This is a genomic window from Enterobacter cloacae complex sp. ECNIH7 (assembly GCF_002208095.1).
In the GTDB taxonomy this organism is placed as follows: Bacteria; Pseudomonadota; Gammaproteobacteria; order Enterobacterales; family Enterobacteriaceae; genus Enterobacter; species Enterobacter cloacae_M.
The window spans coordinates 2294108-2407205 of sequence record NZ_CP017990.1 but is presented as its reverse complement, the minus strand read 5'-3'; the positions used below and the strand labels follow the sequence as shown (position 1 = coordinate 2407205).

Below are 113098 nucleotides of genomic sequence, written 5' to 3'. Positions count from 1 at the left end.
TCACGTTGGTGACGCTCACCTGCACGCTGGCATCGCCGTCTTTCAGGCTGCCCAAATCGGCAGACGGTACGGTCGCCGTCCAGTTGCCGCTGGCATCGACCGTCGCGGTGTACGATTTGCCGCCGAAGGTGATGGTGACGGTCTGGTTTTCTTCCACGTTGGAGGTAGAGCCGGACAGCACCAGGTCCGCGCCTTTCTCAGCCGCGTTGATTACGTCGTCCGAGGCAATCGGGTCAATGCTGATGGCGACTGCCGCCAGATCCACCTTCACGTCATGGCTGATGGAAACAGGATTGCCCGCCGCGCTCTGGCCTTCCACGGTCACGGTGACCGTGCCCGCATTCAGCGCGCTGACGTCTGCCGCCGGAATGGCCGCCGTCCAGGTGCCGTCCGCCAGCACGGTTGCGGCGTAGGTTTTGCCGTTGACGGTCACCGTTAACGCCGCGCCCGTTGCCAGGCCTTCGCTGGAGCCGGTAATAATCAGGTTCTGAGCATGCTCAATGCTGTTGATCACATCGTCGCCCGCCACGGTATCGACGCGCAGGCCAGGCAGGTTAGCGTCTATAACGATTTCGCGCTCGCCGGTTCCGGTGTTGCCGTGGCCGTTGGTGACGCTGGCTGACACGGTCAGATCGCCGTTCCCGATGGCGGTTAAGACCGTGGACGGCACGTTGACCGACCAGCTCAGATCGTCCTGAACCGTCGCGGTCCAGGTATTGCCGCCGATTGAAATCGTGACAGTGTCACCGCTCGCCGCGCCGCTCACTTTCCCGCTCAGAGTCTGCCCGGCAGCCACTTCCGCTGCGTTAATGACATCGTCCATGGCGACAGGGTTGATGGTGACCTGCGGCAGCGCGCTGTCGACCAGCACGCTGTGGCCGGTGCTCGCACTGTTGCCCGCCGCGTCGGTTACGCTCGCCGTCACCACGTAGCTCGCTTCGCCCAGCGCGGAGACGTTTGCCGCCGGAACGGTGATGCTCCAGCTGCCGCTGGCGTCGGTGGTGGCCGTATAGCTGATACCGTTCAGGGTCACCGTAATGGTGGTTCCGTCCGGCTGGTTGCTGGTGCCGGACACCAGCAGATCCTGGCCTTTCTCGGTCGCGTTGATCACGTCGTCAGCCGCCAGGGTATTGATGGCAATCACCGGCGCGGTCAGGGAGACGTCAAACTCGTGCGTCGCGCTGGTGCTGTTACCGGCTTTATCGGTGAGGGTCGCGGAGATCGTCTGCTCGCCGTTAACCAGCGCGCCCACGTCCGCCGCCGGAACGCCCACGCTCCAGCTGCCGGACGCGTCCAGCATGGCGGTGTAGTCTTTGCCGTTCAGGGTCACGGTAATCACGTCGCCCGCCTGCGCGCCCGTGACCTTGCCGGAGACGATCAGCGCCTGGCCGTGCTCGGCAATATTCACGACGTCGTCGCCCGCGACGATGTTGAAGCTAATCTGCGGTACGGTGGTGTCGACCAGCACCGAGGAGCCCGCGCTGGCCGGGTTGCCTGCCTTATCGGACACCGTCGCCGTGACCGCCGCGCTGCCGTCGGCGATGCCTGCCATATCCGCCGCCGGAACGTCGAGCGTCCAGCTGCCGTCCGCCTGCACCTGCGCGGTGTACTGATTGCCGTTGAAGGTCACGGTGACCGTCTGGCCCGCTTCGGCAGTAGAGGTGCCGCTCAGGGTCAGATCCTGCGCCGCCTCTGCCGCGTTCAGCATATTGTCATTGCTGATGGTGTTGATGGTCACCGTCGGCGCGGTGGTATCGACGCTGAATTCCTGCGCCGAAGACGCCGCGTTGCCGTTCACGTTGGTGACGGTTACCTGCACGCTGGCGTCGCCGTCCTTCAGGCCGCTCAAATCGGCTGCCGGAACGGTCCAGGTCCAGTCGCCGCTGGCATCCACCGTCGTGGTATAGGTTTTACCCGCAAAGGTAATGGTCACGGTCTGGCCCGCTTCCACGTTGGAGGTGGTGCCGGAAAGCAGCAGATCCTGGCCTTTTTCCGCCGCGTTGAGCACGTTATCGTCGGTCACGCTGCTGATGGTGATGGCAACAGGCGCGAGATCGACGTCCACAACGGTGCCGATGGTTACCGGGTTGCCGGAGGCATCCTGCGCGCCTGCCTTGATATCCAGCGAACCGTCCGCCCACTGGGAGACATCGGCCGCCGGTACCGCCGTCTGCCAGGTGCCGTCCGCCAGTACCGTTGCAGAATAGGTTTTGCCGTTGATGGTCACGGTCACGGTGCTGCCCGCCGCCAGATCGGTGCTGGTACCGGACACAATCAGGTTCTGAGCGTGTTCAATCACGTTGATCACGTCGTCACCCGCCACGGTATCAATACGCAGTCCCGGGAGCTGGGCGTCGATGGTGAAGTCGTGAGAAGAAGAGCCGGTATTGCCGTGCGCGTTGGTCACGCTGGCGGATACGGTGAGATCGCCGTTGCCGAGCGCGGTTAACTGGCTCTCGCTTAACGGCAGGCTCCAGGTCAGATCGTCCTGCACGGTAGCCGTGTACGTCTGGCCGCCAAGGATAATAGTGACAGTGTCACCTGCCGCCGCGTTCGTCACCTTACCGGTCAGGGTTTGCCCTGCCGCTACTTCCGCTGCGTTAACGATATTGTCGCCCGCCAGGGTGTCGATCGTTACCACCGGCAGCGAGCTGTCCACCAGCACATCGTGCGAGGTTGAGGCGCTGTTGCCTACGCTATCCGTGACGCTCGCCGTCACGGTGTAATGGGCTTCTCCCAGCGCGCTTACGGCCGAGGCCGGTACGGTCACGCTCCAGTTTCCGCTGGCGTCAGCGGTTGCGGTGTAGTGAATGCCGTTCAGGATCACCGTAATGGTCGTGCCTTCCGGCTGGTTGCTGGTGCCGGAGAGAAGCAGATCTTCGCCCTTCTCGGTCGCGTTGATCACGTCGTCCGCCGCCAGCGTGTTGATACCGATGACAGGCGTCACGGTATTCACCACCACATCCAGCGAACTGCTTCCGGTATTACCGGACCTGTCGGTCACGGAAACGTCGATTGTCCAGGTGCCGTCAGTCAGCCCCTGCACGACGGACGCCGGCAGGCCAAGGCTCCAGTTCCCGGCCGCATCCACCACGGTGGTGTAGTCGACGCTGTTAATGGTGATGGTGACCAGATCGCCCGCCGCCGCACCGGTGACGGAGCCGCTCAGGATCTGCGCCTGTGAATGGGCGAGCTGGTTAACGGTGTTGGTGTCGGTGACAAAGTCGTTAATGGTCACCTGCGGTACGGTTGCGTCCACCAGACCCACGCGGTCCGCGCTGCTGGCGTTGCCCGCCACGTCGCTCACGGTGGCCGTCACGGTCACAATGCCGTCCGTCAGGGCACCGACATCAGCCGCCGGGACGCTCAGCTGCCAGGTACCGTCCGTCTGGACCGTGGTCTGATACGTTTTGCCGTTCAGCGTCACGGTGACCGTCTGGCCCGCTTCCGCAGTGCTGGTACCGCTTAAGGCTAAATCCTGCTGCGCTTCAGCCGCGTTGATGATGTTGTCGGCGGTCAGGTTATCGAGCGTAATCGCCGGAGGCTGCGTATCCACAGTGACCACGCGCGCGGCGTCGGCGCTGTTGCCGCTGACGTTAGTGACGCTGACGCTCACCTGCGCGCGCCCGTCGATCAGGCTTTCCATGGCGCTGGCGGGTACGGTCAGGCTCCAGGAGCCATCCTGCTGCACCTGCGCGGTGAAGGTCTGATCGGCGAATTTCACCACCACGGTCTGCCCCGCCTCCACGCCCTGCGTCTGGCCGGAAAGGGTTAAATCACTGCCTTTTTCTGCCGCATTCAGCAGGTCATCGCCGGAGACGGTATCAATGGTGACCGCCACGGCGTTCAGATCGAGTTCAATCGGGTGTTCAGCCGCAACCGGATTGCCCCAGGCATCTACCGCGCTGACGCTAACCGTCATGCCGCCCGCCGTCCAGGCCTGCAGGTCCGCCGCCGGAACGCCGATCTGCCAGCTGCCGCTGGCGTTAACCGCGGTGACGTACTCTACGCTGTTGATGGTAACAATAATCTGCGTGCCCGCGGCCAGATGGGTGCTGGAGCCGGTGACGCTCAGATCCTGCTGCTGTTCAATGGCGTTGATCACGTCATCGCCGGAAATAGTGTTCACGCGCAGTCCCGGCAGCTCCGCGTTGATATTGATATCACGCTCGCCGGTGCCGGTATTGCCGTGCCCATTGGTGACGGACGCGGTGAAGGTTAAATCTCCGTCGCCGAACGCCTGAAGATCCGCTGACGGGATTTTCACGCTCCAGGTCAGATCGCTGCCAACCGTTGCGGTGTAGCTCTTGCCGCCTGCGGTGATGGAGACGGTATCGCCCGCCGCCGCGCCGGTAACGCGACCGCTGAGGGTTTGATCGACGCCCGCTTCGGCGTTATTGACCAGGTTGTCGCCCGCAAACGTATTGATAATGACCTGCGGAAGAACGGTATCCACCAGCAGATTCGCTTCGGCAGAACCGCTGTTCCCCACGCTGTCGGTCCCGCTGACGCTGACGGTATAAAGCGTGTTCGCCAGATTCAGAACGTCGGAAACCGGCACCTGGACCGCCCAGATACCGTTTTCGACGGTTGCCTGATAGCTGACGTTGTTCAGCGTCACGGTGACGGCAGTGCCGTCCGGCAGATTGCTGGTACCGGTCAGGCTCAGCGGCTGCATCGCCTCCTGGGCATTCAGGACGTTATCCTGGCTGATGGCGTCAATCGTAAATTCTGGCGGGTGTCCGCTCAGGGTAATGCCATGCGTGGCGCTGCCGGTGTTGCCTGCCGCGTCAGTGACGGAAACCGAAAGCGTGTGGTTACCTTCACCCAGCGCGCCCAGCACGGACGCCGGAACGCCCACGCTCCAGCTGCCGTCCGCCAGCACCACGCCGGTGAAGGTCTGGCCGCCAAGGGTCACGGTGACCACATCGCCCGCGGCGGCACCGCTCGCCTGGCCAGAAATAATGTGCGCCTGGCCCTGCTCGCTGATATTGAGGATATCGTCGCCCGCCACGGTATGTATGGTGACGACCGGCGCGGCGGTATCCACCGTGAAATCTGCCGTCACGGACGAGCCGTTGCCCGCTTTGTCGCTCACGTTAACCGTCAGGGTGTGATTACCCTCATTGAGCGCCTGCACGTCGTTCACATCAAGCGTGACGGACCAGGTGCCGTCGCTGCCCACCGTGGCGTTATAGTTTTTACCGTTCAGGGTGACCGTGACGATCTGACCGGCTTCCGCATTCGTTTTACCGGTCAGGGTCAGCGGCTGGTTGTGCTCAGCCGCATTAATGATGTTGTCCTGCGCGAGGGTATCGACAGAGAGGGTTGGCGCGGTGGTATCCACGCCAATCGTCTGGCTTCCGCTGACGGTGTTACCCGCCGCGTCTTTTCCGCTCACGTTAACCGTCCAGGTACCGTCGCCCAGCGCCTGCGCGTCCGCCGCAGGCACGTTAACGCTCCACGCGCCGTCTGCCCCGACTTCAGCCGCGTAGGTTTTGCCGTTCAGCGTCACGGTGAGTTCGGTACCCTGCGCCAGGTTTTTGCTGGCACCGGAAAGCGTAAAGCCCGCAGATTGCTCGCTGGCGTTCAGCACGTTATCGCCCGCCGTGGTGGCCAGCGTAATGGCGGCATCGGCGGTAGAGACCGTCACGGTGATACTGCCCGCAGAGGTGGTTTTACTGCCGTCGATCTGCACGACCGACCAGGTGTGCTCCCCGTCCGTCTGGGTCGGTAATATTACCGTCCACGTGCCGTCTGTACCGACCATGGTGCTGGCAATGGTGCTGCCGCTGCTGTCTTTGATCTGGATGGTCGCGCCCGGCTGGCCGGTACCGCTAAAGGTTGGAGTGCTGTCGTCCGTGATCTCGTTTGCGCTCAGCACGCCCTGCTTGTCACCCGCTTTATCCGACAGCAAGAAGGTCGGCGTGGCGCTTTCAACTTCTTTCGTATTATCAATGACTTTTGTTTTAGTTTCGCCGTCACCGCCGTTTGCCAGCAGAGCCCCGATGGCACCGCCGCCTAACGCCGCTCCCGCAATCCAGCCCCACGGCGCGTCGCTTAAAACGCTTTCCTGCTCGAGGAAAGGTTGAATGCTGCTAATCGGTGTGGCCTGCGCGGTTAATTCAGTCACCGCAGCGCCTGACGCTTCCCCGGCATCGGCAAAAGAAATATGCGTCAGTTCCTGACGGTCGTTGAACACCAGCTCTGACTGATTATGCGTTTCTGGATCTTCTGCGAAATAGTTATTGCAGCGAATAACGCTGCCATCTTTCATATAAATGAGGAGGTCTTTACCCTGGCGGACATAGCGCGCCACATCCTGAGCAGAGCCCTGGATTTCAATCACGCTCGGCGATGAAATAGAGACCGACAAATTTCCTTCGCCGGTTAATTTAGTTTTCTCCGCCGTTTTGCGAATGATGACATCAACAACTTTTATGTTACTCATATTCTTCTCCTTGCAGGTGTACGGATTCCTGTGGATATGTCCACCAGACGGATGTAGCTATCCCTGGGAAAAAACACCCATTATTTTCAGTCTTACTTTGCGCAACACTGCGCGTCTTTTATTAACTTAAGTCGGGTAATTTTGCGGCAGCGTTTTTCTCTATTCCAATAAGCGGCATTAAATTATCAACCGCGGAAGCATAATTAATTGCCGAACTCCAGCCGTCATACTCAGCGATTATTTTCGCAGATGTGGCCTGCCAGACATCCTGCTCAACGCTGAGCAGATCGTTAATGCTCCGCTTGCTCAGGGTGTATTCATTTTTATAAACATCGCGGGCCCGCAGAGCATTTTCCAGCTGTTGCTTCCCCGCCTCCATTCGTCCCCGTGCGCCGGTCCAGTCAGCCTGCGCGACGGAAGCTTTTTGCAGGACATCGAAACGCGCCTGATCGACCTGAGAGGAGGCCATGGCCCGCGCGCCTTCCGCCTGCCGAACGCGAGCAGAAACCGCGCCCCCCTGATACAGCGGCGCGTCGATATTGAGCTGTATCTGGTCGTCCCAGTAGGAACGGTTGTCCGATTCATAACGGGTGCGCCCCCCCTTCAGGCTTAGCGTAGGCCAGTGCTGGGACTTCGCCGTTTCCACGCCATACTGAGCCGAGCGTTCCATGTTTTGCGCGGCCATCACTGCCGGTATCAGGGAATAATCGATGCGGTTGAGCGAGTCCGGCTCCACGGCAAGATTCGCGGGCACCGGCGAATAGGCCTCTGCCTGCATCCCGGTTAATACCGCAAGCCTGGCGCGCGCGCTGTTTAAGGCGGCGTGATACTGCGCGACCGTCGCCTGCATGCCGGCAATGCGCGTGCGGGTCTGAAGCTCATCGGAGGTGGAACTCACGCCCGCGTCTGCGCGCAGCTTTGCCAGCTGTTCGACGTTTTTGAGCGCCTGCACGTTATCTATTGCCGCCTGCAGCAGATCGGAATAGCGCTTGACCTCTACGTAGCTCAGCGCCGTTTTTTCCGCCACGTCCGAAAGCGTGCCCATCAGCTGGTAGCGGTAGCTATCGCGCTGGGCGGAGGACTGGCTGATGCTGTTATTGGTCTTGCCAAAATCGTACAGCAACTGCGTCAGGCTCAGCCCCCAGGCGGCTGAATTCTTCAGCGACCCGCTGGAATCGGTGGTCTGGCTGTGCCCTGTACTCCCGTTCAACGATATTTGCGGCATCCAGCCGCTGCGCGCTTCATCTATTTGTGCCTGGCCAATACCTAATTGTGCGGCCTGCTGGCTAATTGACGGATCGCGATCGATAGCAAAAAGAATACTTTCTTTTAAGGTTGTTGTTGAAACGGGGGCAATACCCACCTGCCCACTATTGGCGCAGGCAGTATTTATGGCTATCGAAAATAGTGCCATCGCGGCGGTATATCGAAGTAACATAGAATTTCTCAATATCGTCATTTTATCTCCCTGACTCTGAGTGATACTCATGCAAATACCCAAAAAGAGGTACAGATAATTAGACAAATATCTTCTTTGGTTTCCTCTCCGAATTTTAGGTAATACTCCCCATACCCATGTCCATTGGAGATGAGATCTGCCTGCGTCTTATTTCAATTAAGAATTTACTTATTTCTTAAACTGGTTAGCAGCATAACAAAATGCGGTATACCCCACTACACCCACAATGTTAACGCGGTGTTACAGATAAGAAAAAACATGGGGTTTCTGGACAAAACTCTGAAAATGGAGTTTCAAATGAAACATATAAAACCACTGTTATTTAAGGAAAATTCTTAATTCGTAATATGCACATTTTTGCGTTAATTTCAGCGCGGGTCAGACACAAAGATTTTCAAAGAAGTGTCAATTTACGTAGCTTATGGGATATATTTAAAATTAAACGCCTTTAAAAAACTAATTAAAGCAACAAAAGCCTGCATAATTTTAATTACACAGCATTTAAACCTACACAGTGGCAGTACACTGGTTGTATAAACCAAATCGTTAAATAAAACATAACAATAACATTGTGATTAACATTCAAAACGGCTTCCTTATACCTGCTTAATAAAATTTCAATAATCACCTATGTGAATCATCACGCCGCTGCACATCGTCATGGCCACAATCCCCTTCTCTCTGCGTCAAAATGCTGTATTATGCAAACTATTGCGCCATTTTGCAGGAATGTACCCCGATGCACAAAACCGCTCGTCAACGCTATGTCCTGGATATTCTCAGCGAGCAAGGCCAGGCCAGCATCACTGAACTGGCCGAAAAACTTCAGGTTTCAGCGGATACTATCCGTCGGGATCTGACCGATCTGGAAAACCAGGGCCTTGCACAGAAGAACCACGGCGGAGCCATCGCGCTCAACCTCTCCGCCATGAACCGTCAGGGCCGCAACACGCTGCTGCCGGAGACCAAACAGCGCCTGGGTAAACAGGTCGCACAGCAGGTTCCACCAGGCTCCACCCTGTTTCTGGATGCCGGAAGCACGGTGATGGCCGTCGCCACCTTTCTTCAGGGTCCGCTCACCGTTATTACTCCCTCACTGGATATCGCCCAGCATTTTAGCGACCGGGAAGATATTGAGCTGATCCTGCTCGGCGGGAAATGGGACCACAAGCAGCGACTGTTTGCGGGCAGCGCCACGCTGTCTTTGCTGTCCCGGTATCGGGCAGATATCGCCATTCTTGGGGCATGCGCCATTCATGCCGAGCTCGGGTTGAGCGCCGGTAAAGAAGCGGATGCCGAGGTTAAACGCGCGATGCTGGACGCAAGCCACGCGCACTGGATTGTCGCCGACCACCTGAAAATTAACCGCTGCGAGCCGTACCTGGTGTCCGGGTTATCCCGCATCCAACAACTCTTTTTAGATCGTCCCTGGCCTGAGCTTGGGGACCATAGCGCACTGCAGGTTACGGTGTGCGCGAATTAACGTGGAGAAGGTCATGAGTAAAGTTCAAACAATCAACATTGCGCTGATCGGGTATGGATTTGTCGGTAAAACCTTCCATGCTCCGCTGATCCAGTCGGTGGACGGGATTAAGCTGGCCGTGGTCTCTTCTCGTGATGAAGAGAAAGTTAAACGCGATCTGCCGGACGTACAGGTAGTGGCGACACCGGAAGAGGCCATTCAGCATCCTGATATCGATCTGGTGGTGATTGCCTCCCCCAACGCCACCCACGCCCCGCTGGCGACGCTGGCCCTGAACTCGGGGAAACACGTGGTTGTGGATAAGCCTTTTACCCTCGACATGCAGGAAGCCCGCGACCTGATTGCGCTGGCGGATGAAAAGCAGCTGCTGCTCTCCGTCTTCCACAACCGCCGCTGGGACAGCGATTTCCTCGGCATTAAGCAGATTATTGAACAAGGTACGCTCGGCAAGGTTAAACACCTGGAATCGCACATTGACCGCTTCCGCCCGGAAGTGCGCGTGCGCTGGCGCGAGCAGAACGTCCCCGGGAGCGGTCTGTGGTTTGATCTGGGCCCTCACCTGATTGACCAGACGCTACAGCTCTTTGGCCTGCCGGAGTCGGTTCAGGGGAATATCGCGACGCTGCGCGACGGCGCAGAAATTAACGACTGGGCGCACGTGGTCTTAAACTACCCGGAGCATAAGGTCATTCTGCACGCCAGCATGCTGGTTGCTGGCGGTACGGCACGCTTTACCGCCCACGGGGACAAGGGCAGCGTGGTGAAAGCCAGAATCGACCAGCAGGAAGCGCAGCTGCTCGCAGGGGTGATCCCCGGCAGTGAAACCTGGGGCGAAGACGGCGACAGCATGGTGTTCTTTGGTGCCGACGGCGCACCGCAGACGATCCCTACCCCGAAAGGCGATCAGCGCCAGTATTACGTCAACGTACGTGATGCGCTGCTCGGGAAAATCACCAATCCTGTCCACCCTGTTGAAGCACTGGCGGTCATGGCCGTGCTGGAAGCGGCGGTGAAGTCCTCGGAGACGGGGTCAACGCAGCCGCTGGCGTTAACTGCTGAAGAGCGTGCGCTGCTGGGTTAAAAAATAAGCCGGGTGGCGCTGCGCCACCCGGCAAGCGTTAAAGACTACGAACGCTTTTTCGGCATCATGCGCAGGAGGGTATTATCTTTCCAGAAATAGTGATGCATCAGCGCCGCCGCCGCGTGCAGGCCAATCACAAAATAGCCCAGGTTCGCCAGCGTCTCGTGCCACTCTTTCAGCATATCAACCAGGTCGAAATTGGACTCCGCCGCATGCGGCATCGCCAGGCCGAAAGCAAACCAGTCGCTGCCCCGGTTATACATCATCACAATGCCAATCAGCGGCAGCGCAATAAACAGCAGATACACCACCAGGTGGCCAAGATGGGACATCCCCGTCACCATCGCTTTTGGCTTCGGCTGAATCGGCGGCGCGCGGAATTTCAGGCGAACCAGCAGACGCGTCACCATCAGCACCAGGATACTGATACCGCACGAGACGTGGATCATATTGATCGCTGGACGCGCGGTGCGCGGGAAGAAACCTTTGAGTTCCATGGCGCAGTAGGCGACGATGATTAACAGAAACACCAGCCAGTGGATGCCGATTTGCAGGCTTGTATATTTAGTGCGCATGTGATTTCCCGATTAAAAACAGTTATCGCGCCAACATAATCTCCTTTCCTTAAAAATTCATTAACTTTTCTGTATGGTTTTTCAAATACTTCCTCCCGCATGAAGCATCTTCAATTGCCGCCCTACCCGTGATGGTCTAAGCCTGGATGAGTTCAAACTGTCGCATCGACACGTTTACAGGAGAACACCATGAGTAAAATTGGCATTAACGGCTTTGGACGCATTGGACGCCTTGTACTGCGTCGCCTTCTTGAAACCCAGGACAGCAATACCGTGGTCGCCATCAACGACCTCACCTCACCGAAAGTGCTGGCCTACCTGCTCAGGCATGATTCCAACTACGGCGGCTTCCCGTGGAGCGTGGATTTCACCGAGGATGCGCTGATTGTTGATGGCAAAACCATTGCGGTGTACGCCGAAAAAGAGGCGAAGCACATTCCGTGGAAAACCGCAGGCGTGGATATCGTCGTGGAGTGCACCGGTTTTTATACCTCTGAAGAGAAATCACGGGCGCACCTGGACGCCGGCGCGAAGAAAGTGCTGATCTCAGCCCCTGCGGGTGACATGAAAACCATCGTCTACAGCGTGAATGACGACACTATTGACGCCAGTGACACCATTATTTCCGTCGCATCCTGCACCACCAACTGCCTCGCCCCGCTGGCGAAAGCCCTGAACGATGCGTTTGAAATAAAAGTGGGCACCATGACCACCATTCACGCCTATACCGGTACGCAGGCGCTGGTGGATGGCCCGCGCGGGAAAGATCTTCGCGCCTCGCGGGCGGCGGCAGAGAATATCATTCCCCACACCACCGGTGCCGCAAAGGCTATCGGTCTGGTGATCCCGGCGCTCAGCGGCAAGCTGAAAGGCCACGCGCAGCGCGTGCCGGTAAAAACGGGTTCGGTCACCGAGCTGGTGGCGATTCTGGGCAAGAAAGTCACCGTTGAGGAGATCAACGCCGCGCTGAAAAAGGCGACGCAGGGCAATAAATCGTTCGGGTATACCGACGAAGAGATTGTCTCGTCCGATGTGATTGGCTCGCATTACGGTTCGGTGTTTGACGCCACGCAGACGGAGGTGTCAGAAGCGGGAGAGCTACAGCTGGTGAAAGCGGTAGCGTGGTATGACAACGAGTACGGTTTCGTGACGCAGCTGGTGCGGACGCTGGATAAGTTTGCGGCGCTGTAATTCTATGCCTTTATTCAGGGCTAATATGAGCAGTGAAGCATCCCCTCTCCCTGTGGGAGAGGGTTAGGGTGAGGGGAACATACGGGTGTGGTGGTCATTCCGTTCACTTTATGTTCCTTGCTACTCTTTAACGACATAACCGGTGAACGTGCCAGGGTGGCTCAATCGCCACCACCCTGGCAACCCGGGCTCCCGGCGGTAAATTGCCGCTTCGCGGTCCCCTCAGCTTATTCCTTCAGGCTATCGGGTCGGGCATGAGCCTGCATCCCTGCAGGCCACGCCCTCTCGGCGCATCCCTGCGCCTCGCCCCGGCCTTACGGAAACGCTTCGGCGATATACAGCCGGACCAGGACATTGCTGTAAGCCAAAGGTTATTCTGAAGCGGTTGTTATCGCTTCTGATTACACCCTTAAATCGAGCGCCTGGACAACGCATCCGCGAGAACCGGATCCTGCTGCAGCTTTTTCCATGCGGCAATCACCGCATCTGGCAATTCAACGTGCGCGATAAAATCCCGCCCGGCCGGACCATAGCCGTTAACGTCATCATAAAAACGCGGCAGCTCCCCCAGAACCAGTGAAAGGTAGCGGTCAACGGGCCACAGTCCGCTATTGCCCGCGCTAAACTCAAGGCCCTCTTTGCCATTGTGCAGCGTTGGCGTAAACCCGGGATGGCTTATCCACTGCGGTGATACGGGCTCATCCCGACAAACGCGGGCAAATGTCGCCATCGTTCGGCGCTGCATCGTCGGGTCCTGCACCACCAGCACCCGCCCTGTCGCTCGCTGACGCTGTTTCAGCATATTCCAGCTAAAACGCGCGTTCTCACCGCAGTTGGTGGAGCGATCTTCAATCCACAGGCGCGCATCGGGGATCTGCCAGAACTCCCGCGCAATGTTGGCAAGAATGCTCGCTTCGGCCCGCCCTTCGACCTGTAAGGTGTGATAACGCGGATGACTGCCGATAGCTGAATATAAAAACGCGGTTGAATGACCAATACCGCCGCTAATCAGGAGCGGGATTTCTCTCTGCGCGGCAATACGGCAGGCCGCCTCAATGGTCGGGATCACCGCGTTTCCAGCCAGGATCACCGCATCGACGTCCGGGGGCTGGCCGCTGTCGCTAAGGTCGTCCTGCGCCAGCCATTCACCGACAGTATTGATGGCCGCCAGGGTGGCATCCGGCAGGATGGGAAAATGGGGCTGAACCATGGTGAACTCCTCATTTATGTCTCTTCAGGGTAGCGGCTTCTTACCGATAACGCAGAGGCGGGCTCTGAAATCAGACGTTGTTTTATCGCCCAAATTGTCATTTTTCTGAAATAACCAGAAACATCCAAAAACAATCGGGTTGCACCTGCATATTATGCTTTTGGTTTTCCATCATACAAAACATCATGTTGCACATGTTCTCTGCAAAAGCACCCAACGCTGCATATTTCACCGTGATCTGACCAGTTTCATCCCCCGTTAGCTTGCCAAATACAACATCCAACCCTAAGTTGCTTAACAATTTCACAACCTTTTTCATCATCGCAGGTTGCACCTGAAGCGCGCCAGGTGACACCTCATACATCATCAACGTGGCGGGGTTTCAGGTCATGACAGAACATGAAAGTACGACGACGGTATTACGAAAAAATAAGAAGGTGTTAATCGCCAGCCTTACCGGGAGCGCCATTGAATGGTTTGACTATTTTCTCTACGGTACGGCGGCCGCGCTGGTCTTCAATAAGATCTTTTTCCCGATGGTCGACCCGGTGATCGGACTCATTCTCTCGTATCTCTCTTTCTCATTAACCTTTTTTATTCGCCCCATTGGCGGGGTACTTTTCGCCCATATCGGCGACCGCATCGGCCGTAAAAAAACGCTCGTACTGACCCTCTCTCTGATGGGAGGTGCAACCGTTATGATTGGCCTGCTGCCCACGTATGAGATGATTGGCCTGTGGGCGCCCGCTCTGCTGATCCTGATGCGTATCATTCAGGGGATGGGCATAGGCGGTGAATGGGGCGGCGCGCTGCTGCTGGCCTATGAATACGCGCCCGAAAAACGTAAAGGCTTCTTCGGCAGCATTCCGCAGGCGGGCGTGACCATCGGCATGCTGATGGCGACCTTTATCGTCTCGCTGATGACGCTGTTCAGCGAGGAAGATTTCCTCTCCTGGGGCTGGCGCATTCCGTTCCTGCTGAGTTCGGTTCTGGTGTTGCTCGGCCTGTGGATCCGTAAGGACATAGACGAGACGCCTGATTTCAAGAAGGTAAAACAATCGGGCCAGGTGGCGAAAGCGCCTCTGCGCGATACCCTGAAACATCACTGGCGCGAAGTGCTGATTGCCGCCGGTCTGAAGGTGGTAGAAACCGCGCCGTTCTATATCTTCTCGACGTTTGTCGTGAGCTATGCCACCACGACGCTGACGTATCAAAAATCTCAGGCGCTGGAAGCCGTGACGCTGGGAGCCCTGGTGGCCACGGTGATGATCCCGTTAATGGGGCTGCTCTCGGATAAAATTGGCCGTCAACGCATGTATGCCGCGAGCGTCTTCATCCTGGGTTTGTTTATCGTACCGTGGTTTATGCTGCTCAATACCGGAACAACCTGGGGCATTGTGCTTGCGACGGTCATCACCTTTGGCGTGCTGTGGGCACCGGTAACGGCGGTACTCGGCACGCTGTGCTCTGAAATTTTTAGTGCAAACGTACGCTACACCGGCATTACGCTCGGTTATCAGCTGGGTGCCGCGCTGGCCGGCGGTACCGCGCCGCTGATTGCCACCGGACTGCTGGCAAAATATGACGGCGACTGGGTTCCGGTGGCCTGGTATCTTGCCGTCACGGTAGTCATTTCCCTAATCGCGATTTTCTGCGCCAGCCGCGTCAAGCGAACGACCCTTCTGCAGGCACAGCCCGAACATCTCTGATCGTTGTCGGCCCGACTCTCGGGCCGCTCTTTTTCCTTAAACTTCCCTTCTACATTTGATTAACATGCGTAAATCATATTCACTTGAATTATCATTTGCGGCAGACGTAGAATCGCTAGCCCGCTAATTATTCAATTATTTCTAAGGTAAACGACGTTATGCGCCTGCCCGAACGCGACCCTTATGCTCCTCGCGAGTGGCAGCCACATGAGAAACCCGCCCTGCTGGGTTCGCCTTCCACACCCGAGCACAGTACGCCAAAACGGATTGCCTACGGCGTCGTTGGCCTGCTGGTGTGCCTGACGGGAGCGCTGGGAAATGCGGTGGTGACCGCCAATCTGCAAAACCTGCAGGGGACCTTCGGGGCCTGGTCGACCGAAATCGCCTGGCTGCCCGCGGTCTACGTCATGACCAACATCTCTATCAACCTGCTACTGGTCAAGTTCCGCCAGCAGTACGGTCTGCGCGCCTTTACGGAAGGGTTTCTGGTGCTGTACGTGCTGGTCACCTTCTTCCATCTGTTTGTGAACGACCTCAGCTCGGCGCTGATGGTTCGCGCCGCGCACGGCATGGTGGCCGCCGCGCTCAGCTCGCTGGGGATTTACTATCAGATCCAGGCCTGGCCTGCGAAGCACCGCCTGAAGGCGCTCACCATCGGGATTACCGGGTCGTCGCTCGCTATCCCACTTGCCCGCCTGTTTTCGACCGAACTGCTGCAGCTGGACGAGTGGCGCGGGCTCTATTTCTTCGAGCTGGGGCTGGCGCTGATCTCCCTGGCCTGCGTAATAGCCTTAAAACTGCCGCCGGGCGACAGGCGCAAGGTCTTTGAGAAGAAAGACTTCATCACCTTCTTTTTAATGGCCCCCGGAATGGCCCTGCTCTGCGCCGTGCTCTCGTTGGGCCGCCTTGACTGGTGGTTCGAGGCGCCGTGGATCGGCTGGTCGCTGGCGCTATCGCTGGTGCTGATTGTGGCTGCCATCGTCTTTGAACATAACCGCGCCAACCCGCTGCTGAACACCCGCTGGCTGTCGAGCGGCAGCATCGTCCGTCTGGGGCTGATCATGCTGCTGATCCGTATCGTGCTGGCAGAGCAAAACACCGGGGTCATCGGCTGGCTGCAGTACGTGGGGTTGCAGAACGAGCAGATGACCCACCTGGCGTGGTCCATTTTCGCAGGGATCGTCTGCGGGATTGTCACCAGCTGCCTCACGATTAAGCCGACCAAACTGGCGTGGCCGATTATCACCTCCCTGGCGCTGATGATTGTTGCCTCGCTGCTGGACAGCCAGTCCAACAACCTGACCCGGCCGGATCAGCTGATGCTAAGCCAGTTTCTGCTGGGCTTCGGCAGCGCCTTCTTCCTGGCACCCGCCATGCTGGCCGCCATTGGCGGGGTGATCGCCGACCCGCGCAACCTGGTCAGCTTCTCGGTGATGTTCGGCATGAGTCAGAATCTCGGCGGCCTGCTAGGCTCCGCGATCCTCGGCACCTTCCAGACCTGGCGCGAGAAGTACCACTCCAGCCTGCTGGCGGACCAGCTCACCACGCTCAATCCGCTGGTCAACGAGCGTATCCAGCTTTACACCCAGATGTACCAGAGCCTGATTGGCGACAGTTCGCTGCTGGGAACGCAGGCAATTACGCAGCTGCAATCGGTCACCGCGCTGGAGGCGAATATTCTGGCCTATAACGATACTTATCTGCTGACGGCGGGCATCGCTGCGGCCACGCTGGTCTGGATTTTATGGCGCTTGCTGCGCCTGCGCATCACTGCCCGTATGGCGCTTAAGAACGCCACCGGCAACAAATAATTGAAATATTTCTGGAGAGTTTATGAGTCAGCAGGATGCCGCCAAAGAGCAGGCCAACACCCGCAAAAATGTGCGCATTGTTTCCGTTTTCACCGCCGCTGCCATCGGTATTGTCGGCGTGCTGGTGATCCTTTACGCGTGGCAGCTGCCGCCATTCACCCGCCACGCGCAGTTTACCGACAACGCCTACGTGCGCGGTCAGACGACGTTCATCAGTCCTCAGGTGAATGGCTATATCACCGAGGTGAAGGTTCAGGACTTTGTGCAGGTTAAAAAAGGCGACCTGCTGCTGCAGATTGATGACCGTATCTATCGTCAGCGCGTGCATCAGGCCGAGGCACAGCTGGCGATGAAAATTGCCGCTCTCAATAACAACCTGCAGCAGCGTAAAAGCGCCGAAGCGACGATCGCCAAAAACGACGCCGCGCTGAAAAATGCCCGTGCCCAGAGCCTGAAAACCCTGGCGGATTTAAAACGGGTGAAAGAGCTGACGGCTGACGGCTCGCTTTCCATTCGCGAACGCGACGCGGCGCTGGCCAGCGCGGCCCAGGGCAGCGCCGACATCGAGCAGGCCAAAGCCGCGCTTGAGATGTCGCGTCAGGATCTGCAGACGGTAATTGTGAACCGCGGCGCGCTGGAGGCGGATGTCGAAAACGCCAAAGCGGCGCTGGAGCTGGCGCAAATTGACCTGCAAAACACCCGCATCATCGCCCCGCGCGACGGCCAGCTCGGCCAGATTGCCGTGCGTCTCGGGGCGTACGTGACCGCCGGGACCCATCTCACCACCCTTGTGCCTCCGCAGCACTGGGTGATCGCCAATATCAAAGAGACGCAGCTGGCGGAGCTGCGCGTCGGCCAGCCGGTAAAATTCACCGTCGATGCCCTGAACAACAAAGCGTATCAGGGCCGCGTGGAGAGCATCTCGCCGGCAACCGGAGTTGAATTCAGCGCCATCACGCCGGACAACGCCACCGGCAACTTTGTCAAAATTGCCCAGCGTATTCCGGTGCGCATCGAGGTGCTCGGCAAGCCTGAGGAGTCCGCCCTGCTGCGTCCGGGAATGTCGGTGCAGGTGACCATTGATACGCGGGAGGGCAAACAATGACCCTTCGCCCTATAGCCGGTCTGGTGCTGGCGGTGACGCTGGCCGGATGCCAGTCCGTCGACGTAAAACCGGCGCAGTCGACGCTGCAAATCCCTGCGCAGTGGCGCGCCGATTCCGGTCCTGCCAGCCCGGCGGAACAGCTCTGGTGGCGCAATTTCCATGACAACAACCTCAACCGCTACGTGGATCGGGCGCTAAAAAACAACAGCGACGTGCTGATCGCCCGCGAGCGAATTAACGAGTATCAGGCGCGGGTCTTTGCGGCCGACGGCAGCCTGTTTCCGTCGCTCGATGCTGGCGTAACGGGGACGCGCGCCCGTTCGCAATCCGCCGCGACCGGGCTGCCGGTCTACGGCACGCTGTACAGAGGTAGCCTGACGGCGAGCTATGACGTGGATATCTGGGGCGTCAACCGCAGCACGGCCAATGCCGCCGAAGCCTCGCTGGAGGCGCAAAAAGCCGCCGCTGCCGCCGCGGATTTGACCGTCGCGTCTTCCGTTGCGTCCGGGTATGTCACCCTGCTCTCGCTTGACGAACAGCTGCGCGTGACCGAATCCACGCTGAAATCGCGCGAAGAAGCATTTAACCTCGCGAAACGTCAGTTTGAGACGGGCTACAGCTCGCGTCTGGAGCTGATGCAGTCGGATTCCGAACTCCGCTCAACGCGAGCGCAGGTTCCCGTGCTGCAGCATCAGATTGCACAGCAGGAGAACGCCTTGAGCCTGCTGCTGGGAAGCAATCCCGGCGCGGTAGCGCGCAGCGAGAGCTTTGAGACGCTAACGCCGCTGACGCTGCCGTCACAGCTGCCTTCTACGCTCCTGAACCGTCGGCCGGATATCGTTCAGGCCGAACGCCAGCTGGTTGCGGCGGACGCCTCGCTTGCCGCGTCGCGCGCGAGCCTGCTGCCGTCGATCAACCTGACCGCGACCGGATCAGTCCAGGATCGCACCCTGTCCGGCCTGCTGGACAACCCGCTTCAGCTCTGGAGCGTCGGGGGCAGTATTCTTGCCCCGCTGCTGAATCGCCAGGCGCTGAATGCGCAGGTGGATATTTCCCAGTCCCAGCGTAACCAGGCGCTGTACGCCTATGAAAAAACCGTGCGTAACGCGTTTGCCGAAGTGAACAACAGCCTTGATGCGATTACGCGCTATCAGGAACAGCTGACCGAGCTGCTTGCCCAGCAGGAGGTGGCGCAGGAGACGCTGCGCATTGCGCAGAATCGTAATCGCAACGGCTACTCCTCCTATCTGGACGTGCTTGACGCGCAGCGCACGCTGTACTCGGTGCAGACCAGCGTCGTGCAGGTGAAAAATAACCTGCTGCTGGCGCAGATCGATCTGTACAGGGCGCTGGGCGGCGGCTGGAAGAGCGTGTGAACCGCCTTGCGCGCTGATGCCCTCACCCCGACCCTCTCCCACAGGGAGAGGGAGAAAAATCCAAGGAGTCAATCTATGCAACAACAATGGTCTGCAGTAGATAATTACATGATTTCTTCGCTGATCCCTGACGATGACGTGCTGAGTCAGGTGCTGGAAAACAACAAACGCGCCGGGCTACCCGAACACGATGTTGCGGCCAATCAGGGGCAACTGCTGGCGCTGTTCGTGCGCATGACCCAGGCAAGACGCATTCTTGAGATCGGGACGCTGGGTGCCTATAGCTCAATCTGGATGGCGCGCGCCCTGCCGCCGGACGGAAAGCTGGTTACGCTCGAGGCTGACCCGACGCATGCCGATGTGGCCCGCCAGAATATTCACCTCGCGGGGCTGAGCGATCGCATTGAACTGATTGAAGGCCCGGCGCTGAGCTCGCTGGAGAATTTCGGTGACGTTCCGGCGTTCGACCTGATCTTTATCGATGCCGATAAGCCAAACAATCCCGGCTATCTGGAGTGGGCGCTGCACTATTCACGTCCCGGCACGATAATCATTGGCGATAACGTAGTGCGCGATGGCGAAGTGATTAACGGGCAAAGCGACGACGCGCGCGTGCTGGGCGTGCGGCGTTTTATCGAAATGATTGGGGATAACCCGCGCCTAACCGCCACCGCGCTGCAAACGGTGGGGATTAAGGGTTGGGATGGGTTTACGCTGGCGATTGTAGAACGATAACCAGCCGGGTGGCGGCTACGCCTTACCCGGCCTACCCGTTCTCCCGTAGGCCCGGTAAGCGCAGCGCCACCGGGCAAGGGTTTAACCGGAAATCTGCTCCATCGCCTGCAGAATACGCTTATCCGAAATCGGATACGGCGTACCGAGCTGCTGGGCAAAGAAGCTGACGCGCAGCTCCTCGATCATCCAGCGGATCGCCTGCACGTCTTCATCGTCGCGGCGCGCCGGCGGCAGCTTGTTCAGCCACTGCTGCCATGCCTGCTGGACGCTCTCCACTTTCAGCATCTGTGCGCGGTCGCGGTGCGGATCGATGGCCATCTTCTCCAGCCGTTTTTCAATCGCCTGAAGATAGCGCAGCGTATCGCCCAGACGCTTAAAGCCGTTGCCGGTGACAAAGCCGCGATAGACCAGCCCCGCCATCTGCGCCTTCACGTCCGACAGCCCCAGCGCCATGGTCATATCCACGCGCCCCTTCAGGCGCTTGTTGATATTGAACACGGCGGTAAGGATCTGCTCGACCTGTTTGGCAATCTCCACCACGGTATCGTTCAGCTCCGCGCGCACCTTTTCATGGAGCCGAGCAAAGCCCTCTTCCGTCCAGACCGGACCGCCCGCCTCGTGGATCAGCTTGTCCACGCCGCAGGAGATGCAGTCGTCAATCAGATCCAGCACCTTGCCGTACGGGTTAAAGTACAGCCCGAGCTTGGCTTTGTTCGGCAGCTTCTCATGCAGATACTTGATCGGCGACGGGATGTTGAGCAGCAGCAGGCGACGCAACCCGCGCCACATCATCTGCTGCTGTTCCTGCGGATTATCAAACAGTTTGATCGCCACGCTGTCGCGCTCGTCCACCAGCGCAGGCCAGGCTTTGACCTTATAGTTACCGCGCTTCTGTTCGTAGCTTTCCGGAAGCTGACCAAAGCTCCAGATATGCAGCCCGCTCTGCTCGATACCGTCGTCCGCCACCGCAGACAGCGTTTCCTGAACTTTGCCTTTCAGCGCCTCTTTCAGCTCGCTCAGCGAACGCCCTTCCAGCAGCTTTTTGTTTTTATCATCCACCACGCGGAAGCTGATTTTCAGGTGATCGGGCACCTGATCCCAGTTCCAGTCTTCACGGTCGATGGTGGTGCCGGTCATGCGTCGGAACTCACGCTCGAGCGCGTCCAGCAGCGGCAGCTCCAGCGGCGTGACGCGGCCTAAAAAGGCTTCCGCATAGTTTGGCGCAGGCACAAAGTTACGGCGCACCGGTTTCGGCAGGGATTTAATCAGCGCAATCACCAGCTCGCGGCGCAGGCCGGGGATTTGCCATTCAAACCCGCCCTCATCGACCTGGTTTAGCAGCGGCAGCGGAATATGAACGGTCACACCATCCGCGTCGGCACCCGGTTCAAACTGATACGTCAGGCGCAGCTTGAGGTTGCCCTGATGCCAGAAGTTCGGGTAGTCGAGCTTGCTGACCGACTCCGCCCCCTCTTTAATCAGCATGCTCTTTTCGAAGTTGAGCAGGTCCGGCGTCTCTTTGCTGGCCTTCTTCCACCAGCTGTCGAAGTGGCGGGCGGAGATGACATCGTGGCTGATGCGCTGGTCGTAAAACTCAAACAGCGCCTCATCGTCCACCAGAATGTCGCGGCGGCGGGACTTGTGCTCAAGCTCCTCCACTTCCGCGCGCAGCTTCAGGTTTTCGCGGAAGAAGACGTGGCGCGTCTGCCAGTCTCCCTCCACCAGCGCGTGGCGGATAAACAGCTCGCGGCTGAGCGCCGGGTCAATCTGGCTGTAGTTGACCTTCCGCGCGGCAACCACCGGCAGGCCGTAAACGGTCACCTTCTCGGTCGCCATTACCGCGCCCTGAGCGCGCTCCCAGTGCGGTTCACTGTACGAGCGCTTAAGCAGATGCTGCGCCACCGGCTCCACCCATTCCGGATCGATACGCGCGGCAATGCGCCCCCACAGGCGGCTGGTTTCCACCAGCTCCGCGACCATGGTCCATTTCGGCGGCTTTTTGAACAGGCCGGAACCGGGGAAGATGGAGAAACGGGCGTTGCGCGCGCCGGTATACTCCTGCTTCTCGGCGTCCTTCATCCCAATGTGGGACAGCAGGCCGGTCAGCAGCGCGATATGAATCTCGCGGTACTCCGCCGGCTCGCTGTTGACCGGAATGCCCAGCTCTTTCACCACCTGGCGCAGCTGGGTGTAGATATCCTGCCACTCGCGCACGCGCAGGTAGTTGAGGAAATCCACGCGGCACTGGCGGCGGAACTGGTTCGAGGAGAGCGCTTTCTGCTGCTCGCCGAGATAGTTCCACAGGTTTACGAAGGCGAGGAAGTCGGACTCTTTGTCGTGGAAGCGACGGTGCTTTTCGTCAGACGCCTGCTGTTTGTCCATCGGACGCTCGCGCGGGTCCTGAATGGAGAGCGCCGAGGTAATGATCATCGCCTCGCGCACGCAGCCGTGCTTTTGCGCTTCCAGCACCATACGGGCCAGACGCGGATCCACCGGCAGCTGGCTGAGCTGGCGCCCCAGCGGCGTCAGCTTGTAGACCGTCGCCTGCTCGTCGGTGGTAATGGCGCCGAGCTCTTCCAGCAGACGCACGCCGTCCTGAATGTTGCGTTTGTCCGGCGCTTCGACAAACGGGAACGCGGCGATGTCGCCCAGCCCCAGCGCGGTCATCTGCAGGATAACGGACGCCAGGTTGGTGCGCAGAATTTCCGGGTCGGTAAACTCCGGGCGCGACAGGAAATCATCTTCGGAATAGAGGCGAATACAGATCCCTTCCGACACGCGGCCGCAGCGGCCCTTACGCTGGTTGGCGGAAGCCTGGGAGACCGGCTCAATCGGCAGCCGCTGGACCTTCGTGCGGTAGCTGTAGCGGCTGATGCGCGCCGTGCCCGGGTCGATCACGTATTTGATCCCCGGTACGGTCAGCGAGGTTTCCGCCACGTTGGTCGCCAGAACGATGCGTCGCCCGCCGTGCGGCTGGAAGACGCGGTTCTGCTCGCTGTTCGAAAGGCGCGCGTAAAGCGGCAGGATCTCCGTGTGGCGCAGGTCGCGCTTGCTGAGCGCATCGGCGGTATCGCGGATTTCGCGTTCGCCGCTCATGAAGATCAGAATGTCGCCCGCGCTTTCGTTACCCAGCTCGTCAACGGCATCAAAAATGGCCTGTAGCTGGTCGCGCTCGGTATCGTCCGCCTCTTCCACAATCGGGCGATAGCGCACTTCAACCGGATACGTGCGTCCTGACACCTCGATAATCGGCGCATTGTTGAAATGCTTTGAGAAGCGCTCAGGGTCGATGGTCGCGGAGGTGATGATGATTTTCAGATCCGGGCGACGCGGCAGCAGCTCTTTCAGGTAGCCGAGCAGGAAGTCGATGTTCAGGCTGCGCTCGTGCGCTTCGTCAATGATGATGGTGTCGTACTGCATCAGCAGGCGATCCTGCTGGATTTCCGCCAGCAGAATACCGTCGGTCATCAGCTTGACCATGGTGTTATCGCTAACGTGGTCGCTGAATCGCACCTTGTAACCGATGCAGCCGCCCGGCTCCGTCTGCAGCTCTTCGGCAATACGGTTCGCCACGGTGCGTGCCGCCAGTCGACGCGGCTGGGTGTGGCCAATCAGCCCTTTTAGCCCGCGTCCCAGCTCCATACAGATTTTCGGCAGCTGGGTGGTTTTCCCCGAGCCGGTTTCCCCCGCCACAATCACCACCTGGTGGTCGCGGACGGCCTCAAGGATGTCCTGTTTTTTCTGGCTGACGGGCAGGTTTTCCGGGTAGGTAATTGCCGGACGTGCGGCTTCGCGCAGCACAACTTTCCCTGCTGCCTGTTCAATCTCTTTCGCCATCTCCTGGTAAATGGCCTGTTGAGCATCAGGATTTTTAACCTTCTTAACGCCGTGCAGACGACGGGCGAAGCGCTGTTTGTCGCGCAGCATCAGAGAATCGAGCTGTTGCAGGAGCATCGGGAAGGTCAATTTTTGTTGTTCTGTCATAGCATTAAAGGGCACTACACGCCCTGATAAACTCTCTTTTTAATGATTGCTATAGAGTACCACAATGACGCCTTTCGCGCCTTATTCAAAAAATTCGAACATAGGCTTCGATATATTGCGCTATCTCTATGGCAGGATTGTGAATAGAGTGTCAACAAGCAACGGGGCAACCCCCTTCAATCAAATGCAAAAACAGGAATCACCCATGAGCAAAGTATTAGTTTTGAAATCCAGTATTCTGGCAGGGTACTCTCAGTCTGGTCAGCTGTCTGATTACTTCGTTGAACAGTGGCGTGAACAGCATTCCGCTGACGAAATCACCGTGCGTGACCTGGCTGCAAACCCAATTCCTGTGCTGGACGGCGAGCTGGTTGGCGCGCTGCGCCCAAGCGATGCACCGCTGTCTCCACGTCAGCAGGAAGCTCTGGCCCTGTCCGACGAGCTGATTGCTGAGCTGCAGGCACACGACGTTATCGTCATCAACGCCCCAATGTACAACTTCAACATCCCTACCCAGCTGAAGAACTACTTCGACCTGGTGGCGCGCGCTGGCGTAACCTTCCGTTACACCGAGAACGGCCCTGAAGGTCTGGTGAAAGGCAAGCGTGCGATCGTACTGACCAGCCGTGGCGGTATCCATAAAGACACCCCAACCGACCTCGTTGCGCCGTACCTGAGCCTGTTCCTGGGCTTCATCGGCATCACTGACGTGAACTTCGTGTTCGCTGAAGGTATCGCTTACGGTCCGGAAGTGGCGACCAAAGCGCAGACCGATGCGAAAGCCGCTATCGACAGCCTGGTAGCAGCCTAAGACTTCACCCTCTCACCGCGTGGTGGGAGGGTTTTTCTTTTCCCCGCATTTCGTTATCATCCGCTCCCACTCTCCAGCCGGGCGGCCTGATGTCTGCGATTATTGATTCTTTTATTGCCCCACCGTGTCACGACGACATTCAGATCCTCTGGCAGGATGAACATCTGCTGCTGATCGATAAGCCTTCCGGTCTGCTCAGCCTCTCGGGCAAAAATCCGCAAAATCTTGATTCCGTCCATTATCGTCTGGTCCAGACGTTCCCCGGCTGCACGCTGGTACACCGTCTGGATTTCGGCACGTCCGGGCTAATGGTGGTTGCGCGCAGTAAGGCCATCAACGCGGCGCTGTGCCAGCAGTTCAGCCAGCGCAGCGTGGAGAAGGTCTACAGCGCCCTGCTTTGCGGCCATGTGGAAAACGACGAGGGAATAATAGACGCGCCGATTGCCAAAGACCCGGCGCTGTTTCCGCTGATGTCGATTTGCGCCATCAACGGAAAACCCGCCCGCTCCCGCTATCGGGTCGTGGAACGTTTTTATCAGGGTACGGGACTGCCGTTAACGCGGGTGATACTGACGCCGGAGACCGGGCGAACCCATCAGCTGCGTATTCACTGCCAGCAGCTGGGGCACCCGATTCTGGGCTGCGACCTGTATGGCGGTCTTGAAGCGCTGGGGGCTGAGGAAACGCCCCGGCTGATGCTGCATGCAAGCGAGTTGAATTTTATTCATCCCGTGAGCGGAGAGCCGGTTAACGCCCGTCACGCCGCCCCGTTCTGAATGCGGTTTACCACATCAAATCGTCAGGGATTTTGAAGTCCGCGTACGGATCGTCTTCGTCCTGCTCTTCCTGGCTGAGCGCGCTGTTTAACACGATGCTGTCGGCATCGCGCTGGGCAATTTTATCTGCCACCACCGCCGGAATAATCGCGTATTCACAGTCGCCGCTGGCGTTGATGACCAGACGGGCAATTGCCAGACGGCCGTTGATCAGCTGAGCCTGGGTTTGCTTGTCGACGTCGATTTTTTTGATCAGATTGCCGTCGGTGAAGTTAAAGGTGATGTTGCCTTTCGCCACGGTGATGCGGTTCATCTCAATCAGCTGCTTCACCTGCGCTTTAAACTCTTTCGCCAGCACGGCCTGCTTCTGCTGCTCGCTCAGCAGCTTGTCGCGCTCGATCTGCGCTTTCTTGTTCTCTTCTACCGCTTCCCGAGCCTCGCGCGCCTGAACGCGTGATTTCTTTGCCGTGCGCTGCACTTTCGCCGCTTTTTTGCTGCTGACCAGGCCCGCTTTCAGCATCTGCTCTTGTAAGGTGAGTTTTGTCATGATTGTTTCTAAACCAATTGGAAATTTTGGGGATTATAGCGGGAATTGCGCAGCCTGTGCCAGAGAAGTAGGCATGGCGCTTTGTCGCCTGAACTTTGTTTATTCTTTATTCAGCGTTTACTAACGTTACGGCCGCAAGACTGATTAAAAAATGTCAGGTCATTTTCTTAAAAAAAATCAGCAACTCATAAATATGATGTGAGTTGAATATCTGTACCCGCTTCAGGCGTAGGCTGCTTTTCTCTTATTAAAAGAGTAAGGAAAAAATATGGCCTTAAAAGGAACAATGCTGCTTAACGATGCTGACTATGCGCCTTTTAACCTGCACGGCGTTGGCGTGTTTATGGCCCATTCCGGGCAGGGAATTTACAGAAACAATGGATTATGTGGTGCTGTTAAAGGCTCAGGTCCAATTCCCCCTGGGAAATACTGGATTGTTGACAGAGGGACTGGAGGTTTCTTTTCAGGGTTAAAAGCGAAGGTTCAGGATCGGTGGAACAAGGTTAGATCCGGGGCAGAATTTGGCCGCGATGAGTGGTTTGCTTTATACAAGGATGACTGGGGTATCGATGATGGCACCTGGATTGATAACGTCTATCGGGGTTTGTTTCGGCTGCATCCGGGTACGCTATCTGAGGGATGTATCACGATTGCCCATGATTCTGATTACGCATTGATCCGCAATGCTCTGATGAGTACGGAACTTATTCAGGTTCCCTGTATGCGTTCACTGATGGCACGCGGCTGGGTTGAGGTGATTGAAAGTGGCTACACCAACACTTGTCCGTAAATGGGGCATCAGGCTATTCAAAACGGTCTGGTTTCTATGCATCAGCATTATAGTAGGCCGCATATTGGGACCCGCTGAACGCTATCTTGATCATGACGTGGCCTCATCTATATGTGATTTTATTTATGGCGACGTGAATGCAGAAACAATATATGAGACATATACCAATATCGATATTTTATTTGTACTGACCCTCGCCACGGTTATTTATCGCTTAACAACACTGCTACTCAAGAAAATAAGGAAATAAAGAATGCCAATTCCTCCCTACATGTGGCTAAAAGACGATGGTGGAGCAGATATTAAAGGTTCCGTTGATGTTCAGGACCGTGAAGGTAGCATTGAGATCATAGGGCTGAGTCATGGCCTAAACCTACCGGTAGACAGCGCTAACGGCAAGATCACCGGCACGCGTCAACACTCATCCATGCGGATTGAAAAGGAAGTTGATAGCTCCACGCCCTATCTCTATAAAGCAGCATCTACCGGTCAGGCGCTTAAAAGCGCTGAAATAAAGTTCTATCATATCAATGATGCCGGACAGGAAGTCTGTTATTACACCGTCTTGATGGAGAACGTAAAGGTTACGGGTGTTAACTGCAGCGTGCCGAACGTGAAGATCGCTGCCAACAATAAAATGAACCATGTTGAAAGCGTAAGTCTGCAGTACGAAAAAATCACCTGGCGCATTGTCGACGGCAACATCATGCACAGTGACGCCTGGAACGAACGTCCTACAGCATAACGCTAAGGGGCGCGATGCCCCTTACTCTTCCTATCCTGGCATGTGCGCAACACTGTTCATGAACTTCGCTCATGTTGCATTGAAATTAAGTCACTTCCCCTGCGCCGCGGGCTCAGGCATAAATTATGCATCGGTAACTTCTTAGCAACATGAACTTAGGATGCATAACCACAATGAGCAAAGCTTTCACATATACCCTTAAGCGCAGTTGCTTCGATGAGAATTACAACCCGTCAGAAAATACGCGTACGACCACCAACTTTGCCAACCTGGCGCGCGGGGAAAAGCGTCAGGAAAACCTGCGCAATACGCTGGTGATGATCAACAACCGCTTTAACGCCCTGGCGCGCTGGGATAACCCAAACGCCGATCGCTACGCGGTTGAGCTGGAAATCATCTCTGTCGATTTGAACATTGGCGCGGAAAAACCGTTCCCGGCCATTGAGATTCTGCAAACCACGATTGTCGACAAGAAAAACAACCAGCGTATCCCTGGCATCGTCGGAAATAACTTCTCTTCTTACGTGCGGGATTATGATTTCAGCGTGCGCCTGCTGGAACACAACAAGAACCAGCAGCACTTCAGCATTCCGGAAAAGTTTGGCGAACTGCACGGCAATATTTTCCGCCACTTTGTGAGCTCGCCGGAATACAAAGAGAACTTCAGCAAGGGTCCGGTGATCTGCCTGAGCGTCTCCAGCAAAGACACCTACCGCCGCACCGGTAACCAGCACCCGGTACTGGGCATTGAATATCAGCCGGATGGCGAGTCGCTGACGGAACAGTACTTCGCGAAGATGGGCCTGCAGGTTCGCTATTTCATGCCGGAAAACAGCGTGGCGCCTTTCGCGTTCTTCTTTACCGGGGATTTGCTGAGTGACTACACCGATCTGGAGCTGATTGCCACCATCAGCACGATGGAGACGTTCCAGAAAATCTATCGCCCGGAAATTTATAACGCAAACTCGGCGGCGGGACTGTGCTACCGACCGGATCTGAACCAGCAGGATCACTCCTTAACCAAAATTGTTTATGACCGGGAAGAGCGTAGCCGACTGGCGATTGAACAGGGTCGCTTTACCGAAGAATACTTCATTAAGCCTTACCAACACATTCTTGAGCAGTGGTCTGATAACTACACGCTTTAATTCATCAAAAAAGGTCTTTTATTATGAAAACATTGCTCCCGACTTCAACGGCTGGCAGCCTGCCTAAGCCGACCTGGCTTGCGCAACCTGAAACGCTCTGGTCCCCCTGGAAATTACAGGATCAGGAACTCCTGGCGGGTAAACAGGACGCGCTGCGCCTGTCCCTGGATGAGCAGATCCGCGCGGGTATCGATATCGTCAGCGACGGGGAACAGACCCGCCAGCACTTCGTCACTACCTTTATTGAACACCTGAGCGGCGTAGATTTTGAAAATCGCCAGACGGTGCGCATTCGTAACCGCTACGACGCCAGCGTGCCGACCGTGGTTTCTGCCGTTGCGCGTCAGAAACCGGTATTCGTGGACGATGCGAAATACCTGCGTCAGCTCACGGACAAGCCGATCAAATGGGCCCTGCCCGGGCCGATGACAATGATCGACACCCTTTACGACGCCCACTATAAAAGCCGCGAAAAGCTGGCCTGGGAATTCGCCAAAATCCTCAATCAGGAAGCGCGTGAGTTAGAGGCCGCAGGCGTGGATATTATCCAGTTTGATGAACCGGCATTTAACGTCTTTTTTGACGAGGTGAACGACTGGGGTATCGCCGCGCTGGAGCGCGCCATTGAAGGGCTGAAGTGCGAAACCGCGGTACACATCTGCTACGGCTACGGAATCAAAGCCAATACCGACTGGAAAAAAACGCTCGGCTCAGAGTGGCGCCAGTACGAAGAGGCCTTCCCTAAGCTGCAGACCTCGAATATCGACATCATCTCACTGGAGTGCCACAACTCCCGCGTGCCGATGGATCTGCTGGAGCTGATCCGCGGTAAGAAAGTGATGGTCGGCGCGATTGATGTGGCAACCAACGCCGTTGAAACGCCAGAGGAAGTCGCCGATACGCTGCGTAAAGCGCTGCAGTTCGTCGATGCCGACAAGCTTTACCCGTCAACCAACTGCGGCATGGCCCCGCTTTCACGCCAGGTGGCTAACGGCAAGCTGAAAGCACTCAGCGCCGGCGCAGAGATTATCCGCAAGGAGCTCGGCGCGTAATCCCTTACGTTTGCCAGTAGAGCGGCGTGCCGAAAAACGCCACGTAATAATCTATCACCGCCCTGACGTTCAGGGGCGGATGACGTGCGTTAGGATAGATCGCCGCAATATTAAGTTGCTCCGTGTTGATGGCGCACGCCATTTCCGGCATAAGGGCAACCAGCTCCCCCCGCTTCAGCCTGTCGCCAATCAGCCAGTCCGGAAACAGGACGATCCCCATCCCGCCCAGCGCGGCAATGAGCAGCGATTCCGCATTATTGGACGTCATCAGCGGCGCGACCGGATAATGCACCCAAGTTTCCCCTTTGCGACGCACGAGCCAGCGGTTAGGCCCGGATGAACCGCGATAGACCAGACATTTGTGCTGGCTCAGCTCGGCCGGATCGGTCGGGACGCCGTGTTGACGCAGATACGCGGGCGAGGCGGCGAGGTGGTAGCGCTGCTGCCCAAAAACACGGGCGTGGAACGTCGAATCCGTCAGCGTGCCGATGCGGAAAATGAGATCGGCGGCGTCCCGGTGCGGGTCGATAAAGTCATCGGTCAGCGTCAGCTCAATGGTTAACCGTGGATAACGCTCGGCCAGGCCTGCCAGGCCGGGCGCAACGTGTCTCTGTCCAAAAAATACCGGCCCATTTATGCGAACCGTGCCGGAGGGTTCGGTCGAACGTTCGTCCAGCTCACGACGCGCCTCTTCGAAGTTATCGACCATCGCCCGGGCATAGCGGATAAACAGATGCCCGCTTTCCGTGGGGATCACCGCCCGGGTATTGCGATAGAACAGCTGCTGGCCGAGCGCGTCCTCAAGCTGACGAACAATGCGCGACACCTGCGAGGCAGAAATTCCTTCTCGTCGCGCGACGACGGAAAAGTTCTGCGTTTCATAGACGGCAATAAACAGCAGCAGTGAGCGAAGGTTCATGCTTCCGGCATCTGGCATTAATGCATTTCCTGCAAAGGTGTTTCCTGCATTATGGCATTTTTCTCACGGGTCTACCGACGTAATCTTCCTCGCCTGAAAACGGAGGAAGCTAATGCAGTTTGTTTTGATTTTACTGGTGATTGCCGGCGGGATGGGCCTCTCCGTCGAGGCGGGGCTGCTGGGGCCATTAGGGGGAGAAGTAGGCGATTTATGGGCGACGTTCAGCATTTTTGGCGTCGGCGCCGCGCTGACGTTTCTGCTGATGCTGTTTTTCAGCCCGCGTAACAGCCCGTCGTTTTTCGCCCAGCCCGGCTGGCAGCTGCTCGGCGGCGTGCTTGGCCCTGTTTACGTGGTCATTCTGACGATCGCCACGCCGACCATCGGCATCGCTCTGACGATGATTGGCATTCTGGCTGGTCAGGTTTTTAAAAGCCTGATCATTGATCACTTTGGCCTGCTGGGTACGCCGCACAGGAAGATAAACGCAAAACGTATCGTGGCGCTGGTTTTTATTATTGCGGCACTGGTTCTGGTCGCACAGGGGTGATGATATGACGCTGATAATGATTCTTCTGGCCGTCTGCGGCGGCGCAACGCTGAGCATTCAGGCCGCGATTAACGGGCAGCTCGGCAGCAATGTCGGGGTATTTAAAAGCGCGTTTCTGACGTTTTCCGTCGGCGCGCTGGTGACCGCCCTGCTCATTTTCTTCTTTGAGCCTAAGCAGGCGGTCACGCTGCTGGACGTGCCGAAATGGCAGCTCCTCGGGGCGATGTTCGGCGTGCCTTATATTGTGATCATGGTCGTGGCGGTGCAGCGCATCGGTACCGCCGTCGCCACGGTGGCGGTGATATTCGGCCAGCTCGCCATGAGTATGTTGATTGATAACTTTGGCTGGCTGGGCAATGCGGCCATTCCCTTTTCGATGAGCCGTCTGGGGGCGGTTGTTTGCCTGGGGATTGCTCTGGCCTTTATATATTCGGGAAGCAAATCCCGCGCCGGAAGCTAAAAATATTGAGGAACATAAAGTGAACGGAATGACCACAGCCGCCCTATGTTCCCCTCACCCTAACCCTCTCCCCATAGGGGCGAGGGGATAGTTCACTGCTCGCATCATCACTCTTTACGGGTAAAGAACAGCGTCACCGTGGCGACGGTGACGCCCAGCTTCTTCATCTCGGTTTTATTAAACAGATGCGTCTCATCCTGCAGGTACATCCAGTCGTCGAAGTTCAGTAGCCAGGTGCTGCCGTTGGCCTTCACGTTCATGCTGTAATGCCAGTTAAAGGCGTTGCCTGCGGACTGTCCCGTGGCAACCCCTTCAATATCCCCTGCCGTTCCCTCGTAGCGATCGTTCCCCACGCGGCGGATGTGCCAGACCCGCTGCTGCTTCTCGCCGTCGTCGTAAACGAAGTGCTCGTTGAGCGTCAGCGTATCGCCGATAACGTCCCCGGCAATCTCAACGTGAAAGCGGCGGATCTGCTTGCCGCTGCGATCCTGCACCATCCCCCACGCTTCGGTTTTGCCCTGGAAGTAGTGGAAGATATCAAGCCGCGGCTCCTGCTGGCGATACTCGGCCACTTCAGTGCTACAGCCCGCCAGCAGCATCGTGAATGCCAGCGCCATCATCAGGATACGTTTCATTTTTGGCCTCCGATTAACTGCTGACGCAGCTCAGGATATTGCGTGCGGGGATCGAGCCAGATGGCCAGAAAACGGGTGCTGAACGCTTCCGACTGACGCGGTCCAAGTGGAATAAACGATGTTTGCGCCGCTGACGCGCGATACCAGAACTGTCCCTGCTTATCGTTGAGCACAAACGCCAGCTGTGAGCCCGGGCGGACATCCGGCCAAAGGGACTGGAGCATCCGCAGCCAGGCTTCGCTTTGAGGCTCCTGCGCCAGGATCCCCTGCGCCTGCCACTGGTCGCGGGTCGCCTCAACCAACTCATCGCGATCGATGTCCCGCGCATAGGTAATAATCAGCGCCTGATCCTGATTATCCCGACCGTAACGCCCGTCCGGGGTGCGCAGCTGAGAGGTATAGACCGTGAACGGACCCCAGGTGAGCGTGGCGTCCCCCACCTTCCGCCAGGCAAGCCAGTCGGCGGCCTGGGCAACCGGAACAACCAGCGTCAGCCAAAGCAGCAAAACCACAGATCTCATTTTTGTCTCCCCATCAGCAGGTGGAAAAACAGCATCAACACCAGCCAGCCCGGCACCATCCAGCTCACGACGATAAAGGTCGGCTCCAGAAATGTGATGGCTCCCAGCCGCTCGCCAATCAGGTACGCCACCGGCCCGCCCACGGCGGCCAGCAGGGTCAGCAGCCAGCCGGGTAGCGTGGTGGTGCGCGTCAGCTGCGTCCAGACGGTGGCGAACATCAGCCACAGTGCCACCATCCAGAGCGGCATCAGGGAGTCGCTCGTGAAGGCAATCAGCCCCGTCAGCGCCCAGAGCGTATCCAGCAGGCTGCCCGCCGCCGCCAGACCAATAGCGTAAAAACGGTATACAGGCGGCAACAGCAGGCACGCCAGGATCGCCAGAGCGATCCAGATAATCAGGCCCTGTTCGCGAAAGAGCACCACCAGCGCCCAGTAGAGATCGAACGCGACGGCCAGCAGGAAGACCTGAATATAGCGTTTCATACGCGCTCGGCGGTCAGCTGCACCACGCTAATGGTGCGGGCGTTAAACCCTGCTTCGCAGTAGCCAAAGTAGTACAGCCACATGCGGCGGAACCGTTCATCGAAGCCAAGCTTTTCAATCTCATGCCAGGCGTGGACAAAGCGCTGCCGCCAGTGGGCCAGCGTGCGGGCGTAGTCCGGCCCCATGTCGAAGAGATTGCGCACCACGAAATCGGTATGGCGCGTCATCAGCTCGTTCATCGCGGTAATGCTCGGCAGGAAGCCGCCGGGAAAAATGTAGCGCTGGATAAAATCGACGCTTTTGCTGTAGTCGCGATAGCGCTGGTCCTGAATGGTGATGGCCTGAATCGCCATTCGTCCTCCGGGGCGCAGCCGCGCCTGACAGGTCCGGAAGAACGTGGGCAGATAGCGTTGCCCGACGGCTTCAATCATCTCTATTGAGACCAGCTTGTCGTACTGTCCGGTGAGGTCGCGATAGTCGCAGAGCAGCACCTCAACGCGATCCTGCAGCCCGGCGCGGGCGATCCGCTCGGTCGCCCAGCTATATTGCTCCTGCGACAGCGTGGTGGTGGTCACCCGACAGCCGTAATGACGGGCCGCGTATTCCGCCATCGCCCCCCAGCCGGTGCCAATTTCCAGCAGGTGATCGCCCGGGCTCAGCGCCAGCTGGTCACACAGGCGCGCCATTTTGGCCCGCTGAGCCGCCGTGAGATCCTGCTCGTCACCAGTAAACAGCGCGCTGGAATAGAGCAGCTCTTGATCCAGAAAATGGGCATAGAAGGTATTGCCCAGATCGTAATGAGCGGCAATATTTTCGCGCGCCTGCGCGCGGGAGTTACGCCGCGTCCAGTGACGTATCCGCTCCAGCGGCCTGCCGAGCAGACGGAAGCCGTTTTCCAGACGACCAAGCACCTCGCCGTTGAGCGCGAGCAGCTCCAGAAGCGGCGTGAGGTGCGCGGTTTCCCATTCGCCATCCATCCAGGCCTCTGCCGCAGCAAGGCTCCCGCCCGTTAACACGCGCCAGTAGACGCCGGGAGAAAGAATTTGCACATCCGCATGCAGCGCGGAGGACGTCTCACCAAAATGGAAGGTCTGCGCCCCTTCACGCAGGGTGAGCGAGCCGCCGCGAATGCCGCTTAGCAGACGAAACAGCAGCCAGCGCGCGACGCGGACGTTGCGCGGGATATCGGGTTCTAACGCAAAGACGGGATCGGTCATGAGCGTTCACTCCTGCTGACGGGATGGTTATACAGCGGCACGCGCTTGAGCCACAGGCGCAGCGCCTGCCAGTAAATGGCAAAAACAGTTTTCAGGGTCATAAGCGGGACGCGAACCAAAAGCGAACGCAGCGCCGGGCGCGTCAAAGGCTCCCGGCGCAGGGCCAGCGTGGCGTCAAAGACCTTCGCTTCCTGATGATTTTCAATGTGCATATGCAGCGTGTTGTCCGGGTCGTTAAAGCGCCAGTGGTAGATCATGTCCATCGGGTTAAAGGGGGATACGTGAAACGCTTTTTCCGTCGGCTGCGCATCCTGTCCGTTGACGGCATAGTAATGACGTTCATTCCACGGCGTGTTGCGAACCTCCGCCAGCACCCAGCGCAGCGTCTCCTTCCCGTCGTAGCAGTAGTAAAAGTTGACCGGATTGAAATGAAAGCCGAAATAGCGCAGCTGCGTCAGGAGCATGACCCGCCCGTCCGGACGTTCCCCGGTCAGGCTCTCCAGCCTGCTCAGCACGTTTTCTTTGAGCGGCGTACCGAGCGGGTAGTCCGCATCGTGAAACGAAGCGGCGGCAAAGCGATTGCGCCGCACGCCGACGGACGAGAGCTGCGGCAGTTCATCGAGATCCAGCCAGGCCATAAAGACGCTGTAGCTGAATTCGTGGGTTTTCGGCTGAAGGCGGCGGTGGCGTAATACGCCGTGGTAGAGGCAGGTGTTCATCTCAGTTCCCCTCTCCGGCCGCTATCGCGTTGACCACGTCCAGCGCGCTGCGCACGCCATCTTCATGAAAACCGTTGTACCAGTAGGCCCCGCAGTACCAGCTCCGGTTGTGACCGTTGATCTCGCCGCGCCGCGCCTGCGCCCGCCAGCTTTGCGGGTTAAACAGCGGATGTTCATAGACAAAGCGTTGCACAACGAAACGTTCATCTACCGGCGCGTCCGGGTTGAGGGTGACGCAGAACAGCGGACTGCCCGCAGGCAGCCCCTGCAGGATGTTCATGTTGTAGGTGACGCAGGCGCTGGCCTGCTCCTGCTCGCTCAGACGGTAGTTCCAGCTGGCCCACGCGCGCTGCCGCACCGGCAGCCAGCGCGGATCGCTGTGTAAAACGACCTCATTGCGCTGCCAGCCGATACCGCCCAGCACCTCGCGCTCTGCGGGCGTCGGGTCATCAAGCATCGCCAGAGCGCTGGCGGAGTGGCAGGCAAAAATCACCCGATCGAAGGTATGGCTGCCGTTTTCAAGCTGGAGCGTAACCCCGTGCTCGTGGCGGCTCACCCGCTGCACCGGTGAATTGAGACGCAGATTCATACGGTCGCCCAGCTTGTCGAGCATGGCGCGGATATACTCCCGCGAGCCGCCCGGCACCACGAACCACTGCGGGCGATGGGTGATATCCAGCAGGCCGTGGTTCTGGAAGAAACGTAAGAAAAGCGGCAGCGGGAAACGCTTCATCTCCTGCAGCGACGAGGACCAGATGGCGGCCCCCATCGGCAGAATGTAGTGGCGCGCAAAAAACGGCGTGAAGCCGTGCTGGTCCAGAAACGTCTGCAGCGTGGCGTTCGGATCCACTTCCCCGTCCAGCGCCTGTTTTGCCAGACGATTGAAGCGTACGATCTCGCCCAGCAGCCGCCAGAATGCCGGATTCACCAGGTTTCGGCGCTGGGCAAACAGCGACGTCAGGGTGTGACCGTTGTACTCCAGCCCCGTCGCCGGGTTGTGCACCGAAAAGCTCATCTGCGTTTTTTGCCCGCTGATGCCCAGCTCGCTGAGCAGACCCATAAAGCGCGGATAGGTGCGATCGTTGTAGACGATAAACCCGGTGTCGATCGCGTATGTACCCTGCGGCGTTGAGACGTCAACCGTTGCGGTATGGCCGCCGGGCGTGGCGCCCGCTTCAAACAGGGTCACCTGATGGTGCCCGGCCAGGCGCCAGGCGCAGGTCAGCCCGGCGATGCCGCTGCCGATAATTGCAATGTTCATGAACGCACCATCCTGCGCAGCAGCGCGCGCTGAAGAAATGCCGGTAACCCGGAGAGCGCACGCAAAATAAAGCCGAACCCGGCGGGGAACGCGATATGCATTTTCTCTGCTGCCAGTCCGGTACGGATCGCCTTGACCGCCTCGTCAACGCTCACCCTGCCCGGCATGGCAAAATCATTTTTGCGCGTCAGCGGCGTATCAACAAAGCCGGGAGAAACCACCGTGACGGCAATACCTTTGGGCTCCCAGTCCAGACGCAGACTCTCGGCGAACCAGCTCAGGGCCGCTTTGGACGCGCCGTATGCCTCTGCCCGTGGGAAAGGTAGCCAGTGGGCCATGGAACTCACCAGCACCACGCGGTTGCCAGCCGTCAGCTGGGGCTGCAGCGCGTCAAGACAGTTCACCGGTCCGAGGAAATTTGTCGCCATAACCCGCTCCACCAGCGCCGCATCCACCACGCCCCCATCGAGATATTCGCAGGTGCCGGCGCAGAGAATAATCAGATCGGCATAGCAGCCGGTCAGCGCCTGGCTGCAGGCGTCCCTGTCGGTCATATCGAACAGGCGAACGGTGAGATTGGGGCAGATCTGGCGCAGCGCGTCGAGGCGCGCCGAATCGCGACCGCAGGCAATCACATGGTAGCCGTCAGCGGCAAAGGATTTCGCCAGCCCGGCGCCAATCCCCGAGCTTGCACCGGTAATCAGCACCGTCTTCATGATTTGACCCTCCGCTTCACACCGCGTACCGCCCAGCCAAGCAGAGGAAGATGTTCGTAGATCATCTCTCCCGCATCGTAATAGTCCCGCTGACGCGTGATGAGATCGTTTTCCGTGTCCACCACCGAACATCCCGGCAGTTCGAGCGGCTCGCCTCCGGCAATGCGCGGATGCGACCAGTGCATGACCCAGGTCACAGCAAACCGGTTCCCGCTGCACAGCGGCGTATCGATGGTAAAACGGCAATGCTCGACGTTGGCCAGCAGATGGGTGAAATAGCGCTGAAGCGCGAAAATCCCGTCATGCTCGCCAAACGGATCGATAAGCGTGGCATTCGAATGGTAAAGCCCCACCAGCGCGGACGGCGGCTGGCTATCCAGTGCGGCGTAGTACTCAACAAACCGACTCACGACAGAGGGCAAAGTGCTCATGGGTCACATCCTGGCTGTAAACAACGTGGCGTAATCGCATAATTAAAACTTACACAATTAATGTTATTTGTCCAAGTTTGTGGTGATTTATTTTTTATTTTAGATATATATCAATTACTTAAAAACATGCAAAAGAGTGAATTCTGTAGGCCGGGTAAGGCGTAACCGCCACCCGGCTTTAACTTTCAGGATATCCTTAAGGCAAACTCGCCGGTCTTCTTCCAGGCTTATCCTTTTTATTCATAAGGATGCCCGCATGAAACGTTTCTTTCTCTCCCTTTTCTCCAGCCCGGAATCCTTACTGCAGGTGATGAGCCAGCAGGAAATCATTGAAGCCGTCGAAGATGGCGATCGCATCATTATCGACCAGGACGGGAACGCCTCGGTGAACTACAAAAGCAACGAGGTGCGGCAGGATTTTCTGCGTCACGTCAACATGCTGAAGAGGGCCTGATATGGGCACGGCGATATTTATGGTGCTGATGGTATGCGGGTACTGGTACACCAGCCGCGACCTGTCGACCCGTTTTAAAATCAAGCGCTCCTTTGGCTGGGACGTCTATTTCCTGGTGGCGCTGTACGGCTGTATTTTTGTTCTGCAGGGGGTTATTGCCACCGGTCTGCTCTGGCTGCTCCTGCTCGCCCTTTCTGCGGCCAACAACACTTTTCACTTTGCCTCTCCGAAATATACCGACTGGCAAATCGACTTTATGAACTGGAGCTTTTTAGGCATTCAGGCGCCGGTGGTCGTGATGCTGGCGTTCGCCATCCTGTTTTGCCTCTACCGCTCTAACTGGGCAGGCAGCGCCAGGCTGGACGGCGAAAGCCGGAAAAAGCTCTACAAACGTCTGGCGCAGTCGAGCGGTATTGAACAGCTGCTGTATCAGTGTATGGAGCAAGGGGAACTGGCGCAGGTCACGCTGCGGTCGAGGCGGATTTACGTCGGCATGATCCACACCGCGACGCTGGAATATGAAAAAACGGCCAATATCGTGCTGATTCCGATGTTAAGCGGGTACAGAGACGCGAAGACGATGAACTTTCGCATCGAGAATAACTACAGCAGGTGGTATGCGGAGCATGACATCACGCTCGACTCCGAACATCGCAGCGCCATGTCATTCCGGAAGGTGATTTTACTCAATCAGATTGAGAGCCTCTCGCTGTTCGATCCCGCCAGCGCCAGCGCGCTATCGCTGGCACAGCGCGACGAGAGCTCTCGCCCTAAAGAGACATCCCCATAATTCTGAGAATGCTCTGCTGTGAAGCGGTTTCGAAAAGGACGTTATTAACGCAGAGCATGCCCTGCTTCTGGTAGAACCGATACGCTCCCGCATTCTGCTCAAGCACTTCCAGCCAGAGATAGTCTTTCCCCCTGCTCCGGGCCATGTCGGTGATGCTGTTGAACATCACCAGGCCATAGTTCTTGCCGGTCTCGGCGGGATCGAGGTAGAGCTTGTTGAGGAGAACCCCCTTCTTGTCCGTTTCCGGGAGCAGGGCTTCCCAGGTCACTTTCATGAATCCCACTGGCCGATCGGTCTCGGCAACATACCAGGAAACAGCGTCCTCTTTCAGGCTCTGTTCAAGTACGGAAAGCGCGTATTCGCCGTCGAGAAAATCCTTCATCTCTGCGTCTGACACCCACAGATGCTGAAAATGGGCGGGATAGATTCGGTATCCCAGCTCGCTTAAAAGCGTTGAATCGGCCCCGGAGGCCTGGCGAATTCGAAGAGTCACGGAAAGTCTCCCTGGTAATCACCCGCGTTGGGCATGTTGAAAGAGGTCCCAGCGGTTGCCGTAAATATCTTCAAACACCACCACCGTACCGTACTCTTCCTCACGAGGTTCTTCGCAGAAATGAACGCCTTTGTCTTTCATGGCACGGTAATCGCGCCAAAAATCGTCCGTCTGAAGGAAGAGGAAAACTCTGCCGCCGCATTGATTGCCGATAAAGCTTTCCTGCCTCTCGTTAGAGGCGCGAGCCAGCAAAATATTGCAGTCGCTTTCCGGGTTGGGTGAGACGACCACCCAGCGTTTACCCGGTTGCGGCGTATCTTCTACGAGGGTAAAACCCAGCTTATCTGTGTAGTATTCAATGGCACGATCGTAGTCATCAACCACAATAGCCACGCAGCCAAGGCATCGCTTCTGCGTTCTCATTTTTCGTTTCCTTTGCATAAATGGGTTACGGGCAACGCTATCCCATTGCAGCGTGCTGGCCGCCGGGTTTACTGGCTTGCGTAAGCCTCGCGCTTTTCTGCCCATTTCAGCATGGCATCAAGCGCCGGACATAATGCCTGACCCCAATCGGTGAGGCGATACTCCACTTTCGGTGGCACTTGAGGGTAGACCATCCGCGAAACGATACCATCGGATTCAAGTTGCCTGAGCTGCTGCGCCAGCATCTTCTGGGAAATACCGGGGATCAGTTTTTCGAAATCAGAGTAGCGCTGCACTTTTCCGTCGAAAAGATGAAAAAGAATAATTAATTTCCAGCGGCCTTCCAGCAGCCGTAACACTTGCTCCACGCCGCTCGCGGCAGATTCCGGACTATATAACTTACTCATAATTCAGTAGCTCACTTTTTCGTGCGTACTTGTCAATTTCTCAGTTTATGTTGAATATAACTGTACTGTAAATAACGGGAGTGCAAGGTTATGTCATTAGATATTGATTTTAAAGGCAAACGCGTGCTTGTTACCGCTGGCACGAAAGGGCTCGGAAAAGCGGTCGTCGGGCTTTTAAAACAACTCGGTGCAACGGTATTCACCACTGCGCGCCACGAGCCGGACGTAGATATAGCAGATACTTTCGTCGCCGCGGACCTTACGACGGTCGCTGGATGTGCCGCTGTCGCATCTGCGGTTCAGGAACAGATGGGAGGCGTCGACGTGATTATCCATGTTGCGGGCGGTTCAACCTCGCCCGGTGGCGGTTTTGCTGCGCTTGGCGAAGAAGAGTGGCAGCAGGAGCTCAATCTTAATTTGTTGCCTGCAGTACGCTTAGATCGCGCCCTGCTTCCCGGAATGCTCGAGCAGGGAAATGGGGTGATTATTCACGTGACGTCTATTCAGCGCGAGCTGCCGTTACCGGAATCAACAACGGGTTATGCGGCGGCTAAAGCAGCCCTCTCAACCTACAGTAAAAGTCTTTCAAAGGAAGTCTCACCGAAGGGCGTTCGGGTGGTGCGCGTTGCGCCCGGCTGGATCGAAACTGAAGCGGCGGTTGCACTGGCGGAGAGGCTGGCAAAGCAGGCAGGAACAGACTACGAAGGCGGTAAGCAGATTATTATGAAGGCGTTAGGTGGAATACCGCTCGGACGCCCTGCCAGACCGATTGAGGTGGCCAACCTCATCGTCTTCCTCGCTTCATCGCATGCTGCGAGTATCACCGGTACTGAATTTGTGATTGATGGCGGCACCATTCCGACAGTGTAACGCGGGTGCTTAATCGGCTCGGTGCGAGAGTTGATTAAGCACCGGGGAATATCACCGATCGGACAGTTTCTCCAGGCCCTTTTTTAAAGCATGTTTTACCGCTTCTGAATCCATGCCCATCTGTGCATGAATAATTGCGCCGTCAATGAGCAGCATGATTTCATTGACGACGCGCTCATCTGCACTCTTCGTCAGCAAGGCAATAATTTTCTTTGTTTCTGACTTATGACTGCGGCATATCTCTTTTATCTCGCTTTCAATATCTTCCGATTTCGCCTCTGCGCTGGCGTTAATAAACGCGCAGCCGTGAAAATCGGGCGAAATAAACCATTCGTAAAGCGTTGCAGATATCGCATCAGAAGGTATTTCGCCTTCATCAAGATGTCGACGCAGCGTGGATTCAAACCAGTTAATCCATATTTCATGCCGATAGTACAAATAGGCGAGAATAAGCAAGCTCTTACTCGGAAAATGGCGATAGAACGTCACCTTGGTCACTTTAGACGCTTTAATCAGCGTATCCACCCCCGTCGCCCTGAAGCCCGTGGAATAAAACAGATCGTGCGCCGTGAGTAATATCTTATCTCTGACGCTGATTTTATTATCGTTACCTGCGGGTTCTGTTTTCACTTTTGGCTAGCCTCAAAAAGAATGTTGACAGCGTTATTTCAAAGGCATAGATTACCGCAAGTAGACAGACCTGTCTACATAATATAACGCTGAGGTAATCGCAATGAACACACGTCCTCCTTTACCGCCCTTCACTCGTGAAAGCGCCATCGAAAAAGTCAGACTGGCAGAAGATGGCTGGAACAGCCGCGACCCGGCGAAAGTCGCGCTTGCCTATACGCTGGATACCCAATGGCGTAACCGCGCAGAGTTCGCCACCAACCGTCAAGAAGCCCAGGCGTTTCTGGAGCGGAAATGGAAAAAAGAGCTGGACTATCGTCTGATTAAAGAGCTCTGGGCATTTACGGAGAATCGGATCGCGGTGCGCTATGCCTATGAATGGCATGATGATTCCGGCAACTGGTTCCGCTCTTACGGCAATGAAAACTGGGAGTTTGAGCCGGACGGATTGATGAAGCGACGCTTTGCCTGCGTAAACGATATGCCGATCAAAGCTTCTGAGCGGCTGTTCCACTGGCCGCTGGGCAGACGCCCGGACGATCACCCTTCGCTGAGCGATCTTGGCTTATAGGATTTTCGCATCACTCCGGGCCGCCCCGGAGTGATGACCTTACAGCGCGCCCAGCTGTTTCATCAGCGTCAGGTTGTCCTCAATATGCCAGTTAGCTACGATCTTACCGTCACCAATCTCATAAATATCCGTGGCGATAAAATCTATTTTCTGCCCCTGTCCTTTCAGCTTGCCAAATGTTCCGGTGAAGGTGCCGTGAAAATGTAAATGCGAAACCACGCGATCGCCTGAAATAATCATTTGCTCAACGTCACAGCGTAAATCAGGCACGGCTGCACGAAACGCACGGGAAGCTAAAATAGCGCCTTCCGGCCCCTGCTTACGCCCTTCCGGAGGCGTTTTATCAATAAAGCCTGCCGCCAGGGCATTACGCGCCAGGGTTTCATTACCCGTGTTCCAGAATGAAGCATATTCTCTGGCGACGGCTTCATTCGCCTTTAATTTCGCCTGCGGCAGGCTGTTGTCCACAATTAGCTGCTTCGGCTGCAGCCATTCCCCCTGCGAGGAAATCGCATTGCCCGACAGACCTGCAAAAATAACCATCGCTACAGCCGAATGAAAATACGTCGTATATTTCATGATATCTCTCAATAGAGTATTACATTACCCGCAGTCGATTTCCTGCGGTTCAAATCAGAGAGGGTCAGTTAATTAACGCCCCGCCCTCAATATCAATGACCGCCCCCGTCACAAAGGGATTATCAATGGCGAAAAGATACCCTTGAGCGATGTCCTCCGCCCTTCCCCAGGCTTTGGCCGGCAGGGTTTCCGCCGCGCCAGCGAGCATTTTTTCCCGCGCGGCGGCGTCCATGCCCGCGTACGCTTCCGTGTCGGTCAGCCCCGGACTCACGACGTTGACGCGCAGCGGTGAAAGCTCTTTCGCCAGCACTTTTGTCGCGGCCTCAATGGCGGCATTCATCGTCGTTTTAACAATGGCGCCCGCCAGGGTGCGACGCGCCACGAACCCGCTGGTGAACGTCAGCGTACCGCCGGGGGCGATGTTCCCGCCGAGATAGCGGGCAACATTGAGGCTTCCCCAGAATTTTGTATCAAAGGCCAGCCTTGCCGCGCGGAGATCCAGCCCGGAAAGAAGCCCTCCCGGAGCCTGTGAACCCGCCGTAACGACAATATTATTGACTTCACCCAGCGTTTCACCGAGTGCGAGAATCTCTGCCTCACGGCTGATATCCAGCACGAAGGTATGAACAGACGCGGCGTGGGCGCTCAGCCGTTGCCGCGCAGCGTCCAGCTTCGCGCCGTCGCGGCCCGCAAGAATAATCTCCTCGCCGCGCCCGGCAAGCAGGCTGCCCACGGCGAAACCGATGCCGGAAGCGCCGCCGATAATTAAGGTTTTACGGGTCATAGCGTTTCCTCCTGCTGGGTGTAAATGGGGTAATCGGTATATCCCGTCGCGGTGCCGCCAAACAGCGTAGCGGGGTCGCGGACCTGGGCCAGAGGCAGCTGGTGCGCCAGCCGGTGGGGTAAATCCGGGTTGGCAATAAACGGCCGTCCGAAGGCAATCAAATCGGCATAGCCGGCAGCAAGGATCTTTTCCGCTTTTTCAAGGTCATAGTTCCCCGCGACGATAAGGGTTCCGCTAAAGGTCTCGCGAAGCGATTGCCGGAACTGCTCAGGTACCTGCGGCGCATCGTCCCAGTCGGCTTCCGCCAGGTGGATGAACGCAATCCCTTTTTGTTCACACCAGGCCGCGAGAGCGAGTATGGCTTCCGTCACCTGCGGATCGTTCATCCCGCGCTGGGTAATAAACGGGGAAAGGCGAATGCCCGTACGCTCGCGGCCAATGGCCTCGGCAATGGCGCTTAGTACCTCCTGAGCAAAGCGGATCCGGTTCGCCAGCGTGCCGCCGTACTCGTCCGTGCGTTTGTTGGAGGTTTGACGCAGAAACTGGTCGATCAGATAGCCGTTTCCGCCGTGAACCTCCACGCCGTCGAACCCGGCCTGAACGGCATTCAGTGCCGCCTGACGATAGTCCGCGATGATGCTGTGAATGTCCTTGCGCGAGAGGGTTCTCGGCTGCGGGCAGTCAACCATTTGGCCTTCGCCCTTTTCGTTCACCACCCACACCTGCGCGTCCGGCGCCAGTGCTGACGGGGCGACGGGCTGACCATCCTGATGAAAACTGGCGTGCGACATTCGCCCGACGTGCCAGAGCTGCGAAAAAATCACCCCGCCCGCCTGATGCACGGCGCCAGTGGTGAGCTGCCATCCTGAAACCTGCTCAGGCGAATGGATGCCGGGCGTCCATGAGTATCCCTGGCCCTGAGGCGAAATCTGGGTGGCTTCCGTGATAATTAATCCGGCGCTGGCCCGCTGCCGGTAATACTCCGCCATCAGCGCCGAGGGAATATTTCCCGGCTGTAGGGAGCGCGCGCGGGTCATCGGCGCCATAACGATACGGTTTTTCAGGTCCTGCTGACTCAGCCTGTAGCGTTCAAAAAGTGAGATACGTTGCATGTTTTCATTCCTTATGGTTTGGATGAAATCACTTTACAGGCGGCATCTGGTTTTGATAATTACGCTAAAAGCAGATGCACTTTTCGGAAAATATGAATAATGGGTAAACTCGAAGACATGGCGTTACTGGTGGAAGTTGCCGAGGCCGGGGGTCTTTCTGCCGCCGGGCGACGCCTGTCGCTTTCTCCCGCCACCATGACGGCCAGGCTGAAGGCGATTGAGGAGCGTTACCAGACGCGCCTGTTTCACCGCTCAACGCGATCGATCGCGCTGACCCGCGCCGGGGAAGAGTTTTACCATGCCGCGCTGCGCGTGCTGGAAGAAGTGCATCACGCCGAGTCGTTACTGGCGCAAAAGGAAGGCGTGCTCAGCGGCAACATTCGCCTTTCTGCGCCCTCGGACTTTGGCAGACAGTATCTTAGCCCCGCCGTCGTGGAATTCTCACGACGCCATCCCGACGTTAAATTTTTCATCTCGTTAAGAGAACACATTGAGGACCTGGTCGCTAACCGGCTGGATATGAGCGTGCGTTTTGGCAACCTGCCGGACAGCAGCCTTGTCGTCAGAAACATCCGCCCGAACCATCGGGTGCTGGTCGCCTCCGGGGAGTATCTTAACGAACGCGGCATCCCCGCCACGTTTGCCGATTTAGCTCAGCACCGGTGCCTGGCGCTTGAGTCTCAGGGCGTGGTGATGAACGAATGGCGCTTTGAAAAAGATGGCGAGGAAAGCGTCGTTTGCGTAGAGCCAGCCATGGTGTGCGACGACGGGGCTTTACTTCGCCAGTGGGCACTCAGCGGAGCTGGCATCGCGGGGAAATCGTGGTGGGACGTCAAAGACGATGTTGAAACCGGAAGGCTCACGGTACTGTTTGCCGACAGCTTCACCGGCTTTAGCCGATACGATCGCAAAGATGTCGGCCTGCAGCTTGTTTACCCCCAGCGCAAACTGCAGCCGCTTCAGGTCACGGCTTTTAGCCAGTTTTTTCTCGACTGGCTAAAAAAGCAGTAAAATTAAATCGCGTCAGGCATCTGCGGTTAATTTCTCGCCAAAATAAGAGATGGCGCGCATTTCGCTGACAACCTCAGGACTACTCTGTGTGCGGTTTTCAATTGAGAGCCTGCCCTATGCCTCTCTCGACGCGAGGATAGTATTGAATTTCGTGAAGGAACAGATGCCTGAACTGGCTGCCTGACAGATAAGGCCGCATCGGTTTTGCGGCCTCCTCTCACCCGGCGATCAAAACGTGTCGACGCAAGGCTGGCCGACCTTATTAATAGCGTTTTTCAACCTGGCTCTGAGTTCAATTAACGCCGCTTCTTTCTCTTCAAGCTGCTGCAGCTTGCGGCGCAGAGAAGCCTGTTTTTGCTCAGCGGTAAAGTTGTCGTCAACCCAGACAGCTAAAACCTCTGCAATTTCGGCTAAGGTAAAGCCCAGCATTTTGGCATGCTTGATCATGTTTAAACGCTGTAAATCGACGGCGGAATAAACTTTGTAGTTATTGCTGCGATTGGGCTGCGGGATATTCTCTAATAGCCCCTGTCGCTCATAGTAACGCACCGTCTCTTTCGACAATCCCGTTTTCGCACACAGTTCACCAATTCGCATCGCGTCGCCCTCACTCTGGAAAAATCACGCTTGACCGTGTACCTAAGTGCACGGTTTATCCTGTGCGGAATACATTAGGGAAACGGGATTAAAGATATGAATTCTTTTGATTATACAGGAAAAACAGCGCTGATTACCGGAGCATCTTCGGGCATAGGCCGTGATTTTGCCAGGCAGCTCGCCGCCCGAGGCGTGGCCTTGATCCTCGTCGCCCGCAGCGAGCCAAAGCTGCAGGCGCTTGCCGCAGAGTTGGTCAGAAAGCACGGCGCCTCCATCACGATTATCGTGCAGGATTTAGTGAAACCGGAAGCCATTCCCCATATTGTGGAACGGCTTGAAACCTTAAGACGCGTCCCAGACATTCTGATTAATTGCGCCGGGTTCGCCACCTACGGGCCATTCGAAAAGCTGTCAATCGACAGGCAGCGTGATGAGATTAACGTAAACTGCATGGCCCCCGTGGAGCTGACTCACGCCCTGTTGCCGGGAATGCTGCAGCAGGGCTCCGGGGTGATTATTAACGTTGCCTCAACGGCCGCGATGCAACCGGATCCCTATATGGCGATTTATGGCGCAACCAAAGCCTTTCTGCTCTCGTTTTCGAACGCGCTGTGGGGAGAATATCGCTCAAAGGGCATCCGCGTCCTGGCGCTTTGCCCCGGCGCAACGGATACGGCCTTTTTTGATGTGGTGAATGCTGAGGAAGCCTCGGTAGGTAAACGAATGCCCGCTCACAAGGTGGTCACCCTGGCGTTGAAGGCCATGGAGAGTAACCGTAGCTACCTGATTACCGGATGCGGTAACTGGCTTCTGGGGCAGCTACACCGGTTCGTGACGCGCAGGCGTCTGGTGCTTATCGTTGAAAAAATATTGCGCCCGCGCTCGGCTTAAGCAAAAACGGCTCTGTTCAGCGCAAGGGAGTTGCGCTGAAATCCTCGCTTATCGCAGACAGATAGATGCCATAGTGCACGAAAAACAGTGATACACTTACCCCACCTGGTTGATCGTCCCGTCTGAACGGTTCATGATGAATGACGGTAACCAAATCTCAAAATGGTCACTCGTTGTTAATCGTAGCCCGTCACGCTAAGCTTAAATAATGACTAAAAATATGAATCCCCCATCAGCACGTGGTCCCCTTGACCACGCTGTCAGAGAGCAAATCGTCGAAGCGGCTTTTGAGCACTTCGGTCACTACGGCTATGAAAAAACCACCGTCGCCGAACTGGCTAAATCTATTGGTTTTTCAAAGTCCTACATCTATAAGTTTTTCGATTCCAAACAGGCTATCGGCGAGGTGATCTGCGCTAACCGCCTGGAGCTGATCATGGCGGCAGTGCTTTCCGCCATCGAGGATGCGCCGTCAGCAAGCGAAAAATTACGCCGCCTTTTCAAAGCGCTCACCGAGGCGGGATGCGAGCTGTTTTTCCACGACCGTAAGCTATACGACATTGCCGCCGTCGCCGCGCAGGAGCAGTGGCCGTCAACCCAAAAATACAGTGAAAGCCTGATGAAGCTGATCGAGAGCATCATTATCGAAGGCAGGCAGGCCGGCGAGTTTGAAAGAAAAACGCCGCTGGATGAGGTCACATTTGCCGTCTACATGGTTATGTGCCCTTACATTAACCCCGTTCAGCTGCAGTACAACCTCGAAATGGCCCCCACGGCAGCCGTGCTACTCTCTTCAATGATTTTAAGAAGCCTGGCCCCCTAATTTGTGACCATTGACAATTTTGGTCACTAGTCAGAGAATGCGGATACCGTCCTGTTACGTCAAAAAGGTTTCCCATGCTCAGGCTCACTTCAGCCCGCGTTGCCGTTTGTCTCCTGCCGTTTGCCCTGGTGGCGTGCGGCGATATTTCCGCGAGTGACGATCCGCGCACAAAGCCACCGCTTGTCAGATCCGCCTCCGTCGAGCTTGCGAACAATAGCGCCCGCGCCTTCACGGGCGTGGTGGTCGCAAGAACGCAAAGCGATTTAGGTTTCAGGGTTCAGGGAAAAATCCTTGAGCGGCTGGTCGATACGGGGCAGACCGTCAAACAGGGCCAGCCCCTGCTGCGCCTGGATCCGGTTGACCTGAAATTACAGGCTCAGGCGCAGCAGCGCGCGGTGGATGCGGCCCAGGCGCGCGCGCGAAAAGCCACCAGCGATGAGGCGCGCTATCGCGGTCTTGTGGCGTCCGGCGCGGTGTCTGCCTCGGAGTATGACCAGATCAAAGCGGCGGCCGATACGGCCAGGGCCGATCTCAGCGCCGCCCGGGCGCAGGCCAGCGTGGCGCAAAACGCCACGGGCTATGCCGTGCTGCTGGCGGATTCGGACGGCGTGGTCATGGAGACGCTCGCCGAGCCGGGTCAGGTCGTCAGTGCCGGACAGGTGGCGATCAGGCTCGCCAGAGCGGGACAGCGTGAAGCGCTCGTCCAGCTTCCGGAAACGCTGCGTCCTGCCGTCGGAAGCGAAGCGCAGGCCACGCTGTATGGCAATGAAAAACATCCTGTCACCGCAACGCTGCGCCTGCTGTCTGACTCGGCCGATGCCGCGACCCGCACGTATGAAGCCCGCTACGTGCTGGATGGCCTGCTGGCGAACGCGCCGCTGGGGGCGACCGTCACGCTGAACATTCAGGACAATAAAGCGGAAGGTCAGGTCATGCAGGTCCCGCTGGCTTCACTCTATGATGCAGGAAAAGGTCCCGGCGTCTGGCGCATTTCCGCCCAGCCGGCAAAGGTCGCATGGACGCCCGTCAGGGTGCTGAGCGTGGGTGAAGATGCGGCGCAGGTCACGGGCGGCGTGAAGCCCGGTGAGAAGATTGTTGCGTTAGGTGCCCATCTTCTGCACGAAGGTGAGGTCGTCAGGCTTGCCGAGCAACGCAATGCCGCCCTGGCGGAGAATACGCCATGAGCGGAAGCCGCTTCAACCTGTCGGCGCTGGCCGTCCGCGAACGTTCCATTACGCTGTTTCTGATCGTTCTGGTTACGATTGCCGGAATTTACGCCTTCTTTGGGCTCGGACGCGCGGAAGATCCGCCCTTCACGGTAAAGCAAATGACGGTGATAACCGTCTGGCCGGGCGCCACCGCGCAGGAAATTCAGGATCAGGTCGCCGAACCGCTGGAAAAACGCCTGCAGGAACTCAAATGGTATGACCGTACCGAAACCTATACCCGTCCCGGCATGGCGTTTATCACGTTGTCATTGCAGGACAAGACCCCGCCAGCCGAAGTGCAGGAGGAGTTCTATCAGGCGCGGAAGAAGCTTGGAGATGAATCGCAGCGACTTCCGGCGGGCGTCATCGGCCCGATGATCAATGACGAATTCTCGGATGTCACCTTTGCCCTCTTTGCGCTGAAAGCGAAAGGCGAACCGCAGCGGCAGCTGGTACGCGATGCCGAAGGCCTGCGCCAGCAGCTTCTGCACGTTCCCGGCGTGAAGAAAGTGAACATTATCGGCGAACAGGCCGAGCGGATTTACATCTCCTTCTCCCATGACCGTCTGGCGACGATAGGGCTCTCACCGCAGGATATTTTCAACGCCCTCAACAGCCAGAACGCGTTAGCCGCGGCGGGCTCCATTGAGACCCGAGGCGCGCAGATTTTTATCCGCCTGGACGGCGCGTTCGATGAACTGCAGAAAATCCGCGATACGCCTTTTGTGGCTCAGGGCAAAACGCTCAAGCTGTCTGATGTGGCAACGGTTGAGCGAGGCTACGAAGATCCCCCGACGATGCTGATACGCAATCAGCATGAGCCCGCCCTTCTGCTGGGCATCGTGATGCGTGAAGGCTGGAACGGTCTGGCGCTGGGAAAAGCGCTGGATGCGGAAACGGCGAAAATAAATGACAGCCTGCCGCTGGGCATGTCCCTGACCAAGGTCACCGACCAGTCCGTGAATATTCGCTCGTCGGTCGATGAGTTCATGATCAAATTCTTCGTCGCCCTGCTTGTGGTCATGGTGGTGTGTTTTATCAGCATGGGCTGGCGCGTGGGTGTTGTCGTTGCGGCGGCGGTCCCGCTGACGCTGGCGGTCGTTTTCGTGGTGATGGAAGCCGCGGGGATAAACTTTGACCGCGTTACGCTGGGCTCCCTGATCCTCGCCCTCGGCCTGCTGGTTGATGATGCCATCATCGCCATCGAAATGATGGTGGTGAAAATGGAGGAAGGTTACGACAGAATCAAAGCCTCGGCCTTCGCCTGGAGCCATACCGCTGCGCCCATGCTGGCCGGTACTCTGGTGACGGCCATTGGCTTTATGCCGAATGGCTTTGCCCAGTCGACCGCAGGGGAATACACCAGCAATATGTTCTGGATTGTCGGCCTCGCCCTGATTGCATCGTGGTTTGTCGCGGTGGTGTTCACGCCCTATCTTGGGGTGAAGATCCTGCCGGCGATCCCTAAAGTAGAAGGGGGTCATGCCGCCATCTATAACACGCCTCGCTATAACCGTTTTCGCCAGCTGCTTGCCCGCGTTATCGCCAGAAAATGGCGGGTGGCCGGGTCGGTGGTCGCCATTTTCATTCTTGCCGTGCTCGGTATGGGGCTGGTTAAAAAACAATTCTTCCCGACCTCCGATCGCCCGGAAGTACTGGTTGAGGTGCAGATGCCCTACGGTACCTCGATTGAGCAAACCAGCGCCGCAACCCCAAAAATCGAAGCGTGGCTGGGCCAGCAGCCCGAAGCCAAAATTGTCACGGCCTATATTGGTCAGGGTTCGCCCCGTTTTTATCTGGCGATGGCGCCTGAACTGCCCGATCCGTCTTTTGCGAAAATCGTGATCCTGACGGACAGCGAGACGTCGCGCGAGGCGCTCAAGCTCCGGCTTAGAGAAGCTGTCGCCAACGGCCTTGCCCCCGAAGCCCGCGTACGGGTAACGCAGCTGGTGTTTGGCCCGTACTCGCCCTTCCCGGTTGCCTGGCGCGTGTCGGGGCCGGATGTCGAACAGGTGCATGACATCGCTGACAGGGTGAAAGCCGTGCTCCAGGCAAGCCCGATGATGAGAACCGTCAACACCGACTGGGGCTCACGCGTTCCCGTCCTGCATTTCACCCTCGATCAAAACCGCCTGCAGGCGACCGGCTTGACCTCCAGCGCCGTTGCCGATCAGCTTCAGTTTCTGCTCTCAGGCGTGCCCGTCACCTCCGTGCGGGAAGATATTCGCTCGGTTGAGGTTATTGGCCGCGCGGCGGGAGACATCCGTCTCGATCCGGCAAAAATCGAGGGTTTCACCCTTGTCGGCAATGCGGGACAGCGCGTTCCGCTGTCGCAAATCGGCAAGATTGAGATCGGTATGGAAGATCCGATCCTGCGCCGCCGCGATCGCACCCCGACGATTACCGTGCGGGGCGACATCGCTAACAATCTTCAGCCACCGGATGTGTCGGTCGCCGTCATGAAGCAGCTCCAGCCGATTGTTGATGCGCTGCCGCCCGGGTACCGAATAGACATGGCGGGTTCGATTGAGGAATCGGGTAAAGCCACGCAGGCAATGATTCCGCTGTTCCCGATCATGATTGCCCTGACGCTGCTGATCATCATTTTGCAGGTGCGCTCAATCTCGGCGATGGTGATGGTGTTCTTAACCGCGCCGCTGGGGCTGATTGGCGTAGTGCCCGTGCTGTTGATTTTCAATCAGCCGTTTGGCATCAACGCGCTGGTCGGCTTGATCGCCCTTTCCGGCATTCTTATGCGCAATACGCTGATTCTGATCGGTCAAATCGATCATAACCAGAAGGACGGTCTCGAGCCGTTCCAGGCGGTGGTTGAAGCGACGGTCCAGCGCGCACGCCCGGTCCTTCTGACCGCCATAGCCGCCGTGCTGGCGTTCATTCCCCTGACGCATTCGGTGTTCTGGGGCACGCTGGCTTACACGCTGATAGGCGGCACGCTGGGCGGGACGATCGTCACCCTCGTCTTCCTGCCCGCGATGTATGCGATCTGGTTCCGGATCCGTCCTGCGGAACAACGAGTGCAGCATCCTGCAAAAAACGTGTAAACTACCATGAGTAGATAACACTTCTGAGGAAAGCATGGTTGTTAAGCGCTTAAGAAAAGAGGACCGCCGCGTGCAGCTGCTGGAGGTTGCGCGCGGAATCGTTCGTCAGCAAGGCACGGAGGCGCTGACCCTTGGCTACCTGGCCGAACGCGCCAACGTGACCAAGCCTATCCCCTACGATCACTTTGGCGATCGTGAAGGGCTGCTGATGGCGCTGTACCAGGATTATAGCGACCGGCAGCTGGCGAAATTCCGCGAGACGCTGGCGGTCGACAGCAAAACGCTGGAGAAGACGATCCGCTTTTTCAGCGCCGCCTATATCGACTGCGCCATTAGCGCCGGGCCTGAGACCGGGCCGATTGCTGCCGCGCTGTCCGGATCCCACGCGTTGCAGACGTTTCGTGAAGCATGCGTGGCCGAATGTGCCGACTGCCTGCGTACCGCGCTTTCCCCTTTTGTTACTCTGAAAGGCGTTCAGGGAGAAGCGGTACTGACGGCCATTATTGGCGCCGCGGACGCGCTCAGCACCGCCGCTGGCAACGGCGTGCTCGCCCGGAACGTGGCGGAAGATACGCTCAGCGGCGCCATGACCGGCGTGCTGGAGACCTACGTGAATAGCACAAAATGATCGCTGGGGACGGATTGACACCTAAGTTACCAATAGTAATATAGGCATCAATTCTCACCCATTCGAGGTCGCTATGTCTGCTACAAATGCCATAAATAACGCACTGATCGTGACGGCTCATCCTGTCGACAATTCGTTATCCCATTCGCTGGCAGCCCGTATTGCCGGAAAATTACGCGAGCAAGGTACGCAGGTTGAAATTGCCGATCTGCATGCTGAAGGGTTTAATCCGGCGATGACCCGCGCCGATCTCGATTTGTATCACGGCGATCCGAGCGCCCTTCCTGAAGATATTCTGCGCGAGCAGCAGCGCGTCGAGCGAGCGGATATGCTGGTGTTTGTTTTCCCCGTGTACTGGTGGTCGGTCCCCGCGCTGTTGAAAGGCTGGTTCGATCGCGTATTAACCCTGAACTGGGCGTATAAGGTGGCCGACGATGGCCGGATTGTGGGCAGCTTACGCGATGTTCCCGTCCGCCTGATTGCCACCGGCGGCAGCGATCTCACCGGATTCGACAAACACGGCTATTCGACGGCGATTCAGACGCAGATAATCGAAGGCGTGTTTGGCTTCTGCGGGCTGAAGAACGTTAAGCTCGATATTCTTTACCAGGCAGACGCGGCGACGCCTGAGCAGGTGGAGGAGTTCCTGAAGGGACTAGAGGGCCTTAAATAATCCCGGCTATTCAGTCAGCAAAGGCGTGCACAGCAGGTTACGAGCCTTTGCTGACAGCTTCCTGCCGCTTGATCGTACCCCTACTCAAGTTGGTGTCTTGAAGCAATGAGTTAAGCAACGCTATAACTAACGTGATAATTCCGCATATAGCGTAATGAATAAACAAAGGTCATTCCATGTATCAGTCAGCTCAGCCAACAACCACCCTCACCACCACCGGCACCTTCGGCGGCGTGAGCGTATCTGTAGCGAACTACTGACAAACAGAACCTCAATCCCCGCCAGCCTGGACGGGGAAATACCTCTCCGTTCACCGCCCTCTGAATGGAGAAAGAAAATGATTTCTGACAATGCTCTGTTAATTATCGACATGCAGCAGGGCCTCTTCCGGGGCCCGGTCTCCCCCTGTTCCGCCGATGTCGTTCTGGCAAATATCCGTTTGTTAATAGCCAACGCGCGCCACGCTCAGGTACCCGTCTTTTTTGCCCGCCATGTTGGACCAGACGACTCCCCCTTCTCAGAGAAGGGGCCGTTAACGCAGCTGATACCCGAGCTGGACGTGAAGGAGCAGGATGTTGTTTTCACCAAGCGCCATCCCAGCTGTTTTCGGGATACCGAATTGCTGCGTGAACTTAATCAGAGAGGCATCAGACAGCTGGTCATTGCCGGGATGAAAACAGAATTTTGTGTCGACACCACCTGCCGGGCCGCGCCGGAGCTGGGCTTCAGGACGATATTGATTTCAGATGCGCATACCACAATGGATAACGCACATTTATCCGCCACTGACATCATTGCGCATCACAACAGCACGCTGGCCGGCCCGTTCGTGATGCTGTCAACTGCCAGCGGCTGGCATTTTAATACGGTCAGTTGAGTTAGCGGGATCGTCTCTCTATCCCGGCGCGCCTTTCCGCGCGTCGGGAAAAGTAGAGAAAATTACAGGGTAAAACCTCCGTCACCCACCTGCGCCTGGGCGTACCATTTCATCAGCTCCGCGGTACCGGGCGCGTTCTCAGCCGGTGACCATGGGGCGGTATCGTGCTCCGGAACAGGCTGATAGCCGCCGTGTTTCACCTCGAAAATGACGCCGCCTTTATCCAGCGACAGCACGGCATGCCAGGTACCGGCATCCATCTCCAGCACTTTGCAGTCTTCACCTAACACCACGCGCTGGGTCACGTTACCGCTGTCATCAAAATTCAACACCAGAAAGCGACCGCTCAGAGCCGTCAGCAGTTCAAACGTGTGCGGGTAGCGATGAGGGCGAACATAGGTACCAGGCTCCATCGCGATAGCCAGGCGTTGTACCGGGTCGCTCAGCTCGGGATGTAAATTGCGGTGCGCGCGTAAGCGAGGAGAATTGGCAGCCTGCTCGCTTTGTTGCTGCAGGTCACTGAACGTAATTTGTTTCATATACACCTTTGTGAATGGAGTCAGCGGGCGGCAACCCGATTGCCGCACGACGTTATACCATTCTGGACGGTCGATGAGCGATGGCGTTTGTGAAACAAAACGCTGCAACGTGAGGATGCGCGTGATCGCACTCCAAAGCGCAACATTGAGTAAAACTCACATTAATTCCCACTATTTATCGTTTTTATAAAGTGACGCAACTGAAATACCATCCATTCACCCCTGGGATAGAAAAAATAAATATTACCAAGCCTGTATGGAGCACCTATGACACTCGATGTTTTATTCCCTGTAATGAATATTATCTCGCCTCATAAATTTAGCGTCCAGGCAAATGTGCATGAGTTGATAACGTTACTTTCAGCAGAAAAGGAAAGCTCAGAAGCGCTATCGCCTTTCATCCATCGACTGCACCTCCTCTCTTTCGCCCAAAGCAATCCGGGTAACGCCGAAGAGCTGCTCTCAGCACACTTGCCAAAAGAAGATGGGATCCTTCCGCTGCTAGACTTTGCGGACTGGCCAAAGGTGCGTTACGCCACGTCAGGCGAAACTCAGACGCGTGAATCTGAGGAGTATTTCCGTGAAATGACGTCGGCTGCCAATCTGTTACGCACGGCGCTGATCGCTGCTGAACGCGCAAAGGGGACGCCTGCGCTTTATATTCTGGATAAATTGCTCAACCTGAACAGCGCATTGCCGGAGCGATATAAACAGATGGCGAATATTCCCTACGCATAAATACGCTCAATCTGCGGAATATCCCTCAATAAATATTCCGCCATTTATTAAACCCGCTTTTCGCTATAATCAAGACAGACGATATCCAACGAAGGCAGCACCGGCGCATTAAGGTTAAGCCACGCCAGCAACCGTTCAATACTCTGTCTTCTGAGCGAGTTTTTCGGCCAGACGAGGTAATAGCCATCGCCGGTTGCGATAGCTTCCCTGAAGGGCAGCGCAAGCAGACCGCTTTTCAGCGCGTCGAGCGTGAGGCGGAGATCGGCCATCGCCACGCCGTGACCGTGCATGGCGGCCAGACTTCCCTGCTCCAGGGTGTCGAATACTATCCCTCGACTTACGTCGAGTCCGGGGAATGACCCCGTTCTTTTCAGCCAGCGCTTCCAGTCCCGTCTGTCCGGGGAGGGATGGATAAGATCGCACTCTGGAAGCTGATGCCGGGCAGATTCAAGCAACGACGGGGTACAAACCGGAATGAGCCATTCACTGAAGAGCAGCCTGCTTTCCGTTGACTCGCCGAAATAGCCATTACCGAGCAGGATCGCACAATCATAGGGCTCACGGCTGAAGTCAACGGTGTCGAAGTCCATCCAGACGCTGGCAATTTCAATTTTTGGCTTCGCGTGGTTCTCGCGAAAGGATTTAAGCACATTCAGAAGCCACCGCATCGTCAGGGTGCTGGGGGCTTTGAGGCGCAGAAGGTGGTTTTCACTTCTGAATGCGCGACAGGCCCACTCAATATTCGAGAAACTTTCGCTGAGCTGTCCGGCCAGAATACGTCCGGCATCACTGACCTCCACTCGCGGCCCCTGGCGTTTAAAGAGCTCACAGTCGAACCACTGTTCAAGCGTCCGGACATGCCTGCTGACCGCGCCCGGCGTGATATTCAGTGCTTCAGCCGCTTTGCTGAAGGAGTTCAGCCGCGCGGCAACTTCAAAAGCGCGCAGCGCATACAGTGGCGGTAAAGACATACATTCCCTTTCTGTGAGGTTTAGCTATGCAGTGTTTGTATTATCGGCACTAGGTGACCTGTCGCTCAGGTCCTCAGACGGGAACGTCATCAGCAGCTCCCTGAGAAGGGACTCAAGCTGCGCGCGCTGCGCGTCAGACAAGCTGCTCAGCAGCGCATTTTGCGTTTGTGTATGCACGATCAGCGCCTGTTCGATACGCTCCTGCCCGTGCGGCGTCAGGCTTACGAGGGTGCTGCGCTTGTCATCCGGATCGGCAATTCGCCTGATAAGCCCAAGCTGTTCGAGATGGCTGAGCCGGTTCGTCATCGCCCCCGAGGTTATCATCAGCGATTTATAGAGCTGCGTGGGGGAAAGGCAGTACGGCTCACCGGCGCGACGCAGCGTGGCGAGCACGTCAAACTCGCCCTCGCGAAAACCAAACTGCCCCATGGCCTGCGCCCGTTCTTTTCCCAGATGCTTCATCAGCCGTAGCATTCGGCCAAAAATTTTCATCGACGAGGCGTCCAGCTCCGGCATGGCACGGCTCCACTGGCCGACAACGAAGTCTACATGGTCATGCATTTTCACCCCTGATGGCGTGGGTATTTATCCTGTTGTGCGGTACATCTTACGCAAAAACATATTTTATCTTAACGTTAAGATAAATGCTCGTGCCGATTTGCCCGGGCCATTCACAACCGAAAAGGATTCCACGTTGAAACGCACGTCGCCTTTACTCTTCGCCGTTATCGCTTTTATCGTCGGGCTGAACCTGCGCCCCATTCTGGCTTCTGTCGGACCGCTGTTCTCCGTGCTGCAGCGCGAAGCGGGGCTAACCGCTACGCAATTCAGCCTGCTGACCACCCTGCCGGTCGCGATGATGGGGCTTGCCGCCCTGTGTGGCCCCTGGCTTTTAGCCCGACTCGGCGCCGTTCGGGGAATTATGCTCGGGCTCTTTATCCTGCTTGCGGCCTGTTTGCTGCGCGGTTTTAGCGCCTCACCGGAGAGTCTTATGGGCACCGCGTTACTGGGCGGGGCCAGCATAGGCACGATCCAGGCGTTAATGCCTGCCCTGATTAAAAAGGAATATACGCAAACGGCCAGCACGGTGATGTCGCTCTTCAGCACGGGCATTATGGCCGGAGCGGCAGTCGCCGCCGCCAGCGCCGAGCCGTTGTTTTCATGGCTCACGCTGAAGCCCGCGCTGGCAATGGCCGGGCTGTTAGCGCTGCTTGCGCTGATACTTTGGTTAACCCTGGTTAAGCATCCTCAGGAGGAAAAAACAGCCCACGAAACCGTCACGCTCTCGTCCTCCCGTACAGCACTACTGTTGCTCTTTTTCGGCGTGGGTACGGGCGCCTACACGCTGGTATTGGCCTGGCTGCCCCCGCTTTACATTCAGGCGGGATGGTCCGCACGCAGCAGCGGCTACATGCTGGCCTGGCTAACGTTAACCGAGGTTGTCGCCGGGTTTGCCGTCTCCGCGCTGATCGGTAAATTCCCCGACCGCCGCGTGCCGCTGATCGCCGTATTGCTGTTGCTGCTGGCGGGATTACTGTGTCTGGTATTTGCGCCGGGTACAACACCGGTGTTATCCACGCTGCTGCTTGGCACCGGGATCGGCGCCCTCTTCCCGCTGTCGCTCATCGTCACGTTCGATCATGCGCGAACGCCCGCCCAGGCCGGGAAGTTACTGTCTAAAGTTCAGGGAGGTGGATACATGATTGCCGCGCTTATGCCGCTAATAGCGGGGATCGTTCGCGACAGTTCGTTCTCGCTGACCAGCGCATGGCTGATCATGAGTGCGGGAGTCGTGCTGCTGATCGTCATCGCGCTGAATTTTAAACCCGTCGTGGACGTGCAGGCAGGGTGAATGCAACACCAGAATTGAGGGTCGTATTTCCGCCAATCGTAAGATAAATTCAGGGTGAATTTCACCTCATTCAGGAGTGGATATGCCGCAGACGCTACCAGAAATTGATGTCTTATTTGTCGCCGGGTTCGGGCCCATTTCGCGGGATACGGAGTCCAGCGCCGCGTTTTATGTCCAGACACTCGGCCTTCCGCTTAAGCCGATGGAGGGGAATACCGAATATCTGCTCACTGAGGAGGGCCAGCTGGAAGGCGTGAAGCATTTCGCCGTCTGGCCGCTCGCACAGGCGGCTGCATCCTGTTTTGGAGAGGAACAGTGGCCAGTTGAGCACCCGATACCGCAGGGATGGGTTGAGTACGAGGTTCAGGATCTGGACTCGGCTACCCGCGTTCTGAGTGAAAAAGGCTATCGGCTGCTGGTGGCTAACCGCACGGAACCGTGGGGGCAAACCCTCACTCGCCTGCTTAGCCCGGAAGGCTTGCTTACCGGGCTGACGATTACGCCGTGGCTGCGGGGGTAAATGGGAATTTGTTTGTGACGCTGGTTGCAGACGTGCATACCATAGCGAAGTTGGTCATCTTATCCGCAGTTGACTGTTATTTCGCATTAAGCCAGAAATCATTTAAATATTAGAAATCGCCTCTTTCAGGCGGCCCAAAGTTAAATATTGTTCCTTACGTCAAATAATAAAAAATTACCAAAACTAGCAGTTGATTATTATTGTTATGACTTTTAAGATTTTACCGCAACTCATTGATTAATTTGCTTTAGGGAAATAAAAATGACAAGAAATATCGTTGCGGGAATGATGATGGCCGCGTTTTCAGGGGCAGTATATGCAGGACCAACAATCGTTACACCAGATTTTTCACCGGATAGTTTAGCGGTTTCAGCCTCTGCCGGGATGCTGAGCGGAAAATCTCACGAAATGGTTTATGACGAAGCTACAGGAAGAAAAATTAGCCAACTGGACTGGAAAATAAAAAATGTCGCCATTCTGAAAGGCGATATCACCTGGGATGCTTACTCATTTTTAACATTGAACGCCCGCGGCTGGACGTCCCTGGCATCAGGTTCAGGTCATATGGATGACTATGACTGGATGAATGCAAAACAATCCTCCTGGACAGACCATTCAAGCCATCCGGCCACGAACGTTAACTACGCCAATGAATATGACCTCAACGTAAAAGGGTGGATCCTCCAGGGCGATAACTATAAAGCGGGCGTAACCGCAGGCTATCAGGAAACACGCTTCAGTTGGACGGCGACTGGTGGTACTTACAATTATGATAACGGTGCCTATCAAGGGAACTTCCCGGCAGGCGAACGCGGCATTGGTTATAGCCAGCGTTTTTCTATGCCCTACATTGGCCTTGCAGGACAGTACCGTTTCAATGACTTTGAATTTAATGCCCTCTTCAAATTCAGTGACTGGGTGCGTGCACATGATAACGACGAACATTACATGCGCGATCTGACTTTCCGCGAGAAGACAACAGATTCCCGCTATTATGGTGCCTCTGTTGATGCCGGGTATTACGTCACTCCGCACGCCAAAGTTTTTGCAGAATTTACCTATAGCAGTTACGAAGAAGGTAAAGGCGGTACGCAGATTATTGATACCAATACTGGTGACTCCGGCTCTATTGGCGGGGATGCGGCAGGTATTTCTAACCATAACTATACCATTACAGCGGGCCTGCAATACCGCTTCTAATCCAGGCGAACAACAGTCCATTGTTAAAGCAGACCAGGCCCCTGACGGGGCCTTTTTCGTTACGTTAAGCTAATTCCTTGCCAGGGACACTCCCAGGATACCTGCCATCCAGTCCAGGTGTTGGTGACAGATTCTAGAAGTACAGTAATTGCATATTTACCACCCCACTGGCATCTTCATTTCCTTTAACTGACGCATTACAAAAAATAACAGTTTTAACTCAAAATAATAGATTGTAATATGGTTCCAAATGCTAACAAACAAAGGAGTGACATGCTCTCTCAAACACTAAGTGACAAAAGATGGATGGGGCTTTCTTAGCGAAATTTCAAGACCGAAAAGATCAAAAAACAATCAGTTACAGGCATGGCGTTAGTTATTGATGAGTCTGGCAAACTAACAACTTCAAACCCCGAAAAAATGAATTTAACTTATCAAGGAATAAAAATGAAAATTATCATATCAAGCGTAATAATTGGCGCGTCAGTGTTGTTATCCTCTGCAATGTTATCAGGAAATATAGAATTTAAGAAACAGAACATTTTAAGCAATGACAACGGTCATGTATCATTAGGAAAAGTTTATAGTGAAAATACATTTCTCAATGTTGAATTAAAAACAGAAAGCGATAACTCAACAATCTTCAAACTTACCGATTTATCTGTCGGTTCTTACCAAGACGGCATTAAGAGAGAAATTCAGTCAATTATTGATGACTATAACAAAGATAAATCCGATGATAAAAAAACAACTAGCGACAAACTTTCTTTAAAAGTCCCTGCAACACTTACACTGAAGATTTACAATGTATATCGCGCTGAAAACATTCCGGTGTACAATCTCACAATAGATACCCAGTCCATAAAATTTGGTAAAGAAACCCCAGTGTTAAAGTCCGTACTGGAAGCATCAGACAAAATATTGAAGGATAATAACCAACGAATCCAGGAAACATTTTTCTTGTCGAAAAAATAGAATTATAATTTATAAGCTCGTTATGCTAGCGTGGAGCAACCACTCTACGTTTCTCTTCATCAGCGGGCCGTCAGCTTTTATAAATAATAACGTCCGCTCCCGGCACAACGCGTTAAAAATAGCGTTTAGTCCGTCAGGAACACAGAGCGGGCGTTATCTTCTCTCCGGTGTGAGTGTTTCGTCATGCTCTAAGAGAAAGGTTCGGCTATCAGATACCTTACATTTCCAGTGCCGCAAGAATTGCAGGATCCATTTTCTCTGGCGTGGTCATCGGTGCAAAACGCTTGAGTGGTTTACCGTCGCGGCCGATCAAAAACTTAGTAAAGTTCCACTTAATACGCCCTCCCAGCACGCCGGGCAATTCATCTTTCAGATAACGAAACAGCGGGTGCGCTGCGCTACCGTTAACCTCAACCTTCTCAAACATCGGGAAGCTCACGCCGTAGTTGATGTAACATGTTTTCGAGATTTCGTCGGCGCCGCCGGGTTCCTGTTTACCGAACTGGTTGCAGGGAAAGCCCAGCACCGCTAACCCTCGATCGGCGTATTTCTTGTATAGCGCTTCAAGGCCAGCATATTGCGGCGTGAAGCCACACTGGCTGGCGGTATTGACGACCAAAACCACCTTTCCCGCATAGTCGGCCATTGAGATAACACGGCCATCCAGGCTGGTGGCGGTAAGTTGATAAAAGCGAGTCATACTGAAATCCTCAAAGCAGGCCGTAAAGTCGCGGTGACCATCAACAGGGCCGCCGCCGTTTAGAAAGTTTACATTCAGGCAGGCTATTTGTGATACATTCCTGGCGCGCTAATGACCACCACACTCGCTATCAGGTATGCAGAACATAACAATAAAAATTCGCTGGCTTCTGCTTACTCTCCCACTCCTCAGCGGTTGTGGCACGCTCTCACAGATGTCCTCCCCGGAAGGTACTCAGGAACTTCTCACCCATGATTCGCTGGATGGCGACGTTGACAGCGTGGTGCGTCACTATATGGCACAAAAATCCGTTCCCGGGATGACGGTCGCGGTGATCCATAATCACGGCTCGCCGCAGTTTTACACCTGGGGCGTAACCGATGCGGTCAATCGCTATCCGGTCAGGCCTGACACCCTGTTTGCGCTCGGCTCGCTCAGCAAAGGGATCACGGCGGAAGTGGTGGCTTGTCTGGTGAATGAAGGGAAACTGAACTGGAACGATAGCCTGGCGACACTGCTACCGCCGGGTACGCCGCTTAGCGCGGATGCACAAAAAATTACCCTGCTTGAACTGGTAACCCATACCTCCGGCCTGCCGCGTCAGAATATGGATGTTCCTATGCTTGGAAAATTCATCGGCTATTTAAGCACGGGCGAAAATTTCTATAGCGAGCTGGACAGCGATAACGTGCTGCGCTACCTCGCCGACTGGCGGGCGCCAAAGAATAAAGTGCCGCAATACTCCAATACCGGCTACGCCCTGATCGGCTATATCCTGAAGCACAAAACCGGCGAAGATATCCAGAGTTTAGCCTCGCGCTATATTTTCCGTCCGCTGCAAATGGCTAACAGCAGCTTTATTCCCCAGCAGCTAAAAGGATACCCGGAGCGTGCGCTCGGCCACGCGGGCGATCAGCCGAAATTTATCCCGCGCGGGCAGCTCACCCCGGACTGGCATTTTTCCAACAACATGGTGGCGGCAGCGAGCTTGTACAGCAACGCCGAAGATCTGGCGATCTATGCCCGCTATCACGTATCGACGACGCATAATCCCTTGCTGGACAGCGTCTTTGCCGAAGTGAGAAATACCGATATTCAACGCCCCGACGGAGTACAGGGTATTGCCTGGACCACCGACTTTATCGGCCTGGAAAAAATCACCTATCAGGTCGGCTATATCGGCGGCTACTCCAGCTTTATCGGCTATGACAAAGAAAAAGGCAATGCGGTGGTGGTGCTGCAAAATACCTTTAACTGGAGTAATTACATTGGCATCGCGCTATTAATGGATATGGCGAAAAAAGACAGCCTTATTATCTCTGGCAACCGTTTTGCGAATAATGGGATGCCTGAACGCGTTTATCAGCAATTACGGTGAACGCCCGCCGTCAGATTCAGGTCTGATGCGCAAGATCTTCGCGAGTCGGCCCCTGAAAGTAGATAGTACTAATATGGCAACTTCGAGGCTGAGTCAGTACAAAACGAATCGTTTCCCAGATTGACCATCCATTCACCAGACGCTCCCCCATTCTTGATTGATTATCGACATGCGCATCTAAACCGGTCAGTTCAAAATCAGGCGGATATAATCCGGTTACCCGAATGTTTTCTTTGGATAAGTGTTTTGACAGTTTCGTTGTAAAGCCGCTGAGCCCGTGTTTGCTGGCAAAAAAAGCGGGATGGGCAATCGAATCTGTAAAGTTCGGAATACCGCACGCAGAGATAACCGCAATGATGTCTGCACTGTCTGAGCGTCTTAAACCCGGAAGCATTGCCTGGGTTAGCAGAATTGAACCTGTCAGGCCTGAACTGACGGTATTGAAGATTTCTGTGCTCGAATGTTCGTCTATTGTCCCTGACAACCACTGAGCAGCATTCAGAATTAAAATATCGATTGGCCTGTCTGAATGTAAGATCTGCGAAGAAAACTGAGAAATGGATTCCGGCAGGGCTAAATCACAGAGATACCCTTTCGCCTCACCACCTTCAGCCGCGATGAGGCTGCAGGTTTTTTGAATATCCACCGCCCGACGGGCGCTAAAATCCACTTCAACGCCCTCTCGGGCAAGCCAGACGCACAGCGCCTGACCAAATCCCCCGCCGCCACCCGTGATAACAGCTCTTTTACCCCTCAGCATAACTCTGTGTCCTCTGTCGTGATGAGTCTGTATCGAGGATTAATAGCATGATGAGGCGGGTAACATCTTCCCGTTAGTGCCGTGGCGCGAACTTCCCGTCCTACACCGCCGACTTCGGCCTTAAATTCTCATCAAACGCCAGCCGTTTCCGGTCAGGCTCAGCCTCGCGCAGCGGCTCCACCTGGTGCATAGTGAGCTTGCAGCGCTCCACCAGCACCTGATACTCCCGCGTGCCCTGCTGCTTCCACGCCAGCTCCTGCTCGCTGAGTTCGCGAATCGCTTTGGCCGGGCTGCCGATAATCAAATGGTTGGCGGGCATCTCCGCTTTCGCCTTCACGAACGCCGCCGCGCCGACGATGCTGTTTTCACCGATGACCGCGCCGTCCATCACCACCGCGTTCATGCCCACCAGCGCATTGCGGCGGATCACGCAGCCGTGGAGAATGGCGCTGTGGCCGATATGCCCGTCCTCTTCCACCACCGTGTCCTGCTCCGGGAAGCCGTGCATCACGCAGTTATCCTGAATGTTGGCACCGTCTTTCACCACGATACGGCCAAAATCACCGCGCAGGCTGGCGTTAGGACCGACGTAAACGCCTTTGCCCAGAATCACGTCCCCGATCAGCACCGCCGTCGGGTGAACATAGCTCTCGTCCGGCACGACCGGCGTCAGACCGTCAATTTGATAAACTGGCATCTTCGCTCCTTATGCGCTTGTAAGACCACCAAAGCGTTGATAGTAAAGCGTGACAGGCACGGGCAGTTCGCCCACGGAGGTTTCGCCCTTCTCGCTGACAAACGCCAGCGCCCCCGGCGCGACACGCTGATAGATATTAATGCAGAGCTGTCGGGCGCTTTGCCCCGCCCAGTGAGCGGGCAGCAACTCTTCCGGCAGCAGCGGGTCTTTCAGCACCACGCGACGATAAAAGTGAATCAGCAGCAGCTGGATCTGGAAACAGCGTTCCGGCGTCAGCTCCTCGGGCGCGGCCTCTTTCAGCAGCGGCAGCAGCGGCCGGAACGAGTTGATAAACGACTCGTACATCGCGTTTTGCTCGGTTAACTGCCAGCACTCTTCCACCCGCGAACGCAGCGCGGCGCGGGAGAGCGCCAGCGGCGAGTGGGCTTCAAAGAAGATCACGTTTTCCGCCACGCCGGCATCGTGAAGCAGGGACTGCACGTCCGCCAGATGCTGCGACGGCGAGGCCATCAGGCTCGGCGCCAGCGTGCCAAACCCCTGCCAGATAAGCTGTTTTTTGACGTCGGCAAGGGTGGCTTTATCGAGACCTTCGGAGAGCAGCAACAGCCATTTTCCGTCCCAGGCTGGCAGTTCCGCGCGGTAAATCTTATTCTCCGCGCGACGCGTCAGGCGAAGCCCTTTATCGCTCAGGCGGTAAAAGCTGCGACGCCCGATGCGGGAAACGTCCAGCCAGCCCTCTTTGTTGAGGCGAAACAGCGCGGTGCGCACGAAGCGCTCGCCAAACCCCATGCCTTCCAGCAGGGCGGCCAGGCTACCGAGCCAAATCTCACCGCCGCGATGGGAAAGCGCGTCACCGTATAACGAGGAGATGAGAGAGGTCCCGCTGACGGGTACGGAGCTGACCGCGTGCTGGATAAAGGCGTCGAGTTTATTCATGTGATTCATTCTGTTGTAATTTTTGTCCTGGATGAATCATAGCATAGGATTCTGGGATAGCCCCTCACCCCTCACCCTAACCCTCTCCCAAAAGGAGAGGGAACTGTTTACACCCTCTCCCTTTGGGAGAGGGCCGGGGTGAGGGAAAACTTAGCCGTTGGCCGCAGCTTTACGCAAGTCAAACACCCGGCAGGCTTTGCCCTCCGAGCGCGGGATGCTGCCGCAGTTAACAATCATTACGTCGGTGGAAATTCCCACCATTGACTTAATGCGGTGGCGCAGCTGGTGGCACACCTGACAGCGCTGCTCGTGCGTCAAAGTGAGACTACTCTCTTTCAGCTCCACCTTCACGGAAAGTGAATCAAGATGCCCGCGACGGTTCACCTCCAGCTGGTAGTGCGGAGAAAGGTGTTCGAACTTGACGATCTCCTCTTCCAGCTGCGACGGGAAGACGTTGACGCCGCGGATGATCAGCATGTCGTCACTGCGCCCGCTGATCCGGTCCATGCGGCGCATGCTGCGCGCGGTTGCCGGAAGCAGGCGCGTCAGGTCGCGGGTCCGGTAGCGGATCACCGGCAGCGCCTCTTTGGTCAGCGTGGTGAACAGCAGTTCGCCCTGCTGCCCGTCATCCAGCGGCGTGCCGTCGTTCGGGTTGACGATCTCCGGGTAGAAGTGATCTTCCCAGATGGTCGGGCCGTCGACGGTTTCGATACACTCCATCGCCACGCCCGGCCCCATCACTTCGGAGAGGCCATAGATATCAAGTGCGGTAATGCCTAAGCGTTTTTCGATTTCGCGACGCATGGCCTGCGTCCACGGCTCGGCGCCGAAGACGCCCACGCGCAGGGAACAGCCGCTGGCATCGCCGCCCATCTGGCGCTCCAGCTCCTCAATCAGGTTGAGGCAGTAGGACGGCGTCACCATGATCATATCCGGCTGGAAATCACGGATCAGCTGCGCCTGTTTCTCCGTCTGGCCGCCGGACATCGGGATCACCGTCGCGCCTAAACGCTCGGCGCCGTAGTGCGCGCCCAGCCCGCCGGTAAACAGGCCATAGCCATACGCCACGTGAATTTTGTCCTTCGCGCTGCCGCCCGCGGCGCGCAGGGAGCGGGCCACCAGATTGGCCCAGTTGTCGATGTCGCCCTGCGTATAGCCGACAACGGTCGGTTTGCCGGTGGTGCCGGATGACGCGTGAATGCGCACCACCTGCTCCATCGGCACGGCAAAGGTATCGAACGGATAGTTATCCCGCAGGTCCTGCTTGGTGGTGCACGGGAATTTGCGGATATCCGCCAGCTCTTTGAAATCGTCAGGGTGAACGCCCGCGGCGTCAAACTTGCGTTTGTACATCGGCACGTTGTTGTAGGCGTGATGCAGCGTCCATTTCAGACGCTCGGTCTGCAGCGCCTGTAACTCGTCAAGGGAGGCCGTTTCAATCGGATCAAGCTTTGTTGTATTTGTCATTGTAGGGTACTCACATTGTTTTTATGCTCAAACACGCTCAAGGATCATGGCAATGCCCTGACCCACACCGATGCACATCGTACACAGCGCGTAGCGCCCGCCGCGTCGGTGCAGTTCATTGCTCGCGGCCAGCGCCAGTCTGGCACCGCTCATGCCCAGCGGGTGGCCCAGCGCAATCGCGCCACCGTTCGGGTTGACGTGCGCGGCATCATCCGGCAGGCCCAGCTGACGCAGCACGCCCAGCGCCTGCGAGGCGAAAGCTTCGTTAAGCTCGATCACGTCCATATCGTTAATGCTGAACCCGGCGCGCTCCAGCACCTTGCGAGTGGCCGGGACCGGACCGAGCCCCATCAGACGAGGCTCCACGCCCGCCGTCGCCATCGCCACGATCCGCGTGCGCGGGACTAACCCCTGCGCCAGCGCCATCTTCTCGCTGGCGACGATCAGCGCCGCCGCGCCGTCGTTGACGCCGGAGGCATTCCCCGCCGTGATCGCCCCGTTCTTACGGAACGGCGTTTTGAGTCCGGCGAGCTGTTCGAGCGTGGTGTCCGCGCGCGGATGTTCATCCACGCAGAACTCCGTGACCGCCCCTTTTTTGCCCGGCACCGGTACCGGCACAATCTCCTGCGCCAGAATGCCGTTCTGCTGCGCCTGCGCGGTACGCTGCTGGCTGCGCAGCGCGAACGCGTCCTGATCGGCACGGCTGATATTTAACAATTCAGCTACATTCTCTGCCGTTTCCGGCATACTGTCAGTTCCGAATTGCTGATGCATGAGCGGATTCACAAATCGCCAGCCGATGGTGGTATCAAAGATTTCCGCCTGACGCTGAAACGCGGCGGTGGCTTTGCCCATCACAAACGGCGCGCGCGACATCGACTCCACGCCGCCCGCAATCAGCAGTTCGCCATCGCCCGCCTTAATGGCGCGGGCAGCAAAACCAATCGCGTCCAGCCCTGACCCGCACAGGCGGTTAATGGTAGTTCCGGACACCGTCTGCGGCAGCCCGGCCAGCAGGGACGACATGCGCGCTACGTTGCGGTTATCTTCCCCCGCCTGGTTGGCGCAGCCGAAAATCACGTCGTCGATCCGCTCGAGGTCGAGTTGGGGGTAGCGGGCCAGCAGCGCGCGTAGCGGCACGGCACCGAGATCGTCGGTTCGGACTGCGGCAAGCGCGCCGCCGTAGCGCCCCACCGGGGTTCGAACGCCATCACAAATAAATGCGTCACGCATCTGCCTCTCCTGTCACGCTGCCGCCGATGCGGTGAGATTTCCCGCGAAAAAGGGCGACGGTTTTCTGTTGTTGGTTCTGGATTTCAATGTCGTACACGCCGGTCAGTTTGCCCTGGTGCATCACCCGCGCGGTGGCGGTGAGCGTGTCCCCGGCAAAGCCCGGACGCAGAAAATCAATCGAGCAGCCTGAGGCTACCGCCGCCAGCCCCTGGCTGTTGCAGGCGTAGGCAAAGGCGGTGTCTGCCAGCGAAAAAAGCTGTCCGCCGTGGCAGGTTTGGTGGCCGTTAAGCATCTGCGGGGTGATGGTCATGGTCACCACCGCGTAGCCTTCATCCATGTCGACAATGTCCATCCCCATCGCCTGCGCGCAGGCGTCCCGTTCGTACATCGCGCGGGCGTTATGCCAGGCGTTATGACTCATAGCTACTCTCCAGAAGCGCGCGCTGGCGCAGCAGTGAACAGGGGCGATAGCGCTCTTCGCCGTAATGACGCTGCAGGTTCTCCAGCAGCGTCAGCAGGCGCTGCCAGCCCAGCCGTTCGCCCCAGGCGATCGGCCCGCTCGGGTAGTTCACGCCCAGGCGCATGGCGGTATCGATGTCCTTTTCGCTGGCGACCCCTTTTTGCAGGGCATCCAGCGCTTCGTTGGCAATCATCGCCAGCGTGCGCCAGACCAGCAGGCCGGGATAATCGGCAATTTGCACCACCCGGTTACCCTGCTGCTGCAGGTAGCGGATGGCCTTTTGCGTCGCGGTGTGCGGGTTGCTGGCGGCCGACGCAATCACCGCCACGTCGCGCTCAATGCGGTCCACCACCACCACCGGGCCGTTGAGCCGCAGCGCCAGCGCCTGGGCGGTTTCCCCTTGCGTTTCAATCAGGTACACATCATCAATTTCGGTGACACCGTCACGTCTTCTTTCCACGCGCATCGGGCTGAAGCTGTCGTTCACGGCCGTCACCCACTGCACGGCGGGTTTGTCACCCTGCCAGTCGTAGACGCCCTTCCCGCTCTTTTTGCCCAGCCTTCCCGCCAGCACCAGCTCCTGCTGGACCAGCGAAGGCAGAAAACGACGCTCCTGCCAGAAGGCGTTAAATACCGAGCAGGTCACCGCGAAATTCACGTCCTGACCAATCATGTCGGTCAGCTCCAGCGGCCCCATCGGGAAACCGCCGCCGTCGCGCAGGGCGGCATCAATCACCTCCGGCGGGGCGACCTGCTCTTCCAGCGCGCGCCAGGCCTCGGAATAGAATGGACGGGCGACGCGGTTGACGATGAATCCCGGCGTTGACTGGCAGCGAACGGGCTGTTTGCCCCAGTTCAGCGCCAGCTCGCACAGCGCGTCGGCCACTTCCGGAGAGGTCGCCAGCCCGCTGACCACCTCCACCAGCTTCATCACCGGTGCCGGGTTAAAGAAGTGCAGCCCTGCGACCCGCTCCGGGTGGTGGACGTCCGCCGCAATCGCCGTGACGGAGATGGAAGAGGTATTGCTGGTCAGCACCGTCTGCGGCGGGCAGATCTCAGCCAGCTGAGCAAACAGCGCCTTTTTCACCTCCAGACGCTCGGAGGCCGCTTCTATGACCAGATCGGCCGCGGCGAGCGCCTCGATATCCGTGACCGGAAGCAGCCGGGAGAGGATCTGGCCCCCGGCATCGGCGGAGAGTTTTCCGCGCGTCACCCGGGAGGCCAGACGCTGGCGGATCCCGTCGATGGCCCGCGATATCGCGTCGCTGGAGATGTCGTAGATCAGCACCTGATGCCCATGGCTGGCGGCGACTTCGGCAATCCCTGCGCCCATCGTGCCGCTGCCGATCACGGCGACAGTACGTATGTTCAGCATCTTATTTCCCCGTAAAGTTCGGCGCGCGCTTCGCCAGGAAGGCGCTGACGCCCTCGCGGTAATCGTCGCTTCGCCCGGCCAGGCGCTGATAGTCGCGTTCCAGATCGAGCTGGGCGTCCAGGGTGTTGGTTTCCGCTGCATTGATTGCCTGCTTGATCAGCCCCAGCCCGAAGGTCGGCTGCGACGCAAAGTGCAGCGCCATCTGCTGCGCGGTGGTGGAGAGCTGTTCGTCATCCACCACCTGCCAGATCATCCCCCAGGCCTGCGCCTGTTCGGCGCTGAGCTTGTCGCCGAGCAGCGCCAGCCCCATGGCGCGGGCGCGTCCGGCCACGCGCGGCAGCAGCCAGGTGCCGCCGCAGTCCGGCACCAGGCCGAGCTTGCTGAAGGCCATCACGAAGCTGGCGGAACGAGCGGCAATGACCATGTCACATCCCAGCGCCAGCGTGGCCCCCGCGCCTGCCGCCACGCCGTTAACGGCACAAATGACCGGTTTCGGCAGCTTTGCCAGGCGGCGCACCAGCGGGTTATAGAAGGTTTCAACGGACATCCCCAGATCCGGCGCCGGGCCGTTGGGGTCGACGTTGCGGTCGTTCAGATCCTGACCGGCGCAAAAGCCGCGTCCCGCCCCGGTGATCAGCAGGCAGCGAACGGTGTCATCACGCTCGGCCTGTTTCAGGCACTCGGCAAGCTGCTGGTGCATCACGTCGTTAAAGCTGTTCAGACGCTCCGGACGGTTCAGCGTAATGGTCATTACGCCCTGCTCAACATGACTGAGAATAAATTCCACAATTAGCGTCCTTTAAAGTCGGGGGTGCGTTTTTGTAAGAAGGCGTCGATGCCTTCGCGGCGATCTTCGGTGGCAGAAAGCAGCGTAAACAGCTGACGCTCCTGGGCCAGACCTGCCTGGAGCGGCACCTCCTGAGACTGGCGCAGCGCCTGTTTCGCCGCCTGCAGCGCCAGCGGAGAGTGGCGCGCCATCAGCGCCGCCTGCTTCAGGGCATACTCCAGCGTCAGCGCTGGCGGGAAGACGTCGCTGACCAGCCCGGCGCTCAGCGCCTGCTGCGCGGAGATACTCTCTCCGGTCAGCACCATTTTGCTGGCGAGCGATTTACCGACGCTGCGGATAAGACGCTGGGTGCCGCCCGCGCCGGGCATAATGCCCAGCGTAATTTCCGGCAGGCCGAAACGGGCGTTATCGCCAGCAACGATCGCGTCGCACAGCAGCGCCAGCTCGCAGCCTGCGCCCAGCGCGAAGCCGTTCACGGCGGCAATCAGCGGTTTAGGAAAAGCGTTAATCCGCGCCCACAGCTGCGGGCGAATATCGTTCAGCGTGGCGGGCAGGTCTTTCTCAGCCATTTCGTTGAGATCGGCCCCGGCGGCAAAGCAGCGCTCGCTGCCGTAAATCACGCAGACGGAAATCTCGATGTCAGAAGCCGCGGCCTCCAGCTGTTCCGCAAGCTGCGTCAACAGCGCATTGTTGAGGGCGTTGCGCGCCGCCGGACGGTTTAGCGTCAGCTGCAGCACGCGGCCATGACGGGTAACAGTCAGTTCGCTCATGCCATCCCCTTCGCGTCGAAGTCGACAATCACGTCGGCGGTTAACGGCAGCGACTGGCAGCTCAGCACGTATCCGGCGGCCAGCTCGTCCGGCTCCAGGCTGTAGTTGGTCGCCATATCCACCTTCCCGCGCAGCACTTTGCATTTACAGGTGGCGCACACGCCGCCCTTGCAGGCATACGGAAGATCCGCCCCCTGACGCAGGGCGGCATCCAGGATGCTTTCGTCGTCCGCCGTCAGGGTGATTTCACGATCGCGCCCGTCCTGGCGCAAGGTCACTTTCTGTCCTTCCGCCTGGACGTGCACCGCGCGTTTAGCGGTGGTCCCCGGGGTGTTAAAGCGCTCAAGGTGAATGGATTTGTCCGGCATCCCCAGCGCCTTCAGCGTCGCTTCCGCGTCGTCCATCATCGCCGACGGGCCGCAGATAAACGCCTCGTCGTACTGGCGGAAGTTAATCAGGGTTTTCGCCAGCGCCTGCAGCTTTTCACCGTCGATGCGGCCAAAGAGCAGATCGCTGTCCAGCCGCTCCTGGCTGAAGATAGAGACCAGCTGCAGCCGCTGCGTGTACTTGTCCTTCAGGTCCGCCAGCGCCTGGCGGAACATCATGCTCTGGCTGCTGCGGTTGCCGTAGATCAGGGTGAACTGGCTGTTGGGTTCGGTTGCCAGCGTCGCGGAGATAATCGCCAGCATCGGAGTGATCCCGGAGCCTGCCGCAATAGCCAGATAGTGGCCTTCACGTTCAGCCCGCGGCTGGTAGCCAAACTGTCCCTGAGGAACCATCACCTCCAGGGCCATGCCCGCTTTGATCTCATCCCGCGCATAGCGGGAAAAGCGCCCGCCGTCGATGGCTTTGACCGCCACGCTGATTTCGCCCGGGGCGGTACTCCGGCAGATGGAGTAGCAGCGGCGCAGTTCGTCCCCGTCAAGCTTCGTTTTTAACGTCAGGTGCTGGCCGGGACGGAAGCGGTAGGCCTCCTGCAGCGCCTGCGGCACCGCAAAGGTAATGGTCACCGCGTCGCGGGTTTCGGGTTCCACTTTTGCCACTGTTAATGAATGAAACGTTGTCATGGCAGCCTCAAATACATTTGAAATAGTCGAAGGGCTCGCGGCAGGTGTTGCAGCGGTAGAGCGCTTTGCAGGCCGTCGAGCCAAATTCACTGATAAGCGAGGTATCGGTGCTGGCGCAGCGCGGACAGCTCACCTCCAAAGGCGCGTGCGCGTGACAGCTATGCCCTACGGGCGGACTGATGCCGTACGCCCGCAGGCGCTCGCGCGCGTCGGCGGTCATCCAGTCGGTGGTCCAGGCGGGTTCAAGCTGGAGCACAATGTGTACCGGGGTAAAGCCGTTCGCGGTCATCGCGTCGCGGATCGCCCCCAGCAGGTGTTCCGTTGCCGGACAGCCCGAGTAGGTTGGCGTGAAGCCAATGACCCAGCCTTCCCCCTGCGCCTTCACGCTGCGCACCATGCCTAAATCGGTGATGGTTAATACCGGCACTTCCGGATCGGGGATCTGGCTTAACAGCGCCCAGATCTGTGGGATTTGCGCGGGCGCGATGTCGACGAGGCGTTGCATAGCGTTCTCCTTTACCACTGCTGACCGGGATACGCGCGCTGGAGATACTGCATTTCCGCCAGCATCGGGCCCAGATGTTCGGTATGCAGCCCCTGCTTGCCCCCGGTGCGGTACGCCACCTCGGCGGGCACCTGCAGGCAGGCTTCATTCAGACCGGCATACACTTCGCTTTCCCATGGCTGACGCAGGAGGCGCGGGTCAACCGCCACGCCGGACTCAATCAGCTCCCGTTCGACGTCATCAGCTTCAAACAGCTCGGCCGTAAAACGCCACAAGTTGTTGATAGCCTGCTGCATTTTTTGCGCGGACGTTTCGGTCCCGTCGCCCAGACGCACCAGCCAGCCGCGGCTGAAGCGCAGGTGGTAGCGCGCCTCTTTAATCGCTTTGGCGGCAATGGCGGCAAGCTGTCCGTCGCGGCTTTGGGTCAGGCGTTCATACAGCGCCACGTTCCAGGCATCCATCAGGTACTGGCGGGCAATCGTGTCGGCGAAGCTGCCGTTCGGCTGCTCCACCAACAGCACATTGCGGAACTGGCGCTCGTCGCGGCCAAACGCCAGCGTGTCTTCATCGCCCTGGCCTTCCCGCTCCGCGGCATAGGTCAGGAAATTGCGCGCCTGCCCCAGCAGGTCGAGGCCGATATTGGCGAGCGCGAGGTCAATTTCCAGCTCCGGCGCGTGGCCGCACCAGGCGCCGAGACGCTGGGAAAGCACCAGACCGTTGTCGCCCAGACGCAGGGCATAGGCAGTCACTGAATTCATTCTTTGCCTCACATATGCTCGATGCCGTCGGGGATGGTGTAGAATGTCGGGTGGCGGTAAACCTTGCTTTCCGCCGGGTCGAAGAACTCACCGCTCTCTTCCGGCTGGGAGGCGACAATCTCGCTCGCCTTAACCACCCAGATAGAACACCCTTCGCTGCGGCGGGTGTAGGCGTCGCGCGCATTTTCCAGCGCCATGCGATCGTCGGCGGCATGCAGACTGCCCACGTGACGGTGGGATAACCCTTGTTTGCTGCGTACGAACACTTCGTACAGCGGCCAGTAGACGTTGCTCATCGTGATTCCTCTTAAGCCACTTTGCGGGCGTGTTGTTTTTCCGCGTGCGCCAGTGCGGCTTCGCGCACCCACGCCCCCTCTTCCCAGGCTTTACGTTTCGCGGCCAGGCGTTCGTGGTTGCAGATGCCGCGCCCGTTAATGACCTCGTCAAACTCGTGCCAGTCAATCTCGCCGAAGCGATAATGACCGCTCTCTTCATCCAAACGCAGGTCGGGATCGGGCACCGTCATGCCCAGCATCTCTACCTGCGGCACCGTGTTGTCGACAAAGCGCTGGCGAAGTTCGTCATTGCCGAAGCGTTTGATTTTCCAGGCCAGACTGCGGGCGCTGTTCGGCGAGTTGTCGTCGTTCGGCCCGAACATCATCAGCGCGGGCCACCAGAAGCGGTTGATGGCGTCCTGCAGCATCTGGCGCTGGGCCTCGCTGCCCTGCGCCAGCGCCATGCAGGCCTCAAAGCCCTGACGCTGGTGGAAGCTCTCTTCTTTACAGATTTTCACCATCGCGCGGGCATACGGACCGTAGGAGGTCCGGCACAGCGCCACCTGGTTGACGATAGCGGCGCCGTCCACCAGCCAGCCGATCACGCCGATATCGGCCCAGCTCAGGGTCGGATAGTTGAAGATGGAGGAGTATTTCATCCTGCCGTCGAGCATCTTCTGGTAGATGTCTTCCCGCGCGCAGCCCAGCGTTTCCGCCGCGCTGTAGAGGTAGAGCCCGTGCCCGGCTTCGTCCTGCACTTTCGCCAGCAGGATCGCTTTTCGGCGCAGCGTCGGCGCGCGGGTAATCCAGTTCCCTTCCGGCAGCATGCCGACAATTTCGGAGTGCGCATGCTGACCAATCTGACGGATCAACGTCTTACGGTAGGCGTCAGGCATCCAGTCCTGAGGCTCAATCGCCGTCTCCTGCGCTATGCGCTGCTCAAACCGTTGTTCTTGCGTCACGTCGTCACCTTTATGATTCGTTAGTTTGCAACTTAAAGCGTAATGTTGAATCACTTTGTTTTTTAAAAGTTACACAAAGGTTAAATATAACCCCAAGAATTGTTTCCTGGTTTTGTGATGTTGCTCGCAAGGCTTTTACTGCAAGCCATCTAAGCAGCCGCTTTGCGCGCTGCAATTCATCAGGCCGGATCACAATGTTAACAATTCATTAAAACTCAGCTTGCTTTTTATGATTCATGATCAAACTATTAATGAGTAAATTACGTAACACTTGGAGATAAGCGATGCAGCAGTTAGCCAGCTTCGTGTCCGGTACCTGGCAGTCTGGCCGGGGCCGCGAACGCACTATTCATCACGCCATCAGTGGCGAAGCCCTGTGGAGCGTGACCAGCGAAGGGCTGGACATGGCGGCCGCCCGTCGCTATGCGATTGAGCGCGGCGGTGAAGCGCTTCACGAGATGACCTTTATCGAACGTGCGGCCATGCTGAAGGCGGTGGCAAAGCACCTGCTTAGCGAGAAAGAGACGTTCTATGCCCTGTCAGCCCAGACGGGCGCGACGAAGGCGGACAGCTGGGTGGATATTGAAGGCGGCATCGGCACCCTCTTCACTTACGCCAGCCTGGGCAGTCGCGAGCTGCCGGATGACACGCTGTGGCCGGAAGATGAGTTAATCCCGCTGTCGAAAGAAGGCGGCTTTGCGGCGCGCCACGTCCTCACCTCCAAATCCGGGGTGGCGGTGCACATCAACGCCTTTAACTTCCCCTGCTGGGGGATGCTGGAAAAGCTGGCGCCGACCTGGCTTGCCGGCATGCCCGCCATTATCAAACCCGCTACCGCGACCGCGCAGGTGACGCAGGCGATGGTGAGATCCATCGTGGACAGCGGACTGGTGCCGGACGGCGCCATCAGCCTGATCTGCGGCGGCGCGGGGGATCTGCTCGACCAGCTCGACAGCCAGGACGTGGTGACCTTTACCGGCTCTGCCAGCACCGGGCAAAGCCTGCGCGTGCACCCGAATATCGTGGCGAATTCGATTCCGTTCACCATGGAGGCCGACTCCCTGAACTGCTGCGTGCTGGGGGAAGACGTCACGCCGGACCAGCCGGACTTTGCGCTGTTCGTCCGGGAAGTGGTTCGCGAGATGACCGCTAAAGCCGGGCAAAAATGTACGGCCATTCGCCGCATTATCGTCCCGCAGAGCCAGATTGACGCGGTGAGCCAGGCGCTGATTGCCCGCCTGGAAAAAGTGGTGGTGGGCGACCCGGCGCAGGAAGGGGTGAAGATGGGGGCGCTGGTCAACGCCGAACAGCGGGCGGACGTGCAGGAGAAAGTGGATCGGCTGATCGCCGCTGGCTGCCAGATCCGTCTGGGTGGCAAAGCGGATCTACAGGCCCCGGGCGCGTTCTTCCCGCCGACCCTGCTGTTCTGCCCGCAGCCGGACGAAACCCCGGCGGTGCACTCAACCGAAGCCTTCGGCCCGGTTGCGACGCTGATGCCGTATCGCAACGCACGCAACGCGATGCAGCTTGCCCGCGCGGGCGGCGGCAGCCTGGCGGGTACGCTGGTCACCGCCGATTCGGCGATTGCCCGCCAGTTTATTGCCGGCGCGGCGCGCGCCCACGGGCGCATTCAGATCCTTAACGAGGAATCATCAAAAGAGTCTACCGGCCACGGCTCCCCGCTGCCTCAGCTGGTGCACGGCGGCCCGGGCCGCGCGGGCGGCGGCGAAGAGCTGGGCGGCCTGCGCGCAGTGAAGCACTACCTGCAGCGCACCGCGATTCAGGGCAGCCCGACGATGCTGGCCGCCATTGGCAAACAGTGGGTGCGTGGCGCAGCGGTGCAGGAAGATCGCGTGCATCCGTTCCGCAAATACTTCGAGGAGTTACAGCCGGGCGATAGCCTCCTGACGCCGCGCCGCACCCTCACGGAAGCGGACATTGTGAACTTTGCCTGCCTGAGCGGGGACCACTTCTACGCCCATATGGACAAGATCGGCGCGGCAGAGTCGATCTTTGGCGAGCGCGTGGTGCACGGCTACTTCCTGATCTCCGCCGCCGCGGGACTGTTTGTTGATGCGGGCGTCGGGCCGGTTATTGCTAACTACGGCATGGAGAACCTGCGCTTTATCGAGCCGGTTAAGCCTGGCGATACCATACAGGTGCGTCTGACCTGCAAGCGTAAAACGCTGAAGAAACAGCGTACCGCCGAGGAAAAACCGACCGGCGTGGTGGAATGGGCGGTTGAGATCTTCAATCAGCACCAGCAGGCCGTGGCGCTCTACTCCATCCTGACGCTGGTGGCGCGCCAGCAGGGTGATATTTTATCTTGAGCCTTAACTCTTAATCCGCAGATGTGTTGCGTTAAGAGAAAACATAAACTGGATGGCATTGGGAGACCAAACCATCCAGCCAGCCTGGTCTGGATAAGTTACAACCAGAAACAGTAATCGAATTGACCATATTATTATCAAGGTTATTATTTTCTGACGTGAATATTTTCAAGTGCAATTACATGGAAGGTTAATTGAATATGGCAATACCCGTATATCTTTTCTTAACGGACGACGGCGGCGCAAAAATCACAGGCTCAGTGGATATTCGTGACCGCGAGGGAGCATTGAAGTCACCGGCTTTACCCATAACCTCCGCCTGCCAACGGATCCTTTGACCGGTAAAATCACCAGCAAACGCAACCATGCGCCAATCGTTTTTCAAAAGGAAATTGATTCATCTTCTCCTTATCTGATGAAAGCCGTTGCTACTGGGCAAACCCTCAAAACAGCGGAATTCAGGTGGTATCGCATAAATGACGCTGGTCAAGAGGTAGAATATTACAATATGCATCTCGATAATGTTCGCGTCGTTTCCGTTACGCCATTGATGCATGACACTAAAGACCCGACCAAAGAAAAACACAATCATCTTGAAGTCGTTGAACTACGGTACGACAAAATAACCTGGACATATTGCGACGGTAATTTGCGATTCGCCGATAGCTGGGCAGAGCGTTAACTATGCGTGTGCCTTCATATTCTACTCCATACGATATTGCTTCATTTTCGCCCCCGGGCGTTGACGTTGTCAGCCATATGGTCATCGCTCGATTTCATGGCGGTCCCTCAATGATGACGTACATCTGGTTTTATCAAATGGTGAGAAATCATGGCCCATGGGACTATAAGCAAGGCCGTTCGCAATATGCTAACTTTGGAAATTTTCATTACGGTGCGGTTGGCGAGGCGGCGGGCATTCCTGATGGAGTGCTGCTACGCGGTGCAGGTACTGCGCAGATCCTTGCTGGCACAAGCGATCCGGTAGAATTTGCTAAATATCATGGTGCCAGTGCTTATGGAGATGACCCTGTTGATCAATTATGGATTAGGGCAGGAATAGATTATGCACGACGTTCGGGATTTTAACTGGCGAATCGTAGTGGCGGTTGTCATTTTTCTGGGGTTTATCTTATACCCTTTCCGCGATCTGTTTACCGTGTATGAAAAATTTCAGGAAAAAATTATCGTTAATGATCGTTTAGCTCTCTACATAACCCAGGTTGAAGCGAGTTCTTTATCCAGAGATACGTTTCACTTTTATCTCTATGATGCGAAAAAAAGCACTGAAGATTTTATGTCTCACGTATCAGATATCAAACCTGTCATGGTTACCAACGATGCTAAAGCCACAGCAACGGTAACAAACGGAGATATTTATCTCCGCGTTCGCGGAAATATTTACTCTTTCACTACAGTTGGGTTCGACGTGCGTATTTATCTGGATAGATCACCTTACTGATCCCATGAAGCCTCTATCTCGGGGATGTGACGTATCCCCGCTCTTTTTTTAACCTGGCAAGACTGGCAAATAACCTGGCAGATGCAGGCAAACGCTTTTCTCATAGGCCTGTCAGGATAAGGCTGTCACAACACAATAAACACAACAAGATGAGGTCTACGATGGGAAGCAATTCTTCTTTTTCTGCCCGTAGAACGGCGCTGGCCATGGCCGTTGCGCTGTGTTGCGCCTGGCAATCCCCTGTTTTCGCCCACGGCAGTGAGGCGCATATGGTCCCGATGGACAAAACGCTGCAGGACTTTGGCGCGGACGTTCAGTGGGATGATTACGCACAGATGTTCACCATTGCGAAAGACGGTGCCTTTGTGAAGGTCAAACCGGGCGCAAAAACCGCCATCGTCAACGGTAAAACCCTCAAGCTGGAAGTGCCGGTGGTGATGAAAGGCAAGAAAGCCTTTATTTCCGATACCTTCATCAACGATGTTTTCCAGTCCGGCCTTGACCAGACCTTCCAGGTAGAAAAACGCCCTCACCCGTTAAACGCGCTAACGGCGGACGAAATTAAGCAGGCCGTTGAGATTGTGAAAGCCTCGGCGGACTTTAAACCGAATACCCGCTTTACCCAGATCGCCCTGGCAGAGCCTGAGAAAGCCAAAGTGTGGGACTTTGTGCTTAACGGTACGGCAGTGGATGCCCCTCGCCAGGCGAAGATCGTCATGCTCGATGGCAAGCACGTTATCGAAAGCGTGGTGGACCTGAAGGATAAAAAAATCCTGCGCCGGGAGCCGGTAAAAGACGCGCACGGCATGGTGCTGCTGGATGATTTCACGGCGGTTCAGCAGATCATCAACGAAAGCACCGAGTTCGCCGAGGTGCTTAAAAAACACGGCATCACCGACCCGAAAAAAGTGATTACTACGCCGCTGACCGTCGGCTATTTCGACGGTAAAGACGGCCTGAAGCAGGAAGATCGCCTGCTGAAGGTGGTGAGCTATCTGGACGTGGGCGACGGCAACTACTGGGCGCACCCGATTGAGAACCTGGTGGCAGTGGTCGATCTTGAGCAGAAGAAGATACAGAAGATTGAAGAAGGTGCCGTTGTTCCGGTTCCCATGACCCCGCGTCCCTATGATGGCCGCGACCGTATAGAGACGCCGAAAAAACCGCTCAACATCACTGAGCCGGAAGGCAAGAACTACACCATCACCGGGGATATGGTGCACTGGCAGAACTGGGATTTCCACCTGAGCCTGGACTCCCGCGTCGGCCCGATGATTTCAACCGTCACGTATAACGACAACGGCAAAAAGCGCCAGGTGATGTATCAGGGGTCGCTCGGCGGCATGATCGTCCCTTACGGCGATCCGGACGTGGGCTGGTACTTTAAAGCCTATCTCGACTCCGGCGACTACGGTATGGGCACCCTGACCTCACCGCTGGTGCGCGGTAAAGACGTGCCGTCCAACGCCGTGATGCTCAATGAAACCATCCCGGATTACACCGGCGTGCCGATGGAGATCCCGCGCGCGATCGCCATTTTCGAACGCTACGCCGGGCCGGAATACAAACATCAGGAGATGGGTCAGCCAAACGTCAGCACCGAGCGCCGCGAGCTGGTAGTGCGCTGGGTGAGTACCGTGGGCAACTACGATTACATCTTTGACTGGGTGTTCCATGAAAATGGCACTATCGGCATTGACGCCGGCGCAACGGGTATCGAGGCGGTGAAAGGCGTTCAGGCGAAAACCATGCACGACGCCACCGCCAAAGACGACACAAAATACGGCACGCTGATCGACCATAACATCGTGGGCACCACCCACCAGCACATCTACAACTTCCGTCTTGATATGGACGTGGACGGCATCAACAACAAGCTGGTGGCGATGGATCCGGAAGTGAAGCCGAATACCGCCGGGGGCCCGCGCACCAGCACCATGCAGATCAATCAGTACGATATTGATACCGAGCAGCAGGCGGCGCAGAAGTTCGACCCGGGCACCATTCGGCTGCTGAGCAACACCAGTAAAGAGAACCGCATGGGCAACCCGGTCTCGTACCAGATTATCCCTTACGCGGGCGGTACGCACCCGGTGGCGACCGGCGCTAAATTTGCCCCGGACGAGTGGATTTACCATCGTCTGAGCTTTATGGACAAACAGCTGTGGGTGACCCGTTACCACCCGGATGAGCTCTACCCGGAAGGCAAATTCCCGAACCGCTCCGTACACGACACGGGCCTGGGGCAGTACAGCAAGGATAACGAGTCGCTTAACGATCAGGATGACGTGGTCTGGATGACCACCGGCACCACCCACGTCGCCCGCGCGGAAGAGTGGCCGATAATGCCGACGGAATGGGTGCATACCCTGCTTAAGCCGTGGAACTTCTTTGACGAGACGCCAACGCTCGGGAAGAAGAAAGACGAACAGAAATAAATAACGTACCGGGCGCAATGCCCGGTTTTTCATCCATTTACTTGCTGAATACCACTCCCCGATTATAGTTATTTCTACCTCATATATTTCCATTGCATTTCTTGAACCACTTTCAGCCAGGACGCGAATTTTCCACAAGCGACGTAATACATCACTGAGAGGTTTAGGATGAAATTCAATTTGATCGTCAGGAGTCTTGCTCTGGCTGGACTTGTTATTTCCGTCAGTTCCGCGTATGCCGCAGACGCCCCGAAGGACGCCACGACTGCAACGCAACAAGCCAATAACGCCCTGTTTAATCAGCTTCCTTTCTCCGACAACACCGATTTTACGAACGCCCATAAAGGCTTTATTGCACCGATTCCTCAGGAAATTATCAAAGGGGAACAAGGGAATATCATCTGGGATCCACAGCAGTATTCGTTTATTAAAGAAGGCGATAAAGCACCGGACTCCGTTAATCCCAGCTTATGGCGTCAATCTCAGCTGATTAATATCAGCGGCCTTTTTGAAGTGACCGACGGCGTATATCAGATACGAAATCTTGACCTGTCAAATATGACCATCATTGAAGGTAAAGAAGGTGTTACCGTGGTTGACCCGCTGGTGTCGGCAGAAACGGCGAAGGTCGGGATGGATCTCTATTTTAAAAATCGCGGCAAAAAGCCTGTCGTCGCCATTATTTATACGCACAGCCACGTTGACCACTATGGCGGCGTGCGCGGCGTGGTGGATGAAGCCGACGTGAAATCCGGCAAAGTGAAGGTCTACGCGCCAGCCGGGTTTATGGAAGCGGCCGTTGCCGAGAATATCATGGCGGGCAACGTGATGAGCCGCCGCGCCAGCTATATGTATGGCAACCTGCTGAAGCCCGACGCCAAAGGCCAGGTGGGCGCGGGCCTGGGTACGACCACCTCAGCCGGAACGGTCACGCTGATTGCCCCGACCAATATCATTGAGAAAGACGGGCAAAAAGAGGTTATCGACGGCCTGACCTATGACTTTATGCTCGCGCCGGGCTCCGAAGCGCCATCGGAAATGCTCTGGTATATCGAAGAGAAAAAACTGATTGAATCCGCTGAGGACGTTACCCACACCCTGCATAACACCTACTCGCTGCGCGGGGCGAAAATTCGCGAGCCGCTGCCGTGGTCGAAATACATCAACCAGGCGATTGTGCGCTGGGGTGACAAAGCCGAAATCATCATGGCACAGCACCACTGGCCGACCTGGGGCAATGAAAACGTGGTCAAGCTGCTGAAAAGCCAGCGTGACCTCTATCGTTACATCAACGACCAGACGCTGCGTATGGCGAACGAAGGGCTGACGCGCGACGAAATCGCCGCTAACTTTAAGCTCCCGGATTCTTTGGCGCATACCTGGGCCAACCGCGGCTATTACGGTTCGGTGAGCCATGACGTAAAAGCCACCTATGTGCTGTATCTGGGCTGGTTTGACGGCAACCCGGCGACGCTGGATGAACTGCCGCCTGAAGAAGGCGCGAAGAAATTCGTGGAGTATATGGGCGGCGCCGATGCCATCCTGAGCAAGGCCAAAACCGACTTCGACCTGGGGAACTACCGCTGGGTGGCGCAGGTGGTCAGTAAAGTGGTCTTTGCCGATCCAAACAACCAGGCGGCACGTAATCTGGAAGCGGATGCGCTGGAACAGCTTGGCTATCAGGCTGAATCCGGCCCGTGGCGTAACTTCTACCTGACCGGTGCGCAGGAGCTGCGTAACGGCGTGGTGAAAGGGCCAACGCCGAATACCGCCAGCCCGGACACGGTGCGCGCGATGACGCCAGAGATGTTCTTTGACTATCTGGCTGTCCATATCAACGGACAAAAAGCGGGTGACGCCAAATCGGTGTTTAACATCGATCTGGGCAGCGATGGCGGGAAATATAAGCTGGAGCTGGAAAACGGCGTGCTGAACCACACGGCGAACGCGGAAGCAAAAGATGCGGACGCGACGCTGACGCTTAACCGTGACACCCTGAATAAAATCATCCTCAAGGAGGTGACGCTAAAACAGGCTCAGGACAGCGGAAATATTAAAATCAGTGGCGACAGCGCGAAACTTGATGCCATGCTTAGCTATATGGACAAGTTTGATTTCTGGTTTAACATTGTGACACCGTAACGGTGCACGCATAAGGGCGGTTCGTCCGCCCTTTCCTGCTTCACGTGTTTCCAGGACAGAGTAGCGAACATCAATGGAAAAAAGAAAAAAACCGACACTTGAACGGGCAACCTGGCCGACGCGCCACGCCATGGTCATGCACGGGCTGGCGATGAACCTGCCGTGGCTGGCCTTCGTGAATATCAGCTTCGCGGTGATGATTCTGCTACGACACGTTTTGCTTAATACCAGCGATCCCCTTTATCCCCACTCGCCGCAGCTGACGAGAATGGTCGATGCCTCCATGCTCGGCATTATCATCCTCTCAGCTGCGCTGATCCTCATGGCCTGGCGACGCATCGCCGGCATTAGCGTGGTACTGTTTATCTGCAGCGCCATCTGGTCGGTCTCCTGCTTTTGGTTTATCACCCAGCTGCTGCTCCCGCACGTCTGGCCGCTGTGCGTCATTTTATTACTCGCTGGCTTAACGGCGCTCTATTTTTATCCTGAAGGGCTACTCGCCTTTGTGCTCCCGCTCTGGATCACCCTGCCGGTAGCAAGCTGGATACGGAACGATGGCCTCAACCTTCACTTTTTTGTTATCTGGAGCGTCTTTACGCTGATCCTGATCTGCGGGCGTTTCATCCTGCTGAGCTGGTTTGACGAGGCCTGGCGACGTAACCAGCAAAATCAGCTGCTGATCTCCAGGCTGGATGCGCTGGCGCATCAGGATCCGTTAACCAAAACCGCCAATCGCCGGAAAATGGAAGTGGTGCTGGAGAACGCGGTTGAGCAGAAAAAAACCTTCTCGGTGATCATGCTGGATATCGACTATTTCAAACGCTACAACGACACCTACGGGCACCAGGCGGGTGACGACTGCCTGACGCGCGTGGCGCGGGTGCTTAAGCAGTCGGTGCGCACGCCTGATGATGTGGTGTCACGCTACGGCGGCGAGGAGTTTGTGGTGATCCTGTTTAACTGTCCGGAAAACATCGCAGAAAAGGTGGCCTTACGTATTCAGGACGGCCTGCGCACAGAAGCTATACCGCACAGCGCGTCAACCGTTAGCGATCGTGTCACCGTGAGCATGGGGATTGCAAGCATGGCGGAAGGGTTAGCGGGCACCGAGATCATCGCCCGCGCCGATGCGGCGCTGTACCGGGCGAAAGAGGCCGGGCGGGATCGGTGGTCGCTTTAATTAAAGCCGGGTGGCGGCTACGCCTTACACGGCCTGCAAAATTCGCCCGGTGCGGCTGGATGCCCTCACCCTGACCCTCTCCCATGGGAGAGGGAACAAACACTAAAAAGGCAACCTCCAGGTTGCCTTTTGCTTTTACTAGTAGCGCACGCAAACCGATTTGGTTTCACACCAGCCGTCCAGCCAGTCCGGACCGAAGTCACGTCCGGTGCCGGACTGCTTCATGCCGCCGAAAGGCAGGTTGGCGTCAATCAGCGTATGGCTGTTCACCCAGACGGTGCCCGCCTGCAGCCGGTCGGTGTACTCCAGCGCCTTGCTGATATTCTGCGTCCAGACGCTGGCAGTCAGGCCATATTCGGTGTCGTTTGCCAGCTGGAGCGCCTCTTCCCCGTCGGCGACGCGTACCAGGTTGACCACCGGGCCAAACACCTCTTCACGGGTCAGGCGCAGTGAGGCATCCGGGTTCACCACCAGCGTAGGCGAAACGTAATAGCCTTTGCCTTCCGGCCCCCGGTTACCGACGATCAGCTCCGCGCTGCGCGACTTCGCTTCGTCAAGGAAGGTCTGCACCTTGTCGCAGTGCGCGCGCGACACAAGCGGGTTGATAAACGCCTCCGGCGACATGCCCGGCCCGACGCTCAGGGATTTCACCGCCTGCTCAAACCCGCTGACCAGCGTGTCAAACAGCGGCGCTTCAATATAGATGCGCGAGCTCGCCGCGCACACCTGCCCCTGGTTCAGGAAGCTGCCGGTCATCAGGCCTTCGATTACCCACGCCGGGTCCGCGTCTTTCAGTACAATGGCCGGGTTTTTCCCGCCCAGTTCCAGAGTCACCCCGGTTAGCGTATCCGCCGCCGCGCGGGCGATTTGCTTACCCGTCGCCGTTGAGCCGGTAAAGCTCACCTTTGCAATATGCGGATGCGAGGTCAGCGCTGCGCCGCACACCGCGCCGCTCCCGGTCACCACGTTGAACACCCCGTCCGGAATACCCGCTTCGCTTGCCAGCTCCGCCACGCGCAGCATGGTCAGCGGCGTGGTCTCTGACGGCTTGATGACAATAGAGCAGCCGGCGGCCAGCGCAGGCATCACTTTCCACATCCCGATCATCAGCGGGAAGTTCCAGGGCACAATCCCGGCCACCACGCCAACCGGCTCTTTACGCGTCCACGCCTGATAGCGGGCGCCCTGCGGCAGCGGAATGGAAAGGTCGAGGGTCTTACCCGAAATTTTGGTGGTCAGCCCGGCGGTATAGCGCATCCAGTTCAGGGTGCAGCCGACTTCAAACATGCGGGAAATGTTGATGGATTTGCCCTGCTCCAGCGTTTCAAGCTGGGCCAGCTCCTCGCTGTGCTGTTCAACCAGATCGGCGAAATGAAGCAGGATCCGCTCGCGCTCCGCCGGCAGTTTTCCGGCCCAGCTGCGGGCGACAAACGCGCGCCAGCCGGACATGACGGCACGATCAACGTCGTCGACGCTGGCATCGGCAGTCGAGGCAATGACCTCGCCCGTGGCCGGGTTGAAGACGTTCAGCCGCTTTTCACTGTCCGACGCGGCCTGACGCCCTTCAATCCACAGGCCATGCTGTCGGTCTAAAAATTGTTGTACGGCAGGCTGAATGGCCACCTGTGATTCAGACATAGGATACTCCTTCGTTATTCTTCGCAGGGTGTCCATCCAGTCTAAGTGTGGTTTTACGTTCTCGCTTTTGTCTCTGTGACATTCGCTTTGCCACCTGTGACAGGCTCCGCAAATCGCGATAATTGCCGCTTATATCGCTGTTACCGGTGAGTGTTCTTTCCTATAGTCAGCCTCATAGCTCTGACAAAATGCAACACAAATGCAACAATGCGAAAACGTTGACGGTGCAGTGAGAGAAACGATGGCGTGTGCAAGCGAGCAGGAACAGTATCAGCAGTGGCTGGCGCAAATTAACCAGGTTTGCGGGCGTTTTAACGCGCAGCCCACCGGGGGGAAATTCTTCGGCGAGCTGGAGACCAGCTATGCGCGCAGCCTGAAGCTCAGCACCGTGACCGCAGGCGGGGTTAACCTGTTCCGCTCCCGTCAGGAGATCGCTCAGAGTAATGATGCCTGGTTCTATACCGTGTTCCAGCTCGAAGGCAGCGCGGAAATTGAGCAGGATGACCGTCGCGCGCTGCTCAGAACCGGTGATATCACGCTGATTGACGCGTCGCGTCCCTGCTCGATCAACTGGCGGGAAAAATCCCGCCAGATTTCGCTGCTGGTTCCCCGTCAGATTATTGAGCAGCAGTGTCGTTTCCAGGAGATAAGCTGCGCGACCGCCCTTTCCCGCACCTTGCCCACGGTACAGCTGAGCCATCGCCTGCTGATGGAGAGCATGAGCAATGCCGACCTGAGTGACCGTGAAAGCGAAGCGGCGCTCGAGGCGATGATCTGTCTGCTGCGCCCCGCATTCCAGCAGCGTGAAATCATTCAGCCGCGCAAGGAGCGCCAGTTCCAGCATGTGGTGGCGCTGATTGACGACCATATTCAGTCTGAATCGCTGCGCCCGGAATGGATTGCCGCCGAGAGCGGCATGTCCGTGCGCAGCCTTTACCGCATGTTTGCCGAGAAGGGGCTGGTGGTGGCGCAGTACATCAAAAACCGTCGTCTGGATCTCTGCGCGCAGGTGCTGCGCTCTGCAGGCGACGATGAAAAGCTGGCGGGGATTGGCTACAGCTGGGGGTTCACCGACCATAGCCATTTTTCTACGGCGTTTAAGCAGCGTTTTGGCGTCTCGCCGGGTGAATACCGCAGGCGCTACCGCTAACTACTTTTTGAGCCATTTTCCGTTAATGCCCTTCACGTATTCGCCCGGCTGCGCGCGGGCAACCAGTTTCTGACCGGCCATTTTAGCCACTTCATCGACCGGCAAATTATTGCTGTCAGCCAGCTTCTGGTAGTTTTCCGCGCGCGCCGCATTGATACGATTGACCAGCGCCAGCGTTTCCGCGTCCTGTTGAATCGGGGCAAGATAGCCGCTGAGGGTTTCCCCCACGCGCCCCTGCGCCCGGGCATCGTTTAATGTCAGCGCAGCCGCCTGCACGTTCATCCCCAGCGCCAGTAAAATCAGAGCTAATCGTTTCATGGCATCCTCAGAACAGATCGCTGCGCGATTTCAGCAGGGTTTCAACGTCTTTATCGACCTTAATATGGATTTCATGTTCGATTTTGACATTCATATTGATGGTAATCGGCTCCTTTGGCGCAGCGACTTCAATGCGCGGCGTACAGCCGGTCAGTAGCGCGGCAACGGCAACGGTGAGCACACCAGCCATCTTTTTCATTGTTGTTCCTCACTTTCCTTGCCAGTCAAACTGCGGGGAGCAGGTATCGCCGCATGTTGCTCAAACCAGGTTTGCAGGTTGTCCCCAAAGCGCAGGCTGCGCCAGAGGGTAAAGACATTCTCATCATGGGTATAGTTCAGGTTGACGGAGCTGCTTTTGCCATCCACCCGGCTGGTCCCCTTGATGGTCGCCTGCATGGTTAATTCACCCAGATTATCTAAATTGATTTTCGTCCACGAACGCGAAATTTCCATATAGCGGAGCCAGTTAATCGCCGCGCCCGCCACCATATTGTCTTTGACAATGGCGTCGGCCGTATCTTTGTCGATGCGCAGCGTCATGGGCCCCGGGTTGGTCAGCCAGCCATCTTTTATGATCCATTTTTCATTGTCCAGCCAGAACGGCAGCGCCCCGCTCACCGGCCCTGACATGGCAAACTGTTTCGGATTAACGGCGCTGATCAGCTCGCTGGAGGAGATATTGTCCACGCGCAGCAGGGCCGGATCGTGCTGAGGCATCCGCAGCTGCTGCATGGTGATCTTCCCACCGAGGGTTTCCACCTTCACGTTGGTGAGGAGCAGCGGATTGTCCTCCGTCCAGGGATAGTCCCCCTGTAGATCGGCGGTAATGTTGCGCGCGGTCACCAGGTTTTCCACTTCGCCAATGCGCAAGGTGACCGGACCGCGCGTGCCGAGGGACCAGGTTCCCTCGCTGAATCGGAACGGCAGCACAAAATCGACGCCGTTAATCTGGTTATCCGGCATCCAAACGCTGCCGGATTTCAGCACGCCGTGCCCGCCCGCCTCAAAGCCCTGATCGGTCGCCGCCGAGAAGGCGACCTGCGCGTAAAGCTCCCCGTCGCGCAGCGTCATTTTCCAGTCCGGCGGGATCAGCGGCTGGAAGACGTTGAGCGACTGTTTCGGCCACCAGGCCTGCCCGCGAAGGCGCACGCCATCCCAGCGTCCGTTCACCTGTACCGGGCCGATTTTGTCCGCATGGAGGTCGCCCTTAAACTGGAAAATGGTCGGGTCGGTACCGTCGACGCTGAAGGTCAGGACCGAGGGCGGCAACGCGCTGCCGCCGGAGAAACGGGTTTGCCCGGCGTTGAGCGACAGCGCGCCGCTGAAGGCCGGTTTTTCGGGGTCACGAAGCCAGCGCACCGGCCGATCCAGCACCAGACGCGGCTTGCTGACCTCCATCGTGCCGTACTGGAGCTTGTCAAAACCGGTGGAGAGCGCCGTCAGCTCAATAAGATTGTCGCGCCACTCGCCTTTCCCGGCGACATCCCAGCGGGCATGCATCGGCGTAAAGCCGCCTTTTCCCCAGTAGCGCCACTGCCACAGACCGTTATCAGGTAAAAAGTCGTTGGCCTGGCCGTCCAGGTGGAGTTCAAAATCACCCATCTGGTTTTCATGAGCGCGCAGAATCGCCTGTAATCGACCGTCCACGCCCTTCTGCGTCAGCTTCACGCCCGCCAGCGGCCAGCGGATTTCATCGATATCGAGTGAGTCAATGATGCGCCCGCGCGAGCGGAGCAGCGCGCCCGGCTCAAAGGCCAGCTGCGGTTCATACAGGCTGCCGGTCAGCGTTGCGGGCAATTTGGCGTAAAGAATAAGATCGTTTTGCTTCGCCTCGCCGCTCAGATGCAGGGGCATGTCGCTGTTTTCCATGCCGAGCCTGCCGGGCCCAATGTTCAGTACCGCGTTGCCTTTCCCCGCATCGCCTTGAGTAAGCACATTCAGCCGTCCGGTCAGGGTGGTTTTATCGAGCCCCTGCTGCCAGTTGTCGGCGCGAAGAGACACCCGGCCGCTCAGCGGCATCCCCGAGAGATCCCAGTTCCAGCGCCCGTCGCTGATGTTCAGCTGCTCCGCGGTGACCTGCCACGGCAGGTCGAGCAGCGGATCGGGATTGTCCCGCGCCATCACCACCAGCTGTCCCTGATTGTCTTCCCAGTCCAGATCGGCATCGACCAGAGACGTTAACTGTGGCACGTTAAAGGTCGCGACCGCGTGGCCTTTCACCGGCACGCCATCCGGCACCAGCGGCAGGGTAAACTCGCCTACCAGCTTAATCGGCTGCGGCTGGTCCGGGAGCTGTACATCGAACTGGCTGACCGAGAGCGTCTGACCGCGAAGCGTGCCTTTAATGCTGACCTGCTCGCCTTTATAGGCGATCTCCTGAATGGACGGCGTCAGCGACGCATGTAGCTCGCCCTGCCACTGCTGCCAGGGCGACAGCGTCAGACGGTGAACCGTGATCCAGGTATTCGGTAATACCGCCTGCCACTGTGCCAGCGTTTTGGGGGCGACCGTTGAGGGTGCAGACTGGGGAATTTTGCTCAGACAGACGGAATTGAGATCCAGCGCGCCGACATCCAGCTTCCAGCGGTTCGGATGTGACAGCGTAACGTTATCGATGCGGGCAATTTCGCAGTCTTCAACCAGATAGCGAAGATCGGGGATCACCAGCGCGTGACGGGTAAGTTTCGGACTCTCTTCGAAAGCGATGCGCGTCCCGACGGGAAGCCAGATCCCGGCGAGCGTCGGTACCCACTGGGCGAGCGTCATCAGCAGCGTCAGCGGCAACAGTATGAACAGCAGTAAAAGCGCAAGAGCGGCTTTGTATTTACCCTTCATGGGCAGTTAATATCCTGATTTAGCGAAAGAATTAAGCCGGCAGTGCCGAACATTGTCGCATGTTTAGCGGTTGAGTTGAAGTTAACGCCAAGATTAAGGATAGATGCTGGAAATAGTATGAGGTAACTTTTTTGCTATGCGTAACCTAAAGAACACATTTTATATTCAGTGGGTTACGCATCATTTCAGGCGTAAAAAAGGGAAAACACTGCGAAACTAATACCTTTTCCTGGGCATTGCCAGCAGGTAAAGCATAGCGAATATCAATGACCCCCAGTACACCGAATCGTACCGCCAGGGATCAAAATCGATATGTAAAAAACCGCGAACAAACTCATAGCCGTTGGCAAAAACGTTAATCTGGATGGCTGCAATGGCTATCACAAACAGCGTATAGGCAATGAACAGTGGGTATTTTCTTAGCCGGGTAATCTTCTGTTTCCCGAAATATAACAAGAAAAAAACTACTATAGATACAATGAAATAGTACAAAGCGGGCAGCATTGGCGGAGATAAGGACAACCCCAGTTGTTGCGACATGCATCATTCTCCCTCTTTATCAGAAACTCACCCGGTTCCTAATATCGTCCCATCACATCCAGAAGGATTGCAGTTTTCACACCCTCTTGCCATTCTTTAACGTAATTCAGACAGGCTTTTTTCGCATCCTCAACCCACTGCATTTTTCTCTACACGCCTTAACCAGATTCACGCCAAAGATTCCTCGTAGCAAGAATATCATGGAGTTAGGGTGCACATATGCTCTAGAATAATTGATAGAACTTATTGAATTCAATAATATTTTATAAATTGTAAGATAATTTTAATCATGCTAACGTGAATGCAAAATCACTGGAGAAAGTCTTATGAAACTCGCGGTATATAGCACAAAGCAGTACGACAAAAAGTATCTGCAACATGTTAACGAGGCTTACGGGTTTGAGCTTGAATTTTTCGACTTTCTGCTGTCCGAAAAAACCGCCAAAACGGCGCACGGCTGTGAAGGCGTCTGCATTTTTGTTAACGACGACGGCAGTCGTCCGGTGCTGGAAGAGTTGAAAAAACAGGGGGTGAAATATATCGCCCTGCGCTGCGCGGGCTTTAATAACGTGGACCTCGACGCGGCGAAAGAGCTGGGTCTGAGGGTGGTGCGCGTCCCGGCGTACTCCCCGGAAGCGGTCGCGGAACATGCGATTGGCATGATGATGTCGCTCAACCGTCGTATTCACCGCGCTTATCAGCGTACCCGTGATGCCAACTTCTCGCTGGAAGGGCTGACCGGCTTTACCATGTACGGCAAAACCGCGGGCGTGATCGGCACCGGTAAAATCGGCATCGCCGCCCTGCGCATTCTGAAAGGCTTCGGCATGCGTCTGCTGGCGTTCGATCCGTACCCGAGCGCCGCTGCGCTGGAGCTGGGCGTGGAATACGTCGACCTGCCGACCCTGTTCTCGCAGTCTGACGTGATCTCCCTGCACTGCCCGCTGACGCCGGAGAACTACCACCTGCTCAACCAGGCGGCGTTTGACCAGATGAAAGATGGCGTTATGATCATCAACACCAGCCGCGGTGGGCTGGTTGACTCTCAGGCCGCTATCGAAGCGCTGAAAACCCAGAAAATTGGCGCGCTGGGAATGGACGTGTACGAGAACGAACGCGATCTGTTCTTTGAAGACAAGTCGAATGATGTGATCCAGGACGACGTGTTCCGCCGCCTGTCTGCCTGTCATAACGTGCTGTTTACCGGACACCAGGCGTTTCTGACTGCCGAAGCGCTGATCAGCATTTCGGAAACCACGCTGGGTAACCTGCAGCAGCTGGAAAAGGGCGAAGCGTGCCCTAACGAACTGGCGTAAGCGTGACGCCGGGTGGCGTCTATGCCCCACCCGGCGTACTGTCTGTTTCCCAGGTCCGGTGCGCAAAGCACCACCATAGCAGTACGGCCACCAGCGCAATCGCGCTCAGGACGCTGAATGCTGTGGCAAATGAGTAATGACCCGCAATCGTGCCGGTTAACGCCGGGCTCATGGATGCCCCAACCCCCTGCATCAGCATCACCACGCTCTGCCCGGCATTGACGTGCCCGCTCCCGCGCAACAGCACCACGATAAACGACGGTACCGCGACGCCCAGAATCCCTGCGGCCAGCCCGTCGAGGATTTGTACCGGGATCATCATGAGCGGCGCGTCCGTAGACGCCGCCAGCGCCGCGCGCACCGGCATCACCAGCAGCGCCAGCATAATTAAGCGCCAGTAGCCGTAGCGGTCTATTCGGTTAGCGACCCAGATGGCGACGGGGATCATCACGGCCTGGGAGATGATAACGGTGCCCGCCGCGTACAAACCGGGGTTTATCGAGGCGGGCGCCGCGGCCACCCTCATGCTCAGCATCGGCAGCAGCGCGGCGTTCGCCAGGTGAAACAGCAGCAGCGTCAGTCCGGTCACGAACAGCGCCCGGTTTTTTATCAGCACGGCAAATCCGGGAACCGGCAGGCTCGCTGAAGAGGACAGCCCGCGCGCCGCGTCGTTGTCGATATCCCCGTTGCGAATGGCAAGCAGCGCGCAGAGCGTTAACAGCGTGGTACAGGTCACCAGCAGGAAAATCCCGCCGACGCCCCAGTACCACGCAATGCCGCCTGCAATCAGTGCGGTAACAAAGTTGCCGCCGTGATTGAACGCCTCATTTTTGCCCATCTGCGCGCTGAACCCGCCCTGACCGGTCAGCCCCAGGGTAATTCCGGCGATCAGCGGACCGACAAACGCCGCACAGATACCGGTGACGATTTGCGAAACAGCGACAATGCCGCTCTGCTGGCTAAACCAGAGCAGGAGCGTGCTAAGGGTGATGAGCAGGCACACCAGCGCCAGCACGGTCCGCTTGCTGCGCGAGGTGTCGGTGATGAATCCCGCCGGCAACGTAGCGAGTAGTCCCGCCAGCCCACCGGCCGTCATCAGGATGCCGATATCATCGGGGGTCCAGTGGCGTTCGGTCAGAAAAATACCGAGAAAAGGACCGAGGCCATCGCGGACATCCGCAATGAAAAAACTTGTCAGGCACAATGCCCGCAGCGAACGAAGAGACATACTTCCTGCCTTTGTCTGTTATCGCCTGTAAAAAAGAAAATGTAGTATACCGGGTATTTTTGAAAATCAGATGACGTCTTAAAAAAACATGCTTTCCGAACTTAAACAATTCATAACGGGGTCTGTTTTTTCGCTTTACTCATTATCGCCCCTGACTATACTGGCAATAAATTTTCACAGGAGTCCTTCGTTGGAAAGTTATTTTATCGTCGATACGAAGGTAAGCTAGCGCGATTTTCTCGCTGCTTACCTGGAACGGTGGGCAGCAATCCTCTTTAAGCGATTGTATCCCGACACAGTAAGAACCACTCAATTTGTGGGGAATCGCATGTTCATGTTTACTCATTCACTCTTTCCGCCACCGTTGTCCTGACACGCTTAGCATTTAAACGGCGTTATGATGTGCTTAGCAAAGCACTGACGCTTATTATTTAATAACGTTAACAGGCGACAGGCTGATGTTCCCTTATATCTCTCATCTGCTCGCAGCGATGCTGCTGGGCGCAATTATTGGCGCGGAAAGACAGTGGCGCCAGCGTATGGCCGGGCTTCGTACCAATGCACTGGTTGCCACGGGTGCGGCAGTGTTCATTCTAAGTTCGGTATCGACTTCTCCTGATAGCCCGGGGCGAATCGCAGCGCAGATCGTCTCCGGAATCGGCTTTCTTGGCGCAGGCGTCATTATGCGTGAAGGAATGAATATTCGTGGTTTGAATACCGCCGCAACGCTGTGGTGCTCGGCCGGAATTGGCGTACTGTGCGGATTAGGCCAGTTCTGGAATGCCGCCATGGCCAGCCTAATTATTCTCTGCGCTAACATATTGCTTCGCGAAGCCGCGCAGCGAATTAATCAACTGCCCGTGCTTCATGAAGGCGAAAAATGCTATGTCCTTAAAATCACCTGTAATGATGAGCATGAAGATGCGGTGCGGCAAAGCGTCGTAAACATGGCGAAAGAGTTGACGTTAAGTCTGAAAGCGATTTATTCCGCTACTGCGCAAGCAGAAGGTAAAACTGAAATTCGCGCGGAGGTGATGACCCGGGAGGAATACCGAAAATTACTCGATATGATTATGGGGAATATGGGCGGGAATAAAATTATCGCGTCCGTCAGCTGTCACGCAATATAAAGCCTAAACCGGGCGTTACGCCCGGTTTAGGCTTTGCCGTTTAGCCGGAAACGAACGGTGACGCGGAGATATTCATAAAGCTGTGCTGATTTTAGCCAGGCGTTTCATCATTTCCGTCGTCAGGAAGAGCTGCTCGCTGCCCACAAGATGGGACAATTCTTGTTTAGCGGATTGCCAGACCGGGATGAGCTCCTCGAGCAGACGCCAGCCCTCAGCTGTCAGGATGAGTCGTTTCCCTGCACGTCCACGGCCTCCAGCCGAGTCGATAATGCCGCGCGATTCCAGACTGCGGATATTTCGACTCAGCGTGGTCGCATCCACCCCGGCTCTGGCGGCGAGTACCGCAACGGTTTCATTTGGGGAACCCCCGATGCCAACCAAAAGGCTGAACTGCTCGGCGGTCAGCTCAAACGGTCTGAAGCAGGCATTGTAATAGCGCGTAATAGCCCTGGCGGTAGCGCGCGCCTGAAATGCCGGGCAGACTTCCGGGATGGTCTTCAACAGCGCAACATCAATGTTGTTCATCATTTCATCTCGACAATCAATGCTAAAGTTAATACTGTATATACATTATTTGTCATGCTTATGGAACGCCTATGCCAGCCTTTGTTCATATCAACTTACGCGTTATTGATCCAGCCAGACAGGCCAGCCTTGCCCCCCGCTTCACGTCTGCATTAGAAGAGGCAGGAGGTAAAATCGTTCATTTTGGTGCTGTCGCACAGCTCCTGGAAGGGGAAGTGGAGCCGTTACCCTATGCGGGCATTTTTGAATTCCCTACCCTGGAGCTGGCCCTTGCCTTCTATCATTCGGAAAAATATGCGCCGATTAAGGCTGAACGCCAGCTCGCTCAGGAGGCGAGAATGTTCATTGTCACGACGGAATGACGGAATGACGGAATGACGGCCAGGTTTCACTGTACGCCTATCACATAACCGAAATTTGTACCCGTTATGACAGCTTGCTCTCTGTTTTCCTGAAATTAACGGTCTACCCTGAATTGTGTAAAAAACACTCAGGAGGGACAAATGTATAATTCAATTTTGGTTCCAATTGACATTTCGGAGGATAGCCTGACGCACATGGTTATCCCCTTCGTTCAGGCACATACAGCACTTAACACAGCTAAAGTTCACTTTCTTACCGTCATTCCATCGCTTCCGTATTATTCATCATTAGGCCTGGCCTATTCGGTAGAAATGCCGAAGCTGAAAGAGTTCCAGCACGCGGCCTTAGCGAAGCTGGATGAAATCGTTAAGCAATTCAAAATTCCTCCAGACAAGGTACAGACTCACGCCGTGACGGGATCTCCAAAGGATCAAATCCTTAAGCTCGCTGACACGATCGATGCCGACCTGATTATCATCGCTTCCCACAAACCTGACATATCGACGTATCTGTTGGGTTCGAACGCTGCGGCAGTGGTTCGGCATGCGAAATGCCCTGTCCTGGTCGTGAGATAGAAAGCGGCGTTACGCTCGTGGATACGAACGGATAGCGGATAACAAAAACCGGGCACGAAGCCCGGTTTTTCATTTACGCAGCCCTGAGTGAAAGCGCGATTTAGAGATTTACTCTGTTGGCGTTTAAATTTAAGTCCGTAATGGCGGCCGGTTTTCCAAGTAAGTAGCCCTGAACTTCATCACATTTATTCTTTTTTAGAAAAGACAGCTGTTCGGCGGTCTCCACCCCTTCTGCGGTTACCGCCATGGAATAGGCTTTCCCCAGGTCGATAATTTTCTCCACGACTGACTGGTTCTGCGGCGAGTCCCCCAGGGTAAAAATAAAGCTCTTGTCGAGCTTAAGCCCGTCAAACTGAAACTTCCGCAGATAGCTCAGTGAGGCATAGCCGGTACCGAAATCGTCAATCAGAATGCGGACGCCCATTTTTTTGAGAGACTTCATGGTCTGCAAGGTTTTTTCAGGATCGGATAGCGTAACATTTTCAGTCACTTCAATTTCCAGCCGGTTGGGTTCAAGCCCCGTTTCGTGAAGGATCTCTTTTATCCTTTCGGCAAGATCGCTTGCCTGGAATTCGATAGCAGAAATATTGACGGAGACCGATAATCCCGGCAATTTGTCTTTCGTCTCCGTACTGGCTTTGCGTATGACCCAGTTGCTCAGGCTAATAATCAGCCCGGTTTCTTCTGCCAGCGGAATAAACTGATCGGGCATTATGGTCCCCCGAGCCGGGTGCTGCCAGCGCACCAGCGCTTCGACGGCATCAATAGTAGAATACCGGAGGTTATAACGCGGCTGGTAAACCAGGTAGAGCTGTTCTTCGCGAATCGCGGTCTTGAGTTCTAATTCCAGTTTCCTGCGTTCGGTCAACTTTTCCGACATATCCGGGCGGTAATAGACCCATCGGTTTCTGCCGGATTGTTTCGCCTGATACAGCGCAATATCCGCGTAGCGGAGAAGATCGTTTGCGCTGCTGCTATCCCGGGGAGCCAGCGCAATGCCCATGCTTACGCCTATCGCCACATCATTGCCCTCAATGGCGAAAGGACGGTTAAGTTCTTGCACGATGCGACGACACACCTCCTCAATCTGGTCTTGCTGGCTGGTGTTGCCGAGGAGAAGCATAAATTCATCCCCTCCCTGCCGTGCGACAAAATCACCTCGACGAACGCAATCTTTAAGACGTGAAGCGACCTCGCCAAGCAGGGCATCGCCGGTGGAGTGCCCGAAAATATCATTGACGGGTTTAAACTTGTCTAAATCAAGGCAAATCATGGCAAAGGGATAGTGGTTAAGGTCTTCTTTCGCTAACTTGCCAGCCAGAAATTCCTTAATATGATACCGGTTCGGCAGACCGGTTAATTCATCATGGCGTGACAGGAACTCCACGCGTTTTGTTGCTTCAACTTCCTGAGAAACGTCGGTTGCCGCGCCTCGCAACACCACCGTTCCATCAGGCTGAGCAGAAAATTTTGCCAGAAGCGTGCAATATGAGGTGGATTGTTGCGCGTGAGTATAAGGACAGTTTTTAAATTCAAAGCGTTCGGTTAAGTCCCGCTGCCTGGCGCAGTCATGTGATAATCCGCTTGTCGACGGAAAGAGTTCATCTAACCTGCGGCCTATCCATTTGCTATTTTCATATCCCGTTATTGTAGAAAAACGACCCGATAGCCACGTTATCCTTAAAGATAAATCTGTTTCCCAGAACCAGTCGCTGGTTGTTTCACTGACGTCCCGAAATCGTTTTTCACTCGTAATAAGATTCAACCGCGCCTGCTCGAGGAGAAAAGTATTTTCATCAAGCATTCTCGCCTTGTGCATAATATGGCGCATTAATATCACCGTCATCGATACCGTCAGAACGACGGAAAGAATGAGCAATGGCAAAAAATAAATTATTAACGCCTGGCCGGGATTTTCACCGTCCCAGATAATTTTCACATCCCCATTCTGGGTGCTTAAGGTAAATTCTGTCTGATTATTTATTTGAGAAGTGGCTGTAGCGGGAGAAGTACGAACGTTCTGGATACCGGCATCCTGCCCAATCGTGAGGAGTTTTTTAGCCGTTAACTTGTCTATAAACACCATTGTCGACGGTTTTCCGGGCAGGGTTTGCACGCTCGTATCATCGCCCGTCGTTATCCATTCCGCAGAAACAATGGCCGGCACGGAATCGATAAGCGCTAGCACAGAAACCGGCACTCCCTTTTTTATACTCAACTCATGGAGTAAACGGTCTTTGGTTGATTTGTCTAACCAGCGCTCCAGCTCCTGAAGCTTCAGCTTCCCGTCAACGACGCTGTATCGAGTGCTCCCTTCCGGCGAGAGAACAAACACCCCTTCGTAGCCAAAGTTGTCATACAGGGATTTGCCCAGGTTCTGCTTATCCCATGCCCAGTGAACGTCAGTGTTCAGATGAAGATGTTTGTAGGCATCTCCCCACTCGGCATTGTCTTTCAAATGACTTCGCATGCTTTCCTGGCGGGTATCGAGGGCTTTCCTTAACAAAAATTCATCATGCGTGTCGCTGATTTCATTCACATTATCTTTTATTATTAGCAGGGAAATTATTGCCGCAATAAAAATACTTATCAACAACGTTACAATATAGGTAAAGGTTTTATTTATCAGGCCTTTAGAAGGCTCGGTGTCGGTGAAGCCCGGATTGTTCAGAGGTAGGGTCATCTTTCGCCTTCTTAACTGCTACTACGTCGATTTGTATACCACTTTCATTTATCGGCACAAAATAACAAAAATTTATAGCTAAAAATATGAGATTAAAGAATATTTGATTTCTCTAACCCAGATCAAATTATTAATCATTAACTCTTTTACTACCTAAACTCGATAAATTAAATATACTGTTCGAAGTAAGTTTTAATCTCACCTGTTTTATTTATAAAGAACGCATATTAAAACTTTTTTTCAGAAGACGTTACAAGCACGTTGGAGCCTATAAAAAAACCAGGCGTAAAGCCCGGTTCTTTTTTCAGACGAGGCTGGCTCTATTCGCTCAACCCGCGATTTTCCAGCATCGGTTCAATCTTCGGATCGTGCCCGCGCCACTGCCGATAAAGTTCAGCCAGATCCGTGCTGTTACCACGGGACAAAATCGCCTCGCGGAATTTTTGCCCGTTTTCACGAGTCAGGCCGCCCTGTTCAACAAACCACTGATAGCCGTCGTCCGCCAGCATTTGCGTCCACAGGTAGGCGTAATATCCCGCCGCGTAGCCGCCGCCGAAAATATGGGCAAAAAAGCTGCTGCGATAGCGCGGCGGTACGGCGGGCAGATCCAGCCCCTCTTTTTTCAGTGCTGCCGCTTCAAACTCGTCAACGCTCGAAACGGCTTCGCTAATCCCGTGCCAGTTCATGTCCAGCAGCGCGGCAGCCAGCAGCTCCGTCATGTCATAACCCTTGTTGAAATGGGTCGCGTTGAGCATGCTTTCACGCAGCGCCTCCGGCATCGGTTCACCGGTTTCGTAATGGCGGGCGTAGTGGGTAAACACCTGTGGATGGCTGGCCCAGTGTTCGTTGATCTGCGACGGGAATTCAACGAAATCGCGCGGCGTATTGGTCCCGGAGAGCGTGGCGAAACGCTGGCTGGCAAACAGACCGTGCAGCGTATGGCCAAACTCGTGGAACAGGGTGATCACGTCATCCCAGGAGAGAAGCGCAACGCCGCCGTTAGCCGGTTTTTGGTAGTTACAGACGTTGTAGATCACCGGACGGGCAGCTAGCTCGAAGGATTGCTCGACGAAATTCCCCATCCAGGCCCCGCCCTGCTTGGAATCGCGGGCAAAGAAGTCGCCGTAAAACAGCGCCATGCCCTCACCGGTGTGGTCGAAAATTTCCCAGACGCGGACGTCCGGGTGATACACCGGGATATCGAAGCGCTCCACAAAGCGGATGCCAAACAGCTGGCTTGCGGCCCAGAATACGCCGTCGTGCAAAACGGTATTGAGCGCAAAATAGGGTTTGATTTGCGATTCATCGAGGGCATATTTTGCCTGACGCACGCGCTCGGCATAAAAGGCCCAGTCCCAGGCCTGCACGGTGAAACCGCCCTGTTCGTCATCAATCACTTTCTGAATATCGGCCTGCTCGCGCTCAGCACGGGCACGGGCGGCAGGCACAATGCCGCGCATAAAGGTCAGCGCGGCGTCCGGAGTTTTCGCCATCTGGTCGGCGATGCTCCAGCTGGCGTAATCCTCAAAGCCCAGCAGGCGGGCCTGCCGCGCACGCAGCGCCGTAAGGCGGAGGACCAGATCGCGAGTGTCGTTTTCATCCCCTTTCTGGGTGCGCGTCCAGCCAGCGTTGAACAGGTTTTCGCGGGTCTGACGATTGCGCAGCGCGGAAAGCGCGGGCTGCTGGGTCGTGTTCAGAAGCGGGATCAACCAGCGATCGTTTAGCCCTCGCTCCGCGGCAGCCTGCGCCGCGTCGGCAATCTCGCTGGCGCTGAGCCCATCAAGCTGGTGCGCGTAATCCACCACCAGCCCACCCGTCTTATCGGCAGCCAGCAGACGCTGGTTGAACTGGCTGGTCAGGGTCGCCGCCTCGGTATTCAGCGCCTTCAGCTCGGCTTTTTCCGTTTCATTGAGACGCGCGCCGGCCAGGATAAACCGCTGATACGTCTCCTCGACCAGCCGACAGGATTCGGCGTCCAGCGCGGCACGGTCCTGCCAGACGCTCTCCACGCGGGCGAAAAGCACGTCATTCAGCCAGATGTCGTTCGCCAGCGCGGCAAGCTCGGTGGAGAACTGTTCCTCAAGCTCCTGCAGGTACGTATTGGTATTCGCGGAGGTCATGGCGAAGAACACGCTGCTGACGCGCGAGAGCATGGCACCGCTTTTCTCCAGCGCCAGCACGGTGTTGGTGAAGTCCGGCGCAGCGGTTTGGGACACAATGGCGTCTACGTCCGCCCGCTTCTGGCGAAGCGCTTCATCGAAGGCCGGGCGATAGTGGCTATCGTTGATTTCATCAAAATGGGGGGCCTGATAGGGCAGCAGGCTGATGTCAAAAAAGGGATTCGTGGCCGTCATCTTTCGCTCCTGAGTACGGGTATCCTCCCAGAGTAGGCCAGGCCGCCATCCCCTGCAACGCCGTCATACAAATGTTGCCTTAACGCACCCTCTGCGGCCGTGCTATGTTAGTACAACACAAAAAGCGTTGAGGAACAGTGAGATGATTATTTTAGTTACCGGGGCAACGGCAGGTTTTGGTGAAAGCATCACGCGTCGCTTCGTCGCCAACGGGCACAAGGTTATTGCCACGGGCCGTCGTCAGGAGCGCCTGCAGGAGCTGAAGGACGAATTAGGCGACAGCATCCTGACCGCGCAGCTGGACGTGCGTAACCGCGCGGCCATTGAAGAGATGATTGCCAACCTGCCCGCCGAGTGGCGCGCCATCGACGTGCTGGTCAACAATGCCGGTCTGGCACTGGGCATGGAGCCAGCCCACAAAGCTAGCGTTGAAGACTGGGAAAACATGATCGACACCAACAACAAAGGGCTGGTCTATATGACCCGCGCGGTGCTGCCGGGCATGGTCGAGCGCAACCGCGGCCACATTATCAACATTGGCTCCACCGCCGGAAGCTGGCCTTACGCAGGCGGCAACGTCTATGGCGCGACGAAAGCGTTTGTGCGCCAGTTCAGCCTTAACCTGCGTACCGACCTGCACGGCACCGCCATTCGCGTCACCGATATTGAGCCGGGTCTGGTGGGCGGCACCGAGTTTTCCAACGTGCGTTTCAAAGGCGATGACGCGAAAGCGGGCAAAACCTACGAAAATGCTAACGCGCTGACGCCGGAAGATGTGACCGAAACGGTCTGGTGGGTGGCGACGCTGCCAAAACACGTCAACATCAATACCGTGGAAATGATGCCAGTCAGCCAGAGTTTTGCAGGACTTAGCGTCCATCGTGGCTAAATCCGCCCTTCCCGGCCTGCGGGCCGGGTCTGTTTCGGGTTATAAAAGAATGGTAGTATGTTCAGGCTAACTCTCTGAGAAATGACAACTCATGGCCGCTGAATCGCAACTCAATCCCACCCAGCCCGTTAACCAGCAAATCTATCGCATTTTGCGACGTGATATTGTCCATTGCCTGATCCCACCGGGAACGCCGCTTTCTGAAAAAGAGGTCTCCGTGCGTTTTGACGTTTCCCGTCAGCCGGTACGTGAAGCGTTTATTAAGCTTGCTGAAAACGGACTGATTCAGATCCGCCCGCAGCGCGGCAGCTACGTGAACAAAATTTCACTCTCTCAGGTACGCAACGGCTGTTTCGTTCGCCAGGCCATTGAATGCGCGGTGGCGCGCCGCGCCGCAACGCTTATCAACGACAACCAGTGTTACCAGCTTGAGCAGAACCTTCACCAGCAGCGTATTGCGATTGACCGTAAGCAGCTCAATGATTTCTTCCAGCTTGATGATGAATTCCACCAGAAGCTGGCGCAGATCGCGGATTGTCAGCTGGCCTGGGACACCATCGAGAACATCAAGGCCACCATTGACCGCGTGCGCTATATGAGCCTCGATCACGTCTCCCCGCCGGAAATGCTGCTCCGACAGCATCATGATATTTTCAGCGCGCTGGAAAAACGCGACCCGAACGGTGTGGAAAAAGCGATGACGCTGCATCTGCAGGAAATTAGCGAATCCGTGCAGCTTATTCGTCAGGAAAATAGCGAGTGGTTTAGCGAAGAGTAATATTCGCCGCCCCTTTCGGGTGCGGCGGCGTGATTAGCGAACGACTAACACCGGGATCGTGGCGTAGCGCAGTATAGATTCCGCATTTGAACCCAGCAGATGAGTGGTGATGCTCGGATTTTTCGACCCGATGACAATCGCATCATATTCCCCCTCCTTGCTCAGCCTGATAATTTCATCCCGGACGTTGCCAAAACGCACCATGCTATGAATATTCTCTGGGGCGATATCGAAAAGTCTTTTTAACTCGTTCATTTTCTTACCGGATTCTGCGGTCATATACTCTTCAAACTTTTTAATATCGGCGTTGAACCCGCGCAGCAGAGACCGGCTGCTGGCAGGCAGAATGTTGACCAGGGTAATCGACGCGCCCTCTGCCTTCGCAAGGTTTGCCGCGTGGCGAACCGCTTTGTCGCTCAAATCCATTTCAAACACGTCTACAGGCATCAAAATGCTCTTATACATAAGCCTGACTCCTTATTCCGATGAAGGGTTATTTCCTGCACACAGGATGACATCGGGAATATAAACCAACCCTCAACGCTTCCCTGTCGAAACTATCAATTAATGAAAATAATGGTCCACTTTGTAAATTACCGTCCTGAACCGTCAGCGCCAGACGAAATAAAGAAAAAAGTGTGAGTTTGATCAAAAACAAAAACATGAAGCGCGGACAGGCGTATTTATATGCCCCGTGAACGGCATAACCCGAAATAGCGCCGTAACGAACAGGTTAGAGAGGAGAAAATACCATGATGACATACGACCGTAACCGCAATGCAATCACCACCGGCAGCCGCGTCATGATTAGCGGCACGGGCAAAACCGGCGTGATTAAAGCGATCCACAGCGACGGGCTGGATGCCGCGCAGGTGCGCCGCAGCAAAACGGTTGAAGTGGAAGGATGCGAAGGTAAGTTCGAACCGATTGAGTTGATTCGTCTGGGTATGCACTAAGCTGTGCGCAGACATGCCGCCGCGCACGGCGGCATGTGCTGAATTACCGTTGAGACGCGTACTGCGCCACGGTCGCTTTCGCGCCTTTTTGCAGCAGCGTCCGGTACGCGGTCATCACCGCAGCAACGAAGCGCGGCTCCTGCGGTAACTCTTTACCAAAGATGGCCTCAATGCCGAGCAGCGCGTTAACCCGACTTTCCCCTTCCGCACTTCCCTTCACCGCCGCCTGAATCACCGCCAGCTGCGGATCGCTCACGTCGATAGCGTTACCCTGCTCGTCCACGCCGCCAACATAACGCATCCACCCTGCCACGCCCAGCGCCAGCAGTGGGAAAGGCTTCTGATGCACCAGGTGCCAGCGCACGGAGTCCAGCATACGCTGCGGGAGCTTCTGGCTGCCGTCCATCGCGATTTGCCATGTCCGATGGCGCAGGGCCGGGTTGCTGTAGCGGGCAATCAGGAGATCGGCATAGCGACCTAAATCAACACCCTTCACTTTCAGCGTGGGCGCCTGCTCGTTAAGCATCAGCGTATGCGCGGCGAGGCGGTAGTTCTCATCTTCCATACAGTCGTTGATATGCGGGTAACCGGCCAGATAGCCCAGGTACGCCAGGAAGGAGTGGCTGCCGTTGAGCATGCGCAGCTTCATCTCTTCAAACGGGATCACGTCTGACACCAGCTCGGCACCGGCTTTTTCCCACTCTGGACGTCCTGCCACAAAGTTATCCTCGATCACCCACTGGCGGAACGGTTCACAGGCGACCGCCGCCGGATCACGCACGCCGGTCAGCTGCTCAATTTTATCCAGCGTATCGGGAGTGACCGCCGGCACGATGCGATCCACCATGGTTGACGGGAAGGTGACGTTAGCCTCGATCCAGTCCGCCAGCTCGCCGTCTACCGCTCGGGCGTAAGCGCAGGTCACATTGCGCATCACGTGGCCGTTCTCCGGCATGTTGTCGCAGGACATCACGCTAAACGCGGGCAGACCCGCCGCTTTGCGACGCGCCAGCGCTTCCACCACCACGCCCGGCGCGGATTTCGGCTGGTGCGGGTTTTGCAGGTCGGCGACGATAAACGGGTGATCGAGCATCAGTTGTCCTGTCGCCGGTGAGTGGCAGTACCCTTTCTCGGTGATGGTCAGCGAGACAATTGCCACCTGCGGTTCGCACATCGCCGCCAGCACGCACTCCAGCCCGTCGACCTGTGCATGCAGCGCTTTTTTAACCACGCCAACCACGCGGGATGTCCATGCGTCAGCAGACATCTCCGCCACGGTGTACAGGTTATCCTGCGCGTTCAGATCGGCAATCTGCCGCTCGCCGCCAATCAGGTTAACCTCACAGTAGCCCCAGTCGCTGCCGTGCTCAGCGGCGAGGATGTCGGCGTATACCGCCTGGTGCGCCCGGTGAAAGGCGCCAAAACCCAGATGAACAATGCGTGGTTGAAGGCTGTCGCGATCGTACTGAGGCAGCGTCGCGTTGGCCTGTAATAAGGTGTTTTCCATGATTAAGACTCGTTAATTAGAAAGCCGTGGACCGCTGCCGCGCCTTCAGAAGCGGCAGCGCCTGCTGACTACACCAACTAGAATGGCAGTTGGGGTAAAAAAGTAACTGCCATCAACCATACTGATACTGCCGTTTGAGATTTTGATTTATATTAACTTTTGCTCATGTGGTGTGACATACAGCTAAAGTTGTGTGACAGGTCACGCAAGTTATGAACCACTAGCGCCGCGAGGAGACCGCGCCGTAACCCACACTCTCTTCTGGTGCGGACTCCGCTGCGTCTTGCGCCGCGTTCAAATCACGGTCGCGCACTTCCGGCATCAGGATCGCCGAGACCAGCCCAATCGCGGAATAGGCCACCAGCATGGCGACAATCGGCCACCAGGAGCCGGTCATATTGCAGAAGATCCCCGCCAGCACCGGACCAAAGCCCACCGCCACCAGACCGCCCGCCTCTTTCGAGATAGCCATACGGGTAAAGCGATTTCGCGAGCCAAACATCTCCGCCATGGTGATATTTTCCAGCGCAAACAGCCCCAGCACGGCGAAGTTATGGATAACGATGTTCGAGAGCATGATTGTCCCCGGCGCATAGCTCTTATCGACGATGATCGACAGCATCGGATACGCGAGAAGAATGGCGGAGATATTGAGGATAATGTACGGCAGACGGCGCCCTACTTTATCGGAAAGCCAGCCCAGCAGCGGAATGGAGATAAACCCGAGAATGGAGCTTATCATCAGCGCGTCGGTCGGGATGGCTTTATCGAACAGCAGCGTCTGGACTAGATATCCCGCCAGGAACGTCTGGATCAGACCCGAGTTGCCCGCCTGGCCAAACCGCAGGCCGGTCGCCAGCCAGAAGGATTTACTTTTCACCATTGAACCGAGCGAAGTGTCCGGCTGCACGCTTTGCGCGTCGTTCACTTTCTCAAACACCGGGCTCTCTTTCAGGTTCATTCGCAGCCAGATGGCGAAAATCATCACCACGACGCTGGCGAGGAACGGCACGCGCCAGCCCCAGGCAATCAGCTCTTCACGGTCGAGGGCAAAGAACATTACCGCCCAGATCGCCGTTGCGCTCAGCGTCCCGCAGTTTGTGCCCATCGCCACCAGCGAGGAGATAATGCCGCGTTTGCCTTTCGGCGCGTACTCCGCCAGCATGGTCCCGGCCCCGGAGATCTCCGCCCCGGCTCCCAGGCCCTGGATGATACGCAGCGTCACCAGCAGAACGGGAGCAAAAATCCCGATCTGCGCGTAGGTCGGCAGAACGCCAATCAGCGTGGTGCAGATCCCCATCATGGTGATGGTGATAAACAGCACCTTCTTACGGCCAATGCTGTCGCCCATTCTGCCGAATATAAAGGCGCCGACAATGCGTGCTATGTAGCCTGCGCCGTATGTCCCCATCGCGAGGATCAGCGCCATCGCGGCTGACTGCTCCGGGAAGAAGATCTCGTGAAAGACCAGGGCAGCCCCCAGCGAGTAAAGCTGAAAGTCCATAAACTCCAGGGCGGTGCCCAGCCAGCCGGAAACGGCGGCTTTCACCAGATCGGAGGTGGTTCTTTGAGGTTGTGCTTGCGTCATAATGGCTATCTCTGAAGGGTAAGATGCGTACCACATAGAGCCTGTCTGCGCAGGCTCTTAACCGCGTAAATAATTATTGCCCGAACGTGAGCAAGACTTTGCAGCACTGCCGCTGGTCTTTCTCAAACAGCTCAATGGCGTCTGTTACATGGTGATAGTCAAATGCATGAGTGATCAGTTTTTCCGGGTCGATCAGCCCTTTTTTCAGCCAGTCGATGACGACCGGGAATTTGTTGGCATTGAGGCGCGAGGAGAAGATCGCCAGCTCTTTGCCGGTGATGCCCTGCTGGACAATCTGGCTTGGCTCGCTGGAGAAGCCCATCAGCACGATACGCGCCGCCGGAGAGGCCAGGGTTATCGCTTCCTGCAAAATCGCCGGGTGACAGGCGGCATCAATGATTAACGTCGGCTTGATGCCTTTTTCGTCCAGCGCGGCCTGCAGCGACTGTTCGCTGTTATTCAACACCCAGTCCGCACCGCTGCGCTGGGCCATTTTCAGGCGTTCGTCGATGCGGTCAACCACGATAACCTGCTTCACCTTATAGACGCCCTTCAGCGCCTGCACGGTGACCAGCCCCATCGGCCCTGCGCCGTAAACCAGCGCGACGTCCTGCCCGGTGGGGCAAGCCTGTCCCGTCACGTTGGCGGCGATGGTGAAGGGCTCCACCATGACGGCGTGTCTATCCGGAATGTCATCGGGGATAGGCCAGGCATTTTTAGCGGGTACCGCCGCGTATTCGCTGAAGCCCCCGTCGCGGTGTACGCCCAGCACCACCAGCGAGGTGCAGACGTTCGGTTTTCCGACGGAACACGGATAACAGTGTCCGCAGCTGATCACCGGATCGACCGAGACGCGCTGGCCCAGACGGGCGCTGTCTACGCCCTCGCCCACGGCGTCAATCACGCCAAAAAACTCGTGCCCGATCGTGCGTGGATACTTCGCAAACGGGTTATGGCCGCGATAGATGTGGCTGTCCGAACCGCAGATCCCCGCCAGCGTGATTTTAACGCGAACTTCACCCGGGCCTGGCTGCGGAAGTGGCCGCTCTTCAATCACCAGTTCGTTCGGCTGTTGAATCACTACGCTTTTCATCGTTCGCTCCTCGTTTACCAGTTCCACAGCGTGCCGTCTTCAAGACGGGCCACCGGCAGATAGGCCGGATCGTAGGGGTATTTCGCCGCCAGTTTTTCATCAAACTCGATGCCCAGCCCCGGCTTGTCGCCCGGATGCATGTAGCCGTTATCAAAGCGCCAGCTGTGCGGGAAGACTTCCAGCATCTGTTCGGAGTAGCCCATATATTCCTGGACGCCAAAGTTTGGCACCCACAGGTCGAAATGCAGCGCGGCGGCGTGGCATACAGGCGAGAGATCCGACGGACCGTGCGAGCCGGTTCGCACCTGGTAGAGCGAGGCGAAGTCCGCGATGCGACGCATCCCGGTGATCCCGCCCGCGTGGGTAATGGTGGTGCGGATATAGTCGATGAGCTGCTCTTCGATGAGCTGCTTGCAGTCCCAGATGCTGTTAAACACTTCGCCCACGGCAATTGGCGTGAAGGTGTGCTGGCGAATGAGGCGGAAGCAGGCCTGGTTTTCCGCAGGCGTTGGATCTTCCATCCAGAACATGCGGAATTCTTCAATGCTCTTGCCGAAGCGCGCCGCTTCGATTGGCGTCAGGCGGTGGTGCATGTCATGCAGAAGATGTTCATTGAAGCCGAATTTACTGCGCACCGCGTCGAACAGCTTCGGTGTGAAATCGAGGTATTTTTCGGTGGACCAGAGCTGCTCTTCCGGCCAGTCGCCTTTGGTCGCAGGCTCGTAGGCAAGTCCCTTCCCTTTGGCCATGCCGTAGGTGGTTTTCATGCCCGGCACGCCGCACTGCACGCGGATCGCCTTGAAGCCCATCTCTTTATGGCGGGCGTAATCTTCCAGCACGTCGTCAATGGTGTGACCGGTGGTGTGGCAGTAAACCATCACGCCTTCGCGGGATGCGCCGCCCAGCAGCTGGTAGAGCGGCATGTTGGCCGCTTTGGCTTTGATGTCCCACAGCGCCATGTCCACGGCGGAGATGGCCGACATGGTGACCGGACCGCGACGCCAGTAGGCGCCTTTATAGAAGAACTGCCAGACGTCTTCGATGCGGTGCGCATCGCGGCCAATTAGCTGCGGGCAGAGGTGGTCTTTCAGGTAGGAAGCAACGGAGAGTTCACGCCCGTTCAGCGTAGCGTCACCGAGACCGACAATCCCCTCGTCGGTGGTGATTTTAAGGGTGACAAAGTTCCGCCCCGGGCAGGTAACAAACACGTCAGCCGCGACAATCTTCATAATTCCTTTCCTTACATCATTTGTTGTGATGCTGGAAACTTACCCACTAACCAGACTACCATACAAGTATAATGATCATAAAATCGGCTAACGATCACAAAACCGGGGGATCAGGCCCGTCCCCATCCCGCCACAATAATCAGCATTCCGCACAGGGCAATCAGCGCGCCGGCCCAGTCGTACGCGCTGAGCTTGACGCCGTCCACCACGCGTAGCCACAGCAGCGCGGTACAGACATAGACGCCGCCGTAAGCGGCGTAGACGCGGCCGCTCGCGGCCGGATGCAGCGTTAACAGCCAGACAAACAGGGCCAGCGCGACGCTTGCCGGGATGAGCAGCAATACGGATCCCCCCTTCTTGAGCCAGAGCCAGGGCAGGAAGCAGCCGATGATTTCGCATAGCGCGGTGGCAAAAAAAAGCAGCGTCGTTTTGAGCATATTTCACGTCAGGTGAGGATTTATTTAGACATCATACCTGATGATATCCTTTACTTTTCCATACCTGCTCCGCGGGTATGCCGTCTTTTCGCTTTGGTGTAGAATCTGTTCGGGATAACTTGATTATCTGCACCCGTTTAAAAGGAAACGCTATGACCACATTAAGCAAACGCCTTTGTCTGACAGCCCTGCTGGCGCTGTCATCGTTCGCCTTTGCCGCCTCTGCGACAGCGGAAACCAGCAAGCTCATAATTGAGTCTGGTGACAGCGCGCAAAGCCGCCAGAACGCCGCTATGGACAAAGAACAATGGAATGACACCCGCAGCCTTCGCCACAAGGTCAACAAACGTGCTGAGAAAGAGTGGGATAAAGAAGATGTCGCTTTTGACGCGCGCGATAAGTGCCAGCAAAGTGCAAACGTCAACGCCTACTGGGAGCCAAACACCCTGCGCTGCCTGGATCGCCGCACTGGCCGCACGGTAGCCCCGTAATGTCGGCGCCCTGCGACGTTAAGCTTCGTCCGCTGGAGCGTGAAGACCTGCGCTTCGTCCACCAGCTCGACAATAACGCCAGCGTGATGCGCTACTGGTTCGAAGAGCCGTACGAGGCTTTTGTTGAGCTGTCCGATCTCTACGATAAGCACATTCACGATCAGAGTGAACGTCGTTTTGTGGTGGAGTGTGAAGGCGAAAAAGCCGGACTTGTGGAGCTGGTTGAAATCAACCATGTTCACCGTCGGGCGGAGTTTCAGATCATCATCTCCCCTGAACATCAGGGAAAAGGCCTTGCCTCACGGGCAGCGAAGCTGGCGATGGATTATGGATTTAACGTCCTGAACCTCTACAAGCTTTACCTGATCGTGGATAAAGAGAACGAGAAAGCGATCCATATCTACCGCAAGCTGGGCTTTATGGTGGAAGGCGAGCTGATTCACGAGTTCTTTATCAACGGCGAATACCGCAATACCATTCGCATGTGCATCTTCCAGCATCAGCACCTGGCCGGACACAAACCGTCAGGCGCCAGCCTGCTGAAACCGACCGCGCAGTAACCTGCGCGGTTTTATTCTCAGTAGTATTCAATCGTGTTTTTTATGGTGTATTTGCGCTCAACGGCAGGTTTGACGCTATCGTCCGTGATCGTCAGGTCGCAGCTCACCGGATTATTGTGTCGATCGTAATCGCAGCTCTGCTTCACGTTGCCCAGCGGCTTATCATTCAACATGCTCACCGCCGAGTAATCCATTCTTTTGCGAACGTCTTTAGACGGCGTCGACTGGACGGACAGGTGCTGATCCCCGGAGACGGTGGTTTTGCCCAGCGGGTAGCCGTCCGCATCGTAGCGATACTTCACTTCCATCTCTTTGCCGTGCGCCGCCACCACAAAACCGTTGTCGTCGGTATCCCAGGTTATCCCGGCTGACGGCAGTTCGGCCAGCTGGCATTTCCCCTGCAGCTTCACTTTTCGCTGCTGGGTTTCTGCATCAAGGTAGTAATTGGCATCCAGCACCAGCGCCACGCCGGTATTGGCCTCCAGGTCGTGCAGCTCCAGGGTATCGAAACACCCTTCCGTAGACACGGTGCCGGTGACCCGTTTGGACACTTCGCCCTTCTCGTTGAACAGCGTCTGGGTAAAGTCTTTCACCGGGCCGCGCAGCGGATCAAAATCAAATTCGTTCGAGAAACTCGCCATTTCGGGCGTAAACGACAGCGGCGCGGAGCTGTTGTCGCACCCCACCAGTGTTGCTGCCAGTAGCGTTATCGCTGCGTATTTCTTCACATTTATTACCGTACAGGGAGATTATTCCCAATCATATTAGCAAATACAGTTGTTTACACGAAGCCTGCTAAAATTAATCTCTACACAGAGAAAAGGAGCTACAGATGAAACGGTTACCCTGGATTACCGCCCTGCTGTTAATGAGTGCCTCAACGGCCGCGCTGGCGGCACCGGATTCCTGCGAGCGCGTGAAAAGCGACATTCAGCAGAAAATTATCAACAACGGTGTGCCTGAATCAGGTTTTACGCTGAGCATTGTGCCGAACGATCAGGCCGACCAGGCGGGCACGCAGGTGGTAGGCCACTGCGCCAACGACACCTTTAAAATTTTGTACACCCGTTCAGGCAACGGGGCTGCTGAAGCGCAGTAATTTACCCTCAATCCCCTTTGATTTGATAAGGATTAAGATTTAATACCCCCAAATCAGTAACACTCACCCCATCATTAGCCCGGTTATCATTTCGGGAAAAATAATACGTAATTATAATGATGGGGTGAGCCATGTCCGATACTGAACATCACGGCGGGATTAGCCGTCGAACTCTCGTGAAATCTACGGCAATAGGGTCTCTGGCGCTGGCCGCCGGTGGGATCTCGCTTCCTTTTGGTTTAAAAAGCGCCGCCGCGGCGGTGAAGAACGCCGTCCAGCCTGTTGAAGATAAAGTGGTGTGGGGCGCCTGCTCGGTCAACTGCGGCAGCCGCTGCGCGCTGCGTCTGCACGTCCGCGACGACGAAGTGTACTGGGTCGAAACGGATAACACAGGTGAAGATATTTACGGTAACCATCAGGTGCGCGCCTGCCTGCGCGGGCGTTCTATTCGCCGTCGGATCAATCACCCTGACCGTCTCAACTACCCGATGAAACGCGTGGGCAAACGC

Annotated in this window: 109 protein-coding genes and 2 pseudogenes (2 of these 111 cut by a window edge); 53 read left to right on the top strand and 58 right to left on the bottom strand. The window is 56.5% G+C overall.

All coding sequences use genetic code 11. From position 1 onward, the window contains the following. Both WM95_RS11965 and WM95_RS11960 read right to left on the bottom strand, forming a co-directional pair. Window positions 1–6451: the 5' end (the start) of an Ig-like domain-containing protein gene (locus WM95_RS11965; RefSeq protein WP_088544784.1), read on the bottom strand. 11555 nt of this gene lie to the left of the window's left edge; only the first 6451 of its 18006 coding nucleotides appear in the window; the start codon lies at window positions 6449–6451; the stop codon falls past the left edge of the window. A 121-nt stretch (window positions 6452–6572) separates the two neighbouring features. Next, window positions 6573–7910, bottom strand: a complete 1338-nt coding sequence (locus WM95_RS11960; protein WP_023311645.1) for a TolC family outer membrane protein — start codon at window positions 7908–7910, stop codon at window positions 6573–6575. Window positions 7911–8649: 739 nt separating this feature from the next. On the opposite strand from WM95_RS11960, the gene WM95_RS11955 reads away from it, so the two are divergent. Then, window positions 8650–9393, top strand: a complete 744-nt coding sequence (locus WM95_RS11955; RefSeq protein WP_045399145.1) for a DeoR/GlpR family DNA-binding transcription regulator — start codon at window positions 8650–8652, stop codon at window positions 9391–9393. A gap of 13 nt (window positions 9394–9406) precedes the next feature. Continuing rightward, complete coding sequence (locus WM95_RS11950) at window positions 9407–10474, top strand: oxidoreductase (RefSeq protein ID WP_045354897.1); 1068 nt, start codon at window positions 9407–9409, stop codon at window positions 10472–10474. 44 nt (window positions 10475–10518) lie between these two features. Here the strand turns inward: WM95_RS11950 and cybB are convergent, their stop codons facing one another. Next, the gene (gene cybB, locus WM95_RS11945; protein WP_047174298.1) at window positions 10519–11049 is read right to left on the bottom strand and encodes a cytochrome b561; all 531 of its coding nucleotides are present in this window, start codon (window positions 11047–11049) and stop codon (window positions 10519–10521) included. Between the two features lie 189 nt (window positions 11050–11238). Here cybB and gap point away from each other — a divergent pair, with 189 nt between their 5' ends. Further along, window positions 11239–12240, top strand: coding sequence for a type I glyceraldehyde-3-phosphate dehydrogenase (gene gap, locus WM95_RS11940; RefSeq protein ID WP_063408900.1), 1002 nt, complete (start codon window positions 11239–11241; stop codon window positions 12238–12240). Between the two features lie 409 nt (window positions 12241–12649). Here gap and WM95_RS11935 read toward each other — a convergent pair whose 3' ends face one another. Beyond that, the gene (locus WM95_RS11935) at window positions 12650–13450 is read right to left on the bottom strand and encodes a YdcF family protein (RefSeq protein ID WP_063408899.1); all 801 of its coding nucleotides are present in this window, start codon (window positions 13448–13450) and stop codon (window positions 12650–12652) included. A 97-nt stretch (window positions 13451–13547) separates the two neighbouring features. Then, window positions 13548–13772, bottom strand: a complete 225-nt coding sequence (locus tag WM95_RS11930) for a hypothetical protein (protein WP_063408898.1) — start codon at window positions 13770–13772, stop codon at window positions 13548–13550. Window positions 13773–13839: 67 nt separating this feature from the next. Between WM95_RS11930 and WM95_RS11925 the strand changes: the two genes are divergently transcribed. The 5 genes from WM95_RS11925 to WM95_RS11905 all read left to right on the top strand — a co-directional run bounded on the left by WM95_RS11925 (window position 13840) and on the right by WM95_RS11905 (window position 20186). Continuing rightward, window positions 13840–15159 (top strand): MFS transporter, encoded by a 1320-nt coding sequence (locus WM95_RS11925; protein WP_063408901.1) that lies wholly within the window; start codon window positions 13840–13842, stop codon window positions 15157–15159. A gap of 158 nt (window positions 15160–15317) precedes the next feature. Then, window positions 15318–16970: an MFS transporter gene (locus WM95_RS11920; protein WP_063408897.1), complete on the top strand. Its 1653-nt coding sequence runs from the start codon at window positions 15318–15320 to the stop codon at window positions 16968–16970. Window positions 16971–16992: 22 nt separating this feature from the next. After that, a complete protein-coding gene (locus WM95_RS11915) occupies window positions 16993–18075 on the top strand; it encodes an HlyD family secretion protein (RefSeq protein ID WP_063408896.1) in 1083 nt (360 codons plus the stop codon). Then, the gene (locus WM95_RS11910) at window positions 18072–19451 is read left to right on the top strand and encodes an efflux transporter outer membrane subunit (protein WP_063408895.1); all 1380 of its coding nucleotides are present in this window, start codon (window positions 18072–18074) and stop codon (window positions 19449–19451) included. The genes WM95_RS11915 and WM95_RS11910 overlap by 4 nt, the downstream gene beginning before the upstream one ends. A gap of 75 nt (window positions 19452–19526) precedes the next feature. Continuing rightward, the gene (locus WM95_RS11905; protein WP_063408894.1) at window positions 19527–20186 is read left to right on the top strand and encodes an O-methyltransferase; all 660 of its coding nucleotides are present in this window, start codon (window positions 19527–19529) and stop codon (window positions 20184–20186) included. Window positions 20187–20267: 81 nt separating this feature from the next. On the opposite strand, the gene hrpA is transcribed toward WM95_RS11905, so the two are convergent. Next, on the bottom strand, window positions 20268–24170 hold the full coding sequence (hrpA, locus tag WM95_RS11900; protein ID WP_063408893.1) for an ATP-dependent RNA helicase HrpA: 3903 nt from the start codon (window positions 24168–24170) through the stop codon (window positions 20268–20270). A 205-nt stretch (window positions 24171–24375) separates the two neighbouring features. On the opposite strand from hrpA, the gene azoR reads away from it, so the two are divergent. Next, window positions 24376–24981 (top strand): FMN-dependent NADH-azoreductase, encoded by a 606-nt coding sequence (gene azoR, locus WM95_RS11895; RefSeq protein ID WP_008502313.1) that lies wholly within the window; start codon window positions 24376–24378, stop codon window positions 24979–24981. 89 nt (window positions 24982–25070) lie between these two features. Further along, on the top strand, window positions 25071–25757 hold the full coding sequence (locus WM95_RS11890) for an RluA family pseudouridine synthase (protein WP_063408892.1): 687 nt from the start codon (window positions 25071–25073) through the stop codon (window positions 25755–25757). A gap of 7 nt (window positions 25758–25764) precedes the next feature. Here the strand turns inward: WM95_RS11890 and WM95_RS11885 are convergent, their stop codons facing one another. Continuing rightward, complete coding sequence (locus WM95_RS11885) at window positions 25765–26304, bottom strand: DUF2058 domain-containing protein (RefSeq protein WP_023311631.1); 540 nt, start codon at window positions 26302–26304, stop codon at window positions 25765–25767. Between the two features lie 268 nt (window positions 26305–26572). On the opposite strand from WM95_RS11885, the gene WM95_RS11880 reads away from it, so the two are divergent. The 4 genes from WM95_RS11880 (at window position 26573) to WM95_RS11860 (ending at window position 30039) form a co-directional block, all read left to right on the top strand. Beyond that, window positions 26573–27094 carry a DUF2778 domain-containing protein gene (locus WM95_RS11880; RefSeq protein ID WP_033145468.1) on the top strand — a complete coding sequence of 174 codons (522 nt, stop codon included), beginning with the start codon at window positions 26573–26575 and terminating at the stop codon, window positions 27092–27094. A gap of 253 nt (window positions 27095–27347) precedes the next feature. Then, window positions 27348–27839, top strand: a complete 492-nt coding sequence (locus WM95_RS11870) for an Hcp family type VI secretion system effector (protein WP_023311629.1) — start codon at window positions 27348–27350, stop codon at window positions 27837–27839. Between the two features lie 173 nt (window positions 27840–28012). Further along, window positions 28013–28987 (top strand): DUF1852 domain-containing protein, encoded by a 975-nt coding sequence (locus tag WM95_RS11865; protein WP_063408891.1) that lies wholly within the window; start codon window positions 28013–28015, stop codon window positions 28985–28987. Window positions 28988–29010: 23 nt separating this feature from the next. After that, window positions 29011–30039 (top strand): methionine synthase, encoded by a 1029-nt coding sequence (locus tag WM95_RS11860; RefSeq protein WP_023311627.1) that lies wholly within the window; start codon window positions 29011–29013, stop codon window positions 30037–30039. A 4-nt stretch (window positions 30040–30043) separates the two neighbouring features. Here the strand turns inward: WM95_RS11860 and WM95_RS11855 are convergent, their stop codons facing one another. Beyond that, complete coding sequence (locus tag WM95_RS11855) at window positions 30044–30976, bottom strand: LysR family transcriptional regulator (protein WP_063408890.1); 933 nt, start codon at window positions 30974–30976, stop codon at window positions 30044–30046. Window positions 30977–31070: 94 nt separating this feature from the next. Between WM95_RS11855 and WM95_RS11850 the strand changes: the two genes are divergently transcribed. After that, entirely contained in the window at window positions 31071–31505 is a 435-nt protein-coding gene (locus WM95_RS11850) for a DMT family transporter (RefSeq protein ID WP_032657293.1), read from the top strand. A 4-nt stretch (window positions 31506–31509) separates the two neighbouring features. Further along, window positions 31510–31965, top strand: a complete 456-nt coding sequence (locus WM95_RS11845) for a DMT family transporter (protein ID WP_045354887.1) — start codon at window positions 31510–31512, stop codon at window positions 31963–31965. 107 nt (window positions 31966–32072) lie between these two features. Here WM95_RS11845 and WM95_RS11840 read toward each other — a convergent pair whose 3' ends face one another. From WM95_RS11840 to WM95_RS11805, 8 genes are read right to left on the bottom strand one after another with little or no spacing between them, the layout of a single operon-like run. Further along, window positions 32073–32600 (bottom strand): DUF3833 domain-containing protein, encoded by a 528-nt coding sequence (locus WM95_RS11840; protein ID WP_063408889.1) that lies wholly within the window; start codon window positions 32598–32600, stop codon window positions 32073–32075. Then, on the bottom strand, window positions 32597–33121 hold the full coding sequence (locus WM95_RS11835) for a hypothetical protein (RefSeq protein WP_063408888.1): 525 nt from the start codon (window positions 33119–33121) through the stop codon (window positions 32597–32599). The genes WM95_RS11840 and WM95_RS11835 overlap by 4 nt, the downstream gene beginning before the upstream one ends. Then, window positions 33118–33603 (bottom strand): DUF2878 domain-containing protein, encoded by a 486-nt coding sequence (locus WM95_RS11830; RefSeq protein ID WP_063408887.1) that lies wholly within the window; start codon window positions 33601–33603, stop codon window positions 33118–33120. The genes WM95_RS11835 and WM95_RS11830 overlap by 4 nt, the downstream gene beginning before the upstream one ends. Beyond that, window positions 33600–34820 carry an SAM-dependent methyltransferase gene (locus WM95_RS11825; RefSeq protein WP_063408886.1) on the bottom strand — a complete coding sequence of 407 codons (1221 nt, stop codon included), beginning with the start codon at window positions 34818–34820 and terminating at the stop codon, window positions 33600–33602. The genes WM95_RS11830 and WM95_RS11825 overlap by 4 nt, the downstream gene beginning before the upstream one ends. Beyond that, window positions 34817–35539, bottom strand: coding sequence for a DUF1365 domain-containing protein (locus tag WM95_RS11820; RefSeq protein ID WP_063408885.1), 723 nt, complete (start codon window positions 35537–35539; stop codon window positions 34817–34819). The genes WM95_RS11825 and WM95_RS11820 overlap by 4 nt, the downstream gene beginning before the upstream one ends. A 1-nt stretch (window position 35540) precedes the next feature. Further along, window positions 35541–36800, bottom strand: a complete 1260-nt coding sequence (locus WM95_RS11815; protein ID WP_063408884.1) for an NAD(P)/FAD-dependent oxidoreductase — start codon at window positions 36798–36800, stop codon at window positions 35541–35543. Next, window positions 36797–37516: an SDR family NAD(P)-dependent oxidoreductase gene (locus WM95_RS11810; RefSeq protein WP_063408883.1), complete on the bottom strand. Its 720-nt coding sequence runs from the start codon at window positions 37514–37516 to the stop codon at window positions 36797–36799. Before WM95_RS11810 ends, WM95_RS11815 begins: the two co-directional genes overlap by 4 nt. After that, window positions 37513–37947, bottom strand: a complete 435-nt coding sequence (locus WM95_RS11805) for a nuclear transport factor 2 family protein (protein ID WP_063408882.1) — start codon at window positions 37945–37947, stop codon at window positions 37513–37515. The genes WM95_RS11810 and WM95_RS11805 overlap by 4 nt, the downstream gene beginning before the upstream one ends. A gap of 256 nt (window positions 37948–38203) precedes the next feature. On the opposite strand from WM95_RS11805, the gene WM95_RS11800 reads away from it, so the two are divergent. Beyond that, the gene (locus tag WM95_RS11800; RefSeq protein ID WP_023311615.1) at window positions 38204–38401 is read left to right on the top strand and encodes a hypothetical protein; all 198 of its coding nucleotides are present in this window, start codon (window positions 38204–38206) and stop codon (window positions 38399–38401) included. A 1-nt stretch (window position 38402) separates the two neighbouring features. Then, window positions 38403–39191 (top strand): hypothetical protein, encoded by a 789-nt coding sequence (locus WM95_RS11795; protein WP_063408881.1) that lies wholly within the window; start codon window positions 38403–38405, stop codon window positions 39189–39191. On the opposite strand, the gene WM95_RS11790 is transcribed toward WM95_RS11795, so the two are convergent. From WM95_RS11790 to WM95_RS11780, 3 genes are all read right to left on the bottom strand, one after another. Next, window positions 39172–39684, bottom strand: a complete 513-nt coding sequence (locus WM95_RS11790) for a GNAT family N-acetyltransferase (RefSeq protein WP_045354875.1) — start codon at window positions 39682–39684, stop codon at window positions 39172–39174. The two genes, WM95_RS11795 and WM95_RS11790, sit on opposite strands and share 20 nt — an antisense overlap. An 18-nt stretch (window positions 39685–39702) precedes the next feature. Next, complete coding sequence (locus tag WM95_RS11785) at window positions 39703–40107, bottom strand: VOC family protein (RefSeq protein ID WP_063408880.1); 405 nt, start codon at window positions 40105–40107, stop codon at window positions 39703–39705. 68 nt (window positions 40108–40175) lie between these two features. Then, complete coding sequence (locus tag WM95_RS11780) at window positions 40176–40514, bottom strand: winged helix-turn-helix transcriptional regulator (RefSeq protein ID WP_023311611.1); 339 nt, start codon at window positions 40512–40514, stop codon at window positions 40176–40178. A gap of 90 nt (window positions 40515–40604) precedes the next feature. Between WM95_RS11780 and WM95_RS11775 the strand changes: the two genes are divergently transcribed. After that, the gene (locus tag WM95_RS11775) at window positions 40605–41384 is read left to right on the top strand and encodes an SDR family oxidoreductase (RefSeq protein ID WP_047741985.1); all 780 of its coding nucleotides are present in this window, start codon (window positions 40605–40607) and stop codon (window positions 41382–41384) included. Window positions 41385–41435: 51 nt separating this feature from the next. Here WM95_RS11775 and WM95_RS11770 read toward each other — a convergent pair whose 3' ends face one another. Beyond that, entirely contained in the window at window positions 41436–42014 is a 579-nt protein-coding gene (locus tag WM95_RS11770) for a TetR/AcrR family transcriptional regulator (protein ID WP_063408879.1), read from the bottom strand. Window positions 42015–42117: 103 nt separating this feature from the next. On the opposite strand from WM95_RS11770, the gene WM95_RS11765 reads away from it, so the two are divergent. After that, a complete protein-coding gene (locus tag WM95_RS11765) occupies window positions 42118–42585 on the top strand; it encodes a nuclear transport factor 2 family protein (protein ID WP_063408878.1) in 468 nt (155 codons plus the stop codon). Window positions 42586–42624: 39 nt separating this feature from the next. On the opposite strand, the gene WM95_RS11760 is transcribed toward WM95_RS11765, so the two are convergent. From WM95_RS11760 to WM95_RS11750, 3 genes are all read right to left on the bottom strand, one after another. Next, a complete protein-coding gene (locus WM95_RS11760; protein WP_063408877.1) occupies window positions 42625–43164 on the bottom strand; it encodes an ester cyclase in 540 nt (179 codons plus the stop codon). Window positions 43165–43228: 64 nt separating this feature from the next. Beyond that, window positions 43229–43948, bottom strand: coding sequence for an SDR family oxidoreductase (locus WM95_RS11755; protein ID WP_088544783.1), 720 nt, complete (start codon window positions 43946–43948; stop codon window positions 43229–43231). Beyond that, window positions 43945–45060: an alkene reductase gene (locus WM95_RS11750; RefSeq protein ID WP_063408876.1), complete on the bottom strand. Its 1116-nt coding sequence runs from the start codon at window positions 45058–45060 to the stop codon at window positions 43945–43947. The genes WM95_RS11755 and WM95_RS11750 overlap by 4 nt, the downstream gene beginning before the upstream one ends. A gap of 99 nt (window positions 45061–45159) precedes the next feature. On the opposite strand from WM95_RS11750, the gene WM95_RS11745 reads away from it, so the two are divergent. Beyond that, on the top strand, window positions 45160–46071 hold the full coding sequence (locus WM95_RS11745; RefSeq protein ID WP_063408875.1) for a LysR family transcriptional regulator: 912 nt from the start codon (window positions 45160–45162) through the stop codon (window positions 46069–46071). 228 nt (window positions 46072–46299) lie between these two features. Here the strand turns inward: WM95_RS11745 and WM95_RS11740 are convergent, their stop codons facing one another. Then, the gene (locus WM95_RS11740) at window positions 46300–46668 is read right to left on the bottom strand and encodes a MerR family transcriptional regulator (RefSeq protein ID WP_063408874.1); all 369 of its coding nucleotides are present in this window, start codon (window positions 46666–46668) and stop codon (window positions 46300–46302) included. Window positions 46669–46764: 96 nt separating this feature from the next. Between WM95_RS11740 and WM95_RS11735 the strand changes: the two genes are divergently transcribed. The 7 genes from WM95_RS11735 (at window position 46765) to WM95_RS11705 (ending at window position 54830) form a co-directional block, all read left to right on the top strand. Then, window positions 46765–47559 carry an SDR family NAD(P)-dependent oxidoreductase gene (locus WM95_RS11735; RefSeq protein WP_045399062.1) on the top strand — a complete coding sequence of 265 codons (795 nt, stop codon included), beginning with the start codon at window positions 46765–46767 and terminating at the stop codon, window positions 47557–47559. Between the two features lie 208 nt (window positions 47560–47767). Continuing rightward, window positions 47768–48382, top strand: coding sequence for a TetR/AcrR family transcriptional regulator (locus WM95_RS11730; protein ID WP_063408873.1), 615 nt, complete (start codon window positions 47768–47770; stop codon window positions 48380–48382). A 74-nt stretch (window positions 48383–48456) separates the two neighbouring features. Then, window positions 48457–49566, top strand: a complete 1110-nt coding sequence (locus WM95_RS11725) for an efflux RND transporter periplasmic adaptor subunit (protein ID WP_063408872.1) — start codon at window positions 48457–48459, stop codon at window positions 49564–49566. Continuing rightward, window positions 49563–52652 (top strand): efflux RND transporter permease subunit, encoded by a 3090-nt coding sequence (locus WM95_RS11720; protein WP_063408871.1) that lies wholly within the window; start codon window positions 49563–49565, stop codon window positions 52650–52652. The genes WM95_RS11725 and WM95_RS11720 overlap by 4 nt, the downstream gene beginning before the upstream one ends. 34 nt (window positions 52653–52686) lie before the next feature. After that, entirely contained in the window at window positions 52687–53280 is a 594-nt protein-coding gene (locus tag WM95_RS11715; protein ID WP_047741997.1) for a TetR/AcrR family transcriptional regulator, read from the top strand. 73 nt (window positions 53281–53353) lie between these two features. Next, entirely contained in the window at window positions 53354–53953 is a 600-nt protein-coding gene (locus tag WM95_RS11710) for an NAD(P)H-dependent oxidoreductase (RefSeq protein ID WP_045354851.1), read from the top strand. A 337-nt stretch (window positions 53954–54290) separates the two neighbouring features. Beyond that, entirely contained in the window at window positions 54291–54830 is a 540-nt protein-coding gene (locus WM95_RS11705; protein ID WP_063408870.1) for a cysteine hydrolase family protein, read from the top strand. Between the two features lie 62 nt (window positions 54831–54892). Here WM95_RS11705 and WM95_RS11700 read toward each other — a convergent pair whose 3' ends face one another. After that, window positions 54893–55369, bottom strand: coding sequence for a WbuC family cupin fold metalloprotein (locus tag WM95_RS11700; RefSeq protein ID WP_063408869.1), 477 nt, complete (start codon window positions 55367–55369; stop codon window positions 54893–54895). A gap of 267 nt (window positions 55370–55636) precedes the next feature. On the opposite strand from WM95_RS11700, the gene WM95_RS11695 reads away from it, so the two are divergent. Beyond that, the gene (locus WM95_RS11695) at window positions 55637–56107 is read left to right on the top strand and encodes a hypothetical protein (protein WP_063408868.1); all 471 of its coding nucleotides are present in this window, start codon (window positions 55637–55639) and stop codon (window positions 56105–56107) included. Window positions 56108–56154: 47 nt separating this feature from the next. Here the strand turns inward: WM95_RS11695 and WM95_RS11690 are convergent, their stop codons facing one another. Both WM95_RS11690 and WM95_RS11685 read right to left on the bottom strand, forming a co-directional pair. Then, on the bottom strand, window positions 56155–57078 hold the full coding sequence (locus WM95_RS11690) for a LysR substrate-binding domain-containing protein (protein ID WP_023311591.1): 924 nt from the start codon (window positions 57076–57078) through the stop codon (window positions 56155–56157). A 24-nt stretch (window positions 57079–57102) separates the two neighbouring features. After that, window positions 57103–57639: a MarR family winged helix-turn-helix transcriptional regulator gene (locus WM95_RS11685; protein ID WP_063408867.1), complete on the bottom strand. Its 537-nt coding sequence runs from the start codon at window positions 57637–57639 to the stop codon at window positions 57103–57105. Between the two features lie 133 nt (window positions 57640–57772). On the opposite strand from WM95_RS11685, the gene WM95_RS11680 reads away from it, so the two are divergent. The 4 genes from WM95_RS11680 (at window position 57773) to WM95_RS11665 (ending at window position 61625) form a co-directional block, all read left to right on the top strand. Further along, window positions 57773–58930, top strand: coding sequence for an MFS transporter (locus WM95_RS11680; protein WP_063408866.1), 1158 nt, complete (start codon window positions 57773–57775; stop codon window positions 58928–58930). A gap of 82 nt (window positions 58931–59012) precedes the next feature. Beyond that, on the top strand, window positions 59013–59450 hold the full coding sequence (locus tag WM95_RS11675; RefSeq protein ID WP_063408865.1) for a VOC family protein: 438 nt from the start codon (window positions 59013–59015) through the stop codon (window positions 59448–59450). Between the two features lie 261 nt (window positions 59451–59711). Continuing rightward, window positions 59712–60650, top strand: coding sequence for an omptin family outer membrane protease (locus WM95_RS11670; RefSeq protein ID WP_063408864.1), 939 nt, complete (start codon window positions 59712–59714; stop codon window positions 60648–60650). 366 nt (window positions 60651–61016) lie between these two features. Next, window positions 61017–61625, top strand: coding sequence for a hypothetical protein (locus WM95_RS11665; protein WP_127851053.1), 609 nt, complete (start codon window positions 61017–61019; stop codon window positions 61623–61625). A gap of 217 nt (window positions 61626–61842) precedes the next feature. Here the strand turns inward: WM95_RS11665 and WM95_RS11660 are convergent, their stop codons facing one another. Next, window positions 61843–62325 (bottom strand): glutathione peroxidase, encoded by a 483-nt coding sequence (locus WM95_RS11660; protein WP_088544782.1) that lies wholly within the window; start codon window positions 62323–62325, stop codon window positions 61843–61845. A gap of 136 nt (window positions 62326–62461) precedes the next feature. Here WM95_RS11660 and WM95_RS11655 point away from each other — a divergent pair, with 136 nt between their 5' ends. Next, complete coding sequence (locus WM95_RS11655) at window positions 62462–63703, top strand: serine hydrolase domain-containing protein (protein ID WP_063409447.1); 1242 nt, start codon at window positions 62462–62464, stop codon at window positions 63701–63703. Window positions 63704–63719: 16 nt separating this feature from the next. On the opposite strand, the gene WM95_RS11650 is transcribed toward WM95_RS11655, so the two are convergent. The 14 genes from WM95_RS11650 to paaA form a co-directional block, all read right to left on the bottom strand. After that, the gene (locus WM95_RS11650; RefSeq protein WP_063409448.1) at window positions 63720–64463 is read right to left on the bottom strand and encodes an SDR family oxidoreductase; all 744 of its coding nucleotides are present in this window, start codon (window positions 64461–64463) and stop codon (window positions 63720–63722) included. A gap of 100 nt (window positions 64464–64563) precedes the next feature. Next, entirely contained in the window at window positions 64564–65160 is a 597-nt protein-coding gene (gene paaY / locus WM95_RS11645; RefSeq protein ID WP_023335575.1) for a phenylacetic acid degradation protein PaaY, read from the bottom strand. A 9-nt stretch (window positions 65161–65169) separates the two neighbouring features. Next, the gene (paaX, locus tag WM95_RS11640; RefSeq protein WP_063409449.1) at window positions 65170–66105 is read right to left on the bottom strand and encodes a phenylacetic acid degradation operon negative regulatory protein PaaX; all 936 of its coding nucleotides are present in this window, start codon (window positions 66103–66105) and stop codon (window positions 65170–65172) included. Between the two features lie 141 nt (window positions 66106–66246). After that, window positions 66247–67563 (bottom strand): phenylacetate--CoA ligase PaaK, encoded by a 1317-nt coding sequence (paaK, locus tag WM95_RS11635; RefSeq protein ID WP_063409450.1) that lies wholly within the window; start codon window positions 67561–67563, stop codon window positions 66247–66249. Window positions 67564–67590: 27 nt separating this feature from the next. Next, complete coding sequence (pcaF, locus tag WM95_RS11630) at window positions 67591–68796, bottom strand: 3-oxoadipyl-CoA thiolase (RefSeq protein WP_063409451.1); 1206 nt, start codon at window positions 68794–68796, stop codon at window positions 67591–67593. After that, on the bottom strand, window positions 68789–69217 hold the full coding sequence (paaI, locus tag WM95_RS11625; protein ID WP_023335572.1) for a hydroxyphenylacetyl-CoA thioesterase PaaI: 429 nt from the start codon (window positions 69215–69217) through the stop codon (window positions 68789–68791). The genes pcaF and paaI overlap by 8 nt, the downstream gene beginning before the upstream one ends. After that, complete coding sequence (paaH, locus tag WM95_RS11620) at window positions 69207–70631, bottom strand: 3-hydroxyacyl-CoA dehydrogenase PaaH (RefSeq protein WP_063409452.1); 1425 nt, start codon at window positions 70629–70631, stop codon at window positions 69207–69209. The genes paaI and paaH overlap by 11 nt, the downstream gene beginning before the upstream one ends. Window position 70632: 1 nt before the next feature. Beyond that, window positions 70633–71421, bottom strand: coding sequence for a 2-(1,2-epoxy-1,2-dihydrophenyl)acetyl-CoA isomerase PaaG (paaG, locus tag WM95_RS11615; protein WP_088544781.1), 789 nt, complete (start codon window positions 71419–71421; stop codon window positions 70633–70635). Continuing rightward, a complete protein-coding gene (gene paaF, locus WM95_RS11610; RefSeq protein WP_047174259.1) occupies window positions 71421–72188 on the bottom strand; it encodes a 2,3-dehydroadipyl-CoA hydratase PaaF in 768 nt (255 codons plus the stop codon). The genes paaG and paaF overlap by 1 nt, the downstream gene beginning before the upstream one ends. After that, entirely contained in the window at window positions 72185–73255 is a 1071-nt protein-coding gene (gene paaE, locus WM95_RS11605) for a 1,2-phenylacetyl-CoA epoxidase subunit PaaE (RefSeq protein ID WP_045354828.1), read from the bottom strand. Before paaE ends, paaF begins: the two co-directional genes overlap by 4 nt. A gap of 7 nt (window positions 73256–73262) precedes the next feature. After that, window positions 73263–73760 carry a 1,2-phenylacetyl-CoA epoxidase subunit PaaD gene (gene paaD / locus WM95_RS11600; protein ID WP_063409453.1) on the bottom strand — a complete coding sequence of 166 codons (498 nt, stop codon included), beginning with the start codon at window positions 73758–73760 and terminating at the stop codon, window positions 73263–73265. A gap of 11 nt (window positions 73761–73771) precedes the next feature. After that, complete coding sequence (gene paaC / locus WM95_RS11595) at window positions 73772–74518, bottom strand: 1,2-phenylacetyl-CoA epoxidase subunit PaaC (protein ID WP_063409454.1); 747 nt, start codon at window positions 74516–74518, stop codon at window positions 73772–73774. Window positions 74519–74526: 8 nt separating this feature from the next. Then, complete coding sequence (paaB, locus tag WM95_RS11590) at window positions 74527–74814, bottom strand: 1,2-phenylacetyl-CoA epoxidase subunit PaaB (RefSeq protein ID WP_003857353.1); 288 nt, start codon at window positions 74812–74814, stop codon at window positions 74527–74529. Between the two features lie 11 nt (window positions 74815–74825). After that, window positions 74826–75755: a 1,2-phenylacetyl-CoA epoxidase subunit PaaA gene (gene paaA, locus WM95_RS11585; protein WP_063409455.1), complete on the bottom strand. Its 930-nt coding sequence runs from the start codon at window positions 75753–75755 to the stop codon at window positions 74826–74828. A gap of 284 nt (window positions 75756–76039) precedes the next feature. Here paaA and paaZ point away from each other — a divergent pair, with 284 nt between their 5' ends. From paaZ to WM95_RS11550, 7 genes and pseudogenes are all read left to right on the top strand, one after another. Next, window positions 76040–78085: a phenylacetic acid degradation bifunctional protein PaaZ gene (gene paaZ, locus WM95_RS11580; protein WP_063409456.1), complete on the top strand. Its 2046-nt coding sequence runs from the start codon at window positions 76040–76042 to the stop codon at window positions 78083–78085. Window positions 78086–78285: 200 nt separating this feature from the next. Next, window positions 78286–78767: pseudogene (locus tag WM95_RS11575) on the top strand (Hcp family type VI secretion system effector). Between the two features lie 110 nt (window positions 78768–78877). After that, a complete protein-coding gene (locus tag WM95_RS11570) occupies window positions 78878–79174 on the top strand; it encodes a polymorphic toxin type 44 domain-containing protein (protein WP_231106843.1) in 297 nt (98 codons plus the stop codon). Next, window positions 79152–79547: a hypothetical protein gene (locus WM95_RS11565; protein WP_045398970.1), complete on the top strand. Its 396-nt coding sequence runs from the start codon at window positions 79152–79154 to the stop codon at window positions 79545–79547. The genes WM95_RS11570 and WM95_RS11565 overlap by 23 nt, the downstream gene beginning before the upstream one ends. A 161-nt stretch (window positions 79548–79708) precedes the next feature. Beyond that, window positions 79709–81985, top strand: a complete 2277-nt coding sequence (gene tynA / locus WM95_RS11560) for a primary-amine oxidase (RefSeq protein WP_063409457.1) — start codon at window positions 79709–79711, stop codon at window positions 81983–81985. A 168-nt stretch (window positions 81986–82153) separates the two neighbouring features. Next, the gene (locus WM95_RS11555) at window positions 82154–84127 is read left to right on the top strand and encodes an alkyl/aryl-sulfatase (protein WP_063409458.1); all 1974 of its coding nucleotides are present in this window, start codon (window positions 82154–82156) and stop codon (window positions 84125–84127) included. 73 nt (window positions 84128–84200) lie between these two features. Beyond that, window positions 84201–85307, top strand: a complete 1107-nt coding sequence (locus tag WM95_RS11550) for a GGDEF domain-containing protein (protein ID WP_047742015.1) — start codon at window positions 84201–84203, stop codon at window positions 85305–85307. 138 nt (window positions 85308–85445) lie between these two features. Here the strand turns inward: WM95_RS11550 and WM95_RS11545 are convergent, their stop codons facing one another. Continuing rightward, complete coding sequence (locus WM95_RS11545; RefSeq protein ID WP_023311568.1) at window positions 85446–86945, bottom strand: aldehyde dehydrogenase family protein; 1500 nt, start codon at window positions 86943–86945, stop codon at window positions 85446–85448. Window positions 86946–87186: 241 nt separating this feature from the next. Between WM95_RS11545 and feaR the strand changes: the two genes are divergently transcribed. Beyond that, the gene (gene feaR / locus WM95_RS11540) at window positions 87187–88095 is read left to right on the top strand and encodes a transcriptional regulator FeaR (protein WP_063409459.1); all 909 of its coding nucleotides are present in this window, start codon (window positions 87187–87189) and stop codon (window positions 88093–88095) included. Here the strand turns inward: feaR and WM95_RS11535 are convergent, their stop codons facing one another. The 4 genes from WM95_RS11535 to WM95_RS11520 form a co-directional block, all read right to left on the bottom strand. Next, complete coding sequence (locus tag WM95_RS11535) at window positions 88096–88413, bottom strand: YdbL family protein (protein ID WP_023311566.1); 318 nt, start codon at window positions 88411–88413, stop codon at window positions 88096–88098. 7 nt (window positions 88414–88420) lie between these two features. After that, window positions 88421–88612 carry a YnbE family lipoprotein gene (locus tag WM95_RS11530; protein ID WP_014169918.1) on the bottom strand — a complete coding sequence of 64 codons (192 nt, stop codon included), beginning with the start codon at window positions 88610–88612 and terminating at the stop codon, window positions 88421–88423. Beyond that, window positions 88609–91248, bottom strand: a complete 2640-nt coding sequence (locus tag WM95_RS11525) for a YdbH family protein (protein WP_063408705.1) — start codon at window positions 91246–91248, stop codon at window positions 88609–88611. The genes WM95_RS11530 and WM95_RS11525 overlap by 4 nt, the downstream gene beginning before the upstream one ends. A 216-nt stretch (window positions 91249–91464) precedes the next feature. Continuing rightward, window positions 91465–91788 carry a hypothetical protein gene (locus tag WM95_RS11520; protein WP_063408706.1) on the bottom strand — a complete coding sequence of 108 codons (324 nt, stop codon included), beginning with the start codon at window positions 91786–91788 and terminating at the stop codon, window positions 91465–91467. A gap of 326 nt (window positions 91789–92114) precedes the next feature. Between WM95_RS11520 and WM95_RS11515 the strand changes: the two genes are divergently transcribed. Then, entirely contained in the window at window positions 92115–93104 is a 990-nt protein-coding gene (locus WM95_RS11515; protein ID WP_023311563.1) for a 2-hydroxyacid dehydrogenase, read from the top strand. A gap of 19 nt (window positions 93105–93123) precedes the next feature. Here the strand turns inward: WM95_RS11515 and WM95_RS11510 are convergent, their stop codons facing one another. Next, complete coding sequence (locus tag WM95_RS11510; protein ID WP_088544780.1) at window positions 93124–94332, bottom strand: MFS transporter; 1209 nt, start codon at window positions 94330–94332, stop codon at window positions 93124–93126. Between the two features lie 458 nt (window positions 94333–94790). On the opposite strand from WM95_RS11510, the gene WM95_RS11505 reads away from it, so the two are divergent. Then, window positions 94791–95462 (top strand): MgtC family protein, encoded by a 672-nt coding sequence (locus tag WM95_RS11505; RefSeq protein WP_045401161.1) that lies wholly within the window; start codon window positions 94791–94793, stop codon window positions 95460–95462. Between the two features lie 72 nt (window positions 95463–95534). Here the strand turns inward: WM95_RS11505 and WM95_RS11500 are convergent, their stop codons facing one another. After that, window positions 95535–95990, bottom strand: coding sequence for a MarR family winged helix-turn-helix transcriptional regulator (locus WM95_RS11500; RefSeq protein WP_231106822.1), 456 nt, complete (start codon window positions 95988–95990; stop codon window positions 95535–95537). A gap of 68 nt (window positions 95991–96058) precedes the next feature. On the opposite strand from WM95_RS11500, the gene WM95_RS11495 reads away from it, so the two are divergent. Together WM95_RS11495 and uspF are read left to right on the top strand one after the other, a co-directional pair. Beyond that, window positions 96059–96349, top strand: a complete 291-nt coding sequence (locus WM95_RS11495) for a DUF1330 domain-containing protein (RefSeq protein WP_063408707.1) — start codon at window positions 96059–96061, stop codon at window positions 96347–96349. Between the two features lie 141 nt (window positions 96350–96490). Further along, complete coding sequence (gene uspF, locus WM95_RS11490; RefSeq protein WP_023311561.1) at window positions 96491–96925, top strand: universal stress protein UspF; 435 nt, start codon at window positions 96491–96493, stop codon at window positions 96923–96925. Between the two features lie 100 nt (window positions 96926–97025). Here uspF and WM95_RS11485 read toward each other — a convergent pair whose 3' ends face one another. Continuing rightward, the gene (locus tag WM95_RS11485) at window positions 97026–99608 is read right to left on the bottom strand and encodes a bifunctional diguanylate cyclase/phosphodiesterase (protein ID WP_063408708.1); all 2583 of its coding nucleotides are present in this window, start codon (window positions 99606–99608) and stop codon (window positions 97026–97028) included. 320 nt (window positions 99609–99928) lie between these two features. Then, window positions 99929–101962, bottom strand: coding sequence for a peptidyl-dipeptidase Dcp (gene dcp, locus WM95_RS11480; protein ID WP_063408709.1), 2034 nt, complete (start codon window positions 101960–101962; stop codon window positions 99929–99931). Between the two features lie 142 nt (window positions 101963–102104). Between dcp and ydfG the strand changes: the two genes are divergently transcribed. Both ydfG and WM95_RS11470 read left to right on the top strand, forming a co-directional pair. Continuing rightward, entirely contained in the window at window positions 102105–102851 is a 747-nt protein-coding gene (gene ydfG, locus WM95_RS11475) for a bifunctional NADP-dependent 3-hydroxy acid dehydrogenase/3-hydroxypropionate dehydrogenase YdfG (protein ID WP_023311558.1), read from the top strand. Between the two features lie 91 nt (window positions 102852–102942). Continuing rightward, window positions 102943–103629, top strand: coding sequence for a GntR family transcriptional regulator (locus tag WM95_RS11470; protein WP_063408710.1), 687 nt, complete (start codon window positions 102943–102945; stop codon window positions 103627–103629). A gap of 33 nt (window positions 103630–103662) precedes the next feature. Here WM95_RS11470 and WM95_RS11465 read toward each other — a convergent pair whose 3' ends face one another. Continuing rightward, window positions 103663–104094, bottom strand: coding sequence for a universal stress protein (locus WM95_RS11465; protein ID WP_045401170.1), 432 nt, complete (start codon window positions 104092–104094; stop codon window positions 103663–103665). 287 nt (window positions 104095–104381) lie between these two features. Between WM95_RS11465 and ydfZ the strand changes: the two genes are divergently transcribed. Beyond that, window positions 104382–104585 carry a putative selenium delivery protein YdfZ gene (ydfZ, locus tag WM95_RS11460; RefSeq protein WP_014883679.1) on the top strand — a complete coding sequence of 68 codons (204 nt, stop codon included), beginning with the start codon at window positions 104382–104384 and terminating at the stop codon, window positions 104583–104585. A gap of 43 nt (window positions 104586–104628) precedes the next feature. On the opposite strand, the gene WM95_RS11455 is transcribed toward ydfZ, so the two are convergent. From WM95_RS11455 to WM95_RS11435, 5 genes are all read right to left on the bottom strand, one after another. After that, window positions 104629–106092, bottom strand: coding sequence for a mannitol dehydrogenase family protein (locus WM95_RS11455; protein WP_063408711.1), 1464 nt, complete (start codon window positions 106090–106092; stop codon window positions 104629–104631). 220 nt (window positions 106093–106312) lie between these two features. Then, window positions 106313–107680 (bottom strand): MFS transporter, encoded by a 1368-nt coding sequence (locus tag WM95_RS11450; RefSeq protein ID WP_088544779.1) that lies wholly within the window; start codon window positions 107678–107680, stop codon window positions 106313–106315. A 73-nt stretch (window positions 107681–107753) separates the two neighbouring features. Then, the gene (locus WM95_RS11445) at window positions 107754–108773 is read right to left on the bottom strand and encodes a Zn-dependent oxidoreductase (protein ID WP_063408713.1); all 1020 of its coding nucleotides are present in this window, start codon (window positions 108771–108773) and stop codon (window positions 107754–107756) included. Between the two features lie 14 nt (window positions 108774–108787). Next, window positions 108788–110002, bottom strand: a complete 1215-nt coding sequence (manD, locus tag WM95_RS11440; protein ID WP_063408714.1) for a D-mannonate dehydratase ManD — start codon at window positions 110000–110002, stop codon at window positions 108788–108790. 110 nt (window positions 110003–110112) lie between these two features. Continuing rightward, window positions 110113–110439 carry a YnfA family protein gene (locus tag WM95_RS11435; RefSeq protein WP_021241222.1) on the bottom strand — a complete coding sequence of 109 codons (327 nt, stop codon included), beginning with the start codon at window positions 110437–110439 and terminating at the stop codon, window positions 110113–110115. A gap of 152 nt (window positions 110440–110591) precedes the next feature. Here WM95_RS11435 and WM95_RS11430 point away from each other — a divergent pair, with 152 nt between their 5' ends. Both WM95_RS11430 and speG read left to right on the top strand, forming a co-directional pair. Beyond that, a complete protein-coding gene (locus WM95_RS11430) occupies window positions 110592–110930 on the top strand; it encodes a DUF1283 family protein (protein ID WP_023311550.1) in 339 nt (112 codons plus the stop codon). Then, window positions 110930–111490, top strand: a complete 561-nt coding sequence (speG, locus tag WM95_RS11425) for a spermidine N1-acetyltransferase (RefSeq protein WP_023311549.1) — start codon at window positions 110930–110932, stop codon at window positions 111488–111490. Before WM95_RS11430 ends, speG begins: the two co-directional genes overlap by 1 nt. 17 nt (window positions 111491–111507) lie before the next feature. Here speG and WM95_RS11420 read toward each other — a convergent pair whose 3' ends face one another. Beyond that, window positions 111508–112218, bottom strand: coding sequence for a YnfC family lipoprotein (locus WM95_RS11420; RefSeq protein ID WP_032657501.1), 711 nt, complete (start codon window positions 112216–112218; stop codon window positions 111508–111510). A 104-nt stretch (window positions 112219–112322) separates the two neighbouring features. Here WM95_RS11420 and WM95_RS11415 point away from each other — a divergent pair, with 104 nt between their 5' ends. Beyond that, window positions 112323–112589, top strand: a complete 267-nt coding sequence (locus WM95_RS11415) for a DUF1161 domain-containing protein (protein WP_023311546.1) — start codon at window positions 112323–112325, stop codon at window positions 112587–112589. A gap of 131 nt (window positions 112590–112720) precedes the next feature. Beyond that, window positions 112721–113098, top strand: a pseudogene (locus tag WM95_RS11410) (molybdopterin-dependent oxidoreductase); its annotated part runs 1047 nt beyond the window's last position; the annotation flags it as partial.

Excerpts from the sequence above, each read along its gene's own strand:
- WM95_RS11960 (WP_023311645.1), bottom strand. The coding sequence starts at position 7,910 with ATGACGATATTGAGAAATTCTATGTTACTTCGATATACCGCCGCGATG.
- WM95_RS11955 (WP_045399145.1), top strand. The coding sequence starts at position 8,650 with ATGCACAAAACCGCTCGTCAACGCTATGTCCTGGATATTCTCAGCGAG.
- WM95_RS11950 (WP_045354897.1), top strand. The coding sequence starts at position 9,407 with ATGAGTAAAGTTCAAACAATCAACATTGCGCTGATCGGGTATGGATTT.
- cybB (WP_047174298.1), bottom strand. The coding sequence starts at position 11,049 with ATGCGCACTAAATATACAAGCCTGCAAATCGGCATCCACTGGCTGGTG.
- gap (WP_063408900.1), top strand. The coding sequence starts at position 11,239 with ATGAGTAAAATTGGCATTAACGGCTTTGGACGCATTGGACGCCTTGTA.
- WM95_RS11935 (WP_063408899.1), bottom strand. The coding sequence starts at position 13,450 with ATGGTTCAGCCCCATTTTCCCATCCTGCCGGATGCCACCCTGGCGGCC.
- WM95_RS11930 (WP_063408898.1), bottom strand. The coding sequence starts at position 13,772 with ATGATGAAAAAGGTTGTGAAATTGTTAAGCAACTTAGGGTTGGATGTT.
- WM95_RS11925 (WP_063408901.1), top strand. The coding sequence starts at position 13,840 with ATGACAGAACATGAAAGTACGACGACGGTATTACGAAAAAATAAGAAG.
- WM95_RS11920 (WP_063408897.1), top strand. The coding sequence starts at position 15,318 with ATGCGCCTGCCCGAACGCGACCCTTATGCTCCTCGCGAGTGGCAGCCA.
- WM95_RS11915 (WP_063408896.1), top strand. The coding sequence starts at position 16,993 with ATGAGTCAGCAGGATGCCGCCAAAGAGCAGGCCAACACCCGCAAAAAT.
- WM95_RS11910 (WP_063408895.1), top strand. The coding sequence starts at position 18,072 with ATGACCCTTCGCCCTATAGCCGGTCTGGTGCTGGCGGTGACGCTGGCC.
- WM95_RS11905 (WP_063408894.1), top strand. The coding sequence starts at position 19,527 with ATGCAACAACAATGGTCTGCAGTAGATAATTACATGATTTCTTCGCTG.
- hrpA (WP_063408893.1), bottom strand. The coding sequence starts at position 24,170 with ATGACAGAACAACAAAAATTGACCTTCCCGATGCTCCTGCAACAGCTC.
- azoR (WP_008502313.1), top strand. The coding sequence starts at position 24,376 with ATGAGCAAAGTATTAGTTTTGAAATCCAGTATTCTGGCAGGGTACTCT.
- WM95_RS11890 (WP_063408892.1), top strand. The coding sequence starts at position 25,071 with ATGTCTGCGATTATTGATTCTTTTATTGCCCCACCGTGTCACGACGAC.
- WM95_RS11885 (WP_023311631.1), bottom strand. The coding sequence starts at position 26,304 with ATGACAAAACTCACCTTACAAGAGCAGATGCTGAAAGCGGGCCTGGTC.
- WM95_RS11880 (WP_033145468.1), top strand. The coding sequence starts at position 26,573 with ATGGCCTTAAAAGGAACAATGCTGCTTAACGATGCTGACTATGCGCCT.
- WM95_RS11870 (WP_023311629.1), top strand. The coding sequence starts at position 27,348 with ATGCCAATTCCTCCCTACATGTGGCTAAAAGACGATGGTGGAGCAGAT.
- WM95_RS11865 (WP_063408891.1), top strand. The coding sequence starts at position 28,013 with ATGAGCAAAGCTTTCACATATACCCTTAAGCGCAGTTGCTTCGATGAG.
- WM95_RS11860 (WP_023311627.1), top strand. The coding sequence starts at position 29,011 with ATGAAAACATTGCTCCCGACTTCAACGGCTGGCAGCCTGCCTAAGCCG.
- WM95_RS11855 (WP_063408890.1), bottom strand. The coding sequence starts at position 30,976 with ATGCCAGATGCCGGAAGCATGAACCTTCGCTCACTGCTGCTGTTTATT.
- WM95_RS11850 (WP_032657293.1), top strand. The coding sequence starts at position 31,071 with ATGCAGTTTGTTTTGATTTTACTGGTGATTGCCGGCGGGATGGGCCTC.
- WM95_RS11845 (WP_045354887.1), top strand. The coding sequence starts at position 31,510 with ATGACGCTGATAATGATTCTTCTGGCCGTCTGCGGCGGCGCAACGCTG.
- WM95_RS11840 (WP_063408889.1), bottom strand. The coding sequence starts at position 32,600 with ATGAAACGTATCCTGATGATGGCGCTGGCATTCACGATGCTGCTGGCG.
- WM95_RS11835 (WP_063408888.1), bottom strand. The coding sequence starts at position 33,121 with ATGAGATCTGTGGTTTTGCTGCTTTGGCTGACGCTGGTTGTTCCGGTT.
- WM95_RS11830 (WP_063408887.1), bottom strand. The coding sequence starts at position 33,603 with ATGAAACGCTATATTCAGGTCTTCCTGCTGGCCGTCGCGTTCGATCTC.
- WM95_RS11825 (WP_063408886.1), bottom strand. The coding sequence starts at position 34,820 with ATGACCGATCCCGTCTTTGCGTTAGAACCCGATATCCCGCGCAACGTC.
- WM95_RS11820 (WP_063408885.1), bottom strand. The coding sequence starts at position 35,539 with ATGAACACCTGCCTCTACCACGGCGTATTACGCCACCGCCGCCTTCAG.
- WM95_RS11815 (WP_063408884.1), bottom strand. The coding sequence starts at position 36,800 with ATGAACATTGCAATTATCGGCAGCGGCATCGCCGGGCTGACCTGCGCC.
- WM95_RS11810 (WP_063408883.1), bottom strand. The coding sequence starts at position 37,516 with ATGAAGACGGTGCTGATTACCGGTGCAAGCTCGGGGATTGGCGCCGGG.
- WM95_RS11805 (WP_063408882.1), bottom strand. The coding sequence starts at position 37,947 with ATGAGCACTTTGCCCTCTGTCGTGAGTCGGTTTGTTGAGTACTACGCC.
- WM95_RS11800 (WP_023311615.1), top strand. The coding sequence starts at position 38,204 with ATGAAACGTTTCTTTCTCTCCCTTTTCTCCAGCCCGGAATCCTTACTG.
- WM95_RS11795 (WP_063408881.1), top strand. The coding sequence starts at position 38,403 with ATGGGCACGGCGATATTTATGGTGCTGATGGTATGCGGGTACTGGTAC.
- WM95_RS11785 (WP_063408880.1), bottom strand. The coding sequence starts at position 40,107 with ATGAGAACGCAGAAGCGATGCCTTGGCTGCGTGGCTATTGTGGTTGAT.
- WM95_RS11780 (WP_023311611.1), bottom strand. The coding sequence starts at position 40,514 with ATGAGTAAGTTATATAGTCCGGAATCTGCCGCGAGCGGCGTGGAGCAA.
- WM95_RS11775 (WP_047741985.1), top strand. The coding sequence starts at position 40,605 with ATGTCATTAGATATTGATTTTAAAGGCAAACGCGTGCTTGTTACCGCT.
- WM95_RS11765 (WP_063408878.1), top strand. The coding sequence starts at position 42,118 with ATGAACACACGTCCTCCTTTACCGCCCTTCACTCGTGAAAGCGCCATC.
- WM95_RS11760 (WP_063408877.1), bottom strand. The coding sequence starts at position 43,164 with ATGAAATATACGACGTATTTTCATTCGGCTGTAGCGATGGTTATTTTT.
- WM95_RS11755 (WP_088544783.1), bottom strand. The coding sequence starts at position 43,948 with ATGACCCGTAAAACCTTAATTATCGGCGGCGCTTCCGGCATCGGTTTC.
- WM95_RS11750 (WP_063408876.1), bottom strand. The coding sequence starts at position 45,060 with ATGCAACGTATCTCACTTTTTGAACGCTACAGGCTGAGTCAGCAGGAC.
- WM95_RS11745 (WP_063408875.1), top strand. The coding sequence starts at position 45,160 with ATGGGTAAACTCGAAGACATGGCGTTACTGGTGGAAGTTGCCGAGGCC.
- WM95_RS11740 (WP_063408874.1), bottom strand. The coding sequence starts at position 46,668 with ATGCGAATTGGTGAACTGTGTGCGAAAACGGGATTGTCGAAAGAGACG.
- WM95_RS11735 (WP_045399062.1), top strand. The coding sequence starts at position 46,765 with ATGAATTCTTTTGATTATACAGGAAAAACAGCGCTGATTACCGGAGCA.
- WM95_RS11730 (WP_063408873.1), top strand. The coding sequence starts at position 47,768 with ATGACTAAAAATATGAATCCCCCATCAGCACGTGGTCCCCTTGACCAC.
- WM95_RS11725 (WP_063408872.1), top strand. The coding sequence starts at position 48,457 with ATGCTCAGGCTCACTTCAGCCCGCGTTGCCGTTTGTCTCCTGCCGTTT.
- WM95_RS11720 (WP_063408871.1), top strand. The coding sequence starts at position 49,563 with ATGAGCGGAAGCCGCTTCAACCTGTCGGCGCTGGCCGTCCGCGAACGT.
- WM95_RS11715 (WP_047741997.1), top strand. The coding sequence starts at position 52,687 with ATGGTTGTTAAGCGCTTAAGAAAAGAGGACCGCCGCGTGCAGCTGCTG.
- WM95_RS11710 (WP_045354851.1), top strand. The coding sequence starts at position 53,354 with ATGTCTGCTACAAATGCCATAAATAACGCACTGATCGTGACGGCTCAT.
- WM95_RS11705 (WP_063408870.1), top strand. The coding sequence starts at position 54,291 with ATGATTTCTGACAATGCTCTGTTAATTATCGACATGCAGCAGGGCCTC.
- WM95_RS11700 (WP_063408869.1), bottom strand. The coding sequence starts at position 55,369 with ATGAAACAAATTACGTTCAGTGACCTGCAGCAACAAAGCGAGCAGGCT.
- WM95_RS11695 (WP_063408868.1), top strand. The coding sequence starts at position 55,637 with ATGACACTCGATGTTTTATTCCCTGTAATGAATATTATCTCGCCTCAT.
- WM95_RS11690 (WP_023311591.1), bottom strand. The coding sequence starts at position 57,078 with ATGTCTTTACCGCCACTGTATGCGCTGCGCGCTTTTGAAGTTGCCGCG.
- WM95_RS11685 (WP_063408867.1), bottom strand. The coding sequence starts at position 57,639 with ATGCATGACCATGTAGACTTCGTTGTCGGCCAGTGGAGCCGTGCCATG.
- WM95_RS11675 (WP_063408865.1), top strand. The coding sequence starts at position 59,013 with ATGCCGCAGACGCTACCAGAAATTGATGTCTTATTTGTCGCCGGGTTC.
- WM95_RS11670 (WP_063408864.1), top strand. The coding sequence starts at position 59,712 with ATGACAAGAAATATCGTTGCGGGAATGATGATGGCCGCGTTTTCAGGG.
- WM95_RS11665 (WP_127851053.1), top strand. The coding sequence starts at position 61,017 with ATGGCGTTAGTTATTGATGAGTCTGGCAAACTAACAACTTCAAACCCC.
- WM95_RS11660 (WP_088544782.1), bottom strand. The coding sequence starts at position 62,325 with ATGACTCGCTTTTATCAACTTACCGCCACCAGCCTGGATGGCCGTGTT.
- WM95_RS11655 (WP_063409447.1), top strand. The coding sequence starts at position 62,462 with ATGCAGAACATAACAATAAAAATTCGCTGGCTTCTGCTTACTCTCCCA.
- WM95_RS11650 (WP_063409448.1), bottom strand. The coding sequence starts at position 64,463 with ATGCTGAGGGGTAAAAGAGCTGTTATCACGGGTGGCGGCGGGGGATTT.
- paaY (WP_023335575.1), bottom strand. The coding sequence starts at position 65,160 with ATGCCAGTTTATCAAATTGACGGTCTGACGCCGGTCGTGCCGGACGAG.
- paaX (WP_063409449.1), bottom strand. The coding sequence starts at position 66,105 with ATGAATCACATGAATAAACTCGACGCCTTTATCCAGCACGCGGTCAGC.
- paaK (WP_063409450.1), bottom strand. The coding sequence starts at position 67,563 with ATGACAAATACAACAAAGCTTGATCCGATTGAAACGGCCTCCCTTGAC.
- pcaF (WP_063409451.1), bottom strand. The coding sequence starts at position 68,796 with ATGCGTGACGCATTTATTTGTGATGGCGTTCGAACCCCGGTGGGGCGC.
- paaI (WP_023335572.1), bottom strand. The coding sequence starts at position 69,217 with ATGAGTCATAACGCCTGGCATAACGCCCGCGCGATGTACGAACGGGAC.
- paaH (WP_063409452.1), bottom strand. The coding sequence starts at position 70,631 with ATGCTGAACATACGTACTGTCGCCGTGATCGGCAGCGGCACGATGGGC.
- paaF (WP_047174259.1), bottom strand. The coding sequence starts at position 72,188 with ATGAGCGAACTGACTGTTACCCGTCATGGCCGCGTGCTGCAGCTGACG.
- paaE (WP_045354828.1), bottom strand. The coding sequence starts at position 73,255 with ATGACAACGTTTCATTCATTAACAGTGGCAAAAGTGGAACCCGAAACC.
- paaD (WP_063409453.1), bottom strand. The coding sequence starts at position 73,760 with ATGCAACGCCTCGTCGACATCGCGCCCGCGCAAATCCCACAGATCTGG.
- paaC (WP_063409454.1), bottom strand. The coding sequence starts at position 74,518 with ATGAATTCAGTGACTGCCTATGCCCTGCGTCTGGGCGACAACGGTCTG.
- paaB (WP_003857353.1), bottom strand. The coding sequence starts at position 74,814 with ATGAGCAACGTCTACTGGCCGCTGTACGAAGTGTTCGTACGCAGCAAA.
- paaZ (WP_063409456.1), top strand. The coding sequence starts at position 76,040 with ATGCAGCAGTTAGCCAGCTTCGTGTCCGGTACCTGGCAGTCTGGCCGG.
- WM95_RS11570 (WP_231106843.1), top strand. The coding sequence starts at position 78,878 with ATGATGACGTACATCTGGTTTTATCAAATGGTGAGAAATCATGGCCCA.
- WM95_RS11565 (WP_045398970.1), top strand. The coding sequence starts at position 79,152 with ATGCACGACGTTCGGGATTTTAACTGGCGAATCGTAGTGGCGGTTGTC.
- tynA (WP_063409457.1), top strand. The coding sequence starts at position 79,709 with ATGGGAAGCAATTCTTCTTTTTCTGCCCGTAGAACGGCGCTGGCCATG.
- WM95_RS11555 (WP_063409458.1), top strand. The coding sequence starts at position 82,154 with ATGAAATTCAATTTGATCGTCAGGAGTCTTGCTCTGGCTGGACTTGTT.
- WM95_RS11550 (WP_047742015.1), top strand. The coding sequence starts at position 84,201 with ATGGAAAAAAGAAAAAAACCGACACTTGAACGGGCAACCTGGCCGACG.
- WM95_RS11545 (WP_023311568.1), bottom strand. The coding sequence starts at position 86,945 with ATGTCTGAATCACAGGTGGCCATTCAGCCTGCCGTACAACAATTTTTA.
- feaR (WP_063409459.1), top strand. The coding sequence starts at position 87,187 with ATGGCGTGTGCAAGCGAGCAGGAACAGTATCAGCAGTGGCTGGCGCAA.
- WM95_RS11535 (WP_023311566.1), bottom strand. The coding sequence starts at position 88,413 with ATGAAACGATTAGCTCTGATTTTACTGGCGCTGGGGATGAACGTGCAG.
- WM95_RS11530 (WP_014169918.1), bottom strand. The coding sequence starts at position 88,612 with ATGAAAAAGATGGCTGGTGTGCTCACCGTTGCCGTTGCCGCGCTACTG.
- WM95_RS11525 (WP_063408705.1), bottom strand. The coding sequence starts at position 91,248 with ATGAAGGGTAAATACAAAGCCGCTCTTGCGCTTTTACTGCTGTTCATA.
- WM95_RS11520 (WP_063408706.1), bottom strand. The coding sequence starts at position 91,788 with ATGTCGCAACAACTGGGGTTGTCCTTATCTCCGCCAATGCTGCCCGCT.
- WM95_RS11515 (WP_023311563.1), top strand. The coding sequence starts at position 92,115 with ATGAAACTCGCGGTATATAGCACAAAGCAGTACGACAAAAAGTATCTG.
- WM95_RS11510 (WP_088544780.1), bottom strand. The coding sequence starts at position 94,332 with ATGTCTCTTCGTTCGCTGCGGGCATTGTGCCTGACAAGTTTTTTCATT.
- WM95_RS11505 (WP_045401161.1), top strand. The coding sequence starts at position 94,791 with ATGTTCCCTTATATCTCTCATCTGCTCGCAGCGATGCTGCTGGGCGCA.
- WM95_RS11500 (WP_231106822.1), bottom strand. The coding sequence starts at position 95,990 with ATGATGAACAACATTGATGTTGCGCTGTTGAAGACCATCCCGGAAGTC.
- WM95_RS11495 (WP_063408707.1), top strand. The coding sequence starts at position 96,059 with ATGCCAGCCTTTGTTCATATCAACTTACGCGTTATTGATCCAGCCAGA.
- uspF (WP_023311561.1), top strand. The coding sequence starts at position 96,491 with ATGTATAATTCAATTTTGGTTCCAATTGACATTTCGGAGGATAGCCTG.
- WM95_RS11485 (WP_063408708.1), bottom strand. The coding sequence starts at position 99,608 with ATGACCCTACCTCTGAACAATCCGGGCTTCACCGACACCGAGCCTTCT.
- dcp (WP_063408709.1), bottom strand. The coding sequence starts at position 101,962 with ATGACGGCCACGAATCCCTTTTTTGACATCAGCCTGCTGCCCTATCAG.
- ydfG (WP_023311558.1), top strand. The coding sequence starts at position 102,105 with ATGATTATTTTAGTTACCGGGGCAACGGCAGGTTTTGGTGAAAGCATC.
- WM95_RS11470 (WP_063408710.1), top strand. The coding sequence starts at position 102,943 with ATGGCCGCTGAATCGCAACTCAATCCCACCCAGCCCGTTAACCAGCAA.
- WM95_RS11465 (WP_045401170.1), bottom strand. The coding sequence starts at position 104,094 with ATGTATAAGAGCATTTTGATGCCTGTAGACGTGTTTGAAATGGATTTG.
- ydfZ (WP_014883679.1), top strand. The coding sequence starts at position 104,382 with ATGATGACATACGACCGTAACCGCAATGCAATCACCACCGGCAGCCGC.
- WM95_RS11455 (WP_063408711.1), bottom strand. The coding sequence starts at position 106,092 with ATGGAAAACACCTTATTACAGGCCAACGCGACGCTGCCTCAGTACGAT.
- WM95_RS11450 (WP_088544779.1), bottom strand. The coding sequence starts at position 107,680 with ATGACGCAAGCACAACCTCAAAGAACCACCTCCGATCTGGTGAAAGCC.
- WM95_RS11445 (WP_063408713.1), bottom strand. The coding sequence starts at position 108,773 with ATGAAAAGCGTAGTGATTCAACAGCCGAACGAACTGGTGATTGAAGAG.
- manD (WP_063408714.1), bottom strand. The coding sequence starts at position 110,002 with ATGAAGATTGTCGCGGCTGACGTGTTTGTTACCTGCCCGGGGCGGAAC.
- WM95_RS11435 (WP_021241222.1), bottom strand. The coding sequence starts at position 110,439 with ATGCTCAAAACGACGCTGCTTTTTTTTGCCACCGCGCTATGCGAAATC.
- WM95_RS11430 (WP_023311550.1), top strand. The coding sequence starts at position 110,592 with ATGACCACATTAAGCAAACGCCTTTGTCTGACAGCCCTGCTGGCGCTG.
- speG (WP_023311549.1), top strand. The coding sequence starts at position 110,930 with ATGTCGGCGCCCTGCGACGTTAAGCTTCGTCCGCTGGAGCGTGAAGAC.
- WM95_RS11415 (WP_023311546.1), top strand. The coding sequence starts at position 112,323 with ATGAAACGGTTACCCTGGATTACCGCCCTGCTGTTAATGAGTGCCTCA.